The organism is Tardiphaga sp. 862_B3_N4_1, from assembly GCF_051811085.1.
GTDB lineage: Bacteria > Pseudomonadota > Alphaproteobacteria > Rhizobiales > Xanthobacteraceae > Tardiphaga > Tardiphaga robiniae.
Window position 1 is genome coordinate 1 of the sequence record NZ_JBPWQB010000001.1, and the last position, 115,343, is coordinate 115,343.

Below are 115,343 nucleotides of genomic sequence, written 5' to 3' on the forward strand. Positions count from 1 at the left end.
AGCGATCCATTTCGGATTGGAGCCGCGGCCGCGCACCACCCGCGAGATCTCATGCGCCAGCGGCCGGGCAATCGGCGCTTCGGGGCGCGACGTATCGATATGGGCGATGCGCGGCGCCGAGCCACGCAGCGTCTGCACCGTCGCCGCGAGGCCGCCGATGAACTGGTAATAGTCGTCGGAATCCAGAATGTCGTGCTCGCGATTGTCCTGCGCCTGCGCGACGAGATCGACGCCCCTCAGCCGTTCGGCGAATTCGCCTCGCGCGTCCTCGCCGTCAGTTCCGCTGCCGTAGGCGTAACCACCCCAATCGAGATAGACGTCGGAGATATCAGCGCGATTGCTCCAGCCGCCCTCGTCCATCAGCGCCTGCAAGCCTGCACCGTAAGCACCGGGCTTGGAGCCGAACACACGGCGCGTCGCCTGTCGCCGTGCAATCTCGCAGGTCATGCCACCGGCTTCGAGCGTGCGGGCACGCGCGCGGACATTGGCGGCAATAGGATTGGCGTCGTCGGGTTCGTCAAGTTCGGCCACGGCACTCACGGCGGAGCCGATGATGTCCATCTGGGTCGGGAACGCATCGCGGAACAGGCCGGAGACACGGAAGGTCACATCCACGCGTGGGCGCTTCAGCTCAGACAGCGGCGTAATGGCAAAGCCGGTGACACGGCCGGAGGTTTCCTCCCACAACGGCCGTGCACCAATCAGCGCCAATGCCTGCGCGACATCGTCACCGCCGGTGCGCATATTCGCGGTGCCCCAGGCCGACAGCGCGATCGCCCGCGGCCACTCGCCGGCTTCCTGCCAATAACTCTCGACCAGCCGTTCGGCCGCCAGCTGTCCGATGCGCCAGGCTGATGGCGTCGGCACCGCGCGGACGTCGACGGCGAAGAAGTTACGTCCGGTCGGCAGCACATCAGGACGCCCGCGCGTCGGCGCGCCAGACGGGCCAGGCCGCACGAATTGACCGTCGAGTCCTCCGAGAAATGCGGCCGTCTCCGCGCCACCGCAGGCATCGATGGCGGGTCGCAGTGTCGTAGTGATCCAGCCGAGCACATCGGTGGCGCGCGTCCAGGTGGGATCGCAGAGCAGCTCGCCGGAGACAAGTTGCAGCGCGAGCCCTTCGATTCGTTCGACGGTGTCACCTGTAGTGCGCCACACTGCATCGCTGACATCGGCAAGAACGCCGGGGCGCGGGCCGAGATAGTCATCGGCCATATCACGGGTGAGCGGGTCGAACGTGCCAAGACCGAGATCGGCAGCCAATGCGCGATGCAGTGACGCATCCTGCGGCTTGATGTCCGAGCGCGGCAGGCGCGCGATGGATACAAGGAGATCATTGCGCTGCGCGTCCTCGGGCACGCGGCCAAAGATGTGCAATCCGTCGCGGATCTGCATCTCCTTGAGATCGCAGAGGTGTGCGTCGAGCGCGCGCAGCGCCTCGCCCGTCGGCATGTCGCGAGCGACATTGACGTCGGCATCGATCTGCTGCGCGCGGGCGAGCGACAGGATGTCTTCGGCGATCACGGCAGCGCGCTTGGGATCGAGATCGGTCGCCATGGCATATTCGTCGACCAGGTTCTCCAGCCGCGCCAGATCGTCGTGCAATTCGGCCCGCGTCATCGGTGGTGTCAGGTGATCGATGATCACGGCGGAGGTGCGGCGCTTGGCCTGAATACCCTCGCCGGGATCGTTGACGATGAACGGATAGAGATGCGGCAGCGGACCGAGTACGGCATCGGGCAGACAATCGGCTGACAGACCGGCGCTTTTCCCCGGCAGCCATTCGAGATTGCCGTGCTTGCCGAGATGCACCACCGCATGGGTATCAAAGCCGCGACGCAGCCAGAGATAAAAGGCGAGATAGTGATGCGGCGGTACCAGATCGGGATCGTGATAGGTGCTCTTGGGATCGATATTGTAACCGCGTGCCGGCTGCACACCGACAGTGATATTGCCGAAACGATGCAGGCCGAGACGGAATGCACCGTCGACCACATGCGGATCGTTCTCAGCTTTGCCCCAGCGTGACTCAATAGCCAGCCGCACATTGGTCGGCAGCGTCGCAAAGGCCGCGTGATAGTCAGCCAGCGGCCACGTCACGCCACCGCTTCGCTCCGCGCGACCGGCAAGCGCATTCGTTGGCCCCTGTTGCAATAGCTGCATCATGGCGGCCGTCGTGTCAGGCGCGTCACCAGTGCCGTAGCCGGCTTCGCGCATCGCGGCGATCACATCGATCAGGCTCTGCGGCGTATCGAGGCCGACGCCATTGGCAAGGCGTCCATCGCGATTGGGATAATTGGCCAGGATCAGCGCGACGCGTCGTTGGCGCGCCGCAGCGCGGCGCAAGCGCACCCAGGCGCGCGCCAGATCAGCGGTCGCATCAATCCGATCCTGCACTGGCTGCAATGTTGTCGGCGCAAAGCCGCCGTCGCTGGCGCCACGTTCCTTGAAGGCGATGGCATTGGCGAAGATGCGGCCATCGACTTCCGGCAACACCACATGCATCGCCAGATCGCGCGGCGTCAGGCCGCGAGTAGAGGCTTCCCAGCTGGCGCGCGAGATGCCGGCCTGCGCGACCTGCAGAATCGGACAGCCGGAGGCCGACAGCACGCCGGCATCGTCATGCGCGGTCGCTGTGGCGAAGGCCGTGGCGTTGATGATGATCTCGGGCGGATAGGCCGCAAGCGCGGCGCGCAGGAATGCGGCGGAGCGCTCATCTTTCAGGCTGGTGACATAGAGGCAAACGGCGTTGAGACCGCGCGCGCTCAAAGACAGACGCACCGCATCGATCGCGGCGGTGTCCCCACCTGCGACCAGCGCACGATAGAAGATCACGATGGCATTGGGCCGATCATCTGGTGTCGGTTCACTCGGCCAGAACCCGGCCGACGGCATCGGCCGCGCGGCGGGAGGTTGCTCGCCGTGGCCTATCAGATGCGCGGCATAGCGCAGCGCGAGTTGCGCGTTATCGACACCGCCCTCGCTGCAATAGCGCCAGAGTGCGTGGGTGTCATCGCTGCTGACAGTGCCACGTGCAGCCAGCTCGGCATTCCAGTCCATCTCGCCGGGCAGGCAGGCGAACTTGCTACCGCGGCTCAGCGCGTCGCTGCGCAGACTCTCCACACCATGGGGCCAATAGCTGATGCCGCCGAGCATGCGCAGCACCACGATCTTCGCCTCAGCCAGCGTGCGCTCGACATAGAGATCGACCGACGCGGGATGACCGAGCGCCAGCATGTTGGTGAAGCGCACGCTGGGGAAATCGCTCGGCAGTGTCGCATGCGCCGCATTGAACGCCGCCAGATCGCTGTCAGCCGCCGACAGCACGACGATATCGGCGGTGTCCTGCCCGAGATCGCGGGCGACGTCGCCGTCGTCAATGTTGCCGGAGGTATCGAGCTTCAGATGCATGCGGGTGAACCTGCGTTACCCGGCGAGTGCCTTTCGCACGGCGTCGCCGTCGAATCCCTTGAGGCCGATGACCACCAGATGCTCGGCCTGCATCACGTCCGGCCGGGCGAAGGCGAGTTCAACGCGGGCACCGACGGCCTGCACGACGATCGGCGCAGATTTATCGGCGATGCGGGCATGGCCCTTCACACGGAGGACGCCGTCGAGGCCAAGCGCGTCGCTGATGCGCGCTCGCATCGCATCGATGCTCGCAGCAGCGGTGGGTTTGACGACGATGCTGTCGAAATCGTCATGGTCGTGTTCTTCTTCCTCGCCGTGATGGCCGACACGAGCGGCCATGTCGTCCTCGGCGGCGGCATTGAGGCCGATCAGCACCGATGGCGCGAGATCGCCCTTCGAGCGCACGATGCTGACACCGGGGCGCAACACGGCTTTCAGCTTGGCTTCGATCTCGGCGAGTTTTTCCGGAGCGACGAGATCGCTCTTCGACAAAACCACCAGATCAGCGCAAGCGAGCTGGTCCTCGAACACTTCCTCGATGGGGTCGTCGTGTTCGATGCCTTCGTCCCTGGCGCGCTGTTCGGCAACAGCGTCTTCGTCCAGCGTGACACGGCCTTCAGAGAGCGCCAGTGCGTCGACGACAGTGACGACGCCATCGACAGTGGCGCGAGTCTTCACCGCCGGCCAGGCAAAGGCCTTCAACAGCGGCTGCGGCAGCGCGAGGCCGGAGGTCTCGATGACGATGGCATCGAGTGGACGCTCGCGCGACAGCAGCTTATCCATGGTCGGCACGAAGTCGTCGGCGACGGTGCAGCAGATGCAGCCATTGGTAAGCTCGACGATATCGCCGGGCGCACAGGCCTTTGCCGCGCATTCCTCGACCAGACCGCCATCGAAACCGGCATCGCCGAACTCATTGACGATCACGGCGATGCGGCGGCCATCAGCCTGGGTCAGCAGCGAGCGTAGCAGCGTGGTCTTGCCGGCGCCGAGAAATCCGGTGAGGACGGTGACGGGAACGCGGGACATTCAATTCTCCTGGGAACGCTTGAGCCAGAGCGGAAGCCCGGCTGCAATGAAAGCAACATTCGGCACGGCGGCCGCGATGATCTGGTTGAGCCGGCCCTGCGCATCGCGAAATGCGCGGCCGAGCGGTGTCTCCGGTACGAGGCCGAGGCCGACTTCGTTGGACACGAACACGATTGGATAGCGCGAGACATCGAGAAAACGCACGAGGCGCTTCGCCTCGATCTCCGGATCGCGCTCGGCAAACATCAGATTCGACAGCCATAGCGTCAGGCAATCCACCAGCACGACGCGGCCGACCGTCGCCTCGCGCGTCAGCGCATCGACCAGCGCCAGCGGCTCTTCCACGGTGATCCAGCCTTCGCCGCGCTGCCTGCGATGCTGCGCGATGCGGGCATGCATCTCGTCGTCACCGGCCGTCGCAGTGGCCAGATAGATTTTCGTCAGGCCGATGCCATCGACCAGCTTTTCGGCGAAGGACGACTTGCCCGAGCGCGCACCACCCAGCACCAACGTGGTAGAGGTCGCGGTCATTTCGGCGCACGCCCATCTTCAGGCGACCACCGCATCGGCGGCACGCGCGCGACCATGCCCTTGCGCAGCACCTCGGCGCGCTCGCGCCATGGCACCAGGCCGTAGTCGGCCTTCTGATAGGACTCCACGAAAGACACCAGCGCCGCGCTGCCGCTATCGGTCTGCAGATCGCCGAACAGGAACGTGTAGCCGTCAGGGCTCGTCACCGCGACGGTTGCTGGCCGCTTGCAGACGCTGAGACACTGCACCGGACGCACCATCACGGCGGCATCGCCCTCGCCGAGCGCGGCCTTCACCGCGTCGAACATGTCCGGCCCGATGATCGTGCCGGTTTCGGCGGCCTTGCAGCTGATGCACACGCTCACGACAACGGGACCAGCCGGCACAGGGCGCGGCGGTTCGACCGAAATTTGTTCGCCAGAGATATCGGCGCTGTCGTGATCCATCACATGCTCAGTTCATGCCCTCACGGGCCTACGAGCTTTGTTGGATCGCGCCGACAGCATGGCCGTCGGTTCGCTCCCGTCCGGTGCACCCCGCCCCGACGACGCCTCCAAAGCACAGTTCGTGATGGCAGGTCTCCTGGCTTGCGAGTCATAGCCTGTTGCCGCCTTCCCAAGAATTCTGAAGAATTCCCAGTGGCACCGGCGCGGGCTCGTCGCTTACAGTTGCGGGGGCAGCGCCGGCCTCAAACCGGCTTCCCTATTCACCTTCCACGCGGAAGGACCATCGCAAAAGACGCTATCTGCCGGGTGCGCCGGGGTCAACCGCGCCGACGGACTGTCGCCCGGACCTGTTGACCTTGTAGGTCGTCTTGCGTCAGTTAGGCCGCGAAAAGGAACCCTATGCCCGCTTATTCCCAGTCCTTGTGGCAGCCGCCCGCCATTGCGCCTGTTGACCCGCAGATCGCGGCAGGCATCCGCGCCGTCATCGACGGCAAGGCCAAACCGCCGGGATCGCTGGGGAGAATCGAGGACCTGGCGCTGCAGCTCGGCATGATCCGGCATCCGGGCGAGCCCCGCGGCGACAATGCCGTGCTGCTGGTCTTCGCGGGGGATCACGGACTCGTAGCCGAAGGCGTGTCGCAATATCCGTCGGCGGTCACGGTCGCGATGGTGATGACCTATCTGGCCGGCCGCGCCACGGCCAATGCTTTCGCCGCGGCCAATGACATCGGTGTGCGCGTGATCGACATCGGCGTCGCCGCCGAGCTGCCGGTGCACCCGAAGCTGGTCGATGCAAAGGTTCGCATGGGTACGGCGAATGCCGCGCGCGAGCCAGCGATGACGGCAGAGCACGCGGCCGATGCGCTGACGCGCGGCTTCAGAATCGCCGTCGGTGAGATCAAGGCCGGCGCAGACATCATCGCGCTCGGCGAGATGGGAATTGGCAACACGGCCTCATCGGCACTGGTGGTTCATCGACTCGCGCCGGCCCCCCTGGATGATTGTATCGGCGTTGGCGCCGGGCAGGATGATGCCGGCATGGCGCGCAAGCGCGCGGCGATCACGAAGGCGGCAGCACGCAGCGACGCAACTGCGCCGCTGGATGTGCTTGCCGAATTCGGCGGACTGGAAATCGCAGGCATGGCCGGAGCGATCCTCGGCGCAGCTTCGCAACGACGGCCGGTGATCATCGACGGCTTCATCTCCAGCGCCGCGGCACTGCTCGCCGTTCGCCTGTGCCCGGCTGCACGCGACTACTGCGTCTTCGCACACCGCTCGGCCGAACGCGGCCATGACATCGTGCTGAACGCGCTCGATGCCAAGCCGCTACTCGATCTCGGCTTGCGGCTCGGTGAAGGCACCGGCGCGCTGCTTGCGGTGCCGTTGGTCCGTGCTGCGGCGCGCATGCTGACCGACGTCGCCAGCCTCGACGACGTGCTGGCCGGAAAGATCTAGATGAGGCCGGATCCGCATCTCTTAAATGCGATCCGTTTCCTGACGGTGCTGCCGGTACCGGCAACTATCGACGCGCAAGGGCCTGACTGGCTTGCGCGTGCAATGAAGTATTTTCCGGTGGTCGGCGCCGGCATCGGCGCTGCATCCGCAATCGTGTTTCTCGTTGCCGGCGAATTCTGGTCACCGCTGATTTCCGCCCTGCTGGCGATCACGACAAGCATCGCTCTGACCAGCGCGCTGCATGAAGACGGCCTCGCCGACACAGCTGACAGCTTCGGCGGGGGCTGGACCGTCGAGAAGCGCCTTGCGATCATGAAGGACAGCCGCATCGGCACCTACGGGGCGCTCGCACTTTGCCTGGGCACGGCGCTGCGTATCGCGGCCCTCGCCATATTACCACTGTGGGCAGGTGCGGCAGCGCTGATCGCCGTCCACGCCGCAGCACGCGCCATGCCGGCCTTCGTGATGAACCGCCTGCCCTATAGCGGCGATACCAGCGCGATGAAGGTCACTTACGCCGAGGCGCCCGTGCGATTTGAGGAATCGTTGTTTGCACTTGTTGTGGTCGTGCTTGCGGCGATCCCGCTGATGCTCATCTCGGTCGTATCGCTTTTTGCGGGTCTTCTGCTCGGCGCAGCGCTCGCCGCACTGCTCGCACTCTGGTCGCGTCGTCTGATCGGTGGTTACACCGGCGACGTGCTCGGTGCTGTGGAGCAACTATTCGAGATCGGCTTTCTGCTTGGTGTCGCGGCCCTGATCAAATAGGCCAGTTCAACGGCAATCGATAAGGCTCACCTTCAAAAGCGTCCGCACCGCGGCCGATGCGTGCGATGGCTTCGACCATGCGGCCGTCGCGGCCAAGCTGTTCGTCGGCCAACTGCACCATCAATTTGTTTGGTGTCACGTAAGGAGAGCGTTTGCGGAGTTCATCTGCAATCGCCCCCTCGTAGCCGGGATTGCGATCGCAGGCGATGGCGTAAGCCGCAGCGCTGGAACGGCTGATACCTGCCCAGCAGTGAATGAGCATCGGGCGATCAGCGATGCTGCCGCGGCCGAATTGAAGAATGGCACCCATGACGTCGGCATCTGGCGCGATCAGGTCCGGCGTCACCTCGACGATATCGTGAAAAGTCAGTTCCACATGACGCTCACGCGCCAACCCGCTCCAGTCGCGCTCGCTCGCGGCGGGCGACAGAAGGGTCAGCAGATCGAAGGACGGCAGTGAGTTTGCCACAGCAGCAAGGCCTCCGAGCGAGCTCACATAGATCATTCGAACACCCTGCTCGCTGTTGTCATGTTCTTCCTCTCACCCACGGCGAATGGACCTTCTTCAACCTCATGCCGCTGCGATGTCGCTGACGCAAGGTCGGTTTCTTAATACCACCCCCGACCTTTTCGCACCTGCACCATCGCAAACAGAAGAAAATACACCAATCAGAACAATTGGTTACTCGCTCGAACTTTAGACAACCGAGGCAGGCCAATCTTAAAGAAGTTGCGATAGGTATCTAACTTACCAGTGCAGAGTCCAGGACGGTACGATGCTGAACTACTTCGAAATGGCGGCATCACAAATCGGAACGATCTTCCGCGTGCCGCGCGAAAACCCCGAACTGGTGGAAGCGAAACTCGCTGCCTTCACCCGTCAGGTGCCGATGATGTATGCGCTGGTGGTCGTCAACACGACGGCACTTGCGATCACCTTTTATGGTACTGCGCCACATCTGCTTACCGTCTATCTCCCTGCTGCATTCGATGCAATCTGTGTGATCCGGATACTGAGCTGGCTGAGAGCGCGGAACACCACGCTGTCACTCAATCAGGCCGTCGAGAAGCTCACCGGCTCGATCATCTTTGCAGGCATTCTCGGCGTCGCGTTCACTGCCTGGAGCCTCAGCCTGTTTCCCTATGGCGACGCCTATAGCAAAAGCCACGTTGCGTTCTTTATGGCCGTCACATCGATCGGCTGCGGTTTCTGCCTCATGCATCTGCGCGCGGCAGCGCTGATCGTAATGGCGCTGGTTGTCGTGCCTTTCGCGTTCTTTTTCGGCTCCAGCGACAATGTCGTCTTCGTCTCCATCGCCTTCAACTTCGTCGTGGTTATCGGGGCCGTTCTCTTCATGCTGCTCGGCAATTACTCCGACTTCGAGAAGCGGGTGAATTCGGAGAAGGCGCTGCGTATCAAGCAGGCTGAACTGCAGGTGCTGAGCGACAAGAATTTCCGGAATTCGAATATCGACAGCCTCACCGGTCTCCCCAATCGCCGGAACTTCTTTGCCGAGCTCGAGCGCGGCATTGTCAACACTGAGCACAGTAGCGGCGGCCTGCTGCTCGGTATCCTGGATCTTGACGGCTTCAAGCCGATCAACGACATCCATGGGCACCACACGGGTGATCGCTTGCTGGTCGAAGTCGCAGACAGACTGCGTGCACATCTCGCCCCTCACGTGTTTCTGGGCAGACTGGGCGGCGACGAATTCGTCATGTTCAGCGACCAATTGCTCGACCCGGACGCGATTGTTGAGGCGGAAGAGAGCATCGAGAACCTGTTCGACATCCCGTTCGAGATTGATAACATTACAGTTAGCATCAGCTGCTCGATCGGATATGCGGAATTTCCGGACACAGCCAGGACCGCGCAGGATTTGTTCGAGCGCGCCGATTACGCGCTGTTCTTTGCCAAGCAGCACAAGCGTGGCAAGGCCGTTCGGTTTTCTGCAGAACACGAAGCCGATATCCGCGAGGCCTCCTCTGTGAGTCGGGCCCTGGCCAGTGCCGACCTCGAACGGGAATTGTGGATCGCCTACCAGCCGATCATCGACGCAGAAACACAACAGCCCGCGAGCTTCGAAGCCCTGGCGCGCTGGAAGAGCCCGGAGCTGGGCAATGTTCCACCGATGAGCTTCATTGTCGCCGCCGAGCGCTCAGGCATGATCGGCCAGTTGACACCGTTGCTGCTGCGCAAGGCCCTTGAAGGTGCAGCGACATGGCCGGAGCATGTCCGGATTTCGTTCAACCTCTCTGCGGTGGACGTCGCCTCTCCCCTGTCGATCCTCAAGATCATTGCTGTTGTCCAGCAAAGCAAGGTGAAGGCCAGCCGCATCGACTTCGAGATTACCGAGACGGCCGTGATGGGCAATCTCGCACAGGCGACCGAAGCGCTGAATGCCCTGAAGGCTCTGGGGGCCCGCATCTCGCTGGATGATTTTGGCACCGGCTATTCGAGCCTGAGCTGCATTCGCGAATTGCCGCTGGACAAGGTCAAGATCGATCGCAGCTTCATCAGCAAGATCGAGACGGATTCTGCCGCGCGCCTGATCCTGCGCACCATGCTCGGACTGTGCAACGGCCTCGGTCACGACTGCATCGTCGAGGGCGTCGAGAGCGGCGAACAGGTCGACTTCCTGCGCAAGGAGCACTGCCGTTTCATGCAGGGCTACTTCTTCGCCAAGCCCATGGGCATCGAGCAGGTCGGCGATTATCTGGCTTCTGTTCAACACGGCGTGCTGGCCGAACGCACCGCCAGCTAGTCGTTCTGTCCGTCGAGTAGCCGCACCGCCTCGAACAGTGTTGCCGCCCCGACGGCCAATTGCTCGGGCTCCGACCATTCCTCCGGGCAATGGCTCTTGCCGTCCTTTGACGGAATGAAGAGCATCGCGCTGCGGCCGATATGCGACATGAAAGCCGCGTCGTGACCGGCCCCCGACGCCAGCCGCGTCGTGGAATAGCCGAGCTTGGCAGCGCTATGCCCGAGAACATCGAGCAGGTGATCGTCGCAAGGCACGGGAGGATTTTGCGAAATCAACGCGAAACGTTCACGTTCGACCTTGGCGCGTTTGGCGATGGCGAGGCTCTCGCGGTCGAGCAGTGCCACGAATTCATCGACCAGCGCGGCCTTCTCTGCGCGAATATCGAGGATCATGCGCGCACCGCCGGGGACGACATTCGCAGCGTTCGGGCTGATCTCGAGGATCCCCGTGGTGGCGACGAAGTGGCCCTGCTTGCGCGCCGCAAACGCCTTGGCCTGCTGAGCGACGAGCAGCACGAGTTCGGCGGCGGGCAAGCTTGCATCCCTACGATATTCCATCAGCGTCGAGCCGGCGTGATCGGCGGCGCCCTTCAGCACGATCTCGACGCGGGTGATGCCGGCGATCCCGGTGACGAGACCGAGATCGAGCTTCTTGCTTTCCAGCACCACGCCCTGCTCGATGTGCAATTCGAGATAGCCAACGAATTCCGGCTTCTGCATCGCGGCGATGGCGGCGGGATCACCGCCGACGCGCTTGATGGCATCGGCCAGCGACTCACCCGCTGCATTGGTGTAAGTCAGCATCCTGGCATCGAGCTCGCCGACCATGGCGCGGCTGCCGACGCATGACAGGCCGTATTCGCTGGGCTCCTCGGCGAGGAAATCCACGATCTCGATCGGATGTCGCGATTTGTAGCCGGACGCCTGCAGCGCGCGCACCGCCTCCAGTGCCGTGAGGATGCCGGAGATGCCGTCGAAGCGGCCGCCGGATGGCACCGTATCGGAATGCGAGCCGAGCATGATCGGCGGCAGGCCTGCGACACTACCTTCCAGCCGTGCGATCACGTTGGCGGCGGCATCCATGCGCACCGTCATGCCGGCTGCGATATATTGCTCATGCAGCCACGCACGGCCGTCGAGGAAGCGCTGCGAGAACGATCGCCGCGTCCATGGCTTGTCGGGATCGGTGATGGCGGCCAGCGCCATATGGTCGTCCCAGAGGCGGTTCTGATCGATGGGCGGCTTGGTGTCGGTCGGCATGATCGGCATGAGGCTCATGAGTTGGCGGCACTGGCGCCGGCGCGATTATTGTTGAACACTTTGGCCATCGTGAAGCAAGACGATGGACATCGAGAAGCAAGAAACGATCGGGGAGAAAATCGTGAGCAGCAAGACCAGGATCGCATGGGTGACCGGCGGCGGCACCGGAATCGGCAAAGCGGGCGCAGCGGCGCTGCTGGCCGACGGCTGGACGGTGGTTATTTCCGGCCGCCGGGCCGATGTGCTGAAGGGCGTCGCCGATGAACTCGGCGCCGGCGGCAAGCCGGTTGAAACAATGGCGCTGGATGTCAGCAATGCCGACGACGTCGGCAAGGTGGCACAGGCCATCCTCGCCAGACATGGGCGTATCGATCTTCTGGTCAATAGCGCCGGCGTCAACCTGCCGAAGCGGAGCTGGGAAGACGTCACGCAGGACGGCTGGGACCAGATCGTCGACATCAATCTCAATGGCGTGATGTATTGCATGCGCGCGGTGCTGCCGGCGATGCGGGCGCAGAAGGACGGCTGCATCATCAATGTCGCCTCATGGGCCGGGCGCATCGTGTCGAAGATGACGGGGCCGGCCTATACGGCCACCAAACATGCCGTGCTGGCGCTGACGCATTCCTTCAACATGGACGAATGCGTCAACGGCTTGCGCGCCTGCTGTCTCTCGCCCGGCGAAGTCGCCACTGACATCATGAAGAACCGTCCGGTGCCGCCGAGTGACGAGGTGATGGCGCGGATGCTGCAGCCCGACGATCTCGGCAAGACCATCGCCTTCATCGCCAGCATGCCGCCGCATGTCTGTATCAATGAGGTGCTGATCAGCCCGACCTGGAATCGCAGCTTCCTGGCCATGTGAGCGCGTCAAAGGCAGCCAGCGCCCTTCGCGCTGGCCGCCGCCCGCCTCACGGCGTGATTGCGACCTTCAACACGCCATCGCGCTGGTGCGAGAACAGATCGTAGGCTTTTCGATATCGTCCAGTTTGTAGTGATGCGTGACCAGCGACGTCAGGTCGACGCGGCCGGAGGCGACGACGTTCATCAGCCGTCGCATCCGCTCCTTGCCACCGGGGCACAGGCTGGTGACAATCGTGTTATCGCCGAGGCCCGCCGAAAAAGCGCTCAGGGGAATCTGCAGATCCGTCGAATAGACGCCAAGGCTGCTCAGGGTGCCGCCCGGCCGCAGCGCGCGCAGTGCCGATTCGAAGGTGCCTTGCGTACCGAGCGCTTCGATAGCCACATCGACGCCGCGGCCGTCGGTGAGGTCCATGATCTGCTTGACCGGATCACCCTTCTTGAAGTCGACGACGATATCGGCGCCGAGCCGTTTGGCGACCTCGATGCGCGCGGGTACCGTATCGACACCGATGATCGTGGTCGCGCCCATCAGCTTCGCGCCCGCGAGGGCGCAGAGTCCGATCGGCCCAGAGCGAACACCACCACCGTGTCGCCGATCCTGATGCCGCCGCGTTCGGCGCCGGCAAATCCCGTCGACATGATGTCCGGACACATCAGCACCTGCTCATCCGTCAACGCGTCGGGCACTGGACTGAGATTGACCATGGCATCGGGTACCAGCACGTACTCGGCCTGTGCGCCATCGATCGTATTGCCGAACCGCCAGCCGCCGGTCGCCTTGAAACCGTGCTTGGTTCCAGCGCCATCCTGCGATGAGCAGCCACAGAGACATGCGTAACTGTGGCCGCTCGGCGTGATGGCGCCGGCAATGACGCGCTGGCCCTCGCGATAGCCGGTGACGGCGCTGCCGAGCTTCTCAATGATACCAACCGGCTCGTGTCCGATGGTCAGCCCTTTCGCGACCGGATATTCACCCTTGAGGATATGCACATCGGTGCCGCAGATCGTAGTGGTCGTGATGCGCATCAGCGCATCGAGCGGGCCGACGTCAGGGATCGGCTTGTCATCCAGAACGATACGCCCCGGTTCGACAAATATCGCAGCCTTCATTTTCGGCATGATCCTGCTCCTGCTTGCGATGGTGCGTCGATCGACGCGATGAGCCAATCATCTGCGCATTTTGCCGTGACAGGATTGAGGTGGATCAAGTGGCGATGGCTTTTGAATGTCTCTGAAGTGGCGGACACACAGCCGCGCTTCTGCGTTGCTCTTGATTCAATTTGTCAAACAGCCACTGTTCTTCAGGCATGCGTCATCGCCCCCATTGTTTGCGGCGCGGGGGCGCCGTCGTCGCTTGCATTCCCGCCCCCTTGTGGGAGGGCGTGCGGAACGCCGGGTGCCCGTTGCACCCTTGGGCCTGATGCGATGCGGTCTTCCGCAATTGAGAGTGCATCAGGACTTTCGGAGGCGCCGAGCAAGTGCCCGACGTTCCGCCTGCGGTGTTTTTTCGGTTGCTTGCACTTTGCCTCGACGAACGCTCCGATCGCGAATTAAAGTCCCAAGGCGATGGGAAGGGAGCCTCAAGCGAATAGGCCGAACGCGTTTTGACTTGGTCGTCCGTCACACTGTCCAGGGAGTCTTTCCATCCCAAGGTCGGCCGTCTCCTTGCCAGTGGCAGTGCTGGCGCAGATCCGTCCTGCCCGAAGACAGACGTCACCCATGAACCGCGTAACGCCGCATCTCCGGCGTCCACCGCATCCTGCCCCGCGAACGTGACGATCGCGATCGCCCCTCTCGGTGGGGCAGGACAAAGGGGAATATAATCAAGATAGGGATGCTGTCAACGGGAGATAGGAAAAAATGTTTGGGGCGCCCCACGCTGTCATTCCGAGGCGCGGCCGGCACTTGCCGGACGCGAACCCGGAATCCCAGCATGGGAGTTTCTGATCGTGCCAAACACGTCGGGATTCCCCGCCACTCCAATTGGAGTGGCTGAGGTTCGCGCTATGCCGGCTTGGCCGGCGACGCGCGCCCCGGAATGACGAGCCAAGGCGCACGTCCCGAAATGACGGCGTGAAAACCTCACCCGTTCTTCGCAAACAGCTCCCGCCCGATCAGCATCCGCCTGATCTCGCTGGTGCCGGCGCCGATCTCGTAGAGTTTGGCGTCACGCAGCAGGCGGCCGGTGGGATAGTCGTTGATATAGCCATTGCCGCCGAGCAGCTGGATCGCGTCGAGCGCGCATTGCGTGGCGCGTTCCGATGCGTAGAGGATGGCGCCGGCGGCATCCTCGCGGGTGGTTTCGCCGCGGTCGCAGGCTTTCGCGACTGCATAGACATAAGCGCGCGCCGAACTCAGCGCGACATACATGTCGGCGATCTTGCCCTGCACGAGCTGGAAGTTGCCGATAGGTTCGCCGAATTGCTTGCGCTCGTGGACATAAGGCTGCGCGACGTCGAGACAGGCCTGCATGATGCCGAGCGGCCCCGCCGCGAGCACCGCGCGCTCGTAATCGAGGCCGGACATCAGGACATTGACGCCGCGACCGACCTCGGCGAGCACGTTCTCCTCGGGCACCTCGCAATCTTCGAAGACGAGTTCGCAGGTATCCGAGCCGCGCATGCCCAGCTTGTCGAGCTTCTGCGCCGTCGAAAAACCCTTCATGCCCTTTTCGATGATGAAGGCGGTGATACCGCGCGGGCCGGCAGCCGGATCGGTCTTGGCATAGACCACCAGCGTCTGCGCCACCGGGCCATTGGTGATCCACATCTTGTTGCCGTTGAGAACGTAGCGGTCGCCCTTCTTGTCGGCGCGGGTCTTCATCGACACCACGTCCGAGCCCGAACCAGGCTCGGACATCGCGAGGGATCCCACATGTTCGCCCGAGATCAGCTTCGGCAGATATTTGCGCTTCTGCGCCTCGTTGCCATTGCGACGCAACTGATTGACGCAGAGGTTCGAATGCGCGCCATAGGACAGGCCCACCGACGCCGAGGCGCGCGAAATCTCTTCTACCGCGATGACGTGTTCGAGATAGCCGAGCCCGGCGCCGCCGAACTCTTCCTCCACCGTGATACCGTGCAGGCCGAGCGCGCCGATCTTGGGCCAGAGATCGAGCGGGAACTGGTTGGTCTTGTCGATGGCTTCGGCGCGCGGCGCGATCTCGTTCTGGGAGAAGTCACGCACGGTCTCGCGAATCGCGTCCGCAGTCTCGCCGAGATCAAAATTGAACATCCGTTGAGCGTTCGCAATCACAGGGTCGCCTCCGGTCAGAACGGCGCGCAAGCGCACCGGTTTTGTTGATTGAAATCACCATGTCACGGGCCGAACGGGCTGAGAAGAGGCATAAAGTGGTCCTTGCTCTTGGCCCCGCAACGGGTTGTAATTCATCCAAATAAGCCCTCCGGGACCAACCACGGAAGGCATGCCAGGGGAGAGAACTGATGCTCGATCGCGTCCAGGATTCCGACAGCAGCAAATCCGCCCAAGCCGCCGCTCGCGCCCAAGCTTACGGGATGCCGCTCGATGAATTCGATCCCGGCAATCCCGAACTATTCCGCACCGATACGTTCTGGCCCTATTTCGAACGGCTGCGCCGCGAGGATCCCGTCCACTACTGCAAGGACAGCATGTTCGGACCGTATTGGTCGGTGACCAAGTACAACGACATCATGCAGGTCGAGACCAATCACGCCACCTACTCCTCCGCGGCAGCATTCGGCGGCATCACCATCCGCGATGCCGGTGTGCAGTTCCGCCGGCCGATGTTCATTGCCACAGATCCGCCGCATCACAGCGCCCAGCGCAAGACAGTGGCGCCGATGTTCGCACCTCACCACATGGATGAACTCTCCAGCCTGATCCGCAGTCGTACTGCCGAGGTGCTGGACTCCCTGCCCCGCAACGAGACCTTCGACTGGGTCGATCGCGTCTCGATCGAATTGACCACACAGATGCTGGCGACCCTGTTCGACTTCCCGTGGGAGGAGCGCCGCAAGCTCACTCACTGGTCGGATGTCGCCACCATGTTGCCACCCACGCCCGAGGCCGAGCTGGAGCGGCAGAGAGAACTGCGCGAATGCGGCGAGTATTTCGGGCGACTGTTTCAGGAGCGACTCAATGCGCCGCCGAAGAGCGACCTGATATCGATGATGGCGCACAGCGAGGCCACGCGGCATCTCGATCCGGAGAGTTTTCTCGGCAACATCATTCTGCTGATCGTCGGCGGCAACGACACAACGCGCAATTCGATGTCCGGCGGCGTCTATGCGCTCAATCAATTCCCCGGCGAATATGACAAGCTGCGCGCCAATCCCGCGCTGATCGAGAGCATGGTGCCGGAGATCATCCGCTGGCAGACGCCGCTCGCACATATGCGGCGCACGGCGGTGCAGGATGCCGAGCTCGGCGGCAAGCAGATCAAGAAGGGTGACAAGGTCGTAATGTGGTACGTCTCGGGTAATCGCGATGACGAGGTCATCGAAAACCCCAACGAATTCATCATCGACCGCGTACGCCCGAACCGCCATCTGTCATTCGGCTTCGGCATCCACCGCTGCGTCGGCCTCAGACTTGCCGAACTTCAATTGAAGATTGTGTGGGAAGAGATCATGAAGCGCTTCGACAGGATCGAAGTCGTCGGCGAGCCGCGCCGCGTCTTTTCGAGCTTCGTGAAGGGCTATGAAACACTGCCTGTGCGGATCGCTGGCTGAACCAGCGAGCGCAACGGCTCAGGATCGATTTTTTGGAGAGCAGACGCCATGAATATCCAAGCCAGGATCAATCCTGACAAAGCCGAGATCCAGCGCGTCGCGCGCGAGATCGCCTATTCGACGCCGCTGAAGGACTTCCATCCCGGCGCGCCGAAACTGTTCGCAACCGATACGCTGTGGCCGTTCTTCGAAAGGCTGCGCAAGGAAGAGCCGGTGCATTACTGCACCAATGCACCGATCGAGCCCTATTGGTCGGTGACCAAGTATCACGACATCATGCATGTCGACACCAATCACGGCATCTTCTCGTCCGACGTGAAGCATGGCGGCATCGCGATCCGCGACGTGCCGGAAGGCTATGACTGGCCGAGCTTCATCGCCATGGATGAACCGAAGCACAGCGCACAGCGCAAGACCGTGACGCCGATGTTCACGCCAACGCATCTCGACGAGATGGCGGTGCTGATCCGTGGGCGCGTGTGCAAGGTGCTCGACGGATTGCCACGCGGCGAGACCTTCGACTGGGTCGAACGCGTCTCGGTCGAACTCACCACGCAGATGCTGGCGACCTTGTTCGATTTCCCGTGGGAAGAGCGCCGCAAGCTGACGCGCTGGTCGGACGTGTCCACCGCGCTGCCAAAAAGTGGAATCGTGTCGTCGGAGGAAGAGCGCCGCCGCGAGATGGACGAATGCGCCGCCTATTTCCAGAAGCTCTGGAACGAGCGCGTGAATTCCGACCCGCGGAATGACCTCATTTCCATGATGGCGCATAGCGACGCGACGCGCTTCATGGATCCCGACACACTGATGGGCAATATCATCCTGCTCATCGTCGGCGGCAACGATACCACCCGCAACACCATGACCGGCTCGGTGCTGGCGCTGAACGAGAACCCCGACCAGTATCAGAAGTTGCGCGACAATCCGTCGCTTATCGAGACCATGGTCCCCGAAGTGATCCGCTGGCAGACGCCGCTGGCGCATATGCGCCGTACCGCCATGCAGGATACTGAACTCGGCGGCAAGACCATCAAGAAGGGCGACCGGGTGGTGATGTGGTACGTCTCGGGCAACCGCGACGAGGAGGTGATCGAGCGGCCGAACGAGTTCATCATCGACCGCGCGCGACCGAAGATTCACCTGTCATTCGGTTTTGGCATACACCGCTGCGTGGGCATGCGCCTGGCGGAGTTGCAATTGAGGATCGTTTGGGAGGAGATACTGAAACGGTTCGAGAACATCGAAGTTGTGGGGGAACCCAAGCGCGTGTATTCGAGCTTCGTTAAAGGCTATGAGACCCTGCCGGTTCGGATCACGTAAGACCGCAGGATTTCGTAATGCCGGTCAGGATTCATAATTTTCCCCTCAAGAAGAGAAGCTCAATTCCTTGACGAAACACCATCCCGCGGAACAGGACGAATTCCACGATATCCGCGATGCCGTTGCAAAACTGTGCGCACAGTTCCCCGGTGAATACTGGCGCAAGCTCGATCGCGAGATGGCCTATCCGAAGGCTTTCGTCGATGCATTGACGGAAGCCGGATACCTGTCGGTTCTGATCCCCGAGGAATATGGCGGCTCCGGCCTCAAGCTGTCGGCTGCAGCGGCAATCCTCGAAGAGATCCAGCGCGCCGGTTGCAACGGCGGCGGCTGCCACGCGCAGATGTATACGATGGGCACGGTGCTGCGTCATGGCAATGACGAGCAGAAGGCCAAGTGGCTGCCGAAGATCGCCAGTGGCGAAGTTCGCCTGCAGGCCTTCGGCGTCACCGAGCCGACCTCGGGCACGGACACGTCGTCGCTGAAGACGGTGGCGAAGAAGGACGATAACGGCGACTACATCGTCAACGGCCAGAAGATCTGGACCAGCCGCGCCGAATATTCCGACCTGATGGTGCTGCTCGCGCGCACCACGCCGAAGGAACAGGCGGCGAAGCGCACCGATGGTCTGTCGGTGTTTCTGGTGGACATGAAAGAGGCCAAAAAGAACGGCCTCGAGATCCGCCCGATCCGCACCATGATGAATCACGCCACCACCGAAGTGTTCTTCACCGACATGAAGGTGCCGGCGGAAAACCTGATTGGCGAAGAAGGCAAGGGCTTCCGCTACATCCTCTCCGGCATGAATGCCGAGCGCATCCTGATCGCCAGCGAATGCGTCGGCGATGCCAAGTGGTTCATCGCCAAGGCGAGCGCTTATGCCAAGGAGCGTCAGGTGTTCGGTCGCCCGATCGGCCAGAACCAGGGCATCCAGTTCCCCATCGCCAAGGCCTATGCGAATATGCGCGCGGCCGAGCTGATGGTGAAGGAAGCGCTGCGCAAATACGAAGCCGGCATGGAATGCGGCGCCGAGGCCAACATGGCCAAGATGCTCGCGGCCGATGCATCCTTCGAGGCGGCCAATGCCTGTATCCAGACTCATGGCGGTTTTGGATTTGCCGAGGAATACGACGTCGAGCGCAAGTTCCGCGAGACGCGTCTGTATCAGGTGGCGCCGATCTCGACCAACCTGATCCTGTCCTTCGTGGCCGAGCATGTGCTCGGCATGCCGCGCTCATATTGAGATAGACATATGCTGCCGCTCAAGGGACTGACCGTCATCGCCGTTGAACAGGCGGTGGCCGCACCATTCTGCAGTTCGCGGCTCGCGGATGCCGGCGCGCATGTCATCAAGATCGAGCGCCCCGAAGGCGACTTTGCCCGTGGCTATGACGCCGCGGCGAAGGGCCAGAGCAGCTACTTCGTCTGGCTCAACCGCGGCAAGGATTCCGTGGTGGTCGATCTCGCGACGCCGGAAGGCCGCAAGGCGATGGAAGAGCTGATCGCCACTGCCGACGTGCTGATCCAGAACCTCAAGCCCGGGTCGATGGACAAGCTCGGCTTCACGCGCGAGCGGCTGCGCAAGGACTATCCGCGGCTGATCTGCGCCACCATCACCGGCTATGGCGATACCGGCCCCTATGCCCATCGCAAGGCCTATGACCTGCTGATCCAGGCCGAAAGCGGCCTCGCCTCCATCACCGGCGGCCCCGAAGGCCCGTCGCGCGTCGGTGTCTCCATCGTCGATGTCGCCACCGGCGCCGCCGCGCATGCGGCGATCCTTGAAGCGCTGATCGGGCGTTCGGTGACTGGCGAAGGCGCCGATATCCGCATCTCGATGTTCGATGTGATGGCGGACTGGCTCACCGTGCCGCTGCTCAATGCCGAAGCCGGCAACGAGCCGAAGCGCATGGGTCTCGCCCATCCTTCGATCGCGCCCTATGGCGTGTTTCGCTCCAAGGACGGCAAGGACATCCTGATCTCGATCCAGAGCGAGCGTGAGTGGAAGATCCTCTGCGCCAAGGTGCTGGGGAATGCCGACCTCGCCGCCGATCCGCGCCTCGTCAACGGCGTCGAGCGCGTGCGCAACCGCGCCTTCACCGACCAGACCGTCAGCGACATCTTCGGATCGCTCAGCCGCGACGAACTCCTGAAGCGCCTGACCGACGCCGATATCGCCTTTGCCGAAGTGAACACCATGGCGGACCTCACCACCCATCCGCATCTGCGCCGCATCACCGTCAACACGCCGAATGGCGAAGTGTCCTATCCGGCACCGGCCGCGATCTGGGTCGATGCGCCGCGCAGCTATGGCGCGGTGCCCGGCATCGGCGAAGTGCAGAAGTAAACTTCAAGATCAGACGGAGGTCATCATGACCGACAAGCTCGACATCGATCATCTCAAGCAGTGGATCGGTCGCACCATTGAGGCCTCCGACGTCGTGACTGCGCAGCTCGTGAAGGGCCTGTGCGCGACATTGTTTCTCGACATCGGCACGCCGAAGCCCGGCGACGCCGCGCCCTTCACCACGCAGTGGTGCCTGGCGCAGCCGGTGGCGGCGATGGACAGACTCGGACCCGATGGTCACCCCGCGCGCGGCGGCTTCCTGCCGCCGGTGCCGCTGCCGCGCCGCATGTGGGCGGGCGGCGAAGTGCAGTTCATCGAGCCATTGCTTGTGGGCGACGAGGTCACGCGCACGTCAAAAATCCTCGACGTCAATCTCAAGACCGGCTCCACCGGCGCGCTGTGCTTCGTCAATGTCGAGCACCTGATCACCACCAAGCGCGGCCTCGCCATCCGCGAGCGGCAGGACATCGTCTACAGGGACATGCCGACCAGCATGGCGCCGCCGGCGCCCGCGCCCAAGGAAGTGCCAAAGGCCCAGCATCAGGAAACGCATTACGCCGATCCCGTGCTGCTGTTTCGCTACTCGGCGCTGACCTTCAACGGCCACCGCATCCATTACGACCGCGATTATGTCACCAAGGTCGAGTTCTATCCGGGCCTCGTGTTTCACGGCCCGCTGCAGGCGGCCCTGCTGGTGGAGTTTGCGGCAAAGCTGAAGGGCGGCAAGGCGCCGGCCAAGTTCAGCTATCGCGGCGTGTCGCCGCTGTTCGATGGCGCTGATTTTTCGGTGAATGCGAATGAGACGGCGGACGGGCTCGACGTCTGGACGGCGAACCATCAGGGCGCGCCGACCATGAAGGCGACCGCGAGCTGGTAATCGCAGCGACACTCCGACCTAACCTCTCCCCGCATTGCGGGGAGAGGTCGCCGCGTCTTCGCGGCGGGTGAGGGGCCGCACGCTATAGAGACCCAGTGGCCTCACCTATCGGATCTCGACTTTTCGATCCGCAATCTCCCCCGCCTTTCGCGGGCTATGTGCCCCGCCCCTCACCCCACCCCTCTCCCCACGCAAGAGCGGGGAGAGGGAGCGACAGCGCGCGCCGCTCGGTCGGCGCGGTTTCACCCTCCTCCCCGATTGACTCCCCGCCCCCTCCTGCTGTTGATGAGTCAACACCACACGGCAGACAACTGCCCGATCCCGTGAGGAAACGACCTTGGCCCGCGACAGCAACAAAACCGCCGCCCGTAGTCCCGTGACCGTCAAGGACGCCACGCTCAATCTGCTGCGCGGCTTCGGCATCACCAAAGTCTTCGGCAATCCCGGCTCCACCGAACTGCCGTTTCTGTCAGACTGGCCGGACGATATCGATTATGTGCTCGGCCTGCAGGAAGCTTCCGTGATCGGCATGGCCGATGGCTATGCGCAGGCGACGCGCAATGCCGCTTTCGTCAATCTGCATTCCGCCGCCGGTGTCGGCCATGCGCTGGGCAATATCTACACCGCGCATCGCAATCAGACACCGATGGTCATCACCGCGGGCCAGCAGGCGCGCAGTATTTTGCCGCTGCAGGCGTTTCTCTATGCCGAGCGCGCGTCGGAATTTCCGCGGCCCTATGTGAAATACAGCGTCGAGCCCGCACGTGCCGAGGATGTGCCCGCCGCGATCGCGCGCGCCTATTATGTGGCGATGCAGCCGCCTTGCGGACCGACTTTCGTGTCGGTGCCGATCGACGATTGGACGCGTCAGGCCCAACCTCTTGAAGCACGTTATGTGAGCCGCGAGCTCGGGCCAGATCCCAAGGCGATGCAGGAACTTGTCGCTGCACTCAACACAAGCAAGAACCCTGCATTGATCGTCGGCCCCGGCATCGACCGCGCAAACGCCGTCGATCTCATGGTCAGCGTTGCTGAGAAAACGAAGGCCGCCGTCTGGGTCAGTCCGTTCTCGGCGCGTTGCAGTTTCCCGGAACTTCATCCGCAATTCGCGGGGTTCCTGCATGCGTCGCCGGCACAGCTCTCCGACGCGCTGCGCGAACACGATCTGGTCGTCGTGATCGGCGCGCCGGTCTTCACTTTCCATGTGGAAGGCCACGCCGCGATCTTCGATGGCGACACCACGATCTTCCATATCACCGACGATGCGGACTCCGCCGCCGTGGCGCCGATCGGCACCAGCATCATCGCGACCATGAAGCCGGCCCTCAAGCTGCTGCTCGATCTGCTGCCAGACACCAACCGACATGTCGCGAAGGGCCGCATCCTGCCGCCGCCGCCCGCAGGTGCTGACCCGATCCCGATAGATTATCTGCTGCACACGCTGTCGCGGGCCATGCCATCGGATGCGATGCTGGTGGAAGAAGCGCCCTCGCATCGCCCAGCGATGCAGAAGTATCTTCCGATGCGCGGCGCCAACAGTTTCTACACCATGTCGTCAGGCGGTCTCGGCCACTCCCTGCCGGCATCTGTCGGCATGGCGCTGGGCTATCCCAATCGGCGCACCGTCTGCCTGATCGGCGACGGCTCCGCCATGTATTCGATCCAGGCACTGTGGACCGCCGCGCAGCGCAAATTGCCTTTAACCATAGTAGTTATCAACAATTCCGGTTACGGCGCGATGCGTTCCTTCAGCCAGGTGATGCAGGTGCGCAATGTTCCCGGGCTGGATCTGCCCGGTCTGGATTTCGTCAAATTGGCCGAAGGCATGGGCGCGCATGCGGTGCGCATCAGCAAATCATCGGAACTTGCGGGCGCTTTCGCGGCCAGTCTGCAACATCCGGGCGTCAGCCTTGTCGAAGTCATCGTCGACTCGGCCGTTCCCGTGCTTTATGGACAGAAGCATTGATATGACGGGATCATAACGGAAGGGCCGGCATGACCAAGCAGCCGAACGACAACGCCAAGAAAACGCACAGCTCCCACTGGGGTGCCTTTTCCGGACAATGGGTCGACGGCAAGCTGGTCATCACACCGCATCCGATCGATCCCGATCCGAATCCGATCATCCAGAATTTTCCTGAAGCGCTCCGCCACAAGGCGCGCATCGCCAAGCCGATGGTGCGTCGTGGCTGGCTCGAGAACGGCCCGGGCCCGGACGATCGTCGCGGCCGCGATGCATTCGTCGAGATGGAATGGGACGAGGTACTCGACCTGCTCGCCGGCGAGCTGAAGCGCGTCAAGGATACTTACAGCGCCAAGGCGATCTATGGCGGCTCGTATGGCTGGTCGAGCGCGGGGCGTTTCCATCATGCGCAGAGTCAGATCCATCGTTTTCTGAATGTCGCGCTTGGCGGCTATGTGCGTTCGGTCAACAGCTACTCGGCGGGCGCGTCGACGGTTCTCATTCCGCACATCCTTGGCAACTACGAAGACATGACCCGCCGCAATATCGGTTGGGACGAGATCGTCGAGCACACCGACATCATTCTTGCCTTCGGCGGCATGAACACCAAGAACTCGCGCGTTGCCGGCGGCGGCATCAGCAAGCACACCGAACACCGCGACATGATCGCACTGAGCAAGCGCGGCGGCGAACTCGTGCTGATCTCGCCGCTGAAGAGTGACCTGCCCGATGAAGTGAACCAGGACTGGGTCGCCGCGCGTCCCGGCACCGACGTGGCACTGATGCTCGGCATCGCGCACACCGCGGTGATGGACGGCACACATGACCGCGCCTTCCTCGACAGCCACACCCATGGCTGGGAGACTTTCGAAGACTATCTGATGGGCCGCAGCGACGGGCAGCCGAAGGACGCCGCCTGGGCCGCTGCGATCATCGGCCTCAAGGCCGACGCCATCCTCACGCTCGCGCGTCGCCTGCCCGGCAAGCGTGCGCTCTTTGTTGTTGCGCATTCACTGCAGCGCGCGAAGCATGGCGAACAGCCGGTCTGGATGGCTTCGGTGCTGTCGGCGATGTTCGGACAATCGGGCCTGCCCGGCGGCGGCTTCGGCTATGCGCTCGGCGCCATCGCCAATTACGGACGCCGCCAGAATGCCGTGCCGATCGCCGGCCTGCCGCAGGGCAAGAACGGCGTCAGCGAATTCATTCCGGTGGCGCGCGTCAGCGACATGCTGCTCAATCCGGGCGCACCGTTCGAATATAACGGCGCGCACATGACCTATCCGGATATCAAGCTGGTCTATTGGGCCGGCGGCAATCCATTCCATCACCATCAGGACCTCAACCGCCTGCGCAAGGCCTTCGCGCAGGTCGATACGCTGGTGGTGCATGACCTCGCCTGGACCGCATCGGCACGCCATGCCGACTTCGTGCTTCCCTGCACCATGTCGCTGGAGCGCGAGGACATCGGCAGCTCGCAAACCGATCCGATGATGGTGGCGATGCATCAGATGGCCGAGCCGTTTGGCGACGCGCGCGACGACTATGCGATCTTCACCGGCCTCTCGGAACGCCTCGGCGCCGCCGATGCTTTCACCGAAGGCCGCACGCCGCGTGAATGGCTGAAGCATCTCTATCAGCCGACGTACGACGGCCTGGTCGCCAAGGGTCTCGACGCGCCCGATTTCGATGCCTTCTGGGCGGCCGGCGAAGTCATGCTGCCGCAATTGCCGCTCGATGGCGGCACGCTGCGCGCATTCCGCGACGATCCCGAGGGCACGCCGCTGCCGACCACCAGCGGCAAGATCGAGATCACGTCCGACACCATCGCCAGCTTCGGTTACGATGACTGCCCCGGCCATCCGGTGTGGCTGACGCCGGAAGACACCGTCGATGCGACCAATCCCTTGCAGCTCGTCGCCAATCAGCCGGCGTCGCGCCTGCACAGCCAGCTCGATTTCGGCGGGCATAGTTCGGCCGAGAAGCGCCGCGGCCGCGAGGTCGCACGGATGCATCCCATCGATGCGGATGCGCGCGGCATCAAGGACGGCGACATCATCAGGCTGTTCAATCAGCGCGGCGCCTGCCTCGCCTCCGTCGTCGTCACCGAGGACGTGATGGCCGGCGTGGTGCAGCTGCCGACCGGCGCCTATTACGATCCCGAGGATCCGAACGAGGAGAAGCCGCTCTGCGTGCACGGCAATCCGAATGTGCTGACAAGGGACACCGGCACCTCGCGCCTGGCGCAGGGCTGCACCGGCCAGCTCACGATGGTGAATGTCGAGAAGTTCACCGGCAACCTGCCGCCGATCCAGGCCTATGATCCGCCGGTCCCGGTGATCTGGCCGCGCCCGCCGAAGCTGGAAGCGGCGGAGTAGTCCTCTTTCTAACCTCTCCCCGTTCTTTACGGGGAGAGGTCGCCGCGTCTTCGCGGCGGGTGAGGGGCCGCGCGCGACATTCGCCACAGCGCCAGTCTCTCGGGCCGTGAAATTCCTTGAACCACACGGCATCATTCAGAGAGATCCGAGAGGGCTTCTGTATGGCTAGCCGCGTGCCATGCCCCTCACCCGGCGCTGCGCGCCGACCTCTCCCCGCAAATGCGGGGCGAGGTTAAGGAAGGCCCTCCGCCCCTCACTTCGTCCCAAACGTCTCCCGCATCTTCGCCTGGATCTTGGCCATGCCGCCGATCCAGCGGTCGTAGTTCTCGGTCTTCTTGCGCATGTAGTCGATCACCTGCTTGTGCGGCAGGATCAGGAACGTCTCCGCCTCGATCCCCGCGAGTGCATCCTGCGCGACCTGCTCCGGCGACAGGTTGCCGTCATTGGATTGCGGGCCCTTCGGGATGTTCTTCAGCATGTTGGTATCGACGCCCTGCGGGCACAGGATCGAGACCTTGATGTTGTCGGCCCGGTGTGAAATCGCCAGATTTTCGGCGAAGCCAACCGCGGCATGTTTGGTGGTCGAATAGGCCGGGCTGCCGACTTGCGAGAGGAGCCCCGCGGCCGAGATCGTGTTGAGGAAGTAGCCGCCGCCACGTGCCTTGTAGAGCGGGATCAGATGTCGCGCCGCATAGACATGGGCCATCACATGGATTGCCCAGCTCTTCGCCCACGGTTCATCCGACGTGCCGCCGGCATTCGGGCTCATCGGATCGAAGCCGCCGCCGATGCCGGCATTGGAGCAGAACAAAGCAATCGGCCCGTAATGCCGTTCGGTCAGTTCGATCACATGCTGGATATCTTTTTCCTTGCCGACATCGCATCGAAATGCGGCGCCGCCGATGGACTCTGCAACGGCGGCCGCGCGCTCACCGTCGAGATCGACGACGACGACTTTCGCTGCGCCTGCTTGATGAAATGTCTCGCATAGCGCCTGGCCAATGCCATTGGCGCCACCGGTCACGACGACGACCTTGCCGTCTACCCGCATGCCGCACTCCCTTTTTGTTTGTTTTTGTTTCTTATTAGAGCATGATCTGATCCGAAAACCGGTACCCACTTTTCGGGATCATGCTCTAGGTGCTCAGCACCATGTCGAGCACGGCCGTATAGTGGCATGCGGCGCCGAGCAGGACAAATGCGTGCCAGATCGCGTTCTGGAAACGCAGCCGCTGCCAGGCGTGGAATACGACGCCCAGCGTATACAGCGTGCCGCCGGCGGCGACGAACCACATGGTGAGCGGCGGCAGCGGTGTGAATACTGCGTCATAGGCCATCAAGCCGCTCCAGCCCATGGCGAGATAGAGCACCACGGCGAGCCGATCGAAACGGCCGGGATAAACGAGCTTGATGACGATGCCGGTGATGGCGACGCTCCACACGCCGGCGAGCAGCGAGATCGCGAGCCGTGTGTTGGCGATCTGCGCAAAGAACGGCGTGTAGGTCGCCGCGATCAGCAAGTAGATCGCGGAGTGATCGAAGCGGCGCAGGAACCATTTTCGCGGCGACACCGGCCACATATTATAGATGGCCGACAGCACCAGCATCGCCAGCAGGCCGACGGAATAGACCGAGACGGTCACCACTTCATAGGCGGTGGCGAAAACGGCAGCGAGCACGATGAGGACAGTGGCGGCGATCAGGCCGGAGAACACGCCGAGACCGTGAACGATGCCGTCGGCGATCAGTTCGGCACGGTCGTAATTCCAGCGGATCGCGCCGGCCACCATGTGAGCGGAATTACCGGTCAGTTCTTTGAATCGGAAAACGGTCATGGTGGCGTCAACCCGGCCGGTGCGATGCGGTGAGCTTGCCCCGTAAGCCCGCCTGTGACTTCCCCTGAAATCAGCGATAGATCATAGGCTGGAGATCGTCAACGAAAGCCAAACGACGAAGTAACGACGCTTTCGTGACGAACTTGATTTCAGTCAGACAATCGCCATTTTTAGAGGCAGACCAACACCCGCGCACCATTCACCATGATGAGCTTTCCCGCACGATGCACAGCCTGTCCGAACTCGTCAAAGAAGCACGGCTGTCCGCGCGCGCATTGCTCGATTATGGCGATGGTCTGTTCAATCCCACGGTGCGGCTTGGGGTCACAGGCCTGTCGCGCGCCGGCAAGACGGTCTTCATTACCGCGCTGGTGCATGGCCTGACGCGCGGCGGACGCTTTCCCGTCTTCGAGTCGCTCGCCACCGGACGCATCGCCAAGGCGCGTCTCGCGCCGCAGCCCGACGATGCCGTTCCCCGGTTCGCCTATGAAGAGCATCTGCGCACGCTGATCGACGACCGCCGCTGGCCGAACTCCACCACCGATATCAGCGAGCTGCGTCTGGTCATCGACTATCAGCGCACGAGCGGCGCCGACCGCACGCTGACCCTCGACATCGTCGACTATCCCGGCGAATGGCTGCTGGATCTGCCGCTACTGGGCAAGAGCTATGAGGAATGGTCGGCGGAGAGCCTTGCGCTATCGCGGCAGGGACCGCGCGCGGCGCTGGCTGCGGCGTTTCACGCGCATCTTGCCACGCTCGATCCCAATGCACCGGAGAACGAGCAGGCGACGCTGATCGCAGCAAAACTCTTCACCGACTATCTGCGCGCCTGCCGCGACGAACGCTTCGCCATGAGCCTGCTGCCACCGGGCCGGTTTTTGATGCCGGGCAATCTCGCGGGCTCGCCGGCGCTCACCTTTGCGCCACTCGACGTCGCCAGCGATGGCAGCGCAACGGATGGTTCGCTGTGGGCGATGATGAAGCGGCGCTATGAAGCCTATAAGGATGTGGTCGTCCGCCCATTCTTTCGCGATCACTTCTCCAGGCTGGATCGGCAAATCGTACTCGTCGATGCGCTCTCCGCCTTCAACGCGGGACCCGAAGCACTGCACGATCTCGAAGCGGCGCTGGCCGGCATTCTCGATTGCTTCCGCATCGGCCGCAGCACGATCCTCAGCACGCTGTTCCGCCCGCGCGTCGATCGCATCCTGTTTGCGGCGACCAAGGCCGATCATCTGCATCACCTCAGCCATGACCGGCTCGAGGATGTGCTCCGGCGCACCGTGACCAAGGCGGTGTCGCGCTCGGAACTGGCCGGTGCATCGGTTGACGTCGTCGCCATCGCCGCGGTGCGCGCCACCAAGGAAGCACTGGTGCAGCGCGGCCGCGACAAACTGCCGTCAATCCTGGGCACGCCGGCCGCCGGCGAGGTCGCCAATGGCGAGACCTTCGACGGCGAGACCGAAGTCGCGACCTTCCCCGGCGATCTGCCGACCGATCTCGATGGGCTGTTCGCCGGTGGCTCCTTCAAGGGCCTCTCGACAGATGCCGCCGACAAGGCCGACTATCGCTTCCTGCGCTTCCGCCCGCCGCTCCTCACCCGCGACGGCGGCGAGGAGCCGGCGCTGCCTCACATCCGCCTCGACCGCGCGCTCCAGTTCCTGATCGGAGACAGGCTGCAATGACCGACCGTACGCGCCGCCCGGCAACCTTCCGGCTCGACGATCCCCACGTCACCGTCATGGACGCCGACGAGGACGCCGGCCGCCTCGCCCGCGGCACCATCCGCATCACGCCCGAAGCCGATCCGATGGCGATGCCCGTCGTCATCGACGAGCCGCTACGACCCGTACGATCGGGCTTCCGCTGGGGCACGCTGTTCTGGACCGGGCTCGGCGGCCTCGTGCTGCTCGGCACGGGTCTGGGCGTCACGCAACTGGTCCGCGACCTGTTCGTCATCAATGACGGCCTCGGCTTTCTTGGCCTCGGCTTCGCCGCGCTGGTCAGCATCGCGCTGATCGCCATCATCGCACGCGAGGCGCTGAGCCTGATGCGGCTCGCCACCATCGAGAAGCTGCATGCCCGCGCGCTGGCCGTGATCGCCAGCGACGACCATGCCGAAAGCCGCGCCGTTCTCGCCGACCTGCTGAAGCTCGCACATACCAATCCGCGGCTCGCCCGCGCCCGCACCGCATTGCAGGGCCATGCCGATGACATCATCGACGGCGCCGATCTCATTCGCGTGGCCGAGCGTGAATTGATGAGCCCGCTCGATATCGAAGCGCGTCGCCTCGTCTCGGTCGCCGCGCAACGCGTCTCGGTGGTGACCGCCGTCAGCCCGCGCGCCGTGGTCGATGTCCTGTTCGTCGCTGCGGCTGCGATCCGGCTGGTGCGCCAACTCGCAAAACTCTATGGCGGCCGCCCGGGGACGCTCGGCATGATCACGCTGATGCGTCATGCCATCAGCCATCTCGCCATCACCGGCGGCATGGCCGCCAGCGACAGCATGATCCAGCAGGTGCTCGGCCACGGCATCGCCGCGAAACTCTCGCAGCGGCTCGGCGAAGGCGTGCTCAATGGCCTGCTCACGGCCCGCCTGGGTCTCGCCGCCATCGATGTGACGCGGCCATTGCCATTCACGGCGCTGCCACGCCCGCAGCTTGGCGATCTCGCGAAGGATCTGTTGCGGAAGCGAGACGGGGAAGAGAATACGTAATCCGCGCTACTTCTAGACCGCTGCCACGCAGTCGACCTCAACGTCGAACGGGCCATGCCATCCCGCAACGATGAAAAAGCCGCGTGCCGGCGGCTCGCCTGAGAAGTAACGCGCATAAACCCGATTGATGGTGTCGAACTGATCGGCCCCCGTGCAATAGACATTGCACTTGATCACCCTGTCGATCGATGAGCCCGCAGCCGTAAGGCACAGCGCCATCTGATCGAGGACAATCTCGATCTGCCGCTCCAGCGGGAAGCGCCTGATCTCCCCGCTCTCGGGATCATAGGGCGGCAGTTGCGAGACATAGACGAGATCGCCATAGCGCACGGCCGGCGCGACAGGAACCTTTCGTGCCTCGAAATAGGATGAGAACGGTTCGACGCGAATGAACTGTGCCTGCATGTTTCCGCTCCCGGCTGCCATGATTGATCGCATCATCGCACGGGGGACGGTCGGCGCCGGGCCAATTGGTTCGGCGCCGGCCGAACCGACGGGAGTGGCGGATTATCCGGCGAGCCGCTACGCTGGGATATGGTCGCCTCCGCAAACATGGTCGAAGTCGCAGCGCTGGTTGGCGACACTGCGCGCGCGACCATGCTTGCAGCACTTATGGGAGGTCAGGCGCTCACAGCAACCGAGCTGGCATTTCAGGCGCGGATATCCCGCCCCACCGCGAGCGAACATCTGGTTCGGCTGCTCAACGCGCGATTGATATCGGTGACACCGAGCGGGCGGTTTCGTTACTATCGGATCACATCACCGCTCGTGGCCCAGATGCTGGAAAGCATGATCGCCGTCGCGGCCCTGGAAATGCCACCGAGGCATCGACCGCGTTCCGCGCGCGATGAAGCGTTGTGCCTTGCACGCAGTTGCTACGATCACATGGCCGGACGGTTGGGCGTTGCAGTCGCGGACGCGCTGATCGCACGAGACTACATGCATCTGAGCGTAGACGGCGGAGTGCTTACCGACGCAGGCCACCGCTTCCTCTGCGACTTCGGAGCCAGGCTTGAAACCGACCGCCGCAGCAAGCGCATCTTCTGCCGGGCCTGCCTGGACTGGAGCGAGCGGCGCTATCATGTGGGGGGATTGGTCGGCGCCGAGCTGCAACGGCGGTTTCTGGAACTCGGATGGGTTGCGCGAACGGGCGCGACACGCGCCTTTAAAGTAACGGATGCCGGCAAGGTTGAATTGAAAGATATATTTGGCATCGACCTGGACGTCGCATGCACCAATCGCGGCCTCCTTTCCCCTCGTCAGCCGGGAGAGAGCAGTCAGCGCGCCGCCAGCTGAATGCGTGACGGCACAGACATCTCCGCCAGCGCCGGCCAGCGATAGAACGGTGTATCAGGCTTCGGCGTCAGGTCAGGCGTCCAGCCGGTGAGCTTGTCGATCGCATAGTGCTTCATGGCCGTGCCGCGCCACATGGTATCGACTTCGGCAACTGACGTGAGCACCGCACTCGTCGTCGCCAGCAACGGGCGCTGGTTGTCCGCGGTCTGCGCGATGTAAAGTCCGGTGTGCCCCTTAATTCTGTCCATGCCGGGATCGCGAAAGCCGATGAAGCGCGCGCGCTCGTTGACCTGCACCACCGGCACCTTGTCCTTGAGATGCCAGCGCAGCATCGCATAGGTGCGGTAGTCGGTCGTCGCGATCCAGGTGGCGCCGGTGCTCTTCATCTCAGCCAGTGCGCGGTCGGCCAGCACCTGATAGCCGCCCTCGCCGCCGAGCGGATCGTTCTTGCCGATCAGGTTCCACGGCGCGGCCACGCTATAGAGGAAGACCAGCACCACCAGCGGAATGCCGGTGGCGATGGCGGCGATGCTCCAGCCATAGGAGGCACGCACCATGCGCGGCGACCAGCCGTCGCCCGGCAGTTTCGTCAAATTGATCGCCGCCGCAGCGATCCCGGCAGGCCACAGGAACATCGGCCAGGTATCGCCGACACGCAGGGTCAGCGACTTCCATGCAAAGAAAAAGAACGGCACCAATACGCAGGTGGCGAGCAGGATCGCGACCGGTTCACGGCGGCGATAGCCACGCCATGCCGTGACGACAACCGCGGAGAGAATGACCGGCATCAGGATGAAGCCGACCTGACCGAACTGTAGGCCGAGAAAATCACCGAGCGTGCGCAGCGACACTTCGTTGTTCGTGGTGGCGCGGATGAACTGGAACCTGAACGATGCCCAGTCATGACCGGCATTCCAGATCAGGACCGGCGACGAGATCACCAGTGCGATCAGTACGGCCAGCCAAGGATACGGGCTGCGCAGCCAGCGCCCGCGCCATTCCGGCACCAGCATGAAAGCGAGAATGCCCGGCACAAACATCACCACCGTGAGTTTCGACAGCAGCGCGAGACCGCCGAAGACACCGGCCGCGAGCCACCAGCGTCCGTCGTGGCTTTCGGCCAGCCGCACCAGCGACCACAGCATCGCCATGGCGAACGGAATCAGCGCCACGTCCGGCGCGACCTTGGCCATCAGCAATCCGTAATACAGCGCCGCTTCCGACATCAGCACCGCCAGCAGCACCGCGCGCAGATCCTGCGTGACGCGGCGAACGATGTCGGCGAGCAGCAATTGCGTCACCGCCATCGCCACGATACCGGCGAAACGCGCGCCTAAATTGGTGTCGCCAAAGATCAGCGTGCCTGCACGGATGAACCATGAGATCATCGGCGGATGATCGAGGAACGACAGCACGTTTTCCTTCGACCAGGTCCAGTAATAGGCCTCGTCGGTGCGCAAATCGAACAGACCAGCATAGACCAGCCGCATCGCAGTCAGCGCCACAAGCAATGCGCCGATCACCCAAAAGGCGCGGCGGGAGACATTCCGATCGAGGTAAGGGTCGGGAAAAGACGTCATCGCCGAGCTTTTCGGCGGACTTCGCCATGCTGTCAACTTGTTGACTTTACTGCTGGATAAGGTCTGTCCGGAGGCCGCTCCGGATGGCATCGGAGCGCGTCTCGCCGTAGGGTTTCGCCATGGACGCGACGTTCAAGACAGCCAGCAACCTGCCCCGGACCGCCCCCACCACCGCGTGGTGGCGCGGCATCGGGCTGCGCCAGGTCAGGCTGGTCTGCGGACTGGTGCTGTTCACCTATCTGCTCAGCCATTTCCTGAATCACGCGCTTGGCAATATCTCGCTCGACGCGTTGCAGACCGGCGTCGTGATCCATGCCGGCTTCTGGCAGTTCTTTCCGGTCGCCGTGACCTTCTATTCGGCGGTGACGATCCATGGCGTGCTCGGCATCTGGGCGCTGTTCGAACGCCGGCAGTTCCGCTGGCGAGCCGTCGAGCCGCTGCAACTGGTACTCGGGCTCAGCATTCCCGCACTCATCGTCGGCCATGTGGTCGCCGTCCGCCTGGGAGAAAACCTGTACGACATCAATCGCAGCTATCCTCAGGTGTTCTATGGCTGGATCACGTCGCCCGCGAAGACGTGGTCGATGTATCTCGTGGTGGTCGTCTCCTGGCTACACGGGTGTATCGGATTGTATTTCTGGCTGCGGCTGAAAGCACACTTCAAGAGCCTCGCGCCCTATCTTCTGTCCGCTGCCGTGCTGATCCCGACACTGGCGCTGCTTGGCATCTTCCAAGGCAAGCGCGAGGTCGAGGCCAAGCTGGCATCGCCGCAATGGCAGGCCGAGAATTTCGGCCCGGACCGGATGGGCACCGCTCCGCAGCAGCAGACACTGGGCGACATCACCGACGATCTCCTGATCGGCTATCTCGCGCTGCTTGGTATCGTGCTCGCGGCCCGCGCCATCCGCATGGTCGTCGAACGCCGCGCCGGGATGATCAATCTGTCCTATAGCGACGGTCGCAAGCTGCGCGTCCCTCTCGGCCTCAGCGTGCTGGAAGCGAGCCTACGTCATCGCGTGCCGCATGCCAGCGTCTGCGGCGGACGCGCGCGCTGTTCGACCTGCCGCATTCGCGTCACCAGCGGTGTCGAGACATTGCCGGCACCTTCCGCGCGCGAAGCCTTCGTGCTGAGCAGGATCGGCGGCGCTGCCGACCCCGCGGTTCGCCTTGCCTGCCAGTTGCGACCGACAACTGATGTGGCCTTCGTGCAATTGTTCGCACCGCAGGTGACCAGCGCGAATGCGCATGCGTCGCAGCCGGCGCGGATCGGCCAGGAGCGTTATCTCGTCTGCATGTTCGTCGACATGCGCGGCTCCACCATGCTCGCCGAGAAGCGGCTGCCTTACGACACGGTGTTCATCGTCAACCGCTTTCTCGACGCCGTCTCGCGAGCTGTGATCGCAAGCGGCGGCAAGCCCAACCAGTTCATCGGTGACGGCGAGCTGGCGCTGTTCGGCCTCGCCTGCGATCCGCAGACCGCGTGTCGTCAGGCCCTGCAGGCTGCACGGCTCATTGCCGAGAATATCGAGGAACTCAATCGCGCCCTCGCCCATGACCTGCCGCAGCCGCTGCGTTTCGGCATCGGCATTCACGGCGGCGAAGTCATCGTCGGCGATATCGGCTATCGCGACCACATGGTGTTCACCGCACTCGGCGATGCGGTCAATGTCGCTGCACGCCTGCAGGACATGACCAAGAGCCTCGCTTGCGAAGTCATCATCTCCGAAGAAGTAAGCACCACTGCAGGCCTCGCGGGTGACGCGCTGCCACAACAGGACGTCGCGATCCGTGGCCGTGCCGCGCCGATGAATGTACGCACGATCACAGATGCGAAGGTGCTTTCGTCTCTCGTTACCAGCGACATGGTTTCCGCGCTTTAACGCTGTTCCTGCAGGGCGCACACGCTTTGCCTGCCTGAACAAGCATTCAGAAAATTCCTACAGAGTTTCTTCGAACCCGCTCCGAAATCGATGCGACGAATTTGCGATGGATCGAACAGACAGATCCCGCAACCAGCGCTCCGCGCATCACTGAAGGAGAACGACCATGTTTCGCAAACTCGCACTCGCATTCGTTGCTGCAGCTTCCCTCGGCGCGATGGCGCTGACGCCGTCCACCGCATCGGCCCATGGCTGGGGCTGGCATGGCCATCACCACCACTTCCATGGCGGCGGCTTCTACGGCCCCACTTTCGGCATTGGCTATGTCGGTGGCGGCGGTGGATGCTATGTGAGCCGCCGCGTGATGACGCCCTACGGCCTGCGCTGGCGCACGGTTAACGTCTGCTACTAATCCTCGCATGAGGGCTGCGAACCCCGGCCACCTCGGCCGGGGTTTTGCATTGCAGCGATATCACCAGCGTGCAGGCGACAACGCATGGTCGTATTGCGACCGAACCCGGCACTCTACTTTTGCGACCTTCCGCCGCGTCGGAAACATCCTGAACAGCGACGAATCCCGGCAAATTGGACAGATAACGGTCGGTTTGGACGATTTCTGCACGCCGTTTGAGCTATCAAGCTTGGCAATCCGCGGGTAACGTGCGCATGTCGGATATGCCGGTTTGCGGGGACCGGCAGTTCGTTATCGATTTTGATCCCGCGGAGACGACGTGATGACTAAAGGCACTGTGAAGTGGTTCAACCCGACGAAGGGTTATGGATTCATCCAGCCGGCGAATGGCGGCAAGGACGTGTTCGTTCATATTTCGGCAGTTGAGAAGGCTGGCCTTTCGACACTGAACGAAGGACAGACCGTTGAATTCGAGGAAGTTGCCAACCGCGGCAAGACCTCGGCTGAGAACCTCAAGGTCTGATACATCTGGTTTGATACCAGTGTGATCCGGCTGCTTCCCCGGGCTTTCGTCAGGCAAGTTTTCCAGATCACGCCTCAACAATGTAGAGCGCATTCGGCACGAGCGGTTTCCTCCAAAGAGGCACCTCTCCTGCAACGCAATCAGTTTCACGCAGGATTGCGCTAATTCGATCCGCGGTGTGCGCTCTAGCCTAACTCCAAAAGTCCGAGCTGAGATCTTTGTAAGGTCCGCTCCTTAGAGCCGCCAGTTGACGTGACGCACGCCTCAGCGACGCGACGGCGCTCCATTCCCTGCTTCAGTTTTCCTTGACCCACTGATCGGCCGGCTTGACGTCCGGGAGCTGCGCATAGCCGCGCGTCCACATGTCGACCACCCATTCGGTGCCCGTCGCGCGGTCCAGCAGCACGGCGGTATTGTGCGGCGTCTGCAGCACCAACGCATTGCCGCGATAGCGCGGATTGCCCACCGTGTGATGCTTCAGCAAACCCCAGTCCTGGATGATCAGCAGCAGGCTGGTGACGTTGCGCGTCGTGTCCCAGCAATCGAAATTATGCTTGTCGTCGAAATAGCGGAAATCCGCATTGGCGATCCGCTTGTCGGTGCCGAGCACCGGGCCGACGCGGCGGTCCCACCACACCACCGCCTTCTGCACGGCAGCGCGTTCCGCCGCGGCCGACCCCTTGCCCGCGGCGAGAAGCTTGGTGAGCGCAGCCCTGTCGGCAGGCGTAAAATCGAAGGCGTGGCGACGCCGGCAGACGAAGCCGTAGCAGATGGTCATGGAACCGGCGGATGGCGGGTAGATCGACACCGACGTGTAGAGATCGCTGACCTCGCGGGACATTTCGATCGCGCGCGCATGCGACATCGAGAACAGGCCGGTCACTGCGATGACACCTGCCGCCATCAGAATACGAAAATCGGCGACACGAAGATTGAACTGGCCTGCCCGCATGATTTGCTCCGAGAGAAACGCGCGGAAACCTAACGCAGCGCTTTCGGGCTGCCAAGGCAACGGCAAGACAACGGTGGCGTTATCCCGGCTCGCTATCCCACGGGCAGCGGTGCGTCGCGCTTCACTTCTTCCATGACCGCGTAAGTGCGGCTCTCGCGCACGCCGGGCAGCGCCAGCAGGCTCTCGCCAAGAAAGCGACGATACGCGCTCATGTCGGCGACACGCGCCTTCACCAGATAATCGAAACCACCCGCCACCATGTGGCACTCCAGCACTTCCGGCGCGAGCCGCACGGCGCGGGCGAAGCGCTCGAACACATCTGGTGTTGTCTTGTCGAGCAGCACCTCGACGAACACCAGCAGGCCAAGGCCGAGCATCTGCGGATTGAGCCGCGCGCCATAGCCTTCGATATAGCCGTCGCGCTGCAGCCGCTTCAACCGCTCGCCGATCGAGGTTGGGGACAGGCCGACCTTCTCGGCCAGCTCGACATTGGCGATTCGGCCGTCAGCCTGCAGGACGGCGAGGATTTTCCGGTCAATCTTGTCGATATCGCTCATACCCGGTGTATAGCACGATCATTTCCGGATTATCTAAGGTAAAATTCCGATATCTCCTATCGAACTACGGACAGACCGGGATTAGGCTTGAAGGATATCCGAGGAAACGCCCATGCCACCCGATTCCATGCCTCCCTTCACCGCTCCCTATGCACCGGATGATGGGGCCATCGCCGCCGGGCTTCTGGCCAACGCAGCCATGACGCCTGCCCAGGACGCGCGGATCGACGCAACGGCGACGCGCCTGATCGACGCGATCCGCGCCAAAGACGACCGCTTCGGCGGTGTCGAGGACATGCTGCGGGAATATTCGCTCTCCACCAAAGAGGGCTTGGCGCTGATGGTGCTGGCCGAGGCGCTGCTGCGGGTGCCGGACGCGCGGACCGCCGATGCCTTTATCGAGGACAAGCTCGGCCAGGGCGACTTCATCCATCACGAGACCAGATCCAGTGCCTTCCTGGTCAACGCCTCGGCCTGGGCGCTCGGCATCTCGCAGCGCGCGATCCAGCCCGGCGAGACGCCGACGGGCACGCTAGGCCGGCTGGCCAAGCGGATCGGCCTGCCCGCGGTGCGCACGGCGACGCGGCAGGCGATGCGGCTGATGGGCAGCCATTTCGTGCTCGGCGAAACCATCGACGCGGCGCTGGCCCGCGCCCGCACGCCGTCCGAGCGTCCGGCGCGCTATTCCTTCGACATGCTCGGCGAAGGCGCCCGCACTGCCGACGACGCGCAGCGTTATTTCGACTCCTATGCCTCGGCCATATCAGCCATCGGCCACGCCGCGGGCAACAACCCGCTGCCTGACCGGCCGGGTATCTCGGTCAAACTCTCGGCGCTGCATCCACGCTATGAGGCGGTGAGCCATCAGCGCGTGATGCGCGAACTGGTGCCGCGCCTGATCGCGCTGGCGCAGCAAGCGAAGAGCTATGACCTCAATTTCACCATCGATGCCGAAGAAGCCGACCGGCTCGAATTGTCGCTCGATGTGATCGATGCGGCCTTTGCCGATCCGTCGCTGGCGGGATGGGACGGATTCGGGCTTGCTATCCAGGCCTATCAGAAGCGCTGCGCGGATGTGATCGACCACATCGACGCGCTGGCGCGCCGTCACGATCGCAAGATGATGGTGCGGCTCGTGAAGGGCGCCTATTGGGACACCGAGATCAAGCGCGCGCAGGAACGCGGGCTCGCCGGCTATCCGGTGTTCACGCGCAAGGCGATGACCGACCTCAACTACATCGCCTGCGCACAGAAGCTGCTGGCTTTACAGCCACGCATCTTTCCGCAATTCGCCACTCACAATGCGCTCACCGTCGCGACCATCCTCGAACTGGCTGGCATCAGCGGCGGCTACGAATTCCAGCGCCTGCACGGCATGGGCGATGCGCTCTATGAGCGGCTCGGCAAGGACCATCCCGCGATCCGTTGGCGCACCTATGCGCCGGTCGGCAGTCATCGCGATCTGCTGGCCTATCTGGTGCGGCGGCTGCTGGAGAACGGCGCGAACTCATCTTTCGTGGCGATTGCCGCAGATGACACCGTGCCGGTCACGACGCTGCTGAAGCGGCCTGCCGCAATTATTGGCGCGCCCGACGGCGCGCGACACGCGAAGATCCCGCTGCCTGGCGATCTCTATCGACCCGAGCGCACCAATTCGCACGGCATCGAATTCGGCGAACGCGCTGCGTTGAACAAATTGCTGGCCGAGATTGCGGCCAGCAAGCCTGACATGGATAAGGTCGTTGATGCCAATGCCGAGCAGGCAGGTGCTGCTGTGACGGCAGCACGCGCCGGCTTTGCATCATGGAGCCGCACGCCGGCCGAAGACCGCGCGGCGATGCTCGACAACGCCGCGGACTTTCTGGAACAGCGCCGCTCGTCCTTTATCGCCTTGCTGCAACAGGAAGGCGGCAAGACGCTTGATGACGCGCTGTCGGAAGTCCGCGAAGCCATCGACTTCTGCCGCTATTACGCCGCGCGGGGCCGCAAGCAATTCGGCACTAGCCAGACAATGCCCGGGCCCACCGGCGAGAGCAACGTGTTGAGCCTGCGCGGCCGTGGCGTCTTTATCGCCATCTCGCCGTGGAATTTTCCGCTGGCGATCTTTCTCGGCCAGGTCAGCGCCGCGCTGATGGCGGGCAACACGGTTGTCGCCAAGCCGGCCGAACAAACGCCACGCATCGCGGCACGGGCCGTACGCCTGCTTCATGAAGCGGGTGTGCCCACATCAGCATTGCATCTGATCCAGGGCGACGGCCACACCGGGGCGGCGCTCGTCGCGCATCCCGCCATCGCCGGTGTGGTGTTCACCGGCTCGACCGAGGTGGCCCGATCCATCAACCGCACCCTCGCCGCTAAGGATGGCCCGATCGTGCCACTGATCGCCGAGACCGGCGGCATCAATGCGATGATCGTCGATGCCACCGCGCTGCCGGAACAGGTCGCCGACGATGTGGTGATGTCGGCGTTCCGGTCGGCCGGGCAGCGTTGCTCCGCGTTGCGGCTGCTATTGGTGCAGGACGATGTCGCCGACCGCATGATCGAAATGATCGTGGGCGCAGCCCGGGAACTCAAGCTGGGCGATCCCCGTGATACCGCCACCCATATCGGCCCGGTGATCGATGCCGAAGCGAAGCAGAAGCTGGATGCGCATATCGCGCGCATGATGCTCGAGATGCGCGTGCACCTTGCGGGCATGGCACCTGCAGGCAACTTCGTCGCACCGCATATCTTCGAACTCGCAAGCGCGCGGCAACTGACCGAGGAAGTGTTCGGTCCGGTCCTGCATGTGGTCCGCTACCGCGCTGCCGGCTTCGACAAGGTGCTGCAGGATATTGCCGACACCGGTTTCGGGCTCACGCTCGGCGTGCATTCGCGGATCGACGATATGGTGCGCGTGATCGCGCGCCTGCCGGTCGGCAATGTCTATGTGAACCGCAACATGATCGGCGCCGTGGTCGGCGTGCAGCCCTTCGGCGGCTTCGGCCTGTCCGGCACCGGGCCGAAAGCCGGTGGCCCGCATTACCTCGCCCGCTTCGCCACCGAACAGACGGTGACGATCAACACGGCTGCCGCGGGTGGCAATGCAGCATTGATGACAGATCAAAACTGATCCTTCTTACCCTCCCCTGGAGGGGGAGGGTCGGTGAGCAGCACGCGACGTGTGTTGCGAGACGGGGTGGGGTGAAGCCACAACGACGGAGCTTGCTGCTTCACCCCACCCCGCTGCGCGCTATGCACGCAGCGACCCTCCCCCTCCAGGGGAGGGTTAGCTGAGGCCGTTGCATCACCCATCGAAGATGGGTCAAATGCGCCACCGGATTCCAGATGGAATTAAATTCCGGCAGACGGCAAGAACAACACGCAAAACAAAAGCGACGGGAGTGACGCATGGAAGACGGTCTGTTCAAAGGGCTGAAGGTGCTGGACTGCGCGAGTTTCATCGCCGCGCCCGCCGCAGCCACAGTGCTGTCCGACTTCGGCGCCGACGTCATCAAGATCGAACCGCCCGGTGCTGGCGATCCCTATCGCAACCTGCCCAACCTGCCCGGTTATCCCAAGAGCGAACACAACTATGCGTGGATGATGGAGAGCCGGAACAAGAAAAGCCTGGCGCTCGATCTGGCCAAGCCGGAAGGCCAGGCGGTGCTCTACAAATTGATCGCCGAGGCAGATGTCTTCATCACCAATTTCCCGCCGCCGGTGCGCAAGCGCCTGAAGATCGCCTATGAGGATATCGCACCGCTGAACGAGCGGCTGATCTATGCCTGCTTCACCGGCTATGGCGACAAGGGCGCGGAAGCCGACAAGCCCGGTTTCGACTCCACCGCGTGGTGGGCGCGCTCCGGCATGATGGATCTGGTGCGGGCGGACGAAGACACGACACCCGCGCGTTCGATCGCCGGCATGGGCGATCATCCCTGCGCCATGGCGCTGTATGGCGCCATCGTCACCGCGCTCTACAAGCGCGAGAAGACCGGCAAGGGTTGCCAGGTGAAATCGAACCTGATGGCCAATGGCGTGTGGTCGTCGAGCGTGCTGGCGCAGGCCAAGCTGGTGGGCGCCAAATTCGAGAAGCGCCGCTCGCGCGAGGAAGCGCTCAATGCCGTCACCAATCACTACAGGTGCCGCGACGGCCGCTGGATCATGCTGTCGCTGCTCGCCGAAGAGCGGCAGTGGCCGGCTTTTACCAAATGCCTCGGCCGCGAGGACCTGCGCGACGATCCGCGCTTCGCAACCAAACCCGATCGCCATGCGCGCTCGGTCGAACTGATCAAGATCCTCGACGAGGTGTTCGCGACCCGCGACCTCGCCGACTGGCGCGAGCGACTTGACGGCAATGGCCTCGTCTTCGGCTTCGTCGGCATCCTCGACGATATTCCGAACGATCAGCAGATGAAGGACAATGACGTGCTGATCCCGTTCGAAGGAACCGACATCCTCACCATCAACAGCCCGATCTGGATCGGCGGCGAGACCAAGCGCAAGCCGCATCTGCCGCCGTCCATCGGCCAGCACAGCGACGAGATCCTGCGCGCCGCCGGCTTCGATGATGCCGATATCGCGCGGTTGCGCGCTTCCGGCACGGTAGCATAGTCGCGCAAGCCGCGGGTTACGCAGCCCGCGTGAAAGAGTTTCAAATTGCGATGCGGCCTGTGATCACGAAGTGGTCACAGGCCGACCTGAAACCGCCTCCCCTAAAACGCGTAGCTGGTCTCGTTAGCGCAACAGGCACTCGCCATGTCGCGCGGCAACGAGATCACCACGCCTGCGGATTCCCCGCCGGCGACGCCACTATCAACCGGGAGACGACCATGTCCAAGAAGCGCATTGCACTGCTGTCATTTGCCGCCTTCAGCACGCTGATGATTTCGGCGAGCTTCCTTGAGCCTGCTGCTGCCAAGATGATGAAGGGCGAGAACACCGTCATGGTAGGCGGCGCCGCGATGTATCCGTCGAAGAACATCGTCGAGAACGCGGTGAATTCGAAGGATCACACCACGCTGGTCGCCGCCGTGAAGGCCGCCGGCCTCGTCGATACGCTGGCCAGCCCCGGCCCGTTTACCGTCTTCGCGCCGACCAATGCCGCATTCGGCAAATTGCCGAAGGGCACGGTCAATACGCTGGTGCAGCCCGAGAACAAGATGACCCTCACCAAGATCCTCACCTATCATGTGGTGCCCGGACGGCTCTCGGCGGCCGACCTCACCGACGGCAAGAAGCTGACGACTGTTGAAGGCGAACAACTCACCGTCAAGCGCTCGGGCGGCAAGGTCACGATCGTCGATGCCAAGGGTGGCGCCTCCACGGTGACGATCCCGAACGTCAACCAGTCGAACGGCGTGATCCACGTCGTCAACACCGTGCTGATGCCGGGCTGATTGATCTTACCTCTCCCCGCTTGCGGGGAGAGGTCGAATTGCGAGCGGAGCGGAGCAATTCGGGTGAGGGGGAGCCAATATTTCACACGCTGGCTCCCCACCCGTCTCGAACGCCCTTCGTGCGTTCGATCCCCCCTCTCCCCGCCTAGCGAAGCTATGCTTCGCACTGCGGGGCGAGGGAAACGCTACCGCGCCAGCAGCCATCCGAAGAAGCCGAGCCCGAGCAGAACCGCCACACCGATCGCCCAGACGCTGACGCGGATACTGCTTGTCGTCTGCTGCTTGCTCTCGTTCTCGGCGATCGCGATGTCGCGTTCCTTGATCTCTTTGTCGGTCTCGTTCATCGCGTCCTCATTTCATTTCACGAAACACATGCCGATTGCAGACGACGCATCCGCGCCAACCTGCTGACAGGCGAGACCTTCGGCACAGGTCCAGGACGCGAAACTCTTGTCCGCGACACCTTTCTGCTTCGGTCGAAAACATGTCGCACCCCAGCCATCGAGGAGAGGCGATCCCGCGAGTTCATTGTTACCACGCATCTGCGGGCGATCGGAGAAGCCGCGCGAAAAATCCGGCGCCTTTCCATCGCGCATCGCCATGACGATATCGCGACGGCGGGGCTGGTCACCGATGAAATGCGGCGATGCGGCAACCGTTACCTGCGATTGGTCTGCCAGCGTGTCCGCGCCCGGAAAATGGAAGCCACCGATGCCGCGGATCTGGTGGCAACCACCGCAGGTGATGTCGTTCAGCCGCCGCGCGAAGCCAGCCGGCGAACGGATATTCTCCAAGGCGCCGCCCTGCGCCACTGCCCGCTCCAGCGCGGCGACGACGTCACGCTCGCTGAACACGCCCTTCCCCTTGCTGTCTATCAGCCCGAATTCCGGCTGCAGGGCCGACGGTGCAAAGCCGGCTGGTGTCGACGACAGCGACGTGGTCGCAAGGAATTTCTCGGGGATCAAAACTGTACCGCGATCGAAAGCAAGGAGATTGACGGGCGCAAGCAGCCAGTCGCGAAACGCGCGACCGAGCGCCGCATCAGCCAGCAACCGGTCACGGTCGATCTGGTTCTCCATGGGTGCCTCGCGAAACTGCTTCACGGTGGCATCGAAGCGAAACACCTTCTGCAAATAGTCGGTGCGGAATTCCTGCGTCTCGGACTTCGGTCGATGCACAATCTGCAGATTGGTCTCGACGCGATCGACATGCGCGGCTGTGATTGTCGCAAGCGGACCATCCGGTTTCAGCAAGCGATCTGCGCGTGCTGCGCCAGTCTCGGTGAATGACGGAGAGTCGAGCCAGCGCCCGGCGAGATCCGCGCATGTCACCGACGCATCGTTCAGGTCCTTCGCACGAAGCACAAGATTGAGCGTCATCGGCAGACGCGGCGGCGTTGTGCCAGCGGCCGTGCGCGTGAGGCGATAGATCAGCCTGATCTCGCCGCAGGTCTCCGGCGCGACATAGGCCCGATCCATACGATTGACGATCCCGGCGAGAACGAACCGCGCGTCCGGCGATGTCAGCATTGCCTGGTCGAACAGTTGCACATCATGTCCAGGGCCGACGCCGATACTCACGCCCGGCTGGTGTGTGCGGTGATCGGCGAGATAGCGCGCAAAGGCATCGTCCAGCGCGGCGCGCACCGGTGTCATCGCAGGCAGAGCAAACAGCGCGTCGTTGGGGATCGGCGTTGTCCGCGCGGGATCGAGCAGCTGCGCGAGGCCGAGACCGCGGGTGTTGTGCGTTTCCAGTGCCCGCAACACACCGGGATCGGTGACGGCGAGACCATTGCCCTCATCCGCCCGCGCGACGGGAGCCACGAGGCAGAGCAGCACGGCAATGAAGCTCAAGCGAAGTCGCACGGCGCTATCCCAGACGTCACGTCGGGAGGCTAGCCCAAAAGAAAGGCCGCTGCACCAGCAGCGGCCTGAACGCATTCGTCGCTAGAAGGGTGGATCAGCGGGCGACGATCAGGCCCTTGGAGGTGACCACCGTCCAGCGGCCGTCCTGTTTGCGGATCGCGTCGATGCGGCCGAGTCCGGGAACCGGATCGCCGGCATAGACTTCGAAGATTCCGGCACGACCCTCGATGGTAGCGCCGCCGCCGGCGATGTCGATGATGCGCCAGCCTTCGACCATGGGCAGGCGCGCAACTTCAGGCTTCGGTGCCGGGGTCGGCACCGGGGCGTTGATCGAACCGGTCACTTCCTTGGCCGGTGCCGAGGCAACCGGTGCAGGGACCAGCGCGGGTGCAGCGGCAGGCGGCGGCGTGGTGCGCAGCTTTTCGACGGTCTCGCTCAGCTTCGCGAGTTTCGCGGCCGGTTCGGCCTGGCCCTTCTCAAGCTTGTCGAGACGCTCGGCAGACTTCGCGCGCGCCGCAATGGACTGCTTGGCGTTGCGGTCGACCTCGGCCTTGAGCGCCGAGAGTTCACCGTCGAGACGGGCAATGTGTTCTTCCAGTGCCTGGTTGGTCGACTTGGTGTCGTCGGCGGCAAACAGCTTGCCGAGGCCGGACATAGCCACCGAACCGCCGACTGCGCCGACGGTGATGCCCAGCGCGATCATCGCGGCAATCGCCATCATCCGGCTGCGGCCAGCCTTCTCTGCCGACTCGATCTTCGGCTCGGAATTGACGAAGTCTTCCCACGAGCGCTCGCGCGCCGCATGCTCACGGGACGCGCCCTCATGCGGGCCGCTGTCGCGGGAGGGCGCCATGATGGTGATCCGGCCGGGCGCTCCGAGCTTCGGCGCTTCCCGCTTTGGCATCTGGGCGGGGCGCTCCTCGCCCTGCTCCGGTGCGAGCTTCGGCGAATCCACGTGAATGTCAGCATCGTGGGAGCCGGCCGCCGCCGCGGCGCCGGTGTCGACGTGATCGCCGCTGACGTCTGGGGTGGAATCGGCCTTGTGCTCGCTCACGATCAAATTCTCCGGAATAGATGAACACTTTGGTAACTTTCATTGCTTGCCAAATCCTTACCGGGTGCAGTGCTTACGAAAATTTCACCTCTTGTCCGGCGATGGGAACCGTTGCTTGACGCGCACGCGCCCCGCCCGCACAACACCAGCAAACAGAACAATCGGGGAAATGCCATGAAGCTCTACGATTCCATCGGACCGAATCCGCGCGTGGTGCGCATGTTCTTGGCCGAGAAGGGCATCAGCCTCCCCGTCCAGACCGTCGATCTTGCTGGTGGCGAGAACCGCGAACCCGCGCATCTGGCGCGCAATCCGCACGGCCAGATGCCGACGCTCGAACACGACGACGGCGCCTATGTGTCCGAGACGGTCGCGATCTGCGAATATGTCGAGGAGACGCATCCGTCACCCCCGCTGATCGGCACTACGCCCGAGCAGCGCGCCGAGGCACGGATGTGGCGCCAGCGCGTCGATCTCAATATCTGCCAGCACATCGCCAACGGCTATCGCTTTTCGGAGGGGTTGAAGCGCTTCGAGACGCGCATCGTCTGCGTGCCCGAAGGCGCGCCGGGCCTGAAGACAATCGCCATCGACCGGCTGCAATGGCTCGACGGACAGATGGCCGGCAAGACCTTCATCTGCGGCGAACGCTTCACGATGGCCGACATCGTGCTGTTTTGCTGGCTCGATTTCGCCGACAAGGTGAAGCAGCCGTGGGATCGCGAAAATGCGAAGATCGCGGCGTGGTTCGAGCGGGTGGGCGCACGGGAGAGTGTGAAGGCGTGAGCGGAGGTCAATGGCCTCTCCACGTCATTGCGAGGAGCGAAGCGACGCGGCAATCCAGAAGGTCACAAGCGAAGACTGGATTGCTTCGCTACGCTCGCAATGACGGCTGAGAGGGCGTAACGGCTACAGCACCACCGGCGCATCCGGTAGTTCATTCACCGACGCGGCGTCGCGCGGGAAATGCGTCGCCAGGTGCCGCGTCACCGCGTCGATCCCCTTGATCACGCCGCGCTCGAAATGTCCGGCACGAAACTCCGCCTCCATCATCTGGCAGATCGCTTCCCAGCCGGGTTTGCCGACGCGGGCATCGATGCCGCGGTCGACCACGATCTCGACATCGCGATCGGCGAGCAGCAGATAGATCAGCACGCCGTTGTTATGCGCCGTGTCCCAGACGCGCAGTTGCGCGAACACATCGATGGCGCGTTCGCGGGCGGACTGATTGCGGAACAGCGGCGCACCGTCGAGCGCGCCTTCGACGACAAAGCGGATCTGTCCGGCATGGCTGGCCTCGGAGGCCTTGATAGCCTGTTCGATCGCCGCCAGCGATTCCGGCGGGAACGCCTTGCGGACGCGCGAGCGATTGCCGAGCAGATGGTTGCCGATGCGTTTCAGGCTCATCACCAACTCCCCGAAGCGCCGCCGCCACCGAAGCTGCCGCCGCCTCCGCTGAAGCCGCCGCTGCTCGATGAACTCCCCGATGACCAGGAACCGCCGCCGCCCCCGATATAGCCACCACCGCGGCGTCCACCGCCTCCGCCGCCCGACATGAGGGCCTCGCTGATCAGCGTAAAGAAGAACGCGATCGCGCCGAGGATGCCGCCGAACAGCAGGCTGCCGGCGACCAACCAGACCACCGCGGTGACAAGCCCGCCGGTGGCCAGCGAGCCGAACAGCCGGCCGAAAATGTTGCGCAGGATGCTGCCGAAGATCAGCACGCCGAACAGCAGGAACGGCGCATATTCCATGATCTGATCGAGGGCATTCGAATTGCCCTTCCATTCATCCGGCGCCGGCAGCGGCTCGCCGTCGACCACCTTGATGATCTGGTTGACGCCGGCTGTGATGCCACCGGCGAAATCGCCGGTCTTGAAGCGCGGCGTGATGATCTCGTCCATGATCCGTTTTGTCGTGACGTCGGTCAGCGCGCCTTCGAGGCCGTAGCCGACTTCGATGCGCAGCTTGCGATCGTTCTTCGCCACCAGCAGGATCGCGCCGTCATCGACTTTCTTGCGGCCGATCTTCCAGGCTTCGGCAACGCGGATGGAGTATTGCGCGATGGCTTCCGGCGCCGTGGTGGGCACGATCAGCACCACGATCTGGCTGCCCTTGCGCGACTCGAAATCACGCAGCGTGCTGTCGAGCGATGCCTGTTCGCCCTGGCTCAGCGTCGCGGTCTGATCGACCACGCGCCCCGTCAAAGCCGGCACGGCCACATCGGCCAGAGCGACGGCGCTCCAGCACAGCAACCATGCCAGCAGACAGGCTTTGATCGCCTTCATCGGATCGGCCTGATCGGCACCGGCCTATTTCGCAGGCGCCGGCGTCGGGTTGAAGTCGACCTTCGGCGCGGTCGAGATTTCGCTCTCATTGGCGACAGAGAAATTCGCCTTCTCCTTGTAGCCGAACATCATGGCGGTGAGATTGTTCGGGAAGGTGCGCACACCGACGTTATAATCCTGCACCGACTTGATGTAGCGGTTGCGCGCCACGGTGATGCGGTTCTCGGTGCCTTCGAGCTGCGACATCAGATCCTTGAACAGCGCGTCCGACTTGAGCTGCGGATAGTTCTCGGTGACCACGAGCAAGCGCGACAGCGCGCTGGAGAGTTCGCCTTGCGCGGCCTGGAATTTCTGCAGCGCGGCAGGATCGTTGACCACATCAGGCGTCGCCTGCACCGAGCCAACCTTGGCGCGTGCATTTGCGACGCCCAGAAGAACGTCTTTCTCCTGTTGCGCGAAGCCCTTCACGGAATTCACGAGATTCGGCACGAGGTCCGCGCGGCGCTGATACTGGTTGACCACCTCCGACCAGGCCGACTTGACCTGCTCGTCATTGGTCTGAATCGCGTTGTAACCGCAATTGGTCAGGCTGAGGGTGGCCAGTGCTGCCAGCACGGTCAAAAACTTGCGCATGAAATTCTCCTGTGACGCGGCTCAAATGGCTCGACCGCTTCTAGCACAGGCAAACGACGAAAGCCGCCACAAGTTCATCGCGAATGCTGCAATGCCCATGCGGGTTTATGTTTGCATGCCCGGCATTCATTGTTAGCCTTGCCACAACCATCGGCCCACAGAAGCCGAGGACATTTGGGGAGGTTTCCATGACGGACGTGCTGAACACGTTTCCGACCGTTGGCGCGCAGACCCTGCGGGCGCTGGCGCGCTATCCGGATCGCATCGCTTTCAGCTGGCCCGGCGGCACCATCACCTATCGCGGCACCACGGACCTGATCGCACGACTGCAGAATGTGTTCATGAACCTCGGCGCATCGCCCGGCACGAAAGTGGCGCTGCTCACGGCCAACCGCGCCGACACCTGGTGCGCCGGCGTCGCCGCGCAACTGTCGCGTTTCGCAATCTCCTGGCTGCACCCGTTGGGCTCGATGCAGGATCAGATCGACCAGATCGAGGACGCCGAAGCAACGATCCTGATCATTGACGCCGACAATTTCCTGCAGCGCGGCGGCGAGCTCGCATCGCGCGCGCAAGGCCTGCAGCACGTGTTCACGCTGGGCCGTGCGGATTATGGCATCGATCTTCTGAAAGTCGTCGGCTCAGGCGGCAGCGCCACCGCGCGGGACTTTGCACAGGTCGATGACATCGCCGTGCTGAACTACACCGGCGGCACCACCGGAAAATCCAAGGGCGCGCTGCGCCGGCATCGCGAAGTGTCGGGCTTTGCCAGCGCCATCCTGTCTGACTTCGAAATTCCGGATACGCCGAGCTATCTCACGGTGGCGCCGATCAGCCATGTCGCCGGCACCAAGGTGCTGCCGACGCTGATGCGCGGCGGCACAGTGCATATGCTGAAGGGCTTCGATCCCGAAGCGGTGTTCAAGACCATCGAACGCGAGCGCATCAATTTCACGCTGTTCGTGCCGACCATGATCTATGTGCTGCTCGACAACCCGACGCTGTCAAAGACCGATCTATCGTCGCTCGATCTGGTGCTTTACGGCGCGTCACCGATGTCACCGAGCCGGCTGGTGGAAGGTATCGAACGCATCGGCCCCGTGTTCTCGCAGCTCTACGGGCAGACCGAATGCTATCCGGTGTCGGTGCTGCGCAAGACGGATCATGATCCCAGGAAGCCCGACCTGTTCCTGTCCTGCGGATTCCCCATCGCGGTCTGCGACGTGCGCATTCTCGACGATGACGATCAGGAGGTCTCGCCAGGCGAGGCCGGCGAAATCTGCGTGCGTGCGCCGCATGTGATGAAGGAATACTGGAAGCGGCCGGAGCAGACGGCCGAAACGCTCAAGAACGGCTGGCTGCACACCGGTGACATCGCCCGCGCCGACGAGCGCGGCTACATGTTCATCCTCGACCGCAAGAAGGACATGATCGTCTCCGGCGGCTTCAACATCTTCCCGCGCGAGATCGAGGATGTGTTGACCACCCATGCCGATGTCGCCATGTGCGCCGTGGTCGGCGTGCCCGACGACAAATGGGGCGAAGCCGTCACCGCCATCGTGGTCGCGCGCGGCGGCGCGAAGCCGGACGCCAACGAACTGATCAATCTGGTGAAGACCCGCAAGGGTTCGGCCCATGCGCCGAAGCACATCAAGTTCGTCAGTGAACTGCCAATGACCGGCGTCGGTAAAATCGACAAGAAGGCGCTGCGCGCGAGCTTCTGGGTCGGGCGCGAGCGGATGGTGGGGTAAGAGCTTAGCACTAACGCCGTCATTCCGGGGCGCGTGTGCATCTTGCGCACGCGAACCCGGAATCTCGACATGGCTGAACACTTCGGGATTCCGGGTTCGCCTGCCAGCGGCTTCGCCGCTGACCTGCGCCCCGGAATGACCGTGGAGGGTCACCACCTAGTGACTTGCATGATGATAGTTACTCACCTATCTTCCGCCCATGGAGCGCAAGAGTTTCGAAAAACTGGAATGCCCGGTCGCCCGCAGCCTTGAGCGCGTCGGCGAGTGGTGGAGCATTCTGATCATGCGCGATGCCATCTACGGCATGACGCGGTTCGATCAGTTCCAGAAGAACCTCAACATCGCGCCGAACATGCTGACCCGGCGCCTCGGGGTGCTGGTCGAGGCCGGACTGCTGGAGAAGCGGCAATATTGCGAAAAGCCGCCGCGCTACGAATATATCGTGACCCCGCGGGGCCGGGATTTCCGCTCCGTGCTGTGGTCGCTGCAAAGCTGGGGTAACCGGCATTTCGCGCCTGAGGGTGAAAGCGTTGTTCTGATCGACAAGGAGACCGGCGAGACCGCCGATCCCATCCTGGTCGACCGCCGTACCGGCAAACCAATCACCGAAGCCACCCATGCCAATGCGCCCGGCCCCGCCGCCAGCGCACGCGTGCAACGGCGGCTCAGCAAACCGCGCCCGCAGAAGGACGGATCACCATGAAACTGGAAACGCCGCAGGCCATTGTCGCCGCCACGGCCGCGCCCGTCCACGAGATGAACCCGCGGACGCGGATGCTGCTGCAGGCGCCGATCGCTTCCACGCTGGTCAAGCTGGCCTGGCCCAATCTGCTGGTGATGCTGGCGCAGGCTTCCACCGGCCTGATCGAAACCTGGTGGGTGTCGCATCTCGGCAGCGACGCGCTGACCGGCATGGCCGTGGTGTTTCCCGGCTTCATGATGATGCAGATGCTGTCGGCCGGCGCCATGGGCGGCGGCATTTCCTCGGCGATTGCGCGTGCGCTCGGTGCGCGCCGCACCGACGATGCCGAAGCACTGGTGATGCATGCCACGCTCATCAATATCCTGCTCGGCCTGATCGGCTCGGCGATCTTCCTGATCTGGGGCCGTGCGATTTACACGGCGATGGGCGTCAGCGGCGGCGCGCTAGACGCGGCCATGCAATATTCCAACGTGGTATTCGGCGGCAGCGTTTTAGTTTGGCTGATGAACGGCTTTGCCAGCATCATCCGCGGCACCGGCAACATGCTGGTGCCGTCGCTGTCGATCTGTATCGGCGTGGTGCTGCTGATCCCGCTGTCGCCGCTGCTGATTTTCGGCTGGGGACCGATTCCGGCCCTCGGCATTGCCGGCGGTGGCTGGGCCGTGGTGCTGTCGACCTTCACCGTGGGCGCCGTGCTCGCGGGCTACATTCTCTCCGGCCGCTGCATCGTCCATTTCAAACTGGCGCGGCTGCGCTGGGATCTCTCAGCCGACATCTTGCGCGTCGGCGCCATCGCTGCGGTGATTTCGCTGCAGACGAGTTTCACGGTGCTGCTGACCACCGCACTGGTCGGCGGCTTCGCTGGCGGCGACGCCGTGGCGGGCTTCGGCACCGGCGTCCGGCTGGAATATCTGATGGTGCCGCTGGCCTTCGGCTTCGGCGGCCCGCTGGTCGCCCTGGTCGGCACCAATATCGGCGCCGGGCAGGAGCAGCGCGCGCTGCGGGCGGCGCTGATCGGCGGCGGTATGGTGTTCGTGATCACCGAAACCGTCGGCCTGGCGGCCGCGATCTGGCCGGCCGCGTGGCTCGGCCTGTTCGGGTCGGATCCACAGATGATCGAGACCGGCAGCGCCTATCTGCGTATCGTCGGCCCGGCCTATGGCTTCTTTGGCCTCGGCTTGTCGCTCTATTTCGCCTCGCAGGGCGCCGGCAAGATGCTCTATCCGCTGCTCGCCGGCGTGCTGCGGCTGCTGATCTCGATCGGCGGCGGCTGGCTGGCGCTGCGGCTGACGGGATCGCTGACCTGGCTGTTTGCCTGCCTGACATTCGCCTTGGTGGTCTACGGCACTATCATCGTCACGGCGGTGGCGTCCGGGACCTGGTTCAAGACCAAGCCGGTCTGATGGCGATGTGATCGCCAGCGATGTAATCGCCTGACAGCGATGTGATCAGCCGACAGCGGATTTTCCGCTGGGAATAAAGATGTGCATATGCCTCATGCAGTTGCACGCCTGTAGGGGCAAAGCGAACTATCCTAGATAGCGCGGATCGGCAGCCAGTTCGGCCGCACCCAGGAATCCCCAGCTATGGCAGACGGTATCGCGGCACAGGCTCCCCAGCCGACGGAAGGGCTGACGCCGAGCCAGCAGCGTTGGGCGCGGCTTGCCATCTTTACCGCCCTTGCCATGGCCTCGCTCGATACCGCCATTGCCAATATCGCGCTGCCCTCCATCGCCAGCGACCTGCATGCCACGCCAGCGGACGTGATCTGGGTGGTCAATGTCTACCAAATCGCCATGGTCGCCACGCTGCTGCCGTTCGGCGCACTGGGCGAGATCGTCGGCCATCAGCGCATCTATCTCGGCGGGCTGATCCTGTTCACGATCGCGTCCGTCGCCTGCGCATTCGCATGGTCGCTGGACACTTTACTGTTCGCCCGGGTGCTGCAGGGCCTCGGCGCCGCTGGCGCCATGAGCGTCAATGCCGCGCTGGTCCGCGTGGTTTATCCCCCAAGCCATTTCGGCCGCGGGCTCGGTCATAACGCCCTCGTCGTTGCGACGGCCTTCACCCTCGGCCCCACCATCGCCTCGGGCATCCTGTCGGTTGCGACCTGGCCCTGGCTGTTCGCGATCAACCTGCCCTTCGGCCTCGCCGCCATTATCATCAGCCTCAAGACACTGCCAAAGACCACGCGCGCCACCCATCGTTTCGATTTTCTCGGCGCCCTGCTGACCTCGCTCTGTCTCGGCCTGCTGATCCTCGGCATCGACAGCGCCGCCCATCACACGGCGCCATCCATCGTCGTCGCCGAACTGGTTGCCGGCCTGCTGTTCGGCTGGCTGCTGCTCCGCCGGCAGGCCGATCACCCTGCACCGATGCTGCCGATCGACCTGTTCCGCCGCCCACTGTTCGCGCTGTCGGCGGCCACGGCGGTATGCTCCTTCTCCGTCCAGGGCCTCGCCTTTGTGTCGCTGCCGTTCTATTTCGAAGAAGTTCTGCATCGTTCGGCAGTCGAGACCGGCTTCTTCCTGACGCCCTGGCCGCTGGTCGTCGGCATCATGGCGCCGATCGCCGGCCGGTTGTCGGACCACTATCCCGCCGGGCTTCTTGGCGGTATCGGCATGGCCCTGCTCGGCATCGGCATGGTGCTGCTGGCCACCCTGCCGCCCGACCCGAGCGTCGCCAATATCGTCTGGCGGATGGTGATCTGCGGCGCCGGCTTCGGCTTCTTCCAAGCGCCGAACATGAAGGCGATCATGTCGAGCGCGCCGGCCGGCCGCAGCGGCGGCGCCAGCGGTATCGTGGCCACCGCCCGGCTGACCGGCCAGAGCATGGGCGCAGCGCTTGCCGCCTTCTGCTTCGGCCTGTTCGGCCATGGCGGCGCAACCTGGGCGCTGGCGCTCGGTGCCGGCTTTGCCGCGCTCGGCTGCGTCATGAGCTTCCTGCGGCTGATCGTCCCGTCGTCACCCGGTCACTGATTTCAGAGATAATTTAGCGAACTCACATTTCTCTTTTGCAATGCCGTATTAAGTGATGTGATATACTGCAGTGCAGAGACAGATATTTTGCAGCGCAAGTAACAAAACTGAGTTCCATTGCCCTTCGGTTCCGTAAGTACCCAAAGACGCTGGACCAGTTTTGTATCCTTGTAGTCGCGGCGGGCACGAGGACGTTTCTTGAGGGTACTGTTCGTCACTCCAGAGATTGACGACTTCATCCGGGTAGGCGGCCTTGCAGCCGTGTCCGCCGCCCTCCCTAGAGCCTTGCGCATCTGGAGCGACGTTCGGGTCATCCTTCCCGGCTACCGCGACGTCGTCACGCAGTTTCCTGACATCGAGATCGTCGGCGAATGCCCGGCACTGGCGGAAATGCCTGCCTGCTCGGTCGGACTCGCCGCGACCAAGGATGGACTGCCGATCTATATCCTGCTCTGCCCGCAGCTCTACGATCGTCCAGGCAATCCCTATGGCGATGCCTGCGGCCGCGACTGGCCGGACAACGACATCCGCTTCGCACGCTTCGCCTCCGCCGCGGCACTACTCGCGTCCGGCAAGCTCGACAAGAACTGGTCGGCCGACCTGGTCCACGCCAACGACTGGCAGGCGGCCTTGGTGCCGGCCTATCTCGCCTGGAGCGGGGTGAAGATCCCGACCATCCTGACGATCCACAATCTCGCTTATCAGGGCCTGTTTCCGAAGTCTTCGCTGCGCCGGATCGGTGCACCGGCGGAGTCGTTCCATATCGACGGGCTCGAATTCTACGACAAGCTGTCCTTCCTCAAGGGCGGGCTGATCTACTCGTCGCACCTCACCACCGTGAGCGAGACCTATGCGCGCGAGATCACCACACCGGAACTTGGCTGCGGGCTGGAAGGCCTGCTGACGAAGCGCTCCAACGAGTCGCGTCTGACAGGCATTCTCAACGGCATCGATGAGAGTTGGGATCCGCGCGTCTGCGCGGAGCTCATGAGACCGTTCGGCGCGGGCGACTGGGAAGCCAAACGCGCCAATGCCGACGGGGTACGCCAACAATTTGGGCTCGCACTCTCCCGCGGGCCCATTTTTGGTTTGGTCGCCCGCCTCGTACATCAGAAGGGCGTCGACCTCGTGCTGTCGGCCGCCGACGCCATCGTGTCCGCCGGCGGACAGATCGTCGTTACCGGCCGCGGCGAGACCGAGCTCGAAAATGCGCTGATGGACGCGCATCGCCGTCGCCCCGACGCGATCGGTGTCGCCATCGGCTTCAACGACCGCGAGGCACGGCGCATTTTCGCCGGCAGCGACTTCACGCTGATGCCGTCGCGCTTCGAGCCGTGCGGACTGAGCCAGATGTATGCGCAGCGCTTCGGCTCGCTGCCGATCGGCCACCAGACCGGCGGTCTCGCCGAAACTATCGTCGATGGCGAGACCGGCTTCCTGTTCACGCAGCCATCCACCGAGTCATTTTTGGGCGGGATCCTGCGGGCGTTTGCGACCTACGGATCGAAGGACCGCCTGAACTCGATGCGCCGCAGCGCGATGTCGAAATCGTTCAGCTGGAATATCTCGGCCGCCAGCTACAGCGCGCTGTATCGCAAGACGATCGTCGCCGGCGTGTAGCGCGGGAAATCGGCGGGCGGACCCCGATCTTGGCTTGCGGATCAGTTCCGCTTCACAATAATGGCAAAAGCTGGCAACAACTATCATCCATGAAGGCGTGGCCGGTACCCCCTGTGATGAAGGCTAGCCCGTGCTCAAAGCTTCGCCTCCCGCCGAGCCGCTCGTCGACTGGCGATCGGAAATCAGCGCCGGTCTGATCTCAAGCCTCGTCTGCCTGCCGCTCTGCCTTGCTTGCGGACTGCTGGTGTTTGCGCCGCTCGGCCCCGACTATGTCGCAACCGGCGCTGCAGCCGGCCTGTATGGCGGCGCCATCGTCGGCCTGGTCGCGGCCGTGGTCGCCACCTCGTCCTATATCGTGACGACGAGCCGCGTCAGCATGGCCCTGGTGCAGGCCGGCCTGACCACGACGCTGGTCAATGACGCCACGCTTGCGAGCCAGCCCGCGATGATCGTGACCGCGATCATGCTGTGTTTGTTTCTGGCCGGGCTGTGGCAGGTCCTGTTCGGACTGCTCGGCCTGACACGCGCCATCAAATTCGCGCCGCACCCGGTACTCACCGGCCTGCTCAATGGCGTCGGGATGCTGATCGTGATTTCCCAGTTCAAGCCGTTCTTTGCCGCGCATACGCTGTGGCCGAACAAACCCGCCATGCTGGTTTACGTCGTAGCCTTGGCGCTCTTTGTTCTGAACTATCCGGCAATAGCAGGCTGGTTGCGGCTGCCGGACTGGCTGCGGAAGATACCGGGATCGCTTGCAGGCTTCATCGCCGGCACCGCGCTCTACTATCTGATCAGCGTCCCGACCGGTCTCGATCTCGGGCCGACCATCGGTGAGATCCATGTCAGCTTCCCGCCGGCCATGCCGCTCGGCGCAGTGTTCAACGGCTCGATCACGCCGGAACTGACCGCCGTGCTTCCGCATGTCGTGCTGGTATCGCTGGTGCTGGCGATCATCGGCACGGTGGAGACCATGCTGGCGTTTCGCGTGGCACAGCAGCTCGACGATACGCATATCCATCCGGTGCGCGACCTCGCCGCGCAGGGCATCGCCAATGCGGCAGCAGCGCTGGGCGGCGGCATCGGCGGATCGGCGATCCCTTCCGTCATCCTGCTTGGCTATCGCATGGGCGGCCGCACGCGCTGGACCAGCATTTTCGTGGCTCTCAGCCTGTTGGCCATCACATTCGCGCTGTCGTCGGTGCTCGCACAGGTGCCGCGTGCGGTGTTCGCCGGCCTGCTTCTGGTGATCGGCATCGTGCTGTTCGATCGCTGGAATCTGCAACTGCTGGCCGATGTCAGACACAAAAGCGAGCCGCAGGTTCGCCGCCACGCCGTTTATAATCTGATCGTTGTACTCGCGGTGATGACCGTGACCGTGTTCAGCTCGGTGGTTTCCGGAGTCATTGTCGGGATCATCCTGTCCTGCATCATCTTCGTCATCAATATGAGCCGGCCGCTGGTGCGCCGCGCCCATCTCGGCGACACACTGTTCTCCAAGCGCATTCGCTCGGCCCACGATCTCGCGATCCTGCAGCAGACCGGACAGCAGCGCGCCATCCTGCAGCTCGAAGGCGCGCTGTTCTTCGGCAATGCCGACGACCTCTCGCTCCGCGTCAAGGACTTGTTCAACAGCACGGATATGATCCTGCTCGACATGGGTGCCATCTCCGACCTCGACGTGTCCGGCATCAACGCATTGCGAACCCTGCGCCAGAAGGCGACTGAAAAGAAACGGCGACTGATCTACTGCAATGTCCGGCCCGTCCATGCCGCCATCATCGGCAACGGGATCGAGCACGACGCGGCATCGCCGCCAATGACACAAGATCTCGACTCCGCACTGGAGTGGATGGAGCAGACCGTGCTCGACCGCTCCGCTGCGAGGCAGGGGCAAGCGGATGAACTCACGCTCGAGCAGATCGACTTTCTCGATGGCGTTTCCACCAACGAGATGGCCGAACTGACTGCAGTAATGACCAGACGCGAATTCGCATGTGGCGATACGATCTGCCGCGAAGGCGACGCCGGCGACCGGATGTGGCTGATCCTGAAAGGGAGCGTCAGCGTGTTGCTGCGCACCGACGGACATCACGAGCGACGCCGCATCGCCGGACTTGGCCGCGGCACGACGGTCGGAGAAATGGCGCTGGTGGAATCGGTGCCACGCTCGGCGACCATCGTCGCCGACGACGCGGTGGTCTGCTACGAATTCCCGCGCGACGGCTTCGACCTGATCCTGAAGAAAAATCCGGTGCTCGCCACCAGGCTGCTGGGCAACCTGGCGCGCGAACTCACCCGGCGACTACGGCAGACCTCGCAAGATCTGCGCATCAGTCATCATTGAGGCGGTTAAACCTCGACCATGCGCTCCACATGCACGCGGCGGCAATCCATCTCGTATTCGAGATCGACGACCGGCGGACGGTTGAAGTGCCAGGTCAGGCCGTTGCGGAACACGCCACGACGACCGAGTTCGCTTTCCAAGAGCGCATAGACGTCGCGCACGGTGTAGAGCTGCGCGCCGGTGGTCTGGTCCCAGGTGCCGGAGAATGCGCTCATGCGGCGCTCCATCTCGTCGAGCACGAACTTGGCTTTTTCCAGCATGCCCGACGGGCTGATGTCGCCGAGACGCACGGTGTTGTCGCGATAGTCGCCCTTGCCTTCCGCGGCCTCGCCGCTGCCGGCGATCACGAAAGATGCCGGCGCATTCGGCGCAACCGTCGTGAAAGAGAAGGCGTGGAAGCCGGGCTCCGACGGCGGATCGATCTTCGGACACACATTGCTGCGCGCGATGGGATTCACGCGATCCTTCATGATGCCCCAGTCTTCGAGGGTCTTGATGTAGATCTCGTTGAAGTCGATGAACCCCTGCTCCGTGAACGGCGCCGGCGAGCGCAATTCGCAGGCCGCAAAGGCGGTCAGCGGCCGGCCGGCGGCCTTGATGATCTCGGCAACCCTGGCGAAGCCTTCCTTCAGCGGAACGACTTTGGAGAAGCGCACGCGCTCCAGCGCGAAGCCGGGCAGCGCGCCGACGCCGCAGGAATACTGGAACACGCCCGGCATGTAACGGTAGCCGCTATTGGGGGCTTCGACGGTCTCGATCATGTTTGCCTCTTCAGGTGAAATCAAAGTCAGTCTTCGAGGACGCCGAGATAGGCGTCGCGGATGATCGGATCGGCCAGCAATTCCGCGCCCTGCCCGGTGCGCACGATGCGGCCCATATCCATGATGTAGGCGTGATGGCAGAGATCGAGCGCCGTGGTGACGTCCTGCTCGACCAGCAGGATCGACATGCCTTCGCTGTTGAGCTGCCGCAGTGCTGCGACGAGCTGCTCGACCAGCAGCGGCGACAGGCCGAGCGAGAGTTCGTCGATCATCAGAAGACGCGGCGCGCTCATCAGCCCGCGGCCGATGGCGCACATCTGTTGTTCGCCGCCGGAGAGCGTAGCCGCGGCCTGATTGCGGCGCTCGCGGAGCTTCGGAAAGGTCGTGTAAACCCGATCGAGATCGCGATTGAGCTCGGTACGGCTGACGCTGCGCGAATAGGCGCCCATCAGCAGATTGTCCTCAATGCTCATGGCGCCGAACAGACGGCGCCCTTCCGGCACATGGACGATGCCATGGGCCAGCATCTGCGCCGCCGTCGCCTTCGACAGATCGACGCCTTCGGAGACATATTTGCCTGATGTCAGCGGGATCAGCCCGGACAGCGCACGCATCAGCGTGGTCTTGCCGGCGCCGTTGGAGCCGATCAGCGCAGTGATCTCGCCGGAACGCACCACCATGTCGATGCCCCACAGCACCTGGATTTCGCCGTAACCGGCGCAGACCCCATTCAGTTCGAGCATCGGATGATCAGCCACGGGCGGCGTTCCGTTGTGCATATTGCTGGCCCAGATAGGCATCGACGACGGCGGGATCCTTGATGATGTCGCGCGGCGCACCGTCAGCAATCAGCCGTCCGTTATGCAGCACCGCGATGCGGGTGCAGACATTGAGCACGACCTTCATCAGATGTTCGATCATCACGATGGTGATGCCATCGGCCGCGAGCTGGTGAATGAGCTTGGTGGCGCGCTCGACTTCGGCGCTGTTGAGGCCGGCATTGACCTCGTCGAGGAACAGCAGCTTCGGCTTCATCGCCAAAGCCTTGGCCAGCTCCAGCCGCTTGCGCATGGCCAGTGTCAGCGTCGCCGCGGATTGATCAGCCTGCGCGTCGAGGCCTACGAATGCGAGATGCGCGCGGGCAGCCTCGCGGGCCGACTTCAGGCTCTCGCCCGGTTGCGAGAACAAGGCGGCAGCAGCGACATTGTCGAGCGCCGAAAACTCCGCAAAGGGCTGCACGATCTGGAAGGTGCGCGACAGCCCGAGCCGCGCCGATTGATAAGTCTTGATCCGCGTGATGTCGCGGCCATCGAAGGTGACGACACCGGACGACGCCGGTGTCACGCCGCAGATGGTGTTGACCAGCGTGGTCTTGCCGGCGCCGTTCGGGCCGATCAGGCCGACCACCTCACCCTTGTTCACCGACAGCGACACGTCGCTCAGAGCTTTCAAGCCGCTGAAGTGACGCGAGACGTTGCTGAGATGCAGGATTTCGTGACGGATCTCAGACATGTTTTGCCTTTCGTCCGAACAGCCCGCGCCAGATCTTGCCGGCATGGAGCGAGACCAACCCATGCGGCAGGAACAGCAGCAGCAGGATGATGAGGACGCCCAGCACGCCCGAATGGATCTGGATGTAATTGCGCCAGACCACTTCCTCGAGGCCGAGATAGACGAAGGCGCCGCAGACCACGCCAAGCGGCGATCCGAGCCCGCCCATCAGCGCCATCACGATCGGCTTCACCGAATAGAGAATGTCGAACACGTCGGACGGATCGATATAGTGCACCCAGGCCGCATAGAGCCCGCCGGCGGCGCCGACGAAACACGCAGACAGGCCGAAAGCCACGGCCTTGTAGAGCGTGGAATTGAGACCGACCATATTCGAGGCCGTCTCGTTCTGCCGGATGCAGTTGAGGCCGAAACCGAGCTTCGACATCGACACCGCGATGACGACGAGCGCGGTGATCAGCAGCAATCCCCACATGGCGTAAAAGAAGAACGTCGCGTCGGACAGCACGCTGGAGCCGGACACCAGCGGGATATTCAGGCCCATGCCGCCGCCGGTGAGGTCGGTGGCATTGTTGACGAGTTCGCGGAACACTTCGACCAGCGAGAGGCTGGCGATGGCGAAGTAATGCCCGCGGAGGCGAAGCAGCACCGCGCCGAGAGCCGCAGCAAGCAACAGGCACAATACCAGCGAACCCAGCAGCGACAGTGTCAGCGGCACGCCCTTGTTCATGAGAATGCCGGTCGTATAGGCACCGAGCCCGAAGAAGGCCGCCGTCGCGAAGGACGGATAGCCGGCAAAGCCACCGACGATGTTCCATGACAGCGCGAAGATCGCATACATGCAGGCCATGGTGCCGAGACGCAGCGCATACGCGTCGCCGAACAGCGGCAGCGATGCTACGCCGGCAATGAGAACGAGAAGCGCGATATTGGTCCGGGTCATTCAAAACCCTTTCGGCCGAGCAAGCCCTGCGGCCTGACCACAAGGAAAATGATGAGCAGGACGAAAGACAGCGTCACCGCATGGGCCGGACCGAGATAGACCGAGCCGACGCCTTCAACGAGCGCCAGCAGCAAGCCGCCTGCGAGTGCCCCGGAAACGCTGCCGAGGCCGCCGAGGACGCAGACCACGAAAGCCTTGCCGAGATAGGCCGACGAGGTCAGCGGCGAGATCGGGAAGATCAGCGCCATCAGCACACCGGCGCAACCGGCCAATGCAGCACCGAGACCGAAGGCGATGGCGTAGATCGATTTGACGTCGACGCCCATCAGTACGGCGGCATCGCGGTCGAGCCGGACCGCAACGATGGCGCGGCCGACTTTCGAGCGACGCAGCAGCAGATAGAGCAGAAAGGTCAGCGCCAGCGCCGAGCCGGTCGCGATCAGGCGATCGACAGGGACGACGACGTCGAAGATCGAGATCGATCCCGTGGGCGGATTGAGGGTCAGCTTCCGGTAGTCGGCCTTGAAGTAATAGATCATCGCATTGTTCAGGATCAGATCGAGCCCGAAGGTCAGCGTCAGCGTCACCAGCACCGGCGCGGTGATGACGCGGTTGAGCAGCAGCCGTTGCAGCAGGTAGCCGAACACGAAGAAGGCCGGCGCCGCAATCAGCAGCGCATACCACGGCGACAGGCCGAGCGAATTATAGGCCCCCCAGGCCAGATAGGCGCCAAGCACGATGAACGAGCCGTGGATCAGGTTGATGACGTTGAGCACGCCCCAGACCAGCGAGAAACCGATCGCGATACAGGCATAGAGACACCCGAGCACGAGTGCATTGATCAGGACCTGGATGGCCAGCATATCGTTTCCCCGCCGGTCAGCCGTGGCTCAGTTCACGCCGAGCTTGAACTCGCCCTGCTTGATTGCATCCGGGAATAGCACCACCGGCTTGCCGGCCTGGATCTGGAAGACCGGAGGTTCGAGCGAGTTGATCTGGCCGTTGGCGCCGAATTTCACCGGGCCCCAGAAGGTCACGACGTCCATCTTGGCGAGTTCGTCACGCACCTTGTCGCGATCCAGCGAACCGGCCTTTTCGATGGCCATCTGGAACAGCGCGCCGCAGACCGCAGCCGAGGCGTGAGCATAATCGGGCTCGAGCTTGTACTTGTCCTTGAACAGCTTCACGAAGTTGGCCGTGGTGCCGAAAATGTCCTTGCCGTTGTACTGTTCGGCCGGATGCCACCACGAAGCGCTGGAGATGTTCTCGGCGCTCGCCCCGGCGGATTCGATGAATTCCTGATAGGCCGGACCGGCGATCATGGTCACGACATTGGCCTTCATCTGCTGATCGACCATCTGCTTGCGGATCAGCAAGAGGTCGTTGGTGTAGCCGGTGACGAACACCCATTGCGGATTCAACGACTTGATCTGCGAGAGGGTTGCGGAGTGATCGAGGGTGTTGATGGCGTATTTTTCGAAATAGACGACTTCGAGACCGTTGGCCTTGGCGGACTTCTCCATTTCCTGCGCGATGGCCAGCGGGAACAGATCGTTACGCGCCAGAATGGCGACCTTCTTGACGTCGGCAGCCTTGGCCTTGACGAGCTGCGTCAGCGGCGTGGTCAGCGTGTCGTTCGGGGTGAAGGTGCCGAACAGATACTTGTAGTTCTGGTCATAGACCTGGGATGACGACGCCGTCGCGGCCAGCATCGGCACCTTGTATTTCTCAGCGATCGTGCTGGCGGCCTTGGCGGCGCCCGAGCCGAACGGGCCGAACATGAAGTTCACCTTGTCCTGGGTGATCATCTGTTCGGTGGTCTGCACCGAGCGCGGCGTGTTGGACTGATAGTCCGAATAGACGATCTCGACCTTGTACTTCTTGCCGCCGACATCGATGCCGCCGGCCTTGTTGGCCTGCTCGGCCCAGAGGTCATAGCCCTGCTGCTGCTTCACGGCTTCCGGCGCCAGCGGCCCGGTGATCGGCAGCGGCGCGCCGAAGCGGATCACATCCTGCGCCGAAGCCATTGAGGAGGTTGCTCCCAAACCGGCCGCAGCCAGCAGGAGGGACGCGGAAAAAGCCGAGACAGCAAGCCGGGGATGAAACATCCAAATTCTCCATCGATGACGGGACCGTGACCTGATCAAAACTCTGTCAAATTTAGATTTCGAATAAAAGCATTGAATTTCGATGTGAGAGGTCTGAAAATCAGAACGCTAGTCAGGTCCTGCCATCGCGCTGGGCAGCCAGCCGCGAGGGACTGACCATGATCGAATCCACCGCCATTCGCTATTTTCGCGTCGTTACCGAGTCCGGATCGATCAAACAGGCCGCCGCAGCGCTCCGCATCGCCCCCTCCGCCATCAGCCGGCAGGTGCAGGGGCTGGAAGAAGAGCTTGCGGTCAAGCTGTTCGAGCGCGGCGCGCGCGGCATGAACCTGACCGATGCCGGCCACGTGCTCTATCGCTATGCAGTCGAGAACCGCAGCCAGCTCGACGGGCTGCGCAGCCAGGTCGAGGAATTCGCATCGCTGCGCCGCGGCCAGGTGAAGATCGCCACCGTCGAAGGCATGCTGTCGAGCTTCCTGCCCAACTCCTTCGTTGACCTGTCGCAGCAATATCCGGGGATCGCGCTATCTGTCACCGCCGTGGGCGCTCGCGATGTGGTCGAGATGGTCAGCCAGAACGAGGTCGATCTCGGCCTGATCTTCGGCCGTGCGCCACGACGCGATCTGATCGAACTCGGACGCATGCGACAACCGGTCTGCCTGATCGTCGCGCCCACGCATCCGCTGGCCGGCCAGAACTCATACGCGATGAAGGATCTCGCAGGGTTGCGCGTGATCCTTCCGGATCCATCGTTCGGCATTCGTCAAGAACTCGACAAGTCCTGCGCACAGGCCAGTGTGCGGCTGGAAATGTGTAGCGAGACCAACTCGCTGGCCTTCACCCAGACCGTCGCTGCCCGCACCGATCTTGCGACCTTCCTGCCGATGGTCTCAGCGACGGCGGCGATCAATGCCGGCACACTCGTCGCGATCCCGCCGCGCGACCGCAGACTCGAGTCAACACAGGTGACGCTGGTGCAGTCGGCCGCACGCATGGCATCGCCCTCAACGCGACTGGTCGCCGAGATGCTGGTGGCGCAGATGAAGGATAATGAGGAAGGGTAGACGCGCGATCAGGCAGCGAGCTTTCCAGCCAGCGCGCGGAAACGCTCGAGCTGATCCTGCTTCAGCGCGCGGGTCTCGTCGCGGCCGACGAAGACCTTGAACATCACGCCACCATCGACATTGAGAAAAGCGACGAAAGCCGACGACTTGCCCATGAACGGGCGCTCGACGAAAGCCACGCCGCCGCAGCGCTCATGGCGCAGATGGCCATGCAGCCCCTTCGGCTGTGTCAGATTGTAGTAGCCATGACCGATGGCGCCCGGCGACAGCGGTGCAGTGGTCTCGAAGATGCCGTCCTCGGTGTGAACGATCAGCGTCACCTCGCCCCACTCGGCGATATCCGTCATCGCCGTGACGAACGCATCGGCGCCGCCACCGATGGTCACCATCCCCTCGGGCAGCGCTTCCAGCACGGCACGCGGCGTGACGCCCCGCTCGCGCGCAACAGTCTCGATCACGGCGCCGGGATTCTCCGCCATATAGGTCTTCAGCGCGGCGAGATCCGTATTCAGCATGAGATGGCTCCGTGATCGATCATTGGTGTGAGACGCAGTGCCTGCAATCAGGCCGCAGCGCTCTTGCGGCGCTCGGACTGGATCACTTCGAAACCCTCGAACTTGGGGTGACCGAGATAGAGGCTGGCGCCTTCCGACTTATTGTCCGCGCGGGCATGCGCCTTGCGGAACTGCTCGGACTTGGTCCAGCCCTCGAAGTCTGCCTTGCTGGCCCAGACCGTATGCGACGAATACAGCGTGTGATCCTCAGCCACCGGCCCCTTCAGCAGGCTGAACTCGATGAAGCCCGGCAATTCCGAGAGATAGGATTCGCGGGTCGCCCAGATGTTTTCGAAAGCGGCTTCGGATCCGGTTTTGACCTGAAAGCGGTTCATGGCGATGAACATGGATGTCTTTCCTTTCGTGACGTCGAGAACCTATCATAACCGAAATCGCGCCCGGACATGAGCGCGATTCCTTGGAGGCTGGTGGATGCAGATGGCGATTATGCGCCGCCGAAATGCACCTTGATGCCACCCTTGTAAACGATGCCCGGACCAGGGGCGGTCCACAACGCGTCGTTCTGCGTTGTGCCATCGCTGGTCGACCCGGGAATAGCATAGGGGCGGTAATACTGGTTCAGGATATTGTCGACCCCGAAATTCAAGGTGATGTCCTGCGTCGGTTGATAGGCGACGTAGAGATTGACGAGATCGTAGGAGGTCGATGGCACGTATCCGGCCGGAAGGTCGGTATTGGCCGCGACCGAAGCCCACTGAGCCGAGATTGTCAGCTTGCGATCGAGCAGGCGGACGCCACCGGTGGTCGTGACCTTGCGCGGCTGGATTGTCGCCAGACCAACATTGGTCTGGGTGTTCTTGCCGCTTTGAACCGTCGCGCCGACGCCCAGGAACCAAAGGCCCGCGTCATAGGCCGTCTCGGCCTCGAAGCCTTCGATCTTCGCATTGGCAATGTTTTGGTACTGATAGAAGTTGCTGTTGAGGATGGTGCCAGGACGCCCCATGAATACATAGTTGACGAGAACTGGCGTAGAGGCGACGAGGTCGATGTAGTCATCAACGTCGTTGCGGAAGAAGTTAAACTTGGCGCGGAAACTGTCGCCAGACGTAAAGACGTCGTTGTATTTCAGATTGATGCCGACTTCCTTGTTCTTGCCGACTTCTGCCCGGAGGTTCGGGTTCGGCAAGAAGCAGAACAGGCCAGCGGTACCATCAGCACAGGTGACGAAAGTCGGTCCGCCGCCGGAAGCGTGGCCACCTGCAATGAGCGTTTCACTGATGGATGGTGCACGATAACCCTCCGCATAGCTCACATAGGGCGTAAAGCCCGCTACCGGCGTCACGCCGAGTGTGATCTTGGGCGACAGGCGGTCACCGCTGGATGAAACATTGTTAACACCCACGGCTGTCCCGCTTGAATTGAGCTCATAGTGGTCATAACGCAGCGCGCCTATGACTTCGAGCCAACTCGAATAGTTGGTCTTTAGCTGGACGAAGCCGCCGGAGACTGTGCGCTCGCCGCTCGGCGTGGTGATGTTGGAGTTTCCGCGCGAGTCGAATGTTTTCACCTTGTCGTTGAAGACGTCGAAGCCATAGGTCACAGCATTGCGCCACTCACCGATATTGAAGCGAGACGTGTTGTTGACGTCGACGCCGAACGTATCCAGCAAGTAGCCGCGCTGATCGCCAACGCAACCAGAAATGTTGTTACCGGCACTACCAGCACCGCAGAGCGCGGTGCCGGCCGTCGAATAGTGGTAGGTCTTGGTCTGGTCGTTGTCGACGCGATTGCCGTAAAGCGAGACATTGAAATCGAACAGCATGTCCTCCGGACGCGCGTATTTCCACGTCACCGTACCGGTATAGTTCTTTGCATTGGAGGCATAGACGGACGAGCCCTGATTCAGAGCGATCAAGGCCGGCGTTGTAGTTGGACCACGATTCAACTGACCAATCGTGTAGCTGTAGTCCTGGAACAGGCCGCCGAACTTCACCTCATGGCCGTCGGCCGGGCGAACCGTAACTTTCATCAGGCCCGCAGCGATGTCGTTGCCTGTATTGCCGATCTCGGTACCGGCGCCATCCTTGTAGTTGCCCTGGGTGCGATAGACCGCACCGCCGAACACATCGACCGTCGGATCGACACGCACGCCGCCGAACACGGAGCCGAGACCGCGACTGTTGTTGGAGCCGTAGGTGCCGCTCATATCCACGCCCCAGCGCTCGCCGGGTCGCAGGACGTCATTGATGTCCTTGGTGCGGAACGAGGCGACGCCGCCGATGGCACCAGAGCCGTAAATATTGGCAGTCGGGCCGCGGGTGATATCGATGCCGCCGATCAGCTCGGGATCGAGAAAGAACGAGCCATTCGCATTGTGACCGGAGCGCTGATAGTTCTGGCGAGCGCCGTCAACGACAACGGCGACACGTCCGAAATCCTGCAAGCCGCGGATATTGATCGCCGTGGACGGATCATCGCCACGATCCTGCATCCAGACACCGGGGACATTGTAGAAAAGCTGGCTCAGCCGGCTCGGCTGCTGCAGCTGGATCTGCTCCTGCGTCACGACGCTGACGGGCGCCAGCGCATCGATGGCGCGCTCCTGGGTCTTCGAAGCCGTCACCGTGATTTCATCGAGTGACTGGCCGCTGCGGCTGGCCTGCGCATTGGCGTTAGCCACCTGCGCTGGCACGGCCGCCGGCTTGGCGGCTGCACGCTTCTTCTTGGCGGGTTTCGGCTTTTGCGGCTGCACGTCGCCTGCCTGCACGGCGGCCTGTGCCAAGGCGGTCTCGGAGACCAACGCCCCCATTGATACGATCGACACACCCAACAACAAGGCGCGCGTAGTCATGCCCCCAAGAGCCATAGCCTAATCCCCAAACACAAATTTCAACGGATCGTGGCTGGCTGGCGCTGCACGAGGCAGTGAGCTTGCTGGCTCTCGAATGCGACTCGGGGACCCCTGCCACCAAGTTGCCATTTTCGATTACGGTTCATTAACGGGGGGGTCAAGCAATCCCCGCCCTGTTTATACTGATTATAGACTGCAGTGCTTGGCGATGAGGTGCGACAAAACCTATAACGATGACAGAGACTTTTACGGATGGGATAGATCGGCGCTATGGATACGGGTTCTCACGACGGCAGCGCTGCCGCTCACGCCAAATCCTCAGCCGGACGCAATGTGGTCATAAATGGCGACCGGATGGACAGCAAGGAACTGTTCGCGGATCAGCGTGAGTTGCTGATTACGCATGGCGACGAGACTTATCGCCTGCGCCTGACATTCCAGAATAAACTGATCCTCACCAAATGATCACCGGCCTCCCTGTTCGACGTCATCGCATCGCACATGCGCTGCAATGTGTAGTGCTTGCCAGCACGCTGGTACTGTCAGCCGCGGCCGCGGCGGAAGACGCCGTTGTGCGCGACGCACGCGGACGCGACGTCACCATCGGCCACCCGACCCGCATCGTCTCAATCGGCGGCGCGGTGACCGAAATCCTTTATGCCCTCGGCGCTGACGACCGTATCGTCGCCGTCGATACGACCAGCCTTTATCCGCCGAAGGCCATGGCCGACAAACCCAATGTCGGTTACATGCGGCAACTCTCTGCGGAAGGCGTATTGGGGCTGAATCCGCAACTGGTACTGGCGATTGCGGGCTCCGGCCCAAAGGAAACCATCGACGTCATCGACGCCGCCAAGATTCCGCTCATCATGGTGCCGGATACGTTCACCGAAGCCGGCATGGTGGAGAAGATCCGGCTGATCGCCAAGGTCGCGGGTGTCGAGGCACGCGGCGAATGTCTCGCCAACGCCGTGGCCGGCGATCTTGCCGCGCTGCGTGAATTGCGCGCCAAGGTGAAGACCCCGCCACGGGTGATGTTCGTGATGTCCTTCCTCGATGGCCGCGCCATGGTCGCAGGCCAGAAGACGGCAGCCAACGAGATCATCAAACTGGCCGGCGGTGTGAATGTCGCGGACAGCTTCGACGGCTACAAGATCATGAGCGATGAAGCCATCGCCGCAGCCAAGCCGGATACCATGCTCTCGATGGAGCGCGGCAAGGATACGCTGCAGGCCGACACCGTGTTTGCCAGCCCGGCATTCGCACTGACGCCGGCCGCGAAGACCAGGAGCCTGGTCGCCATGGATGGCCTCTATCTGCTCGGCTTCGGTCCGCGCACGGCCGCCGCCGCACGCGACCTCGCCGTCAAGCTCGACCCGGCGCTGTCGTCCGAGGCTGCAACGTTCAAGCCCGTCTCGCTCGCCGTCAACTGCCGCCAATAAGATGAGCGCTGCCGACGCCAAGCTGACTGCGTTTGTCAGAACGACCGGTCGGGTGCGTCGCCCTGCCACCGTTATCGTGTTGTGCGGCCTGCTCGCGGCACTGCTGCTGACGGTGCTGCTTGCCGCCACCGTGGGTGCCGCCGGTATCCCACTGTCCCGCCTGCCCGCAGCACTTGGCCTCGCGGCCGCCGATCCCGGCAATCAATTTGCCGCGCGCGATCAGCTGATCCTGTGGTCGATCCGGATTCCGCGCATTGCCATCGCCGCCATGATCGGCGGCATGCTGGGCGCCGCCGGCGCGATTATGCAGGGCCTGTTTCGCAATCCCCTCGCCGATCCGGCGCTGGTGGGCGTCTCCAGCGGCGGCGCATTTGCAGCAGCCGGCGCCATCGTCATCAGTGACAGCCGCTTTGCGCATTATGTGCTTTTTCTGCAGCCCTTCCTGCTGCCGCTGGCCGCCTTCATCGGCTCGCTGCTGACGACCATCATTCTGTACCGGATTTCCAGCCGCAGCGGGCGCACCTCCATCGCGCTGTTCCTGCTCGCCGGCATTGCCATCGCCGCGATCGCCAATGCGGGCATCGGCCTTCTGGTGTTCATCGCCGACGACCGGCAATTGCGCGACATCACGTTTTGGCTGCTCGGCTCGCTCAGCGGCGCCACCTGGAGCAAGGCGGCAACGATTGCACCTATGCTGGCGCTGGGCCTGATCGGGATGCTGTTCACCAGCCGCGGCCTCGACGTGCTGATCCTCGGTGAGTCCGAGGCCTTCCATTCCGGCGTCGATGTCGAGCGCCTCAAGCGCATCTGCATTGTGCTGGTGTCGGTCATGACCGGCGCGGCGGTGTCTGTCTGCGGCGTGATCGGCTTCGTCGGCATCGTCGTGCCACACCTGCTACGGCTGATGATTGGACCGGGTCATCGGTTGTTGCTGCCGGCATCCGTCGGTCTCGGCGCGAGCCTGCTGGTCGGCGCCGACACGCTCGCCCGCACCATCGTGGCGCCGGCCGAGATGCCCATCGGTATCCTGACCGCCGCCGTGGGCGCGCCGATCTTCCTGCTGATCCTGCTGCGCCAGCGCGGGCTGGTGGGGCTGTGACGCCGATGGCCGACGCGCCCATCCTCACAGCATCCGGCCTGTCGCTGACCATTGGCCAGGCCACGCTGCTCAATCATGTCGATCTCGCCATCACCAGCGGCGAGATGGTCGCCATCGTCGGCCCCAACGGCGCCGGCAAGTCGACACTGCTACGCTTGCTGTCGGCCGATCTGCGTGCGTCGCGCGGCGCCATCACGCTCAAAGGCCGCGACCTCCACGCCTGGTCGCCCGCCGAACTGGCGATGCGGCGCGCGATGCTGTCGCAACATGTCAGTGTGAGCTTTCCATTCACGGTCGAGGAAGTCGTGCAGATGGGTCGGGGCAACCTGCCGCTGGCTTCTGCGCAATCGCTCGTCAATGCGGCCATCGACGAAGTGGGCCTTGGCGACTTCCGTCATCGCGAATTGCCAACGCTCTCCGGCGGCGAGCAACAGCGCGCGCATTTCGCGCGCATCCTCGTGCAGCTCGCCTGCGGCGAAGCTGCCCATGGTCCAGGCATCCTGCTACTCGACGAGCCCACATCATCGCTCGATCTGCGTCACCAGATCGAACTCGTCGAAATTTCGCGGCAGCGCGCGCGCAACGGCACGGCCGTGATCGCAGTGCTGCACGATCTCAATCTCGCAGTTCGGTTTGCAGACCGCATCATCGTGATGCGCAACGGCGCCGTTGCAGCCGAAGGAACGCCTGCGGAAACGATCACCAGCGATGTCATTCGCCGCGTGTTCGATATCGACGTCGCCGTTGCACGAACGGACGATGGCGCGCCCTATCTGCTGCCGCAGATGATGCAACAGATTGCGAACTCGACTTCTATTACGGGTTGACTGCTAATTTATCAGGCGCATCTACATGCCTACTCATGCAGGTGCGCTCGCAACATTGTTGCTCACGGGAACTCACTTTTATCTGAACCCCTGATGAACTCACGCATTGCCCTCCTGTCGCAACCAAACCACGGAGGCTCCCCCATGGGTTATGCACACAGGTCGACAGCGCTGGTGGTCGAGAACGACGAAGCACAACGCACACTGGTCAGCCTGCTGCTCGAAGAGAGCGAGATGAACGTCATCGAATGCGAAAGCGCGGAGGCGGCCGTACTGGTGCTGGAAGAATCCGGCGACAATGTTGCGATGGTCTTCACCGACGTGGAACTCGCGGGCATGATGGACGGCATCGAGCTCGCTTATCTCGCCAAGCAACGATACCCCGATATGCATGTGATCGTGACCTCAGGTGCGCCTCGCGTGCGTCGGCTGCCCGACGGCACACTGTTCATGGCCAAGCCATGGAGCCCGATCGATCTGCTCCGCGCCGCACAACAATCGTTTCACTGATACAGGTCAAATCGGCCCGCGCGGACCGGCGGATGCCGCCCGCGTGGGACCGTCTTGCATTGCTGCAGCGCAACGGAGATAATTCGGCGATCACACCTGCAGCAGCAAGGGTTTCATGCCGTTCGACCTCCTCATTCGCAACGCCACGCTTCCCGACGGCCGCATGGGCCAGGATATCGCCATTGAATCGGGCCGTATCGTCGCGGTGCAGCCCAATCTGGCGGGAGAGGCCGGACGTGCGATCGATGCCGCCGGGCACCTGGTCTCGCCGCCATTCGTCGACATCCACTTTCACATGGATGCGACGCTATCGCTCGGCCTGCCGCGCCTGAATGTGTCGGGTACCCTGCTCGAGGGCATCGCGCTGTGGGGCGAATTGAAGCCACACCTCACTTATGAGGCCCTGATCGAACGCGCGCTGCGCTATTGCGACCTCGCGGTGGCACAGGGCCTGCTCGCGGTGCGTACCCATGTGGATATCTGCGACGACCGGCTGCTGGCTGTCGATGCGCTGCTCGACGTCAAGAAGCAGGTCGCGCCCTATCTCGATCTCGAACTGGTGGCGTTTCCGCAGGACGGCTATTTCCGCTCGCCCACGGCTGCGCAAAATCTTGCGCGCGCGCTCGACAAGGGGGTCAGCATCGTCGGCGGCATTCCACATTTCGAGCGCACCATGGCCGATGGCGCCGCATCGGTGAAGGCATTGTGCGAGATCGCCGCTGCGCGCGGACTGCGCGTCGACATGCATTGCGACGAAAGCGACGACCCGCTCTCGCGCCATATCGAGACCCTCGCCTATGAGACCCAGCGTCTCGGATTGCAGGACCGCGTCGCCGGCTCTCATCTGACGTCGATGCATTCGATGGACAATTACTATGTCTCGAAGCTGCTGCCGCTGATCGCGGAGGCCGGCGTCGCTGCGATCGCCAACCCGCTGATCAACATCGTGCTGCAGGGGCGCCACGACAGTTACCCCAAGCGCCGCGGCCAGACCCGCGTGCCCGAGATGCGGCCCTACGGTATTAACGTGGCCTTCGGCCAGGACTGCTGCATGGACCCGTGGTACTCGCTGGGCTCGGCGGACATGCTGGAAGTCGCGCATATGGGCCTGCATGTCGGGCAGATGACCAGCCGCGACGCGATGCGTTTCTGCTTCGACACCGTTACGACCAATCCAGCAAAGATCATGGGGCTCGACGGCTACGGCCTCGATGTCGGCTGCAATGGCGACCTCGTGCTGCTGCAGGCGCGCGATCCCATCGAGGCGATCCGGCTGAAGGCGACGCGGCTTGCGGTCGTGCGCCGCGGCAAGGTGATCGCCGAGACGCCCGCACGGATCGGCCGGCTCGCACTCGACAGCCGCCCGGCATCGGTCGATCCGGCCGCCTACGCGCCGCCGACCTGATATCTTCGACATCCTTTCCTCGCATCGTCCGGCAGCATGACATCAGCCTCCCCCCATTCTCTGCGCGTTGCCGTTATCGGCGGCGGCGTGGCCGGCGCATTCGCCGGCATCATTCTGGCCAGACTGCCGCAGATCGGGCCGATCACCGTGCTGGATCGCGATGGCGCCTTCGGGCGCGGGCTTGCCTATTCCGCGAAAGCCAAGTGGCACCGCATCAACGTCCCAGCCTCAAAGATGGGCGGACTCGGCGCCGACGATAACGGCTTCGTCGAATGGTTGACGGAGACGGGCCAGGCGGACTGGCCGGACTATTCAACCTCCTTCGTGCCTCGCCGGGTCTATGGCGACTACATCTCCACGAAGTTCAACGAATTGACGGGCAGCGGACGCGTAACGCCGCGGCAGGATGTGGCTCTGAGTGTGACGCGACAGGGCGATGGTTATCGCGTTGCGACGGCATCGGGTGCGATCATGGACGCCGATCTGGTGTTCCTCTGTCTTGGCAACCAGCCGCCGTCGCCATTTCCCGGCATCGAGGCATCGCCGCGCTCGATCACCAATGTCTGGGCGCCGGGCGCGCTCGATCCGATCGGCAACGACGATCGCGTGCTGGTCATCGGCACCGGCGCCACTGCCGTCGATATGGTGATCGATCTCGTTCATCGCGGCATGCGCGCGCCCATCACGATGGTCTCGCGGCGCGGGTTGCTGCCGCTGATCGACGTGCCGGCGCAGACCGATCCCGATCCGATGACATCGTTCCCGAATCCCACCGCACGGGGGCTTCTGGCGGCATTGCTCAGGGACACCCGCCGCAAGGTTGCCGCGGGCATTCCATGGCAGACGATGGTCGACACGTTTCGATTGTCCATCGGTGAAATCTACAGGAATGCCTCTGAGGCCGAACGTGCCCGCTTCGCGCGGCATCTGCGCGCGATCTGGATGGTGCATCGGCATCGGCTGGCGCCCGACGTCGCCGAACTGCTGGAGCAGTTGCAGCGAGACAAGCAGCTCGATGTGATCGCGGGTCGCATCACCAGTGCAGTTGCGACACCGTCGGGGCGTGACGTCACTATCCGCAAGCGCGGACACGGCGAGACGGTCAACCTCGCCACCAACTGGATCCTGAACTGTACCGGCCCCGAAGAGCGCTATGATCGCCTCGACGATCCGCTCATCAAGTCGCTGCTTGCGACCGGACAGGTACGGACCGGCTTCAACGGCCTCGGCCTCGATGTCGCCCCAACCTGCGAGCTGCGTGACAGCGCCGGTCATGTCCAACCCGGCTTTTATGCCATCGGCCCGGCGACACGCGGCGCGTTCTGGGAAGTGACTGCGGCATCCAATATTCGGCGGCAGTTGCTGGCCGTGAGCGAGCAGTTGAAGACGCTCTAGCCCTTCCGCCACGGCACGATGGCGCGCTCCAGCGCGTCGAAGCCGGCATTCATCACGAAGCCGATAATCGCAATGACAAACAGGCCGACATACATGGTCTGGACATCGAACAACTCCCACGCATTCCAGATCATGTAACCCAGCCCCTGTTTGGCGCCGACCATTTCGGCGATGGCGATCAGCACGAGGCCCATGCCCGCGCCGAGCTTGATGCCGGTCATGATCAGCGGCAATGCGCCGGGCAGCGCCACGGTGCGAAACATGTTGAAGCGGCTGGCGCCAAAATTGCGGCCGACATCGAGGAAGATCGGTGCGATCTGTCGCACGCCGGCCGCCGTATTGATGACCACCGGATAGAACACGCCGATCGCGACCATGGCGATCTTCGAGCTTTCACCGAGACCGAGGATCAAGAGGATCAGCGGCAGCAGGGAGCTCTTCGGAATTGGATAGGTCGCGGAGATCAGGGGATCGAAGGCCGCACGTATCGGCCGATAGAGGCCGATAGCGAGTCCGATCACGATGGCCGGCACGCAGCCGACGACAAAACCGGCAGCGAGGCGATAGAGGCTAGCTCCCACATGACGCCACAGTGCGCCGGAGGAAGCGAGTTCGAACAGATGCCCAATGATGTTAGAGGGCGCCGGAAAGAACCTGACATCCACGATGCCGGTGCGGGCGCAGATTTCCCATAGGCCCAGTAGCACCAGCGGCGAGAGGATGCTGATGGCGCGCTCGCTCCACAGTGCGCCGGTGCGGGCCGCGCTCATGCCTTGCTCCCCGGTTCGCGGCTGCGCGCGCGATCGACCTCTTCGCGCAGCTGCGCCCAGATGTCATAGACCAGTTCGCCGTAAGCCGGGGTATGCCGGAGCTCGACGACATTGCGCGGCCGCGGCAGATCCACTGGCACGATGGTCTTGATGCGGCCGGGGCCAGCCGTCATCACCATGATGCGGTCGCCCAGCGTCACAGCTTCATCGACACTATGGGTGATGAAGACCACGGTCTTGCGGGTCTCTTCCCAGATCCGCAGCAGCTCTTCATGCAGCAATGTCTTGTTCTGTTCGTCGAGCGCCGAAAACGGCTCGTCCATCAGCAGGATATCGGGATCGTTGGCAAAGGCGCGCGCGATGGAGACGCGCTGGCGCATGCCGCCGGACAGCTGATGCGGATAGAGCGTCCGCGCGCCATACATGCCGGTCTTGTTCAGATAGTGCCCGACCACGTCATCGATGCGCGCCTTCGGAACATTGCGCATCGTCAGGCCATAGGCCGCGTTGTCCCAGACGGTCATCCAGGGAAACAACGAGTCCCCCTGGAACACCATGGCGTTCTGCGGATGGCCGGGCTGCGGATTGGCGATGTCGATCCGGCCCTCCGATGGCGCATCCAGCCCGGCAAGCATGCGCAGCAAGGTCGTCTTGCCGCAGCCGCTCGGGCCGACCACCACGAAAAAGGTGCTGGTCGGGATATCGAGCGTGATCCGGTCCAGCGCCAGCCGTGCATCGTGACGCTTGGTGACGTCGCGCAGGCTGATCTTCGGCGCGGGCGCTGGCCCGCTGTCCCCGATTGCTGCTGTCGACATCTGCACCGTCATCGCCACACTTCTCTTCACCGTTTCACTTGGGCCGTGCGAACGGCCCCAGGACTGGCTTCAGTGCATCGACATAGGACATGTCGACGACCTTGGCGGCCTCGATGTCGCTGGTGACCAGCCCGCGCGACTTGAAATAGGCAAGATCGGTCTCGACGCTGGGAAGATTGATCTGACCGTCGGGATCGATGAACACCGGCACGATCTGATGCAGCAGCGCCGTGTCCTTGATGCCCGTCATCTCGGCAATGTCCTTGATCATGTCCTCGGCGCCGGGACCCGCGATCTTGCCGTCCTTGAGGGTCGCGGCATAGGCGCGCACCCCGCGCAGATAGGCCTTGAGAAACGCCGTGACCGTCTTGCGGTCCTCGGCGAACTTGCCATTGATCAGCAGCATCGCCGTCTGTTGCACTGGATAGAAATCGTCGAGGCCGGTGAAGCGCACAGCGACATTGTTGCGCACCATCGCCGTCACGCCCGGCTCCGCCGAAATCGCCGCGTCGATCGCCTTGTTGGCGAAGGCGGTGAGATGCTGCGGGAACGGAAGGAAGACCTTTTCGATATCCTCGTCCTTCAAACCGGCCTTTTTCAGCGCCTGATTGATGACCGACTCATCGGCCGCGCCATTGGCGATGATCGCGACCTTCTTGCCCTTGAGATCCGCAAGCGACTTGAACGCGCCTGACTCGATCAGATCCTTGCGCACCATCAGCGCCTTGTAGCTATAGCCCGCGATATTGGTGCCCTTGTCCGCCACCATCTTCAGCTTGAGACCGCGATTGACGGCATTATAGAGCCCGGCGGAGGCCGCGCCTGCCGATGCGTCGAGATCGCCTGCGCCGAGCGGCGCAACCATCTTGGCGCCGGAGTCGAACGGGATCAGTTCAACCTTGATACCCTCTTCCTTGAAGTAGCCGCGCTTCTCGGCAAGGAACAGGCCGATATCCGACGACAGATTGGTCGTCCCCACCTTGACCGTCTTCATCTCCTGGGCGTTCGCAAGACCCAGCATCGACATCGCAACACCGGCGGCAACAAGCAGACGTTTCAGCATGATCGGTCCTCTTTATCTCGCATGAAGATGATACGGCAGAACGCACCGCAGCTCAGGGCAAGCGTGGAAACAGACGCCTCGGATTGGTTTCGGTAATCAGTTCGATATCGGCAGCGGAAAAGCCCGCAGCCTTGACGCTGGCGAGGGGATCGCGATCCGCCGGCGGGAAGGACTCGTCAGTACCGAGCGCCACACGTTCGATGCCCACGGTATCGGCGAGGAAACGCAACGCTTTCGGCGCATGCACGATGCTGTCATAGCCGATGCGCGATGCGTAGACCGACGGGTCGCATTGCGCGACATCGCCCTGTCCCGCGCGATCCATCCGCGCATGCATCACATCGAAACGACCCAGCAGATAAGGAAATGTGCCGCCGCCATGGCTGAGGACGATCGAGAGCGCCGGGAAGCGATCGAGCACACCCGAGAAGATGATCGAACCAATGCCGAGCGTGGTGTCGAATGTGTATTGCGCGATCTGCGTCAGGGCGAACTTCGCGGCGCGCGGCGCGGCATCCACCAGCACGGGATGCAGGATGACTGGCAGTCCCAACGCTTCCGCCTTGGCCCAGAACGAATCGAGCGGCCTCTCTCCGATATTGACGCCTTCGATATTGGCCGGGACCATCACCGCGACCGCCCCGAGATCCACGGCGCGATCGAGTTCAGCAGCAGCGTCGACAGCATCGACCAGCGGCACCGATGCGACAAAGGAAAAGCGGTCGTTGTTCGTATGGCACCACTCGCCCAGCGTATCGTTGAGCATGCGGTGCCAATGCGCGCAGGCATCTTTCGCCAGACCGTAGCCGTAGATATCCGGCCATGTGGCGACCAGTTGCCGGTCGAGACCCTGGCGGTCGAGGCTGGCACGGCGTTGTTCAACCGGCTCGACCAGTTGCGGGAAGAACGGCCGAACCCTGAAACCATAATCGAAGCCAAGGGCCGGCGGCTTGCCATTCCCGGCCGGCAGCAGCCTCACGCCGCAATAGGCGCCACGGCCATCGATGGCGGACAGCAGCTGCGGCGGCACATAATGGGCATGGATATCGATCGGCACAATCAGTCCCTATGCGGCATTGGTCGTGCGCTCGCGCGCATTCTTGATGAGGCGCCACAGACGCGGCGGCGTCAGCGGCAAGTGATGAATCTCGACATTGAGCGGCGCCAGCGCTGCTGCCACCGCATTGGCCGTCGCCGCGGCCACAGCAACGATACCGCCCTCGCCCGCGCCCTTGGCACCCAGCGGATTGCTCGGCGACGGCTGCAGCTCCAGCGTCACCGCGCGCAGCACCGGAAAGTCGCTCGCGGTCGGCACCAGATAATCGGCCAGAGAAGCGTTCAAGAGCTGTCCCTGATCGTCATAGATCAGATGATCGAGGAAAACGCCACCCAGTCCCTGCACGATGGCGCCGATCGCCTGTCCGTGCACGATGGCCGGATTGATGGCGCGACCGACATCTTCGACCGCGATGTAATCGAGAACTTTCACCGCGCCCGTGCGTGGATCGACAGTGACATGCGCCGCATGGGTGCCGTAGCTATAGGTGCGCACATCGTTGGCGAATGTGCCGTCTGCCCGCAATTGGCGCCCGGCTGCGAGCGCCGCAAACGACACCGACGCGCCGTTATCGGCGATGACGTTCGCACTAATGATCTTCAACTCGCTGTTCGGCCTGCCCAAGTGATTGGACGCCTGCTGCAGGATCTTCTCGCGGAGCCGGGTGGCGGCGTCGAGCACGGCCGAACCGCCCATCACCACCGCACGCGAATGATAGGTGCCAAAGCCCTCATCCAGCAGCGTGGTCGAGCCGTGCAGCACACGGATGCGGTCGAACGGGATCGACAGCGTATCCGATGCGATCTGGCCGAGCACCGTCTCCAATCCCTGCCCCAGCACGGACGATCCCACGGCAACCGTCAACGAGCCGTCCTTCTCAAGGGTGAGCTCGGCGTTCTCCTTCGGGCCGGCACCGCCGCTTTCGACGAAACAGCCGAGCCCGATGCCATGACGTACGCCATCGACCAATTTACCCTGCAGATGACGTTTCTCGTGCCAGCCTATCTCCTTCAAGGCACACTCGAAGACCTCGACATAGTCGCCGGTGTCGTAGGAGGTCGGCCCCTCATAGGGCACGAGCCCATCGATCGGATAAGGCAATTCCTGTTCGGTGATCAGGTTCTTGCGCCGGAATTCGGCGACGTCGATGCCGAGATCCATGGCGGCCATGTCGATCAGCCGCTCGCGAAAGAAATTCGCCTCGAAGCGGCCCGGCCCGCGATAGGTGCCGACCGGCGTCTTGCTGGTCATGAAAGCTTCGACAGAGACGCTGACATGGGGAATGCGGTAAGGGCCGGGCAGAAACTGCGCCGCCTTGGCCGGCACCACGCCGCCATTGGTGCGGATATAGGCGCCCATATCGGCGAATACCTGGCCGCGCAAACCCAGCATCATTCCGTCGCTGCGGCAGGCGAGCGACAATTCGCAAGCGATGTCGCGTGAGTGATTGATCGCCATCAGATGTTCGCGGCGATCCTCGATCCATTTGACCGGGCGTGCCACTTTGCGGGCAGCGAAGGGGATCAGGAAATCCTCGGGATAGAATTCGCCGCGCACGCCGAAGCCGCCACCGACATCGATCTCGATCAGATCGATATCATCCTCGCGAAGGCCCAGCATCTGCGCCAGCGCGCGGCGGTTATAGAACGTAACCTTTGTCGCGCCTGTGACGACGAGCCGACCGGCCGATGAATTCCATTCTGCGAGGAGGCCCCGCGTCTCCATGGGCAGCGCCGTATGGCGCTGCACGCTGAAGCGCTCGGTGCGCACATAGTCCGCCGACGCGAAGGCCGCATCGGCATCGCCAAACCCGGCATCGTAGCGCAGCGCAACGTTATCTTCGGCGAAGTCGAACAGCGGGGTTTCACTTGCGCCGCGCTCAGTGACTGCGGACAGCGCTTCAAATTCGATGCCGATCCTCTCCAGCGCATCCTCGGCCAGTGCGCGGCTGTCGGCGATCACGACAGCGATGGGCTCACCGACATAGCGCACCTTGTCGCTTGCGATGACGGGCTGGCGGAATGGCTCGAATTCGGGCAGCGGCGCCAGGCGCAGCGGGATGATGGGGATGGTGTCGCTGATGTCGCGAGCCGTGATCACGGCATGAATGCCCGGCATCGCTAGTGCCGCCGATGCATCGATGGCGACAATCCGCGCATGCGCGATCGGGCTGCGCAGGATCGCCGCATGCAGCATGCCCTCGACGGCGAGATCGTCAGCGAAATTGCCGGATCCCGACAGGAAGCGCGCATCCTCCATGCGCTCGACTGCGCTACCGACCAGGAGCTTGGCGACATCGCTCATTGCGCCGCCTCGCATTGCACGTCGCGATAGGCAATACGGGCTTCCATGATCGCCGCGATGATCGGCAGATAACCGGTGCAGCGACATAGGTTTCCGGAAATCACCTCGCGGATGCGGTCCTCGTCCGCATGCGGCTCTTCGGTCAGCAATGCATGCGCCGTCGTGAGAATACCGGCAGTGCAGAAGCCGCACTGCAAAGCGTGATGCTTGCGGAACGCAAGCTGCAACGCACTGAGATGTGCGGCGCTGCCAAGACCCTCGACGGTGGTTATCTCGCGTCCTTCTGCCTGCGCCGCCAGCACCAGGCAGCCGCGCACTGCGGCGCCATCGACGATGACCGTGCAGGCACCGCAGACACCGTGCTCGCAACCCAGATGCGTGCCGGTCAGGCGGAGCTCGTTGCGCAGCGCATCCGCCAGCGTGGTGCGAGGTTCGACTGTGACGGTCGCCGCGGCACCGTTGACGGTGAAATGGACGGGACGGGCCGACGTCATGCGGCCTCCGGCAGAGTGATATTGGCTGCGCGCGCCAGCGCCCGCTCCAGCAACACGCCGAGAAGATCGCGGCGATAGGCGGCTTCCGCGTGGATATCATCGGCGGGATCGACCGCATCCCGTGCGACAGCCGCGGCCTGCAAAATCACGTCGGCATCGATCCGACGACCATCGAGGATGGCCTCGACACCGGGCAGCCGCATCGGACGATCGGCAACGCCGATCACCCCGATATGCGCATTATGCGCCAGGCCCTGCGCGTCGATGTCGTAGAATGCGGCAACACCCGCCAGCGCAAAATCTCCGCGGCGGCGTGCGAGTTCCTCGAAGGCCCAGCGCCGCGCCTTCTTCCAGAGCGGCAGACGTATGCTGGTCAAGATTTCGTCGGCCCCCAGAACCGTGCTGAGGCCGCCGGTGAGGAACTCGTTTGCGCTCAAGATGCGGGTCCCGGTCGATCCGACGATCGTCAGCATCGCATCGCAGGTCACCGCAATGCCCGGCATTTCGGCGGCCGGATCGGCATGGGCCATGCTCCCGCCGACGGTGCCGCGGTTACGGACCTGGTAATGCGCGACATGGGCGATGGCCGCCGCCAGTAGCGGATGCGCCTGTGCGAGCTGCGCATCGCGCTCGATATCCCGCCAGGTCACGAGGGCCCCAATGTCGATGCCCTCAGCGGAAATACTGATACTTTTGAGATCTGGCAGCCGTCCGATATCGACCAGCACGCTTGGCGCCGCCAGCCGGAAAGCAAGCATCGGCATCAGGCTCTGCCCACCCGCGATCACCTTGGCATTGCCGCCATGAACCGCGAGCGCGGCGATCGCCTCGGGCAGCGTAGCAGGGCAAATATAGTCCAGCGGCGGAAGCTTCATGGGCTGATTTGCTACTTCTCAATTGCTGAGAACACTATCTTATCTTATAAGAAGGCACGCGCACGGCAATGTTTGTTGGTGCGCAAATGATATCCACATGCTGCCGTTTCCATTGGCAAGCATTACCGAATGGAGGTTCCGTTGGCCATCAAGAGAGCCGCAACTGCGTCGAAACGCGTCGACCAGACGGACCGTCCTGCTGCTGCAGATGGCAGTTCGCGAAAGATACTTCGCGCCTTGCTGGCCTTCTCCACCGATCGTCCGAGGCATTCCGCAGAAAGCCTGTCTGAACAGATCGGGGTGCCACTGTCGTCGACCTATCGGTACATTGGCATCTTGCGCGAAGCCGACCTCATCGACGAAGACGGCCGCGGCTCGTTCGTGCTCGCGCCACGCGTCATCGGCCTGGCTCAGGCGGCCCGCGCCGGCACCGACCTTGCCTCCATTGCGCGCCCCTTCATGAAGCGCGTCTCTCAGGAGGTCGGAGAAACCATCATCCTGCTGCGCCGCTCGGCCGATCGCGCCGTGTGTATCGAGCGCGCCGAATCGTCGTCACGCATTCGCCTGACCTTCGAGGTTGGAACGGCCTTGCCGCTGCACCGCGGTGCCGGACCGAAAATGCTGCTCGCGCATATGCCCGAAGCTGAATGCGAGACAATCCTCGACGACGCCGTTCGGCGCGATCCCGGCTTCGCACCCCATCGCAGGCTGCTGGTGCGCGAGCTCGCCGTGATCCGCGAGCAGGGATGGTCGGAGTCGCGCGCGGAAATCACACCGCATGTTTATGCCGTCTCCGTTCCCGTCCGCGATTCCGGTGGCGTGATCGCCGCAATCTCTTTCGTGACGCCGGCATTCCGCACGCCGAAAGCCAGCCAGATCAGGTTGCGCGAGCATCTGCAGCACGCAGCTGCAGATATCAGCAAGGCCTACGCTGCCGTCAGCTTCTGACGGCCGCGTGTAACGGACACGATCAGATCGGATAGTGCTGCGGGCCGGTCTCGATGGTGATCCAGCGCAGTTCGGTGAATTCGGCAATGCCGGCCTTGCCGCCGAACCGACCGTAGCCCGACGCCTTCACCCCGCCGAACGGCATCTGCGCCTCGTCATGCACGGTCGCGCCGTTAATGTGGCAAATGCCGGACTCGATCCGCTTGGCGACTTCCAGCGCCCGGGCGATATCGCGGCCGAACACCGCCGCCGATAGTCCGTATTCGGTATCGTTGGCAACGCGCACGGCTTCGTTCACGCCATCGACGCGCACGACACTCACGATCGGCCCGAATGACTCCTCATTGTAGATCCGCATCGTCGAGGTAACGTGATCGAGTACTGTAGCCGACATCAGCGTGCCATCGACGCTGCCACCCGCCACAACACGGGCACCCTTGCCCACGGCGTCCTTGATCAGCGCCTGCATGCGACCCGCAGCATCCCTGCCGATCAGTGAACCGAGCGGTGTATCGCCCTTGCGCGGATCGCCGGCGACTAGGCTACCCGCCTTGGCCGCGAGCTTAGCCACGAAGGTGTCGGCAATCTTCTGATCGACAACAAGCCGCTCGGTGGACATGCAGATCTGCCCCTGGTTCATGAATGCTCCAAAGGCCGCGGCCGCCACCGCTGCATCGAGATCAGCATCGTCGAGCACCACCAGCGGCGCCTTGCCGCCGAGTTCAAGCAGCACTGGCTTGAGATATTTGGCGGCGGTCTCTGCGATGATGCGGCCGACGCGGGTCGAACCGGTAAAGTTGATCCGGCGCACGGCGGGATGCGAGATCAGTGCATCGATCAGCGCGGGCGCATCTTCCGGCGCGTTGGTGATCACATTAAGTACGCCAGGCGGCAGACCGGCCTCGCGCAGGCACTCGCCGATCAACCGATGTGTGCCCGGGCAGATTTCCGATGCCTTCAGGATTACCGTATTGCCGCAGGCCAGCGGCAACGCCACAGCCCGCACGCCCAGAATGACCGGCGCATTCCACGGCGCGATGCTGAGCACGACGCCCGCGGGCTGGCGGATCGCCATCGAGATGCAGCCGGGCTTGTCCGATGGAATGACCTCGCCGGAAATCTGCGTCGTCATCGATGCCGCTTCGCGCAGCATGTTGGAGGCGAGATGAACATTGAAGCCGGCCCAGCCGGCAGTCGCGCCGGTTTCCGACGCCATCAAGGCAATGAAATCAGGCGCCTTGCTGGCAAGGATATCGGCCGCCTTCAGCAGGACGGCGCGGCGTGCGCCCGGGCCGGTCGCCGACCACGCAGGGAAAGCAGCGGCGGCAGCATCGGCAGCGCGCTTGGCATCGGCGATTTGGGCTGCCGCGGCGCGCGAGGCGATATCGCCGGTCATCGGATTGAGACGATCGAATGTCGCGCCGTCGATGGCCTGCACATCCTGGTTCTCGAGCAGCAGATTGATCTGGTTCATGATGATGTCCTCCGTTGGATGTTTCTTTGAATTTCAAGCCGCGCCGCTGGCGAGCCCGCCGAGATAGGCGCGGCGCACGGCGTCGTCGGATTGCAGGGCTGCGGCGGTGCCGCTGCCGGTGATCTTGCCGTTCTCGATCAGATAGCCGCGATCGGCGATAGCCAGACTCTCGCGTGCGTTCTGTTCGACCAGCAACAGGCCGACGCCGGTCTCGCGCACCTTACGCAAGGCGGCGAACAATTCCCGCACCAGCAACGGCGACAGACCGAGCGACGGTTCGTCGAGCAGAAGAATGTCGGGGTTCGACATCAGCGCACGACCGATTGCTACCATCTGCTGCTCGCCACCGCTCATGGTGCGCACGGTCTGCGCCAAGCGTTCGCCAAGCCGCGGAAACAGCGTCATCACCTTGGCACGCTGCGCTGCCTCGACCGCCCGCGCACGCTTCGGGTTGGCGCCGAGCAACAGGTTTTCGGCCACTGTCAATTCGCCGAACACGCCGCGACCTTCCGGCACCAGCGCAAGCCCGGCTTCCACGATCTCATGAGGCGGCAGACGGGACAGATCACGACCGGCGAGTTTGACGATCTTGGCTGGTGACGGCAGCAAGCCGGCGATGGCTTTGAGCAACGATGACTTGCCCGCGCCATTGGCGCCGAGAATGACAATGATCTCGCCGCGCTCGACATGGAGCGCCGCATCGCTCAGCGCGTGATGCTGGCCATAGGTGACGCTGATATTGGAGACCTCAAGCATCCGCCGGCACTCCCAGATAGGCTTCGATCACCGCGGGGTCGCTCAGCACAGCAGCTACAGGCCCTTCTGCAATCTTGCGGCCACTGCTCATCACCACGCAACGATCGCAGAGCGAACGGATCGCATCCATCACATGCTCGACCAGCAGGATCGACAGCCCCTCCTGTTTGAGCGATCGGATCAGCTCGATCCCGATCAGCAATTCGGACGGGTTCAGACCGGCGAGCCATTCGTCGAGCAGCAGCAGGCGCGGCTGCAGCGCCAGCGCGCGTGCCAGTTCAAGCCGCTTGCGGTCGATATAAGTGAGCTCCGATGCGGGCCGTCCGCCAAATCCGGCGAGACCGACCCGCGCGAGCAGGCCGGCCGCAGCCGCAGCCATCGCGTCGCGTGCAAGCGGCGCATGATGAAAGGCCAGCCCGGCCTCCACATTCTCCCCGCAGGTCATGCCGTCGAGCACGCGCACCAGTTGGAACGTACGCGCCAAACCGAGTCGCGCGATGCGATGGGTCGGCCATCCCGCGATGTCATGGCCAGCAAAAGCGATCACGCCCGTATTCGGCGACAGCACGCCGGAGATCAGGTTGAGCGCCGTGGTCTTGCCGGAGCCGTTGGGACCGAGCAGCCCGACGATCTCGCCGGCATGCACCGTCAGGTCGATTCCGTTGACGGCGACGAGACCGCCAAAGGCGCGGGTCAGGCCTTCGATGCGAAGCACCGGCATTGCACTGGCGGTCATGCCTGTGCTCCCCGCACGTTCGAGGCTGAGGGTCGCCAGGCTTTGAGCTTCTCCCAGAGGCCGACGACACCCGACGGCAGCGCATAGACGATCAGCAGGAACACCACGCCCATGATCAGGGTCGATGTGCTGGGAAAGCGCGCGGACAGAAAGTCGAACAACAGCGTCAGCGGAATGGCGCCGAGCGCTGGGCCCCATAACCGATGCGCGCCGCCGAGCAGTGCCATGATCACCACTTCGAACGAAATGGTCGCGTTGAAGGCGATCGACGGCTCGATATAGGTGAAGCGCGGCGCCATGATCGCACCGACCAGCGTCATGAAGGTGGCCGTGATGGTGAACAGCGCAACCTTGGCGATGGTGACATTGATGCCGCAATGCCGTGCTACAGTCTCGTCTTCGCCGATGATGCGCAGTGCGAAGCCGAAGCGCGAGCGGGCGATCAGCCAGCCGGAGCCGAACACGATGACGGCAAGCGCCAGCAGCTGCCAGTAGATGTCGTTCTGGGTGATATCGACAAAGACGTAACGCCCGAGCACGCGGGTCTTGTTGACCTCGTACCAGACCACGATCTGGCGCACGAGTTCGGCGAGACCGAAGGTGAAGATGACGAAATGCACGCCGCTCAGCCGCAGCGTCGACAAGCCGACAATGACGGCCATGACCGCGCCGATCACGGCCGCAATCAGCAGCACCAGCGACCACGGCAATTGTTCGCCGAGAACAGCGACCGTGTATGCACCAACGCCGAAGAAGGCTGTGGTCGCCAGCGACACATAGCGCGTCGGGCCGGAGAACATGCCCCAAGCCGTCGCCAGCACCGTGAATTGCAGGAGACTGATCGCGAGCGCGAGGTGATAGGCATCGACAATCATCGGGACGAATGCGAGCGCAACCACGGCTGCGAGGCAGATCGCGCCAGTCGTCATTTGGGTACGGCTCATCGCTGCGCCCTCCCGAAAATGCCGGCCGGCTTCACCAGCAGCACACCGAGGAACAGCGCGAAATTCACCGCAAGCGTCAGGCCGGGATCGATGAAGGTCGCCACCAGCGCTTCGCTCAATCCTAGCGCCAGTCCGGCGACGAGACAGCCCAGCAAATTGCCGACGCCGCCCATCACGACCACGATCAGCGCCTTCATGGTGAACACCACGCCGGAAGTGGCGCTGAAGGTCAGGAACATGCTGATCAGCACGCCGGCAGACGCCACCAGCGCGCCGCCGAGCGCAAAGGCCAGCGCCGATGTCCTGGTGACATCGATGGCAACAAGCTGCGCTGCGATGGGATCGACGGCTACGGCGCGGATGGACGTCCCGATCCGTGTGCGGGTCAGCGTCAGATAGAGCGCAAGGCCGACCACGACCGCAAGCCCGAATGCAATCAGGCGATTGAGTGCCAGCACCTCGCCGACGATCTTCACAGGAATGGCGAGGAACGAATAGCTGAAGTAAGCACCACCGAACATGGTCAGCATGATGCCCTGCACGATGAACATCATGCCGAAGGTGGCGAGAATGCTGTCGACCTCAAGGGCGTCGCGGGTGCGCGCGCGGCGCACCAGCGGCGTGAGCAACACGCGGTACAAGAGATAGCTGATGCCGAAACTGACCGGAATGACAAATGCCAGTCCTGCGAGCGGATTGAGCGCCCAGCCGGTAAACAGCCAGTAGGACGCAAAGGCCGCGCCGATCAGGAACTCGCCATAGGACAGGTTCATGATCCGCGCCACGCCATATTGCAGGGTGAGCCCCATGGCGATCAGCGCGTACATGCCACCCAGCACGAGGCCGGTGAGAACCGCGTTTGTCATTCTGTCAGACCAGATACGGGAGGGACGCGATCACTGCGCCTTCCATGCCGGCTTCGGCACGACCGGCGCACGCGCGCCCTCGTTACCCGACGGGCCGACGCCGTAGAACTCGCCGTCCTGCCACTGCCCGACCCACCAGTATTTGGTCGGCATGTTGTTCTCGAGCTTCACCTTGCCGATCACGGTATCGAACGTGCCGCTCTGCAAGTCCTTGATGACGGCGGCCCGATCGACCTTGCCAACCCGCTCGATCGCCTGCTGCAGCATCTGCAGGCCGGCATAGGTGACCGCACTGGCCCAGCGATCCGGCTCCGCGCCATTCGCGGCCGACGCCTTGTGCCGCGCCAGATAGTCCTTGATGGCCGGGCTGTCGCCATTCCAGCCGCCGATGCCCATCACGCCTTCCGCGTTGGCGCCGAATTTCTGCTTGAACAGCGGAAATGCCGTGCCGACACCGGTGTAGAAGATCTTCGGATTGAAGCCGGAGATGCGTGACTGTTCGGTGATGGCGATCGTGTCCGGCGGATAGCTGAAGGCGATGAACACGTCGGGGTTCAGCGCCTTCACCTCATTGATGATCGGGCTGAGATCCTGTGTGCCGACCGGATAGGTCTTGTCATAGGCGAGCTTGAACTTGGCGGCCGTGAGTGCGGGTCTGGCCGCACCAGAGAGATCGATGCCGAAGCCGTCGGCGATGCTGGCCATCGCCACCGTATCGCCAATCTTGCCTTCGGTGCGCAGCTTCACCAGCAGCTCAACCAGCGTCTTGGCGGCATCGGCGCTGGTGCCGAGCAGCCAGAAACTGTTGGGCCAGCGCTTCGCCAGTTCTGGCGCGCGGTCGGTGACCGCCGTCGAGGCGATATGCGGATAGCCGGCCTTGTTGAGGATCGGGCCAACCGCGAGGTTCAGGCCGGTGCCCCAGGGCGGCAGGATGAAATCGACCTTGTCCTGGGTGATCAGTCGCTCCAGCGCCTTGGCGGCTTCTTCTGCGCTCGACCGGTCGTCATACTGGACGACCTCGATTGGGACGCGCTTGTCGCCGAGCTTGAGCCCACCGGCGGCGTTCACTTCCTTTACCCACAGCTCGTAGTTCGGAATCGTCGTCACCGCAGCGCCGCCGGCGGCGGGGCCGGTGCGCGAGATGGCATAACCGATCTTGACAGACGTCTGGGCCTCGGCTCCGCCGCCCCATCCGACGGCCGCCGCACCGGCAACTGCGAGTAGTCCCGCCGCAACGCGCTTGACTGCTGACACCATGTTATCCTCCCCGAATTCTTTTCACCGACGCCTTGTGGCGTTCGATGGCCGGAGACTAGTCCAGCGTTTGGGGCTGGGAATTGGACGCATCCGGGGAAAGATTGTATTGATCCGTGTAGGCGAGCTATTTCACGCGACGGATTGTCCCAGTGCTTGAGACCGCGCACATCGTTTCAGGTCCCACCGGCTTCGCGGAGAAGCCGCTTCCGGCATTGCATGCGGAAAGATTCGCACCCGGACTGGCGCCGCGCAGCTGGATCATCCGGCAGTCGGTTGCCAGGCGCTCGCACCTGCTGGTGATCGAAACCCGGCGCGGCACAGCCACGATGCGGGGCACCACAGTTGCCATTCAGTCCCCGGGCCTGTTGTGGCTTCCCGGCGATCACGAGGGCACGTTGGAGGTCGAAGCCGGCGCGCAAGGCTATCTGATTTCAGTGTCGGACGATGTCCTCACCCGCACCGTCGCCGGCAGTGCCGAGGCGCTGCATCTGCGGCGAACCATTGACCGGCTGGTCCTGCGCGAAGGCGCGCAACTCGCGACGACTTTTGCGGCCATCACAGAATCCTGCAGCACGCTGGTGCGTGAATTGAATACGCCGGGCCGCGGCAGCGCGACGATGACATCGACGCATGTGTTGCTGCTGTGCCTCCACCTCTGGCGCTCGGTGATTTCGGAGGAAGCCACCGACAATGCTGCACAGCGCGGCGACGGCCCTCGCCTCGTCGGCAATTTCCTGCAGATGGTCGAACTGCATTATCGCGACGGCTGGCCCATCGCACGCTATGCGGCTGCACTCGGCGTCACTGACGACAAGCTGCACGCGCATTGCAAGCGCGAGAAAGGTTACAGCCCGCGCGCCATCGTGCATCAGCGCCTGATCCACGAAGCCTGCATGCGGTTGCGGCAGCTCGATCTGCCAGTCGAGCAGATCGGCTATGGCCTCGGCTTCCGCGATCCCGGCTATTTTAATCGCTTCTTCCGCAAGTATCAGAATGCGTCGCCAGGCGCCTATCGGCGTCGCGCGCGGCTTGATCCAAGTCAGCACGGCCCGTCCTATGCGGCCTGGCCGTAACTGTCCCACGCTCGATCAGTGCTGTGTCTCTTTGAAACCTGCGTGATCAATTTGGAACAGCGCGCGTTAAGCATGACTCGATATTGAATCGGGGTCACAACATCCATTTCCGCGCTCTGTTTCAGATGTCACTTCAAGACGCCGTTCACCATTCGGCCCCAAGCGCTGGTGAAAGGTGCCTACGAGATCGTCGTCGACGTAGGATCGCACCCATAAGACGCATGCGACGGCGCCAACTACCGACTCCAGGTGGAGCGGAATACTACTTGGCGCGGCAGGGCTGCATTTGCTCGACTGTGTCCAAGTGTTTCCGCCGATATGCCTTATCTCGAAGGTCAAATCTTAGACGTTGTGCTGGTGACAAAAGCCTGCGAAAGCAGGATATTGATGAAATTGCGACTTATCAGCGCACCTACGGTATTGGCGTTCACCCGTTTTCATAGTGTCGGCCCATGACCATCGAGATCGTCCAGATCGTCCAGGAGTTGAGTTCGGTCGGCGGCGTTGAAAGCGTGGCCAGCGAACTCGCATGCGCCTTCAGCCGCGCCAAAATTGCCAACACTGTTCTCGCCAGCGCCGTCGGCGACAAGGCAACGCCAGGTACGCGGATCGAGCGCGTCGGCGCCTGGCTTTCGCACATCAAGACGCGCGGCATCCTGCGCTATCTCGGTCGCGCTTTTGTTGTACCCACCTTCACATTGCTGGCGACGCGCGCCGCTTATCATCATCCCAAGGCCGTCATCATCAGTCACGGTGACAGCCTGACGGGCGACGTGCTGGTCGTGCACGCAGTCAATGCGCAGAGCCTCGCCGAAAAGCGCAACGCCGGCTCCTGGTCATGGATGCTGAATCCCATGCATCTGTGGGTAGCCCTGCGTGATCGCTGGATGATCGGCGGCCTGCGCTATCGCATGTATGTCGCGGTCTCGCCGCGCGTCGCAACTGAACTGCAACAGATCTACAAGGTGCCAGCGTCGCGCATCCGCGTGATCCCCAACGGCATCGACCTCAATCGCTTCGCCCGCGACACCGCGGCCGGTCTCAGGATCCGTCAGGAATTCGGCATCCCCGCGAACGCCAGGCTTCTGCTGTTCGCCGGTCATGAATTTCGCCGCAAGGGTCTGGCGCATGCCATCGGCGCGCTCGAACGCCTCGGCCCGGATGTCTGGATGCTTGTGGTGGGCTCGGATAATCCCGCGCCCTATCGCAAACTGGCGACAACCTCCGCCGATCGGCTGGTCTTCGCGGGATCGCGTACCGATATGCCGGCCCTCTACGCCGCGGCCGACGCCTTTGTACTGCCGACTGCCTATGAAACTTTCTCGCTGGTCTGCATGGAAGCCATGGCCTGCTCGACGCCGGTTTTTGCAACGCCGGTTGGCGGCATCGAAGATTATCTCGTCGATGGCGTAAACGGCTATCAGATCAAGATGGACGGCGCAGATATCGCCGAGAAGATCGCGATGGCTTTCTCCGATCCGGCGACACTGGCCCGGCTGTGCGAAGGCGCGCATGCCACGGCACTGAATTACGGCTGGGACTATGTCGGTTCGCGCTACATCGAGCTGCTGGAGCAGGTGCAGGCGTCGAAGAACGAATTTGCGCCGGGCGCCATGGCGGTCGGCGCCTGATCGCAAGCGCCTGCTTCAAGGGCGCGGCCGATCAGCCCCCCGCTTTGCATCGTCGGCCTGCTGGCAGGCCGACACTAGCGCATTCGCCACCACCTCGTAAGTGAAGCGCGTCAGTACGTTGTCGCGCGCGGCCGCGCCGCGGTCCAGCAACTGCTGCGGGTCGGCAGCAAGCCGATCCAGCAGTGTCGCCAGCGCATCCGGATCGCGCTCGGGAATGGTCCAGCCGCCCTTGCCGACAACATCGGGAATAGCACCGCCCGTCGAACCTATCACCGGTACACCGCAAGCCTGCGCCTCGACGATCACCCGGCCGAACTGCTCACGCACGGCGCTGGTGGTGCGCGTCAGCAGGATCATTGCATCGAGACCGCTCAGGAATGACGCGACATCGGCCGGTTTGCCCCAGCCCCGGAATGTGACACGATCGGTCAGGCCCAGTTCGCTGACGCGCAGCTTCAGCGCAGGCTCATGCGGGCCTTCGCCCATGACCGCCAATGTCACATCCGCCGTGGCGCGTTTCATGGCGTCGAGCGCGTCGTCGAGACCCTTCTCCTCGACGAGACGCCCGACATAGCCGATGCGTAGTCCCCGCCCGGGCGCTATCGGCGCCTGGCGCGCCCCGGTCTGATTGAAGGTTGCGAGATCGACGCCATAGCCGATCGGCGACGCTGGCCCCGCATAACCGCGCGCGCGGACGACTGCTGTCGCCTCCGGACTGCGCGAGAGAATATGGTCGGTGTTCCGCAGCACGTCCTTGCGGACGAATTCGAACGGCGGCGGCAAGCGCTTCAGGATGTTCTGATCGACTTCCAGGACCATCGCGGCGCGCCCCTTGAGGATGCGCGCCTGCATCGCAACGACGCTCCACGGCTCTTCCCAGAGATGGATTACATCGGGATCGACCTCACGGATGAGACGCCGCAAGCCCGGATAAAAATGCAGATACCAGCTCATCGGGCCAGCGCGCGGCAGGCGGATCGGCATCACATGTACGGTCATGCCGGGATCGTCGGACGGATCTGCAATGATCGTACGGCCGAACTGATACCACGTAGCCGGAACGACGAGATGCATATCGACGTCATCGCGCCCGACGAGTGGATAGTATCGCAGACGCCCCGCATCGCGGCTGACGGCGGAATGTGCAATCGAGAGGACCTTGAGACGACGACTGCTAGACACGCCCCGTCATCCTCGCGGCCACACCCGTCAGGCCAGACAGATGGAGCTCCATAGTTGCGAGACTGCGATCCGCGCCGTTGATCGTGCAGCGTGGCAGGTTGTAGGCATCCTGGCCGTTGCGCACGAGGCCCTTGCGCGTTGTCGCTGCACTCGCATAACCGGCATCGCGCGCGATCGCGAAATCGCGCGGACCGCAATCGCCCGAACGTCCATAGGGAAATGCGAAATGCCTGGCGGGAATACCAAGGCGCTCGACCAACCGGTCGCGACTGCCCTTGAGTTCGAAGCGTGCACCATCCGGCGACAACGACGAAATACGGGCATGCGTCACGGTGTGGCCGCCGATCTCCACCAACGGATCGTCGCGCAACTCTTCGAGCATCTCCCAGGTGATCGCGTACTTCCAGTGCATCGCGTCGATGTCGACACCATTGAGTTCGCAAAACTTCTTGTAAGAGGCTGATGCCTGCGGACCATCCCAACGATCCGCAATCCGATGGAATGCCGCACGCTTGGCATCAGACGTTGGCACGTCGATCGCACCATCCTCGAGAATGACGCGATCGTTGTTGAGCAATGTATCTTCCAGACCTGCGGCCCATAGCGGAAGCGTACCGTCAGGAATGCCGGTCGTGACAAATAACGTCACCGGCACATTGTGGCGGCGAAACAGCGGCACGATTTCCTCATAGGTATCGCGATAGCAATCGTCGACGGAGAAGTTGACGAAGCGATCGTTGGACTTTCCAGCCTTCGAGCGCTGGATCGCTTCTTCCATCGTCACGACATCCCAGCCGCGTTGCTTCAGATGCGACAGGAACTGATCGAGAAAATTCGTATCGAGATAGAAATCGCGGTTCGGCAGTTTTTCCCAGGCCCGAGCGGAGGCGCCGCGATGAAAGGTCATCAGGCAGCCACGCGTGCCCATGAACATATCGGCAGCCATGCTGATCGGGCGAACCAGCGCTTCGGAAGACGCCATGCGTCGGGCGGCGCTGGATAACAGGTGCTTCATCGAAAAGTCCTCAGACGATCAAGGCACTCTCTAATACAAAAACACATATCAAAATCACAAGCGCCCCCGGACGCGCGCAAATGCCGCAATGTAGACGCCCGGCATCAGCATCGCGACAGACAGCGCGAGGCAGACCAGATAGGCGAAGCCACCGGCGAAAAGCCGCTGCCACGGGCCCGTCAGAACCTCATGAATTTGCCAGCTGAAGAGTGCCATCAGCGCTGCCGGGAAACACGCGAGAAACATCAGGTAGAGCAGCTTGCGCCGGGACCCCAGGACGATCATGACGCCAGCCAGAAGAACGATACCACGGGCGGCTTCACCCAGTCCAAGCAACAAGGTGCCCCATTCATGCGCCGTGGGCAGGTATGAGGTGAGAAGGTTAACTACGATATTAACCAGATAGGCAGTGACGATGATGGCAGCGGCCGCAAAATTCCGGCCTGCGCCATTGAGGATGCGGATCAGGATCCAGCCAAGCGTCGCAGCCCATAGGCCAAGCGCGATGCCGCGCAAGGCCTGACTGGTCAGGAACAGCGCCTGCTCGTTGAAGGCGCCGCGCAGAAAAACCAGCCGCACGATCTCCGGCGCGAACATGGCGAGAAAGACCGATGCCGGCACCGCGAGTGCGAGAATAGGCCGAGCGATCCCTTCGATCTGCGCGCCGACGTCCTTCGGCGGGTGGCTGGACAACACCGCCAGCCCGACCGGCTGGCTGATCAGCAGCAACGCGCTTTCGGTCAGCGTGCGTGCATAGTCCAGCGAGGCCACTGCACCGGTCCCGACCCGCGATGCCAGCAGGCGTTCGATCCAGACATTGGCCTGTTCGGCGACCGGTAGCGCGAGCAGCGGTCGCAACCGACGAAAGAATTCGCGGCCTGACGCCAACACCGATGACAGCGACAGGCCCTTGAAGCTGAGCACGCCCTCGCGCCACATCGTGTAGAGCCCCCAGGCGCCGAGCGCGTTGAAGGCAGCCGAGAACGACCAGGCCAGCGTATGGAAGTTGCCGGACACAGCGACCAGTGCGATGCCCATCAGCACGGCGATGTTCAGGATGCTGGCGCGGATATTCGTCAGGCGTGTCCGGCCGAGTGCGATTTCACCCGCAGCCAGTACGTTGATCATCGCCGAGGCCGGCATGCCCAGCGCCATGATGCGAATGAAATCGAGAGTGAGGCTACGCCCCTCAGCCGAAAAGCCTCCGACCAGCGCGTCCACAGCCCGCTCGCCGAGCGCCTGCAGCCCGACCATCAGGATCACGGCGATGCCGGTGATCGCCACCGTCATGGCGCCAAGGCGTTGAGGTCCGTTGCCGTCCTTCAGCGCATCCCGATGCATCGGGATCATCACGGCGGGCACGGTTTCATTCTGCAAGAAGGCCAGCGGCAGCATCACCGCCGTAATCGCGCCACGAAAGCCGTCGGCGACCAGCGAAGCGCCAAGCACCTGCGCCATCAATATCTCGCGGCCGAAACCGAGCAGCTTGCTGGTCAGCGCACCGCTGATGAGAATCGCCGTAAATTTCCGCGTCGAATGCCGGGCACCGCTCATAAGCGCGCCGCTACGGCCCGATCAGGGGCCGTCCAGGAACTCAAATTGCAAACTGATCGGCCATGTGCGGTCACACGGGCGCTCCCGCGGCCGCTCGCCCGATCAGGTTTGAAACCGTCTGCAGCATCTGATCGACGCTGTAATGCGACCGAGCCCGCGCTTCGGCATATTGCAACTGGCTCGCCAGTTCTGGCGGGCGCGACATGACCTTGGCAATAGCGGCGGCCAGCGCATCGGCATCCCCTGGCGGCACCAGCGTCCCCGCCTTGCCGGCTTCGAGAATATCAGACGCCGCACCGGCATCCGTCGCAATCACAGGCACATCCGCGAGCATGGCTTCGACGAGTGTGCGACCGAAGGGTTCGGGATCAATCGACGGATGGATCATCGCATCGACGGCGCGCATCAGCCTCGGCACGTCGCCGCGCTGGCCGAGGAAATGCACGCGATCGCCAAGACCGAAATCCGCCACCATCCGGTTGAGCTTCTCGGCATAAGGCTCTTCGCCAAACAGCGCAGCTCCTGCAATAATACAGCTAACGCCCGGCGTCTTTGCGAGAGCCTGCAACACGATATGCTGCCCCTTCCAGGCCGCGAGGCGGCTGAAGACGCCGACGAGCGGTCCTTCGGGCAATTTCAACTCGCGCCTGATCTCAAGCGGCGTGCTAGCGTCCGGCGGCACATCAAGACCGTTGGGCACGATCGCGACCAGCTGCTTGCGGCCGCCTTGGGCAATGAAGGCATCTGCAGCAGCTTGCGAAGGAACGATCACCTTTGCCGTACAATAATTCGCCAGCGCCACCTGCACGCGGCGCTGCGTGGCGCCGAAATGCTCACTGCTGATGATATCGTGCAGGTGCCAGATCAGCGGACGCCGCGCCAGCGTGGCGGCGACGGCCGATAACACAAAGGCTTTCTGCGAGTTCGCATAAATGACGTCATGGCGGCGCGCCTCGCGCGTCAATTCGGCAATGATGGCCCCGAGCCGACCAATCAGCGGAAAGGCTTTCAGGATTGAGCTGTCGCGCCTGACATCCGAGAGCCCCTCGCCCCAGCGCGACACACGCACCTTCAGGCCCTTAGCTGCAAGCGCCTGATGCAGCGGGCCATCCTCGAACAGGAAGGCCGCCTCGCCCGCCCATGGCTGAACGAGATCGATCAGCACGAGTTCAGCGCCGGAGATCGAGCCCGTATGGCAGACGAACAGAACGCTGGGAGCGGGCATCACGTCGCTCCGGCATAGGCATTATTCGAAACCCGGTCTGTGCCGCTCGGCGTATTGGCGTCCGGCATCATCGTGACGGCAATGCCGAAGACGCTGCCGCCCGCGACACGGATCGCGCTGGATGTCGCCACTGCCTGCCCGATCGACGAGCGGCCGGAACGCATGCAGAGCAGCACGCCATCGACCTGCCTGGCCAGCACGCCCAGATCGGTCTGGATGCCCGGCGACGGCGCGTCGATCAGGACAACGTCGTAGATCTGGCTCCAGAGCAGGAGATCGCCGAGCGGTTTACGCATCAGCAATTCGGCGGATGCCGAGAACGGCCCGGCAGGAATGACGTCGAGATTGGGAGTCGCGGTGCGGACCACCGCTTCGCGCGGCGTGATGTCGCCGCGCAGAATTCCCTGCAGCCCCATGCTGCTGCGCAAGCCCAAGGCTGTTTCGAACTTCGGCGCGCCGAAATCGCATTCGATCACCAGCACGCTGCGGCCAGCCGTTGCGAGATATTGCGCCAGGGTCAGGGTCAGAAACGTTTTGCCCTCGGCCGTCGTCGGCGACGCGACCAGAATCTTGCGGCGTGTCCTGGCGTCGTTCGACGTCAGCAGGCCCGTCGCCAGATCGCGGAGTGCATCCTGATAGTGCCTATCCTGCAGCGCGAGCGGCAGCGCACGCGACAGCGAGGCGCCGGACTGCGCCGTGAGGATCGCACCGATCGGCGATTCCGACGGATCGCGCTTGACGGTCGGCAATCGTGCCAGAATGGGTGCGCCGGTGACGACGGCCAGCTCCGATGACAATGCCGCCGCTGGCGGTGGTCCGGGACGCGGCGCCACTGGGGCAGTCGCCTGGACAGGTGTCGGCGGAGCGACTGGCGCAACAACGGCGACAGGCTCCGGCGTGGGCGCTGGCGCGGCTGCGCGCGTCGGGCGAATAGTTGCAGTCCGCAGCCGGGACAGACCCGCAAGATTGACGCGATCGCCGAAGAAGGCTGCGACGAATGCGAGCAGCAGGCCGAGCGTGCCGCCAGCGGCCAGGAACGGAATTTTCTTCGGGAAAAACGGCTTGGTCGGAAGTTCGGCAAGGCTGACCAGTCGTGTATTGCCAATGAGCACGCGCCGCTCGGTTTCGAGTTCGCTGGCGCGCTTGTAGAGATCGGCATATTGCTGGCGCTTGATCTCGGTGCTGCGCACCATGCTCTCGATCGAGGCTTCGTCCGATGTCGCCGAGCCGACTTCAGCCTTCACGGCATCCATCTGCTTTTTGAGTGCGTTCACGAGGGCATCATTGGCGTCGAACGCCTTCTGCGCGCTAGCTGCAATGCTCGCCACTTCCGTGGCCATGCGCTCCTTGATCGCGGACTGCTCCTGCTCCAGCGCACGCAGCGACGGGTGCCGCGGCCCCAGTACATTGGCTTGGCTGGCGAGCTGCGCAGTGACAACCGTGAGCTGCTGCTTGAGATCGGCGATCGAACGGTTCGACAGCACTGACGGCGAGTCGGCAGCGCGCGCCTGATTGGTCTTGATTTCCTGCAGGCGGGCGAGCGCATCGGCACGCGCGGTCTCGGCGGTCGACAGCTGCTGGCTGATACTGCTCAGCCGCTCCGAGCTGATCGGCGCCAGCGATCCGCGCATCAGGCCCTTGTTGCGGCGAAATGCCTGGATCTTGGCATCGGCATCGCGCAACTCTGCATCCAGCTGCTTGGCTTCCTTCCAAAGATATGACGCGGCAACCTCGCGGCTGCTCGCACCCGATGTCCGCTGCTCGTCGAGAAACGCATTGGTCAACGCATTCGCCATCTTCTGCGCGACTTCGGGGATCGACGAAGTGTAGGAGATATTGATGACGCGCGAACGTCCGACAGCACCGATAGCGAAATTTCCCGACACATAGTCGATCAGCGCCGCCGTATCGGTCTTCATCTTTTCGCAGCTGGAGCTGCTGCTCCTGCTCTGACACTCTTCAATCGCGGCTTCCGTGACGCCCGGCTGCTGCATGGCGAGCCGCATCACCCGCGGCGAGCGCGCAATCAGCAGCTGGCTCTCGACGTCGGCGGGATCGCCGATCTTCTGCGCCCAGGCGGCCGAGGCGTTGCTGTTGCTGGGCTCCTGCTCGGCGACGATCACCGAACCTGTGGCGAGATAGCGCACGGGCAGCACAACCAGCGCAATGACTGTCAGGATCATCACGCCGAGAAACACCGCGCCGAACAGGCTACGATTGCGCCAAACCCTGAGCAGCGGACTCTCGCCCGCCGCGCCATCGGCGGCTTCCGTATTCGTAACGATGGCGCGTTTGGTGAACATGCGCGTCAGACTTTACTACGGGGCGCTGGCACCGCACATCCCTGCGCCGTAACGGTGCTCACCCAGCGCAACCACCCATGACCGACCGCGACACGCATACTGAACCCTTTGTCCCCCGAACCACAAATCCACTGCGGGGAGCAGGTCTACTATCCATTCATTAGGGATGTTTTGGTTAAGGGCGGGTTTAAAATGCTAACCAATACCTTTGCGCTGCCTAATTAGTAGGCTGTTACGCCTCCCCCGGACCGGTGCCGCATTAGCGAGCTAGGTAGGTGCGGCAGCTTTGGTTGCGAGCCGGAACCAAATCTCGCAGCGCGGCGTTCCGGAATTGCTGCAACCGGAGTTCCCCGATGAGCCTTCTGAAATGGGCGCTGATCTTCTTTCTGATTTCCATCGCCGCCGGCCTGTTCGGCTTCACCGGCATTTCCGCCGCCACGGCGGACGTCGCGCGCGTGCTTTTTTATATCTTCCTGGTGATCTGCATCGTGCTGCTGGTATTGGGGATCACGATCTTTCGGGCCTGACGCGCCGGGCGGCGCGCCAATCCGGGGTCTAGTGAATGCCGACGCCGACCAGCCGATCGACCAGCGCGCGGTCGGCGGTCAGCACATCCGGCGCCCCGCTCCAGCTGGTGCGGCCACGCTCCATCACCATGACGCTGCTCGCGAAATCCAGCGCCCGCTCGATCTGCTGCTCAACCAGAATGATGGTGACTTCATTGGTGGCGGCCAGCTTCGCCAGCAATGCCATCAGCTCGTCGCAGATCACGGGCGCGAGGCCTTCCAGCGGCTCGTCCAGCAACAGGATCGACGGCTTGCCCAACAGTGTGCGGGCCATCGACAGCATCTGCTGCTCTCCACCTGACAGCTGCTTGCCGTAATTGCCGCGGCGTTCGCGTAGCCGCGGGAACATCGCATAGGCTTCATCGAGCGCCGACGCCGGCCGCCCCTTCAGCCCGGTGCGCAGATTCTCCTCCACCGTCAGCGAGGCGAAAATGTCGCGGGTCTGCGGCACATAGCCGATACCAAGATCGGCGCGCGCCGAGGTTCGCTTGGCCGTGACGTCCTGGTCGCCGATCCTGATCTCGCCGCCATGGCGCGTCGTCAGGCCCATCAGCGTCGCCAGCAGCGTGGTCTTGCCCATGCCGTTGCGGCCGAGCACGGCGAGACGATCACCTGCTTTCACCGAGAACGAAATGCCCTCGATGATCCGCGTCGGGCCATAGCCGGCGCTCAGGTTCTGGATATCAAGTGGCGCGGCGGGCATCGGCATAGCTCCCCAAATACGCGCGGCGCACTTCGTGATCGGCGGTGACCTGATCAGGCGATCCCTCGAAGATCAACCGCCCGGCCGCCAGCACCAGCACACGCCTGGCGAACTTGAACACCAGATCCATGTCGTGCTCGATCATCAACACGGCGATATCAGGTGGCAGCCGATTGATCGCCTCAAGGATTTTGGGCGCCTCGTCATGCGGCACGCCCGCGGCGGGCTCGTCGAGCAGGAGCACCTTCGGATGCAGCGCAAGGCCGATGGCCAGCTCGATCAGGCGCTGCTGGCCATAGGCGAGCTCGACCACCTTGCGATAGGCCAGCCTGTCGAGACCTAGATGGCTAAGGATCTCACTCCACTCGGCACGCACCTCCGGCAGCTCCGTCGAGCTCGAGAAAAACCGCCGCGTGATGCGCTTGCGCTGCATGATCGCCAGCGCGACATTGTCGGCGACAGTGAGATTGGCAAACAGCCGCGTGGTCTGGAACGTGCGCACCAGACCGCGACGCACGCGATCCGGAATGCTGAGACCGGTGATCTCGTCACCGCCCATGAAGAACTGGCCTTCGCTCGGCGCAATGTCGCCGGTGATCAGATTGACCAGCGTGGTCTTGCCAGCACCGTTCGGGCCGATCAGCGCAACGCGGTCGCCGGCAGCCAATTTGAAATTGACGTCGCGCGTCACATGCAGACCGCCGAACGAGCACGACACGCCGCGGGCTTCGAGGAGATTGGTCATGCCGCCTCTCCCTTGCGCTTGAAGCGGGAGGCCAGTGACAGCACCGGTTCGATCAGCCCGCGCGGCGCGAACACCACAATCAGGATCAGCAGCAGGCCGACCAGCGTCATCCAGTGGAACGGATTGGCGGCGGCCACGATATGCTCGAAGATCATGAAGATGATCGTCCCCGCCAGCGCGCCCCACAGATGCCCTGCACCGCCAAGCACCAGCATCACCAGAACTTCGGCTGATCGTTCGAAGCTGACGCTATCGAGACCGACGACGCCGGTGCTGATCGCCGTCAGCGCTCCACCGATCCCGGCAACAGCACCAGCGACGCCATACATCACGACAAGGCGCGGATAGATCGAGACGCCGATCATCTTGGCGCGCAGATCGTCATCCTTGATGCCGCGGCACATCAGACCGAACGGCGAGCGCACGAAACGCTGCAGCAGCACGAACACAATGACCAGCACACCCAGCGAGAACAAAAACGCCGTGCGGCTATACATGTCGAAATTGAAGATGCCGAACACCTTGCCCGGTGTGATGCCTGACAGGCCGTCGCTGCCGCCGGTCAGCCACGACAGCTTGTTGGCAAGTGCGGCGACCAATTGCCCCACGGCAATCGACAGCACCAGTTGTGGGAGCCCGCGAAACCGCGTGATCAGCGCACCGGAGATCAGCCCCATGACCGTTCCCGCGAATACACCGATCGCCAGCAACGCAATGGGATCGGCGATGCCACGCACGCAAGCAATGCCGGCGGCATAGGCGCCGACGCCGAATTGCGCGGCATGGCCGAGGGTGGCGACGCCGCAATAACCTGTGACCAGATCGAGCGACAGCACCAGGAATGCGATGCCGATCAGCCGCGTCAGGAACGCCAGATCGTCCGGATACAGAAAGTAGCCGATGGCACCGAGCACGATGATACTCAGCGCACCTGCCGCCTCCTGACCGAAGGGAATGCTGCGCTTGTGCGGAACGTGGGTCGCGACGATCTCGCTCATGCGTGCGACCTGCCAAATAGGCCATGCGGAAACAGGAACACGACGACGATCACCGACAGATAGAAGAAGAAGTCGCCGAACTCCGGCGCGAGATATTTGCCGGTGGTGTCGGCGAGGCCGAGCAGGAGCGACGCCGACAGAGCGCCAAGGATCGAGCCTGCGCCGCCGACAGAGACGACAACGAGGAACGTCACCATATAGCGCAGTGCATAGAACGGTTCGATCGGCAGGATCTCCGCGCCGACCACGCCGCCGAATGCGCCGAGCCCGATCGCCAGCGCGAAGGTCACCGCATAGATGATTTCGGTGCGGATGCCCAAGGCGTCCGCCATACCACTATGATCGACCGAGGCGCGTAGCTTGATTCCGAACTCCGTCTTCTCGATCAGCAGCCACAGCGCCAGCGCCGTAACCGCGCCGCAGGCGATGACAAAGATGCGATGGGTCGGCAGCATGCGGAAACCGATATCGAGCGGACCACTGAGGGTCTGCGGCAGCGGGATCGATTTCAACGACGGGCCGAAGATGAAATTGACGATGCCGATGATGAAGAACGTGATGCCGATGGTCATCAGCACCTGGATCAGCGGATCGGACTTCCGGTAGATCCGGCGATACAGCAGAATCTCAAACGGGATCGACACGATGATGGTGCCGACCACTGCCATCAGGATCGCGACGCTGTAATGCACATGCAGGTCGCGGATCGCATAGGAAGCCAGATAGCCGCCAATCATGGCGAAAGCACCATGGGCGAGGTTCACGACGCGCATCAGCCCCATCATGATGGACAGGCCGATGGAAATGATGAACAGCACCATCCCGTAGGCGACGGCGTCGGTCATGATGCTGAAGACGGTACGCATGATTGATCCTATGCCGAAGCAGCGCCCGAGCGCCATTCCGGAAACTGCGGCATGGCGTCATGGACGACGGCGCCGCGCACTATGGTGAGCAACACCTTGGTCTCTTTCAGAGGGAGGCAGTCGGCGGCGAAGGGATTGCGATCAAGGGCGATCAGATCGGCCGCCATACCCGGCATCAGCGTGCCGCGCCAGTCTTCCTGCCTCATCGCGATGGCGCCGCCGACCGTATAGCTGTGAATGGCTTCGCGGACGCTGATGGCTTCACCCTGCCCGATCGGCGCACCGCTGTCCGAGGCGCGGCTCACCGCATCGGCGATGCCATCCCACGGAGACCACGACCCGGTCGGCGCATCTGAGCTGGCGATGTAAGTGACGCCCGCGTCGATCACCGAGCGGCCCGGATAGCAACAATCGGCGCGCGGACCGAAAGCACCGGTAATCGAGCGCCGCATCCGGGTGAGGAAACTTGGTTGGGTGACGACGAGCGCGCCCAATGCCTTCATCCGCGCCAGCCCACCGGCGGGCGGCACGAAGTAATGTTCGATGCGATGCCGGGCATCGGCGCGGGGATACGCTGCCTGCGCCTTCTCATAGGCTTCAATGATGCAGTCGATACCGCGATCGCCGGTACAATGAACGGCGACTTGCCAGCCGTCCTCATGTGCCTCGGCGATCACGCGCTGCAGGTCGGTTGTATCGCGCATGAACATGCCGCGGGACGGCGTATCGAAGAAATCCTCGCTCACCGCCGAAGTTCGCGCGCCGACAATGCCATCGGCGAAATATTTCAGCGTCATCGACTGCCAGTCGGCGTCTTGCGTCGGCACCAGCCCACGCGCCGCCGCTTCAGCCGGGTCGAGCTGGTTCATGAAGCCGAGCCGCATTGGCAGCACATCGCCATTTGCGCGGATCTCGTTCCAGATAGCGAATTCATCATCGAAGCCGACGGTGAATCCGACCGCGGCTTCTACGACAGCGACAAGACCTAACCTGGCGCTATCGGCAATTGTCGCGCGCAGAGCCGCGGTGAGCTCATTGCGATCCATCGGCGGCGCAGCACGGAATATCAGTTCGGCTGCGCTTTCTTTGGCGCTGCCGTCCAGTCGGCCATCCTCGGAGCGCCCGAACGTCCCGCCTTCCGGGTCGGCAGTGGCATCGTCGATGCCCAGCAGTCGCAGCGCGGCACTGTTGACGACGGCAACATGACCGCAGAAGCGGCGGATCAGCACCGGATGATCAGGAATGATGACGTCGATCTCGGCCCGTGTCGGCAGCCGATGCTCCGCCAGCCCGTTCTCATCGAGGCCCGCACCGTAGACCCATTTATCACAGGGAATGGCGCGCGCACGCACAACCAGCAAATCAAGCACATCGGATATCGTGGGCGCGTCACGCGGCGTCACCGGCACCTGCAAGCGCGCATGCGCAATCGCGAACAGATGGATATGCGCATCGGTCAGGCCGGGAATGACGGTGGCGCCCGCGAGATCGATCGTCTCGTCGGCGGATGGCGCAACATCCGCTGCACCAATCCAGACCACCTTGCCATCGCTGACGACGATGCTGTCCGCGGGGGTATCATCCCAGGCAGAACGATAGATGCGGGCATTGGTGAGCAGAAGCGATGGAGCGGACTTGGTCATCAAGTTGGAAATCTTCGGCGATGATCGATCAAGAGGCTGTCATTCCGGGATGTCTTGTAGGCGGCAAAGCCGCCGGAAGGACAGACCCGGAATCCCGGTGTGGTGATAAACATCGCCAGATTCCGGGTTCGCGATCGCCAAGTGGCGCTCGCGCCCCGGAATGACGGCTCTGCCGTCACTTCGTGCTCAGCGCCCAGTCCGGCTGATCGGCGAAGGTCTGGCTCTCCTTGTTGATCAGCTTGCCGTCCACCTTCTCCACACTGCGCAGATAGACGTTCTGGCGAATATGACGCGTGGTCGGATCGATCGACACCGGACCGCGCGGCGAGACCCACTTCATGTCCTTGACGGCATCGACCGCCTTGGCGGCATCGCGCTTGCCGTCAGTGGCCTCGATCATCTTGTAGATCAGGCGCGCGCCGTCATAGGCCGCGACCGACGTCATGGTGACTTCGTCGAGGTTGCCGCCGCCCTTCTTGATGGTGGCAAGGAAGGCCGCGTTTTCCTTGGAGTCGTGCGACACTGAATAGTGATAGGTCGAGAGGATACCGATGCCGGCATCGCCAATGTTCGGCAGATCCGGCTCGGTCACGACGTCACCGGTCGACATCAGCTTGACTCCGCCGGCCTTCAACCCGTTGTCGATATAGGCCTTGACGAAACCCAACGTCGGCGGGCCGGATGGCAGGAAGGTGAAGATGGTGTCCGCGCCGGAATCCTTGATGCGCTGCATGATCGGGCTGAAGTCGGTGGTGGCGAGCGGAATGCGAACCGCTTCGACCACTACGCCGCCCTCACCTTCGAACGTCTTCTTGAATGCCGCTTCAGCATCGACACCCGGACCGTAATCGCTGACCGCGATGGCCACCTTCTTGGCGCCGTTCTTCAACGCAATTTTCGCGGCAGGCACGGTATTCTGCCACATCGTGAAGGAGGTACGGACGATATAGGGGCTCTTCTCGACGATCGACGAGGTCGCCGCATTCATTACGATCAGCGGCGTCCTGGATTCTTCCAGCAGCGGCGCGATGGCCATCGCATTCGGCGTGAAGTAGACGCCAGCGAGATATTGCACCTTGTCCTTGACCAGCAGCTCCTGCGCCAGCGCCTTCGACTTGGCGGGATTCGGGCTCTCTTCATCGCGATAGATGAATTCGACATCATGCTTGCCTGCTTTGGTGCCATGCTCGGCGACCCAGGCGTCGATGCCCATCTTGAAGTTCTTGCCAAACAGCGCGTAAGGACCCGACATGGTGCCGATCACGCCGACCTTGATGGTGTCGGCGGAGGCCGTGCCGGTCATCAGGCCGAGAACGGCCAGTGCAAGAATGGATTGGCTGCGTCTGTTCATTTGCGGTTGTCCCCGTTGGAAAGTTAAGAAAACTATTCGGCAAACCTGTATTCAATAAACGTGCCGAGATGGCCCGTTTGATCCGGCATCAGCGCGCCGAAATGACGCGTCAGAACATCTCGAAATATTCGCGCTGCTCCCAGTCGGAGACTTCCGCCTGGAAGCGATCGATCTCGGCATTCTTGATATGCGTATAATAGTCAACCATCGTCGCGCCCATCTTCTCGCGGAAGAAAGGATCTTCCTTGAGCGCGAAGGTCGCCTCGCGCAGCGACTTTGGCAGCAGATCGGCATTGGTCTCGTAAGGCGTATCGGCTGATGGCCCTGGATCGAGCTTGCGATCGACGCCGTCGAGACCCGACAGGATCTGCGACGACATATAGAGATAGGGATTGGCGGCGGGTTCGCCGACGCGATTTTCGATACGCGTCGCGGAATCGCCGGCACCGCCGAGGACGCGCAGCATCGCGCCACGATTGTCGCGGCCCCAGATCGCCCGATCCGGCGCCAGCGAATAGGAGCGATAACGCTTGTAGCCGTTGATGGTCGGCGTCGTGAACACGGTCGCCGCGCGCGCATGCGCGAGAAGACCTGCGAGATAGCCTTGCCCGAACGATGACAGCGGCTGCGTGCCGTCGGTCGGCATGAACGCGTTTGCGCCGGTTGCACGCGATACGATTGACTGATGCAAATGCCAGCCAGACGACACGACGTTCGGAATCTTCGGCCGGCACATAAACGTGGCGTGGTAGCCGTGGCGATGGGCGATCTGCTTCACGGCGCTGCGAAACAGCACCATGCTGTCGGCGGGCGTGAGGCCGACGGTCGGCGCAAAGGTGAATTCGCACTGGCTCGGGCCGTATTCGACCTCCACCGAACGTAATGGGAGACCAAGCGCGATCACGTCGCGCCGGATGATTTCGAGCACCGGCTCCATCTGGTCGTAGCGCTGCTCGGTGAGGTAATTGTAGCCGTGCGAGAGAAGGCTGACTTCCGGCGGATTGCCGGGCTGGCCGGCATCCTCCGGCTTCATGCGGTTGTTCTCGACGTTGAAGATATGAAATTCAACTTCAAGACCGGCGACGAAATCATAGCCACGTGCGCCGAGATCGCCGAGCACCTTCTTGTAGAGGTTGCGCGTCGCGAACGGCACCGGACGTCCGTCGGCGAAATGCACGTCGCACAGAACCCATCCGGTCTCAGGCGCCCAGGGCAATATCCGAAACGTGCTGGGATCGGGGATCATCAACACGTCGGCCGCGCCCTGCATTTCAGGAATGCCGAAGCCGCCACCGGCGGTGAACACCGGAAACACCGTCTTGTGCGACGTGTCCTTGGCGAACATGGTCGTGGTGATCGAGCAGCCGCTTTCGAGACAGCGCAATGCCTCGCTGGCGATCAGCGTCTTGCCGCGCAGGATGCCGTGCTGATCCGGAAACGACAGCCGGATCACTTCGAGCTTATGCTCTTCGACCATGCTGCGCAGCCGGACGGCTGCTTCTTTCTGCTCCGCGGACCACAAACCGTGACGTTCAACGAAACTCAACGCACTCTCCCGCGGCTGTTCTGATCGATCTTCACTCTGCCGCCGGCAGGTGGATGACATTGGACCCCGGCTCGGTCTGATCGGCCGGAGCAGCTGCCATCCATGGCGCACCACGGCGACGGGCGACGTCGACTTCCATCCAGTAGGTTTCCCAGCCCTTGGTCGGCCCGATGCCGTCCATGGTGCCCGGGCCCTGAATGCTGCGCGCGGTGTCCGCATCGAGGGACATCATCGGCTTCTGGCCGCCGGCGACCTTCTCGATCTCCGCCCGCAGCAGCTTGCGATAGGCGATGATCGCCTTGTCGCTGGAGCCGAGATGCTCGCGGGTGCGATCCTGGATCTTGCCCATGGATTCCACTGCCCACTGGTCGTGGACGTTGATGTCGGCGCCCATGCCCGTATAGGTCTCGTGCTTCTGCTCGTGCGGATTGAAGCCATAGTCGTTGGTCTTGTTCTTGCGCGAGGTGTAGTTCGGCAGCTCGTAAAGTTCGAGCCGCTGGTCGGTCATCTTCTTCTTGTCGACCGGCGTCGTGTAGCTGGTGAAGATCGCATACCAATAGCAGTTCTCGTCATCCACCGGCACATGCCACTGGGTGATCGTCATTTCCGTGCTCATGGGGATGACGAAGCCATGCGGGAAGAGCTGGTTGGTGACGCGCACATGGGTACGCTCCTCGTCGAGCTCGCGCAGCGCAATCAGGCGCAGGCCGTATTCGGTCGATTCCACATTGATGATCGGGCGATCATATTCGCGCAGGATCTTGGTCATCGGCAGTTCGGTGCCGGCGGATGCGCCGCGGAACTGCTTGCCGTAAGACGCCTTGACGTCCTCATCCTCAAAGAAGCGATGCAGGAACGAGGCGTGCGCAGGATCGATGCCGACTTCCAGCGCCTGCAGCCAGTTGCATTCGAACAGGCCCTTGAAGGCGAAGGTGTACTGACCGGGTGCGGCGAAGCAGTCGATTTCCGGGAATGCCGGCGGCTCGCCTTCACCGAGATAGGCCCAGAGGATTCCGCCCTTCTCGACCACGGGATAAGCACGCTGCTTGATGCCGGCGCAGAGCTTCGAAGTCTTCGGTTCGGCCGGCGTTTCCAGGCACTTGCCCTCGACGTCGAACAGCCAGCCATGAAACGCACAGCGCACGCCGCCACCTTCGAGACGGCCGAACGCCAGATCTGCGCCGCGATGCGGGCAGTCGCGATCCAAAAGGCCGTAGCGGCCCTGCTCGTCGCGGAACAGGACAAAATCTTCGCCGAGCAATTTGACCGGACGGATCGGACGATCCCCTTCGAGCTCATCGACCAGCGCCGCCGGCTGCCAGTACTGACGCATCAGCTTGCCCGCGGGCGCCTTGGGCCCGATACGGGTGATCAGGTCGTTCTGCTCTTGGCTCATCATGGCGTGGGACCCTTCCTCGGTTTGCTCTGGCTGGATCGAAGCGCTTCGGTCCGCTGAGCTAAGTCAATTCTTGCAGCGCTTTTGTTCGTCTATTGAACTTATGTACGAATTTTAGCGTTGGACTAATTCTAAGCAAGCAGAATTTTGCAGCAGGATTTGCCGCGTCACTGAGCATATGCAGCAATTCACGCCCAAAGCATCACCTTGCGCGGAGCGAACACTTGTTCAATATACGGACGCAATTCAGGAGCTGATGATGTCGAAGACTTTGAATTCGCGTGTGGATCGGACCCAGGGAGCGCGCTCGTGAGCGGCCTCGTGATCATCGGCGCCTCTTACGCGGGCGTCCAGGCCGGCATCAGCGCGCGCGAGAAGGGCTATCAGGCGCCCATCCGCATCGTCGCCGATGAAATCCATCTGCCCTATCAGCGACCGCCGCTGTCCAAGGCATTTCTGTCCGGCGACGTCGCGCACAACAGTCTTTTCCTCCGCGGCGAGGACTATTTCAAGACCCAGGGCATCGAACTGGTGCTCGGCCATCGCGCCATCGGGCTCGATCGCGCGGCCGGCCGGATCGCACTGGACGGCGGCGACAGCCTGCCGTTCGATCAGCTCGTCATCGCCACCGGCTCACGGGCGCGACGGCTCAGCGTGCCCGGCCATGAGCGCGACGGCATCGTCTATCTGCGCACCCTCGATGACGCGCTGCATCTCAAGCCGCGGCTCGAAGCAGCCAACGATGTTGTCATCGTCGGCGGCGGCTTCATCGGCCTCGAAGTGGCATCGACTGCTGCCAAAGCCGGCAAGAAGGTGACGCTGATCGAGGCGCAGTCGCGCCTGCTGGAGCGCGCGGTATCGCCGCTGATCTCGCAGTTCCTTCTGGAGAGCCATCGCTCCCATGGCCTCGACATCCGCTTCAACGAATCCGTCATTGCCATCGAAGGCAACAGCGCGGTGCATGAGGTCGTCTGCTCCAGCGGCCTGCGGGTGCGCGCCGACCTGATCGTCGCCGGCATTGGCGGCATCGCCAATGACGAGCTGGCCGCGCAGGCAGATATCACCTGCACCAATGGCATCGATGTCGACGAACATGGCCTGACCAGCGTGCCGAACATCTATGCGGCCGGCGACGTCAGCAATCACCACAACGGCTTCGCCGGCCGCCGCGTGCGGCTGGAAGCCGTGCAGAACGCCACCGATCAGGGCAAGGCTGTGGGTGCGATGCTCGCCGGCAGACCCGAAGCCTATGACGCAGTGCCGCGTTTCTGGTCGGATCAATATGACGCCAAGCTGCAGATCGTCGGCCTCTCCGCGCCGACCGACAGCGCGGTGATCCGCGGGTCGATGGATGATGGCAAGTTCTCGGTGTTTTATTATCGCGACGGCAAGCTCACCGCCGTCGACAGTATCAACCGGCCCGGCGACCAGATGATCGCGCGTCGCCTGATCACCGCGTCACTGTCGCCGACACCAGAACAGGCCGCCGACCTGTCATTCGATCTGAAAAAATTCGAAGCAGGCAAATAGGGCGGACCCACGGCTTATGCCCAAGATCAAGCGCCCCGACGACGAACGCGGCAATACCGACTTCATCGAGAGCCTCGATCGCGGCTTGCGCGTGTTCGAACTGTTCGGCACACAATCCCGCCCGATGACACTGAGCGATGTCGCCAAGGCCGCCGAGCTGCCGCGTGCCACTGCGCGCCGCATCCTGTTTACGCTGGAACGCAAAGGCTATGTGACCAGCGACGGCAAGCTGTTCGCGCTGTCACCGCGCGTCCTGGCGCTGGCCGGCTCATACATGACGTCCAATCAGGTCGTCACCATCCTGCAGCCGGTGCTCGACAGCATTTCCAGCGACGCGCAGGAGATTTCTTCACTCGCCGTGCTCGAGGGCCACGAGGTGATCTTCGTCGCGCGCGCCAGCCCGGCGCGCGTGTTCTCTGCCGGCATCGATCTCGGCTATCGGCTGCCCGCCTTCTGCTCGTCGGTGGGCCGCGCCATGTTGGGCAAGTATTCCAACGACGACCTCACCGCGACGCTGGATGCCATGGACCTCGTGGCAATGACGCCGTTCACGGTCATCGACAAGGAACTGCTGAAGGCCACCATCATCACCGACCGCGAGAAAGGCTATTCGCTGGTCGACCGCGAGGCCGAACCGGGCTTCCGCTCAATCTCCGTGCCCGTGCGGCGCTACGATGGCGCCATCGTCGCCGCCATCAATATGGGCGCCCATGTGGACCGCGTCTCCACCGGGGAAATGATCGACCGCTTCCTGCCGCTGCTGCGCGATGCCGCGGATTCGGTGAAGCCGCTGCTTCTTTAACGCTGTCCCCTCATCCTGAGGAGCGGCCACTTGGCCGCGTCTCGAAGGATGAGGAGCCCTACACTCGTGGTTCGAGACGGCGCCAAGTGGCGCCTCCTCACCATGAGGTCCGAGATTGAACACGCACCAGGAATTGTCGTCTCATGCCCCATATCGTCATCGAACACTCCACCGAGGGCCATGGCGACGCACTCGACGTCGCCAGCCTGATGCAGGCGTTGCACAATGCCGGCGCCGCCACCGGGGTAATGAAGGCCGCCGACATCAAGGTGCGCGCGATCCCGTATGCGCATCACCTGATGGCCGGCCGGGCCGAAGGCTTCTGCCACCTGTCGGTCTCGATGCTGGAGGGCCGCACACCCGAGCAGAAAGTCGCCGTGAGCGAGGCGTTGCGCGCGGCAATGGTTTTGCTGCTGCCGCACACCAAAAGCCTCAGCGTCGATATCAGGGATATGGACCCGGTCGCCTACAAGAAGCGCGTGAACGATTAGAGCCGCGCTAACTGCCTTCTCCCCGCCTGCGGGGAGAAGGTGGCGTCGCGAAGCGACGACGGATGAGGGGGAGCCTCCGCAGGCGCGGAGCGAATGGAGAGCCCCCTCACCCGACTTCCACGCGCTTCGCGCGTTGCAGTCGACCTCTCCCCGCAAACGGGGAGAGGTAAGGCACTCCCCCAAACGAAAACGGCGCGGCATCCCCAGGGAATGCCGCGCCGTCCTCAATTCTGGTCGGCTGCGGTCACCTCATGGGCGACCGCGCCGAGGGTCTGCTTAGACCGCGTCCTTCGCAGCCTTGACCGGGCGAGCGCGCACGATCTTGCGGGCCGGCTTGGCCTTGAAGGTCATTGCTTCGCCGGTGAAGGGGTTGGTGCCCTTGCGTGCCTTGGTGGCGGGCTTCTTGATGACGACGAACTTGGCGAAGCCGGGAACGAGGAATACGCCGCTCTTCTTCAGCTCTTTATAGCCGAGGGTCGCCATGGTCTCGATAACGCCCTTGACGTCCTTCTTCGAGAGCTCAGTGGTCTCAGCGATTTTCTCGATGAGCTGCGACTTCGTCATTTGGTCTGCCATTTTGCACCTTTTGGTTTGCCGTGATTCGGTGAGACAGACACTATGAGGAATTACGGGAAAAAACCCGTGCTCAATGAAATTTTCACAGATTTTGCCGGGAAAAATGATGTTTTTTGACCATCAAACCCCGATTCGACTTGTACGGCAGGGTTTCAGGACCCTCGCAAGCGCAAAATACTTAGATTAAGGGGCCTACGGAGTCGCGGCAGGCGACAGAAACGCACTGCAAAAATCACCCCCAGATTCGCCCCCTCACCACATGGTCTGGCGCGCCCTTTCCGGCCATTGCCGATCGTATTCCGGACCGCCGACCCGGCGCTCGCTCATCTCCGCCAGGATCTCGCCGGGCGTCGGCAGGGTCTTCGGATCGACGCGTTTATCAGGGTTCCAGAGATCGGACCGCACGATGGCGCGGGCGCATTGGAAATAGATCTCTCCGACCGTCATCACGATCACCGTGCGGGGCGCCTTCTCTGTCACCGCAAAGGATTCAAGCAATGCGGGATCCGCCGACAGATGCGCCTCTCCATTGATGCGCAGCGTCGTGCCCGAGCCCGGGATCAGGAACAGCAGCGCGATCCGCGGATCACGCACGATGTTGCGCAGGCTGTCGACGCGGTTGTTACCGCGGCGGTCGGGCATCATCAGGGTCTTCTCATCATGGATGCGAACGAAGCCCGGCAGGTCGCCGCGCGGCGAGCAATCCAGCCCCTCGGGGCCGGTGGTCGCCAGCGCCGCGAAGGGCGACACTTCGATCAGCCGGCGATATTGCGCCGTCACACAGTCCGCGACCTTGGCGGTGGAGGCTTCGCCAATGTCATCGAAACGGCCGTAGATCTGTTCGAGCTGTTCGATCGTTCCTATGACTGACATGATCGCCCTCCCGTTCGCCTGACTATTGACCCCTGATGACCCGTATCAGGTCATCCGCATGATCTTCCGCGACACCAATATTGTTGATCGTGACGTCGGCACCTGATGTCTCGACGCTACGCTTGAGCCGATCGCCGATCGGCCCATCGGTTGAGCGTCCCCGCGCCGCAAGTCGCGCCGCAAGCACTTCCGGCGGCGCCGTGATCGACACTACGACGACATCTTCATAAGCGGCACGTAGCGCCGGGATAACCGTTCGTGAGATATTGGCAACGACATTGCGGCCGGCGCGAAGCGCATCATCGATCGAGCGCGGAAGTGCATAAGAAAGTCCATGCGCTTCCCAGTGGACGGCGAAAGCGCCGCTGGCCTGTGCCTGACGGAACGCCTCCGGCGTGACCTGCGCATTATTTTCGAATTCTGACGCCTCGCGCGTCACCACGCGGCGCGTGAACACCACACTGTCGTCATCCGCGCAGGCGGCCTGCGCCAGACCGATCAGCGTATCCTTGCCGGCACCCGACGGGCCGACCACCAGCACCAACCGGCCGGGGCCGATCCGACCTGCTTGCGCTTCGGATATCGCCGCGGTGTCGGTCATGCCACCCGATGTCCTTCGCGCCAGACATTGCGCACCACCGGTACCTCATGCGCCACATGGACGCGGATCACGTCGGCGCGCTTGCCGACCGCAATCTCGCCGCGGTCCATGAGCCCGACTGCTTCTGCGGGCCGCTTGGTCACCGTGCGGATCGCGCTCGCCAGATCGATGGATGGCACCTTGCTCGAGAGCTGCAAGGCTCCCATCAGAAGGCTCGACGGCACATAGTCCGACGACAGGATATCCAGCATGCCTTCGCGGGCGAGATCGATCGCCGCGATATTGCCGGAATGCGAACCGTTGCGGACGACATTCGGCGCCCCCATCAGGATGCCGATGCCAGCCTTGTGCAGTCCTTGGGCCGCTTCCAGCGTCGTCGGGAATTCGGCCACCGAGACCTTGTCTCCAACGGCTTCGGTCACGTTGTCTTCCGTCGTGTCGTCATGGCTCGCCAGCGGAATATTGCGCCCGTGAGCCAGCGCCACGATCGCCCGCATATTGCCCGCCGCATATTGCTGCTGGCAAGCCAGGCGCTGCGCGAACATCACATCGAGCTCGGCATCGGACTTGCCGCCCTTGCCGCGATAATAGGTACGCAGCTTCTCCTCGTCGCGGAACTGGCGCTGGCCGGGCGTGTGGTCCATCAGCGACATCAGCCGAACGTTCGGCTTCGCCAATAGCGCCTTCGCTTCCTCGACGACGGTTGGCATCGGAATCTCACAGCGCAGATGCAGGAAGTGATCGACCCGCAGGAGACTGGCTTCGCCAGCAGAGGCAATGGAATCCACCAGCAGGCCGGCGTAGCTGTCGATGCCCTGGCTTGAGTCCTCGCAGCCGACCCGTACCGAATCCAGCACTGTGGTGATGCCCGACGTAGCAAGCTGGCCGTCGTAGGAAACGACGGCGGCGATGGGATCCCAGAACACCTTCGGCCGCGGCATGAAATGGGCTTCGAGATGATCGGTGTGCAATTCGATCAGGCCGGGCATGATCAGATCGCCGCGCATGTCGTCGCTGCCGCGCGGCGCATCTCCCTCGCCGAACTCGGCAATGCGACCGTCGACAAAGGCGATCCAGCCCTTGTCGATGACGCGGTCGGCAAGAACGATCCTGGCGTTGCCGATGACGGTTTCGGTCGATGATGCGGTCATGGTTCTCTTTCTCAGGCAGCAGCAGCGGCGAAGGATGCGACGTCCACCAGCCGGTCGGCGATCAAGTGCCGTACTTCGTCGTCATGCACAATGGCAACCATGGCGACGCCGGCACGTTTTTTCTCGGCGACCAGTTCAACGACCACGGCTCGGTTGGCGGCATCGAGCGACGCAGTCGGTTCGTCCAGCAACAGGATCGGCAGATCGGAGATAAAGCCACGCGCGATATTCACGCGTTGCT

Annotated in this window: 101 protein-coding genes, 1 pseudogene and 1 riboswitch (1 of these 103 running past the window's edge); of the genes and pseudogenes, 42 read left to right on the plus strand and 60 right to left on the minus strand. The window is 62.9% G+C overall.

Annotation, left to right across the window (positions count from 1 at the left end; all coding sequences use genetic code 11):
* The 4 genes from cobN to AB8B02_RS00020 all read right to left on the minus strand — a co-directional run.
* Positions 1–3,411 (minus strand): cobaltochelatase subunit CobN (gene cobN / locus AB8B02_RS00005; protein WP_439062755.1); only part of this gene is annotated, 3,411 nt, incomplete at its 3' end.
* Positions 3,412–3,426: 15 nt separating this feature from the next.
* Positions 3,427–4,440 (minus strand): cobalamin biosynthesis protein CobW, encoded by a 1,014-nt coding sequence (cobW, locus tag AB8B02_RS00010; RefSeq protein WP_439062756.1) that lies wholly within the window; start codon positions 4,438–4,440, stop codon positions 3,427–3,429.
* Entirely contained in the window at positions 4,441–4,971 is a 531-nt protein-coding gene (gene cobU, locus AB8B02_RS00015; protein ID WP_439062757.1) for a bifunctional adenosylcobinamide kinase/adenosylcobinamide-phosphate guanylyltransferase, read from the minus strand.
* Positions 4,968–5,417 (minus strand): DUF1636 family protein, encoded by a 450-nt coding sequence (locus AB8B02_RS00020; protein WP_439059424.1) that lies wholly within the window; start codon positions 5,415–5,417, stop codon positions 4,968–4,970. The genes cobU and AB8B02_RS00020 overlap by 4 nt, the downstream gene beginning before the upstream one ends.
* A gap of 109 nt (positions 5,418–5,526) precedes the next feature.
* Positions 5,527–5,717, minus strand: a riboswitch (cobalamin riboswitch).
* A 99-nt stretch (positions 5,718–5,816) separates the two neighbouring features.
* Between AB8B02_RS00020 and cobT the strand changes: the two genes are divergently transcribed.
* Both cobT and cobS read left to right on the plus strand, forming a co-directional pair.
* The gene (cobT, locus tag AB8B02_RS00025; RefSeq protein ID WP_439062758.1) at positions 5,817–6,872 is read left to right on the plus strand and encodes a nicotinate-nucleotide--dimethylbenzimidazole phosphoribosyltransferase; all 1,056 of its coding nucleotides are present in this window, start codon (positions 5,817–5,819) and stop codon (positions 6,870–6,872) included.
* Complete coding sequence (gene cobS, locus AB8B02_RS00030; protein ID WP_439062759.1) at positions 6,873–7,637, plus strand: adenosylcobinamide-GDP ribazoletransferase; 765 nt, start codon at positions 6,873–6,875, stop codon at positions 7,635–7,637.
* Here the strand turns inward: cobS and AB8B02_RS00035 are convergent.
* Positions 7,630–8,142, minus strand: coding sequence for a tyrosine phosphatase family protein (locus AB8B02_RS00035; RefSeq protein ID WP_439062760.1), 513 nt, complete (start codon positions 8,140–8,142; stop codon positions 7,630–7,632). The genes cobS and AB8B02_RS00035 overlap by 8 nt on opposite strands.
* Before the next feature lie 271 nt (positions 8,143–8,413).
* Here AB8B02_RS00035 and AB8B02_RS00040 point away from each other — a divergent pair, with 271 nt between their 5' ends.
* Complete coding sequence (locus tag AB8B02_RS00040) at positions 8,414–10,402, plus strand: putative bifunctional diguanylate cyclase/phosphodiesterase (protein ID WP_439059428.1); 1,989 nt, start codon at positions 8,414–8,416, stop codon at positions 10,400–10,402.
* Here AB8B02_RS00040 and AB8B02_RS00045 read toward each other — a convergent pair.
* The gene (locus tag AB8B02_RS00045; protein ID WP_439062761.1) at positions 10,399–11,679 is read right to left on the minus strand and encodes a Zn-dependent hydrolase; all 1,281 of its coding nucleotides are present in this window, start codon (positions 11,677–11,679) and stop codon (positions 10,399–10,401) included. The genes AB8B02_RS00040 and AB8B02_RS00045 overlap by 4 nt on opposite strands.
* Positions 11,680–11,743: 64 nt before the next feature.
* Between AB8B02_RS00045 and AB8B02_RS00050 the strand changes: the two genes are divergently transcribed.
* Positions 11,744–12,526 (plus strand): SDR family oxidoreductase, encoded by a 783-nt coding sequence (locus AB8B02_RS00050; protein ID WP_439062762.1) that lies wholly within the window; start codon positions 11,744–11,746, stop codon positions 12,524–12,526.
* Positions 12,527–12,572: 46 nt separating this feature from the next.
* Here AB8B02_RS00050 and AB8B02_RS00055 read toward each other — a convergent pair.
* Both AB8B02_RS00055 and AB8B02_RS00060 read right to left on the minus strand, forming a co-directional pair.
* A pseudogene (locus AB8B02_RS00055) lies at positions 12,573–13,644 on the minus strand (NAD(P)-dependent alcohol dehydrogenase).
* A gap of 963 nt (positions 13,645–14,607) precedes the next feature.
* Positions 14,608–15,780 carry an isovaleryl-CoA dehydrogenase gene (locus AB8B02_RS00060; RefSeq protein ID WP_089265707.1) on the minus strand — a complete coding sequence of 391 codons (1,173 nt, stop codon included), beginning with the start codon at positions 15,778–15,780 and terminating at the stop codon, positions 14,608–14,610.
* 188 nt (positions 15,781–15,968) lie between these two features.
* Here AB8B02_RS00060 and AB8B02_RS00065 point away from each other — a divergent pair, with 188 nt between their 5' ends.
* The 7 genes from AB8B02_RS00065 to AB8B02_RS00095 all read left to right on the plus strand — a co-directional run bounded on the left by AB8B02_RS00065 (position 15,969) and on the right by AB8B02_RS00095 (position 26,119).
* Entirely contained in the window at positions 15,969–17,237 is a 1,269-nt protein-coding gene (locus AB8B02_RS00065; protein WP_439062763.1) for a cytochrome P450, read from the plus strand.
* A 48-nt stretch (positions 17,238–17,285) separates the two neighbouring features.
* The gene (locus AB8B02_RS00070; protein WP_175368407.1) at positions 17,286–18,557 is read left to right on the plus strand and encodes a cytochrome P450; all 1,272 of its coding nucleotides are present in this window, start codon (positions 17,286–17,288) and stop codon (positions 18,555–18,557) included.
* 67 nt (positions 18,558–18,624) lie between these two features.
* Positions 18,625–19,800, plus strand: coding sequence for an acyl-CoA dehydrogenase family protein (locus AB8B02_RS00075; protein WP_089265293.1), 1,176 nt, complete (start codon positions 18,625–18,627; stop codon positions 19,798–19,800).
* 9 nt (positions 19,801–19,809) lie between these two features.
* Complete coding sequence (locus AB8B02_RS00080; protein WP_439062764.1) at positions 19,810–20,904, plus strand: CaiB/BaiF CoA transferase family protein; 1,095 nt, start codon at positions 19,810–19,812, stop codon at positions 20,902–20,904.
* Positions 20,905–20,929: 25 nt separating this feature from the next.
* On the plus strand, positions 20,930–21,781 hold the full coding sequence (locus tag AB8B02_RS00085; protein WP_439062765.1) for an FAS1-like dehydratase domain-containing protein: 852 nt from the start codon (positions 20,930–20,932) through the stop codon (positions 21,779–21,781).
* A gap of 337 nt (positions 21,782–22,118) precedes the next feature.
* Entirely contained in the window at positions 22,119–23,747 is a 1,629-nt protein-coding gene (mdlC, locus tag AB8B02_RS00090) for a benzoylformate decarboxylase (protein ID WP_439062766.1), read from the plus strand.
* A gap of 29 nt (positions 23,748–23,776) precedes the next feature.
* The gene (locus AB8B02_RS00095) at positions 23,777–26,119 is read left to right on the plus strand and encodes a molybdopterin guanine dinucleotide-containing S/N-oxide reductase (RefSeq protein ID WP_439062767.1); all 2,343 of its coding nucleotides are present in this window, start codon (positions 23,777–23,779) and stop codon (positions 26,117–26,119) included.
* 253 nt (positions 26,120–26,372) lie between these two features.
* On the opposite strand, the gene AB8B02_RS00100 is transcribed toward AB8B02_RS00095, so the two are convergent.
* On the minus strand, positions 26,373–27,170 hold the full coding sequence (locus AB8B02_RS00100) for an SDR family oxidoreductase (RefSeq protein WP_439062768.1): 798 nt from the start codon (positions 27,168–27,170) through the stop codon (positions 26,373–26,375).
* 85 nt (positions 27,171–27,255) lie between these two features.
* Positions 27,256–27,954, minus strand: a complete 699-nt coding sequence (gene trhA / locus AB8B02_RS00105) for a PAQR family membrane homeostasis protein TrhA (protein ID WP_439062769.1) — start codon at positions 27,952–27,954, stop codon at positions 27,256–27,258.
* A 224-nt stretch (positions 27,955–28,178) separates the two neighbouring features.
* On the opposite strand from trhA, the gene AB8B02_RS00110 reads away from it, so the two are divergent.
* Both AB8B02_RS00110 and AB8B02_RS00115 read left to right on the plus strand, forming a co-directional pair.
* Entirely contained in the window at positions 28,179–29,642 is a 1,464-nt protein-coding gene (locus tag AB8B02_RS00110; RefSeq protein WP_439062770.1) for a YcjX family protein, read from the plus strand.
* The gene (locus AB8B02_RS00115; protein ID WP_439062771.1) at positions 29,639–30,673 is read left to right on the plus strand and encodes a YcjF family protein; all 1,035 of its coding nucleotides are present in this window, start codon (positions 29,639–29,641) and stop codon (positions 30,671–30,673) included. The genes AB8B02_RS00110 and AB8B02_RS00115 overlap by 4 nt, the downstream gene beginning before the upstream one ends.
* A 12-nt stretch (positions 30,674–30,685) precedes the next feature.
* Here the strand turns inward: AB8B02_RS00115 and AB8B02_RS00120 are convergent, their stop codons facing one another.
* On the minus strand, positions 30,686–31,078 hold the full coding sequence (locus tag AB8B02_RS00120) for a RidA family protein (RefSeq protein WP_439062772.1): 393 nt from the start codon (positions 31,076–31,078) through the stop codon (positions 30,686–30,688).
* A 147-nt stretch (positions 31,079–31,225) separates the two neighbouring features.
* Between AB8B02_RS00120 and AB8B02_RS00125 the strand changes: the two genes are divergently transcribed.
* The gene (locus AB8B02_RS00125) at positions 31,226–31,969 is read left to right on the plus strand and encodes an ArsR/SmtB family transcription factor (RefSeq protein ID WP_439062773.1); all 744 of its coding nucleotides are present in this window, start codon (positions 31,226–31,228) and stop codon (positions 31,967–31,969) included.
* Here AB8B02_RS00125 and AB8B02_RS00130 read toward each other — a convergent pair.
* Positions 31,951–33,549 (minus strand): glycosyltransferase family 39 protein, encoded by a 1,599-nt coding sequence (locus AB8B02_RS00130; RefSeq protein WP_439062774.1) that lies wholly within the window; start codon positions 33,547–33,549, stop codon positions 31,951–31,953. The genes AB8B02_RS00125 and AB8B02_RS00130 overlap by 19 nt on opposite strands.
* 119 nt (positions 33,550–33,668) lie before the next feature.
* On the opposite strand from AB8B02_RS00130, the gene AB8B02_RS00135 reads away from it, so the two are divergent.
* From AB8B02_RS00135 to AB8B02_RS00145, 3 genes are all read left to right on the plus strand, one after another.
* A complete protein-coding gene (locus AB8B02_RS00135; protein WP_439062775.1) occupies positions 33,669–35,429 on the plus strand; it encodes an adenylate/guanylate cyclase domain-containing protein in 1,761 nt (586 codons plus the stop codon).
* Between the two features lie 166 nt (positions 35,430–35,595).
* Positions 35,596–35,841 carry a hypothetical protein gene (locus AB8B02_RS00140; RefSeq protein ID WP_089265306.1) on the plus strand — a complete coding sequence of 82 codons (246 nt, stop codon included), beginning with the start codon at positions 35,596–35,598 and terminating at the stop codon, positions 35,839–35,841.
* 322 nt (positions 35,842–36,163) lie between these two features.
* Entirely contained in the window at positions 36,164–36,364 is a 201-nt protein-coding gene (locus tag AB8B02_RS00145) for a cold-shock protein (RefSeq protein ID WP_068734210.1), read from the plus strand.
* Between the two features lie 295 nt (positions 36,365–36,659).
* Here AB8B02_RS00145 and AB8B02_RS00150 read toward each other — a convergent pair whose 3' ends face one another.
* The gene (locus AB8B02_RS00150; RefSeq protein WP_439064563.1) at positions 36,660–37,268 is read right to left on the minus strand and encodes a hypothetical protein; all 609 of its coding nucleotides are present in this window, start codon (positions 37,266–37,268) and stop codon (positions 36,660–36,662) included.
* A 140-nt stretch (positions 37,269–37,408) separates the two neighbouring features.
* Positions 37,409–37,873: an Lrp/AsnC ligand binding domain-containing protein gene (locus AB8B02_RS00155; RefSeq protein ID WP_068734214.1), complete on the minus strand. Its 465-nt coding sequence runs from the start codon at positions 37,871–37,873 to the stop codon at positions 37,409–37,411.
* 112 nt (positions 37,874–37,985) lie between these two features.
* On the opposite strand from AB8B02_RS00155, the gene putA reads away from it, so the two are divergent.
* The 3 genes from putA (at position 37,986) to AB8B02_RS00170 (ending at position 43,254) form a co-directional block, all read left to right on the plus strand.
* The gene (gene putA, locus AB8B02_RS00160) at positions 37,986–40,985 is read left to right on the plus strand and encodes a bifunctional proline dehydrogenase/L-glutamate gamma-semialdehyde dehydrogenase PutA (protein ID WP_439062776.1); all 3,000 of its coding nucleotides are present in this window, start codon (positions 37,986–37,988) and stop codon (positions 40,983–40,985) included.
* Positions 40,986–41,263: 278 nt separating this feature from the next.
* Entirely contained in the window at positions 41,264–42,469 is a 1,206-nt protein-coding gene (locus AB8B02_RS00165; RefSeq protein ID WP_320445112.1) for a CaiB/BaiF CoA transferase family protein, read from the plus strand.
* A 218-nt stretch (positions 42,470–42,687) separates the two neighbouring features.
* Entirely contained in the window at positions 42,688–43,254 is a 567-nt protein-coding gene (locus tag AB8B02_RS00170) for a fasciclin domain-containing protein (protein WP_175368393.1), read from the plus strand.
* Between the two features lie 185 nt (positions 43,255–43,439).
* On the opposite strand, the gene AB8B02_RS00175 is transcribed toward AB8B02_RS00170, so the two are convergent.
* The 3 genes from AB8B02_RS00175 to AB8B02_RS00185 all read right to left on the minus strand — a co-directional run bounded on the left by AB8B02_RS00175 (position 43,440) and on the right by AB8B02_RS00185 (position 46,173).
* Entirely contained in the window at positions 43,440–43,598 is a 159-nt protein-coding gene (locus tag AB8B02_RS00175; RefSeq protein WP_176454609.1) for a hypothetical protein, read from the minus strand.
* Between the two features lie 12 nt (positions 43,599–43,610).
* On the minus strand, positions 43,611–45,119 hold the full coding sequence (locus AB8B02_RS00180; RefSeq protein ID WP_439062777.1) for a hypothetical protein: 1,509 nt from the start codon (positions 45,117–45,119) through the stop codon (positions 43,611–43,613).
* 94 nt (positions 45,120–45,213) lie between these two features.
* On the minus strand, positions 45,214–46,173 hold the full coding sequence (locus tag AB8B02_RS00185; protein WP_439062778.1) for a hypothetical protein: 960 nt from the start codon (positions 46,171–46,173) through the stop codon (positions 45,214–45,216).
* 174 nt (positions 46,174–46,347) lie between these two features.
* Here AB8B02_RS00185 and AB8B02_RS00190 point away from each other — a divergent pair, with 174 nt between their 5' ends.
* A complete protein-coding gene (locus tag AB8B02_RS00190) occupies positions 46,348–46,959 on the plus strand; it encodes a glutathione S-transferase family protein (protein WP_439062779.1) in 612 nt (203 codons plus the stop codon).
* Between the two features lie 123 nt (positions 46,960–47,082).
* Here the strand turns inward: AB8B02_RS00190 and AB8B02_RS00195 are convergent, their stop codons facing one another.
* Genes AB8B02_RS00195 through AB8B02_RS00205 form a run of 3 tightly spaced genes read right to left on the minus strand, consistent with a single transcriptional unit; the run spans position 47,083 to position 49,094 of the window.
* The gene (locus AB8B02_RS00195) at positions 47,083–47,580 is read right to left on the minus strand and encodes a TPM domain-containing protein (RefSeq protein WP_439062780.1); all 498 of its coding nucleotides are present in this window, start codon (positions 47,578–47,580) and stop codon (positions 47,083–47,085) included.
* Complete coding sequence (locus AB8B02_RS00200) at positions 47,580–48,461, minus strand: TPM domain-containing protein (RefSeq protein ID WP_439062781.1); 882 nt, start codon at positions 48,459–48,461, stop codon at positions 47,580–47,582. Before AB8B02_RS00200 ends, AB8B02_RS00195 begins: the two co-directional genes overlap by 1 nt.
* Positions 48,462–48,485: 24 nt before the next feature.
* Positions 48,486–49,094, minus strand: coding sequence for a LemA family protein (locus tag AB8B02_RS00205; RefSeq protein ID WP_439062782.1), 609 nt, complete (start codon positions 49,092–49,094; stop codon positions 48,486–48,488).
* 188 nt (positions 49,095–49,282) lie between these two features.
* Between AB8B02_RS00205 and AB8B02_RS00210 the strand changes: the two genes are divergently transcribed.
* The 6 genes from AB8B02_RS00210 (at position 49,283) to AB8B02_RS00235 (ending at position 58,490) form a co-directional block, all read left to right on the plus strand.
* Positions 49,283–50,845 carry an AMP-binding protein gene (locus tag AB8B02_RS00210; RefSeq protein WP_439062783.1) on the plus strand — a complete coding sequence of 521 codons (1,563 nt, stop codon included), beginning with the start codon at positions 49,283–49,285 and terminating at the stop codon, positions 50,843–50,845.
* Positions 50,846–51,044: 199 nt separating this feature from the next.
* Entirely contained in the window at positions 51,045–51,548 is a 504-nt protein-coding gene (locus AB8B02_RS00215; RefSeq protein WP_184519770.1) for a helix-turn-helix transcriptional regulator, read from the plus strand.
* The gene (locus tag AB8B02_RS00220) at positions 51,545–52,951 is read left to right on the plus strand and encodes an MATE family efflux transporter (RefSeq protein ID WP_231079783.1); all 1,407 of its coding nucleotides are present in this window, start codon (positions 51,545–51,547) and stop codon (positions 52,949–52,951) included. Before AB8B02_RS00215 ends, AB8B02_RS00220 begins: the two co-directional genes overlap by 4 nt.
* A gap of 183 nt (positions 52,952–53,134) precedes the next feature.
* Complete coding sequence (locus AB8B02_RS00225; RefSeq protein ID WP_184519035.1) at positions 53,135–54,526, plus strand: MFS transporter; 1,392 nt, start codon at positions 53,135–53,137, stop codon at positions 54,524–54,526.
* A 198-nt stretch (positions 54,527–54,724) separates the two neighbouring features.
* Positions 54,725–56,146, plus strand: coding sequence for a glycogen synthase GlgA (gene glgA, locus AB8B02_RS00230; protein WP_184519038.1), 1,422 nt, complete (start codon positions 54,725–54,727; stop codon positions 56,144–56,146).
* A gap of 130 nt (positions 56,147–56,276) precedes the next feature.
* Positions 56,277–58,490, plus strand: a complete 2,214-nt coding sequence (locus AB8B02_RS00235; protein WP_439062784.1) for an SLC26A/SulP transporter family protein — start codon at positions 56,277–56,279, stop codon at positions 58,488–58,490.
* 5 nt (positions 58,491–58,495) lie between these two features.
* On the opposite strand, the gene cnbZ is transcribed toward AB8B02_RS00235, so the two are convergent.
* From cnbZ to AB8B02_RS00265, 6 genes are read right to left on the minus strand one after another with little or no spacing between them, the layout of a single operon-like run.
* On the minus strand, positions 58,496–59,251 hold the full coding sequence (gene cnbZ / locus AB8B02_RS00240) for a 2-amino-5-chloromuconate deaminase CnbZ (RefSeq protein WP_439062785.1): 756 nt from the start codon (positions 59,249–59,251) through the stop codon (positions 58,496–58,498).
* A 26-nt stretch (positions 59,252–59,277) separates the two neighbouring features.
* Positions 59,278–59,994, minus strand: a complete 717-nt coding sequence (locus tag AB8B02_RS00245) for a branched-chain amino acid ABC transporter ATP-binding protein (protein WP_165826864.1) — start codon at positions 59,992–59,994, stop codon at positions 59,278–59,280.
* A 7-nt stretch (positions 59,995–60,001) separates the two neighbouring features.
* Positions 60,002–60,763, minus strand: a complete 762-nt coding sequence (locus AB8B02_RS00250) for an ABC transporter ATP-binding protein (RefSeq protein ID WP_439062786.1) — start codon at positions 60,761–60,763, stop codon at positions 60,002–60,004.
* Positions 60,756–61,706 carry a branched-chain amino acid ABC transporter permease gene (locus AB8B02_RS00255; protein WP_439062787.1) on the minus strand — a complete coding sequence of 317 codons (951 nt, stop codon included), beginning with the start codon at positions 61,704–61,706 and terminating at the stop codon, positions 60,756–60,758. Before AB8B02_RS00255 ends, AB8B02_RS00250 begins: the two co-directional genes overlap by 8 nt.
* Positions 61,703–62,569 carry a branched-chain amino acid ABC transporter permease gene (locus AB8B02_RS00260; protein WP_439062788.1) on the minus strand — a complete coding sequence of 289 codons (867 nt, stop codon included), beginning with the start codon at positions 62,567–62,569 and terminating at the stop codon, positions 61,703–61,705. The genes AB8B02_RS00255 and AB8B02_RS00260 overlap by 4 nt, the downstream gene beginning before the upstream one ends.
* A 27-nt stretch (positions 62,570–62,596) precedes the next feature.
* Positions 62,597–63,733: an amino acid ABC transporter substrate-binding protein gene (locus AB8B02_RS00265; RefSeq protein WP_439062789.1), complete on the minus strand. Its 1,137-nt coding sequence runs from the start codon at positions 63,731–63,733 to the stop codon at positions 62,597–62,599.
* Positions 63,734–63,972: 239 nt separating this feature from the next.
* Here AB8B02_RS00265 and AB8B02_RS00270 point away from each other — a divergent pair, with 239 nt between their 5' ends.
* Entirely contained in the window at positions 63,973–64,878 is a 906-nt protein-coding gene (locus AB8B02_RS00270; protein WP_089265324.1) for a LysR family transcriptional regulator, read from the plus strand.
* 8 nt (positions 64,879–64,886) lie between these two features.
* On the opposite strand, the gene hutX is transcribed toward AB8B02_RS00270, so the two are convergent.
* The 3 genes from hutX to AB8B02_RS00285 form a co-directional block, all read right to left on the minus strand.
* Positions 64,887–65,393, minus strand: a complete 507-nt coding sequence (gene hutX, locus AB8B02_RS00275) for a heme utilization cystosolic carrier protein HutX (protein WP_231079775.1) — start codon at positions 65,391–65,393, stop codon at positions 64,887–64,889.
* Between the two features lie 47 nt (positions 65,394–65,440).
* On the minus strand, positions 65,441–65,779 hold the full coding sequence (locus AB8B02_RS00280) for an antibiotic biosynthesis monooxygenase family protein (RefSeq protein WP_068735293.1): 339 nt from the start codon (positions 65,777–65,779) through the stop codon (positions 65,441–65,443).
* Positions 65,780–65,877: 98 nt separating this feature from the next.
* Positions 65,878–68,244: a TonB-dependent hemoglobin/transferrin/lactoferrin family receptor gene (locus AB8B02_RS00285; RefSeq protein WP_439062790.1), complete on the minus strand. Its 2,367-nt coding sequence runs from the start codon at positions 68,242–68,244 to the stop codon at positions 65,878–65,880.
* 270 nt (positions 68,245–68,514) lie between these two features.
* Between AB8B02_RS00285 and hemP the strand changes: the two genes are divergently transcribed.
* The 7 genes from hemP (at position 68,515) to AB8B02_RS00320 (ending at position 74,922) form a co-directional block, all read left to right on the plus strand.
* The gene (hemP, locus tag AB8B02_RS00290; RefSeq protein WP_068735289.1) at positions 68,515–68,709 is read left to right on the plus strand and encodes a hemin uptake protein HemP; all 195 of its coding nucleotides are present in this window, start codon (positions 68,515–68,517) and stop codon (positions 68,707–68,709) included.
* Entirely contained in the window at positions 68,706–69,686 is a 981-nt protein-coding gene (locus AB8B02_RS00295; protein WP_439062791.1) for a heme/hemin ABC transporter substrate-binding protein, read from the plus strand. The genes hemP and AB8B02_RS00295 overlap by 4 nt, the downstream gene beginning before the upstream one ends.
* 1 nt (position 69,687) lies before the next feature.
* Positions 69,688–70,785: a FecCD family ABC transporter permease gene (locus tag AB8B02_RS00300; RefSeq protein WP_093756741.1), complete on the plus strand. Its 1,098-nt coding sequence runs from the start codon at positions 69,688–69,690 to the stop codon at positions 70,783–70,785.
* Positions 70,786–70,790: 5 nt separating this feature from the next.
* Positions 70,791–71,612, plus strand: a complete 822-nt coding sequence (locus tag AB8B02_RS00305; protein ID WP_439062792.1) for a heme ABC transporter ATP-binding protein — start codon at positions 70,791–70,793, stop codon at positions 71,610–71,612.
* A 144-nt stretch (positions 71,613–71,756) separates the two neighbouring features.
* Positions 71,757–72,122: a response regulator gene (locus tag AB8B02_RS00310; RefSeq protein ID WP_089265330.1), complete on the plus strand. Its 366-nt coding sequence runs from the start codon at positions 71,757–71,759 to the stop codon at positions 72,120–72,122.
* Positions 72,123–72,237: 115 nt separating this feature from the next.
* Positions 72,238–73,527 carry an amidohydrolase family protein gene (locus AB8B02_RS00315; RefSeq protein WP_439062793.1) on the plus strand — a complete coding sequence of 430 codons (1,290 nt, stop codon included), beginning with the start codon at positions 72,238–72,240 and terminating at the stop codon, positions 73,525–73,527.
* Positions 73,528–73,563: 36 nt separating this feature from the next.
* Positions 73,564–74,922, plus strand: a complete 1,359-nt coding sequence (locus tag AB8B02_RS00320) for an FAD/NAD(P)-binding protein (RefSeq protein WP_439062794.1) — start codon at positions 73,564–73,566, stop codon at positions 74,920–74,922.
* Here AB8B02_RS00320 and AB8B02_RS00325 read toward each other — a convergent pair.
* Genes AB8B02_RS00325 through AB8B02_RS00355 form a run of 7 tightly spaced genes read right to left on the minus strand, consistent with a single transcriptional unit; the run spans position 74,919 to position 82,300 of the window.
* Positions 74,919–75,692, minus strand: a complete 774-nt coding sequence (locus tag AB8B02_RS00325; RefSeq protein WP_439062795.1) for an ABC transporter permease — start codon at positions 75,690–75,692, stop codon at positions 74,919–74,921. The genes AB8B02_RS00320 and AB8B02_RS00325 overlap by 4 nt on opposite strands.
* Entirely contained in the window at positions 75,689–76,507 is an 819-nt protein-coding gene (locus tag AB8B02_RS00330; protein ID WP_439062796.1) for an ABC transporter ATP-binding protein, read from the minus strand. The genes AB8B02_RS00325 and AB8B02_RS00330 overlap by 4 nt, the downstream gene beginning before the upstream one ends.
* Before the next feature lie 34 nt (positions 76,508–76,541).
* The gene (locus tag AB8B02_RS00335; RefSeq protein ID WP_439062797.1) at positions 76,542–77,570 is read right to left on the minus strand and encodes an ABC transporter substrate-binding protein; all 1,029 of its coding nucleotides are present in this window, start codon (positions 77,568–77,570) and stop codon (positions 76,542–76,544) included.
* Between the two features lie 52 nt (positions 77,571–77,622).
* Positions 77,623–78,627, minus strand: coding sequence for an amidohydrolase family protein (locus tag AB8B02_RS00340; RefSeq protein ID WP_439062798.1), 1,005 nt, complete (start codon positions 78,625–78,627; stop codon positions 77,623–77,625).
* Positions 78,628–78,636: 9 nt separating this feature from the next.
* A complete protein-coding gene (locus AB8B02_RS00345) occupies positions 78,637–80,931 on the minus strand; it encodes a xanthine dehydrogenase family protein molybdopterin-binding subunit (protein ID WP_439062799.1) in 2,295 nt (764 codons plus the stop codon).
* On the minus strand, positions 80,928–81,425 hold the full coding sequence (locus AB8B02_RS00350; RefSeq protein ID WP_175368366.1) for a (2Fe-2S)-binding protein: 498 nt from the start codon (positions 81,423–81,425) through the stop codon (positions 80,928–80,930). The genes AB8B02_RS00345 and AB8B02_RS00350 overlap by 4 nt, the downstream gene beginning before the upstream one ends.
* Complete coding sequence (locus AB8B02_RS00355) at positions 81,422–82,300, minus strand: FAD binding domain-containing protein (RefSeq protein ID WP_175368365.1); 879 nt, start codon at positions 82,298–82,300, stop codon at positions 81,422–81,424. Before AB8B02_RS00355 ends, AB8B02_RS00350 begins: the two co-directional genes overlap by 4 nt.
* A 141-nt stretch (positions 82,301–82,441) precedes the next feature.
* On the opposite strand from AB8B02_RS00355, the gene AB8B02_RS00360 reads away from it, so the two are divergent.
* A complete protein-coding gene (locus AB8B02_RS00360) occupies positions 82,442–83,248 on the plus strand; it encodes an IclR family transcriptional regulator (protein ID WP_170849559.1) in 807 nt (268 codons plus the stop codon).
* 22 nt (positions 83,249–83,270) lie between these two features.
* Here AB8B02_RS00360 and AB8B02_RS00365 read toward each other — a convergent pair whose 3' ends face one another.
* The 6 genes from AB8B02_RS00365 to AB8B02_RS00390 are packed head-to-tail and all read right to left on the minus strand — an operon-like array spanning position 83,271 to position 89,281.
* Positions 83,271–84,722 carry an aldehyde dehydrogenase gene (locus AB8B02_RS00365; RefSeq protein ID WP_231079763.1) on the minus strand — a complete coding sequence of 484 codons (1,452 nt, stop codon included), beginning with the start codon at positions 84,720–84,722 and terminating at the stop codon, positions 83,271–83,273.
* A 33-nt stretch (positions 84,723–84,755) separates the two neighbouring features.
* Entirely contained in the window at positions 84,756–85,478 is a 723-nt protein-coding gene (locus AB8B02_RS00370; RefSeq protein WP_120291622.1) for an ABC transporter ATP-binding protein, read from the minus strand.
* Positions 85,471–86,214, minus strand: coding sequence for an ABC transporter ATP-binding protein (locus AB8B02_RS00375; protein WP_120291624.1), 744 nt, complete (start codon positions 86,212–86,214; stop codon positions 85,471–85,473). The genes AB8B02_RS00370 and AB8B02_RS00375 overlap by 8 nt, the downstream gene beginning before the upstream one ends.
* Positions 86,211–87,158, minus strand: coding sequence for a branched-chain amino acid ABC transporter permease (locus AB8B02_RS00380; RefSeq protein WP_120291626.1), 948 nt, complete (start codon positions 87,156–87,158; stop codon positions 86,211–86,213). The genes AB8B02_RS00375 and AB8B02_RS00380 overlap by 4 nt, the downstream gene beginning before the upstream one ends.
* A complete protein-coding gene (locus tag AB8B02_RS00385) occupies positions 87,155–88,024 on the minus strand; it encodes a branched-chain amino acid ABC transporter permease (protein ID WP_092144790.1) in 870 nt (289 codons plus the stop codon). The genes AB8B02_RS00380 and AB8B02_RS00385 overlap by 4 nt, the downstream gene beginning before the upstream one ends.
* A 30-nt stretch (positions 88,025–88,054) precedes the next feature.
* On the minus strand, positions 88,055–89,281 hold the full coding sequence (locus AB8B02_RS00390; protein ID WP_439062800.1) for an amino acid ABC transporter substrate-binding protein: 1,227 nt from the start codon (positions 89,279–89,281) through the stop codon (positions 88,055–88,057).
* Between the two features lie 149 nt (positions 89,282–89,430).
* On the opposite strand from AB8B02_RS00390, the gene AB8B02_RS00395 reads away from it, so the two are divergent.
* A complete protein-coding gene (locus tag AB8B02_RS00395) occupies positions 89,431–90,354 on the plus strand; it encodes a helix-turn-helix transcriptional regulator (protein WP_439062801.1) in 924 nt (307 codons plus the stop codon).
* 452 nt (positions 90,355–90,806) lie between these two features.
* Positions 90,807–91,985 (plus strand): glycosyltransferase family 4 protein, encoded by a 1,179-nt coding sequence (locus AB8B02_RS00400; RefSeq protein ID WP_439062802.1) that lies wholly within the window; start codon positions 90,807–90,809, stop codon positions 91,983–91,985.
* Positions 91,986–92,000: 15 nt separating this feature from the next.
* On the opposite strand, the gene AB8B02_RS00405 is transcribed toward AB8B02_RS00400, so the two are convergent.
* From AB8B02_RS00405 to AB8B02_RS00425, 5 genes are all read right to left on the minus strand, one after another.
* Positions 92,001–93,167, minus strand: coding sequence for a glycosyltransferase family 4 protein (locus AB8B02_RS00405; RefSeq protein WP_439062803.1), 1,167 nt, complete (start codon positions 93,165–93,167; stop codon positions 92,001–92,003).
* Positions 93,160–94,182, minus strand: a complete 1,023-nt coding sequence (locus tag AB8B02_RS00410) for a polysaccharide deacetylase family protein (protein ID WP_439062804.1) — start codon at positions 94,180–94,182, stop codon at positions 93,160–93,162. The genes AB8B02_RS00405 and AB8B02_RS00410 overlap by 8 nt, the downstream gene beginning before the upstream one ends.
* Before the next feature lie 54 nt (positions 94,183–94,236).
* The gene (locus tag AB8B02_RS00415; RefSeq protein WP_439062805.1) at positions 94,237–95,736 is read right to left on the minus strand and encodes a lipid II flippase MurJ; all 1,500 of its coding nucleotides are present in this window, start codon (positions 95,734–95,736) and stop codon (positions 94,237–94,239) included.
* A gap of 70 nt (positions 95,737–95,806) precedes the next feature.
* Positions 95,807–96,961 carry a glycosyltransferase gene (locus tag AB8B02_RS00420; RefSeq protein WP_439062806.1) on the minus strand — a complete coding sequence of 385 codons (1,155 nt, stop codon included), beginning with the start codon at positions 96,959–96,961 and terminating at the stop codon, positions 95,807–95,809.
* Positions 96,961–99,264 carry a GumC family protein gene (locus AB8B02_RS00425; protein WP_439062807.1) on the minus strand — a complete coding sequence of 768 codons (2,304 nt, stop codon included), beginning with the start codon at positions 99,262–99,264 and terminating at the stop codon, positions 96,961–96,963. Before AB8B02_RS00425 ends, AB8B02_RS00420 begins: the two co-directional genes overlap by 1 nt.
* Before the next feature lie 353 nt (positions 99,265–99,617).
* Here AB8B02_RS00425 and AB8B02_RS00430 point away from each other — a divergent pair, with 353 nt between their 5' ends.
* Positions 99,618–99,791 carry a DUF1328 domain-containing protein gene (locus tag AB8B02_RS00430; RefSeq protein WP_175368355.1) on the plus strand — a complete coding sequence of 58 codons (174 nt, stop codon included), beginning with the start codon at positions 99,618–99,620 and terminating at the stop codon, positions 99,789–99,791.
* A 28-nt stretch (positions 99,792–99,819) separates the two neighbouring features.
* On the opposite strand, the gene AB8B02_RS00435 is transcribed toward AB8B02_RS00430, so the two are convergent.
* From AB8B02_RS00435 to AB8B02_RS00470, 8 genes are all read right to left on the minus strand, one after another.
* Positions 99,820–100,533: an ABC transporter ATP-binding protein gene (locus AB8B02_RS00435; RefSeq protein ID WP_439062808.1), complete on the minus strand. Its 714-nt coding sequence runs from the start codon at positions 100,531–100,533 to the stop codon at positions 99,820–99,822.
* Positions 100,514–101,278 (minus strand): ABC transporter ATP-binding protein, encoded by a 765-nt coding sequence (locus AB8B02_RS00440; protein WP_439062809.1) that lies wholly within the window; start codon positions 101,276–101,278, stop codon positions 100,514–100,516. Before AB8B02_RS00440 ends, AB8B02_RS00435 begins: the two co-directional genes overlap by 20 nt.
* On the minus strand, positions 101,275–102,276 hold the full coding sequence (locus AB8B02_RS00445) for a branched-chain amino acid ABC transporter permease (protein WP_439062810.1): 1,002 nt from the start codon (positions 102,274–102,276) through the stop codon (positions 101,275–101,277). Before AB8B02_RS00445 ends, AB8B02_RS00440 begins: the two co-directional genes overlap by 4 nt.
* Positions 102,273–103,142, minus strand: a complete 870-nt coding sequence (locus AB8B02_RS00450; RefSeq protein WP_093757322.1) for a branched-chain amino acid ABC transporter permease — start codon at positions 103,140–103,142, stop codon at positions 102,273–102,275. The genes AB8B02_RS00445 and AB8B02_RS00450 overlap by 4 nt, the downstream gene beginning before the upstream one ends.
* Before the next feature lie 8 nt (positions 103,143–103,150).
* Complete coding sequence (locus AB8B02_RS00455) at positions 103,151–104,785, minus strand: amidohydrolase (protein ID WP_439062811.1); 1,635 nt, start codon at positions 104,783–104,785, stop codon at positions 103,151–103,153.
* A gap of 175 nt (positions 104,786–104,960) precedes the next feature.
* Positions 104,961–106,136, minus strand: a complete 1,176-nt coding sequence (locus AB8B02_RS00460) for an ABC transporter substrate-binding protein (protein ID WP_439062812.1) — start codon at positions 106,134–106,136, stop codon at positions 104,961–104,963.
* Positions 106,137–106,245: 109 nt separating this feature from the next.
* Positions 106,246–107,682, minus strand: coding sequence for a glutamine synthetase family protein (locus tag AB8B02_RS00465; protein ID WP_439062813.1), 1,437 nt, complete (start codon positions 107,680–107,682; stop codon positions 106,246–106,248).
* A gap of 31 nt (positions 107,683–107,713) precedes the next feature.
* Entirely contained in the window at positions 107,714–109,081 is a 1,368-nt protein-coding gene (locus AB8B02_RS00470) for an aromatic ring-hydroxylating dioxygenase subunit alpha (RefSeq protein WP_439062814.1), read from the minus strand.
* A 306-nt stretch (positions 109,082–109,387) separates the two neighbouring features.
* Between AB8B02_RS00470 and AB8B02_RS00475 the strand changes: the two genes are divergently transcribed.
* The 3 genes from AB8B02_RS00475 to AB8B02_RS00485 all read left to right on the plus strand — a co-directional run bounded on the left by AB8B02_RS00475 (position 109,388) and on the right by AB8B02_RS00485 (position 111,901).
* Complete coding sequence (locus AB8B02_RS00475) at positions 109,388–110,608, plus strand: NAD(P)/FAD-dependent oxidoreductase (protein WP_439062815.1); 1,221 nt, start codon at positions 109,388–109,390, stop codon at positions 110,606–110,608.
* Positions 110,609–110,624: 16 nt separating this feature from the next.
* Positions 110,625–111,410 (plus strand): IclR family transcriptional regulator domain-containing protein, encoded by a 786-nt coding sequence (locus AB8B02_RS00480; RefSeq protein ID WP_439062816.1) that lies wholly within the window; start codon positions 110,625–110,627, stop codon positions 111,408–111,410.
* A gap of 143 nt (positions 111,411–111,553) precedes the next feature.
* Positions 111,554–111,901 (plus strand): 5-carboxymethyl-2-hydroxymuconate Delta-isomerase, encoded by a 348-nt coding sequence (locus AB8B02_RS00485; protein WP_439062817.1) that lies wholly within the window; start codon positions 111,554–111,556, stop codon positions 111,899–111,901.
* 276 nt (positions 111,902–112,177) lie between these two features.
* On the opposite strand, the gene AB8B02_RS00490 is transcribed toward AB8B02_RS00485, so the two are convergent.
* From AB8B02_RS00490 to phnL, 5 genes are all read right to left on the minus strand, one after another.
* Entirely contained in the window at positions 112,178–112,477 is a 300-nt protein-coding gene (locus AB8B02_RS00490) for an HU family DNA-binding protein (RefSeq protein WP_068735221.1), read from the minus strand.
* Between the two features lie 252 nt (positions 112,478–112,729).
* Positions 112,730–113,350, minus strand: coding sequence for a pyridoxamine 5'-phosphate oxidase family protein (locus AB8B02_RS00495; RefSeq protein ID WP_068735219.1), 621 nt, complete (start codon positions 113,348–113,350; stop codon positions 112,730–112,732).
* Positions 113,351–113,372: 22 nt separating this feature from the next.
* Positions 113,373–113,951 carry a phosphonate metabolism protein/1,5-bisphosphokinase (PRPP-forming) PhnN gene (phnN, locus tag AB8B02_RS00500; RefSeq protein WP_439062818.1) on the minus strand — a complete coding sequence of 193 codons (579 nt, stop codon included), beginning with the start codon at positions 113,949–113,951 and terminating at the stop codon, positions 113,373–113,375.
* On the minus strand, positions 113,948–115,102 hold the full coding sequence (locus AB8B02_RS00505) for an alpha-D-ribose 1-methylphosphonate 5-triphosphate diphosphatase (RefSeq protein ID WP_439062819.1): 1,155 nt from the start codon (positions 115,100–115,102) through the stop codon (positions 113,948–113,950). The genes phnN and AB8B02_RS00505 overlap by 4 nt, the downstream gene beginning before the upstream one ends.
* An 11-nt stretch (positions 115,103–115,113) precedes the next feature.
* Positions 115,114–115,343 carry the 3' end of a phosphonate C-P lyase system protein PhnL gene (phnL, locus tag AB8B02_RS00510; protein ID WP_320445165.1) on the minus strand. 472 nt of this gene lie beyond the right edge of the window, so only the last 230 of its 702 coding nucleotides appear in the window; its start codon lies off the right edge, out of view; the stop codon is at positions 115,114–115,116.

What these genes read in the sequence shown, in the direction of transcription:
- cobW (WP_439062756.1), bottom strand. Translation starts at nt 4,440, where the DNA reads ATGTCCCGCGTTCCCGTCACCGTCCTCACCGGATTTCTCGGCGCCGGC.
- cobU (WP_439062757.1), bottom strand. Translation starts at nt 4,971, where the DNA reads ATGACCGCGACCTCTACCACGTTGGTGCTGGGTGGTGCGCGCTCGGGC.
- AB8B02_RS00020 (WP_439059424.1), bottom strand. Translation starts at nt 5,417, where the DNA reads ATGGATCACGACAGCGCCGATATCTCTGGCGAACAAATTTCGGTCGAA.
- cobT (WP_439062758.1), top strand. Translation starts at nt 5,817, where the DNA reads ATGCCCGCTTATTCCCAGTCCTTGTGGCAGCCGCCCGCCATTGCGCCT.
- cobS (WP_439062759.1), top strand. Translation starts at nt 6,873, where the DNA reads ATGAGGCCGGATCCGCATCTCTTAAATGCGATCCGTTTCCTGACGGTG.
- AB8B02_RS00035 (WP_439062760.1), bottom strand. Translation starts at nt 8,142, where the DNA reads ATGATCTATGTGAGCTCGCTCGGAGGCCTTGCTGCTGTGGCAAACTCA.
- AB8B02_RS00040 (WP_439059428.1), top strand. Translation starts at nt 8,414, where the DNA reads ATGCTGAACTACTTCGAAATGGCGGCATCACAAATCGGAACGATCTTC.
- AB8B02_RS00045 (WP_439062761.1), bottom strand. Translation starts at nt 11,679, where the DNA reads ATGAGCCTCATGCCGATCATGCCGACCGACACCAAGCCGCCCATCGAT.
- AB8B02_RS00050 (WP_439062762.1), top strand. Translation starts at nt 11,744, where the DNA reads ATGGACATCGAGAAGCAAGAAACGATCGGGGAGAAAATCGTGAGCAGC.
- AB8B02_RS00065 (WP_439062763.1), top strand. Translation starts at nt 15,969, where the DNA reads ATGCTCGATCGCGTCCAGGATTCCGACAGCAGCAAATCCGCCCAAGCC.
- AB8B02_RS00070 (WP_175368407.1), top strand. Translation starts at nt 17,286, where the DNA reads ATGAATATCCAAGCCAGGATCAATCCTGACAAAGCCGAGATCCAGCGC.
- AB8B02_RS00080 (WP_439062764.1), top strand. Translation starts at nt 19,810, where the DNA reads ATGCTGCCGCTCAAGGGACTGACCGTCATCGCCGTTGAACAGGCGGTG.
- AB8B02_RS00085 (WP_439062765.1), top strand. Translation starts at nt 20,930, where the DNA reads ATGACCGACAAGCTCGACATCGATCATCTCAAGCAGTGGATCGGTCGC.
- AB8B02_RS00095 (WP_439062767.1), top strand. Translation starts at nt 23,777, where the DNA reads ATGACCAAGCAGCCGAACGACAACGCCAAGAAAACGCACAGCTCCCAC.
- AB8B02_RS00100 (WP_439062768.1), bottom strand. Translation starts at nt 27,170, where the DNA reads ATGCGGGTAGACGGCAAGGTCGTCGTCGTGACCGGTGGCGCCAATGGC.
- trhA (WP_439062769.1), bottom strand. Translation starts at nt 27,954, where the DNA reads ATGACCGTTTTCCGATTCAAAGAACTGACCGGTAATTCCGCTCACATG.
- AB8B02_RS00110 (WP_439062770.1), top strand. Translation starts at nt 28,179, where the DNA reads ATGCACAGCCTGTCCGAACTCGTCAAAGAAGCACGGCTGTCCGCGCGC.
- AB8B02_RS00115 (WP_439062771.1), top strand. Translation starts at nt 29,639, where the DNA reads ATGACCGACCGTACGCGCCGCCCGGCAACCTTCCGGCTCGACGATCCC.
- AB8B02_RS00120 (WP_439062772.1), bottom strand. Translation starts at nt 31,078, where the DNA reads ATGCAGGCACAGTTCATTCGCGTCGAACCGTTCTCATCCTATTTCGAG.
- AB8B02_RS00125 (WP_439062773.1), top strand. Translation starts at nt 31,226, where the DNA reads ATGGTCGAAGTCGCAGCGCTGGTTGGCGACACTGCGCGCGCGACCATG.
- AB8B02_RS00130 (WP_439062774.1), bottom strand. Translation starts at nt 33,549, where the DNA reads ATGACGTCTTTTCCCGACCCTTACCTCGATCGGAATGTCTCCCGCCGC.
- AB8B02_RS00135 (WP_439062775.1), top strand. Translation starts at nt 33,669, where the DNA reads ATGGACGCGACGTTCAAGACAGCCAGCAACCTGCCCCGGACCGCCCCC.
- AB8B02_RS00140 (WP_089265306.1), top strand. Translation starts at nt 35,596, where the DNA reads ATGTTTCGCAAACTCGCACTCGCATTCGTTGCTGCAGCTTCCCTCGGC.
- AB8B02_RS00145 (WP_068734210.1), top strand. Translation starts at nt 36,164, where the DNA reads ATGACTAAAGGCACTGTGAAGTGGTTCAACCCGACGAAGGGTTATGGA.
- AB8B02_RS00150 (WP_439064563.1), bottom strand. Translation starts at nt 37,268, where the DNA reads ATGGCGGCAGGTGTCATCGCAGTGACCGGCCTGTTCTCGATGTCGCAT.
- AB8B02_RS00155 (WP_068734214.1), bottom strand. Translation starts at nt 37,873, where the DNA reads ATGAGCGATATCGACAAGATTGACCGGAAAATCCTCGCCGTCCTGCAG.
- putA (WP_439062776.1), top strand. Translation starts at nt 37,986, where the DNA reads ATGCCACCCGATTCCATGCCTCCCTTCACCGCTCCCTATGCACCGGAT.
- AB8B02_RS00165 (WP_320445112.1), top strand. Translation starts at nt 41,264, where the DNA reads ATGGAAGACGGTCTGTTCAAAGGGCTGAAGGTGCTGGACTGCGCGAGT.
- AB8B02_RS00170 (WP_175368393.1), top strand. Translation starts at nt 42,688, where the DNA reads ATGTCCAAGAAGCGCATTGCACTGCTGTCATTTGCCGCCTTCAGCACG.
- AB8B02_RS00175 (WP_176454609.1), bottom strand. Translation starts at nt 43,598, where the DNA reads ATGAACGAGACCGACAAAGAGATCAAGGAACGCGACATCGCGATCGCC.
- AB8B02_RS00190 (WP_439062779.1), top strand. Translation starts at nt 46,348, where the DNA reads ATGAAGCTCTACGATTCCATCGGACCGAATCCGCGCGTGGTGCGCATG.
- AB8B02_RS00195 (WP_439062780.1), bottom strand. Translation starts at nt 47,580, where the DNA reads ATGAGCCTGAAACGCATCGGCAACCATCTGCTCGGCAATCGCTCGCGC.
- AB8B02_RS00200 (WP_439062781.1), bottom strand. Translation starts at nt 48,461, where the DNA reads ATGAAGGCGATCAAAGCCTGTCTGCTGGCATGGTTGCTGTGCTGGAGC.
- AB8B02_RS00205 (WP_439062782.1), bottom strand. Translation starts at nt 49,094, where the DNA reads ATGCGCAAGTTTTTGACCGTGCTGGCAGCACTGGCCACCCTCAGCCTG.
- AB8B02_RS00210 (WP_439062783.1), top strand. Translation starts at nt 49,283, where the DNA reads ATGACGGACGTGCTGAACACGTTTCCGACCGTTGGCGCGCAGACCCTG.
- AB8B02_RS00215 (WP_184519770.1), top strand. Translation starts at nt 51,045, where the DNA reads ATGGAGCGCAAGAGTTTCGAAAAACTGGAATGCCCGGTCGCCCGCAGC.
- AB8B02_RS00220 (WP_231079783.1), top strand. Translation starts at nt 51,545, where the DNA reads ATGAAACTGGAAACGCCGCAGGCCATTGTCGCCGCCACGGCCGCGCCC.
- AB8B02_RS00225 (WP_184519035.1), top strand. Translation starts at nt 53,135, where the DNA reads ATGGCAGACGGTATCGCGGCACAGGCTCCCCAGCCGACGGAAGGGCTG.
- cnbZ (WP_439062785.1), bottom strand. Translation starts at nt 59,251, where the DNA reads ATGATCGAGACCGTCGAAGCCCCCAATAGCGGCTACCGTTACATGCCG.
- AB8B02_RS00245 (WP_165826864.1), bottom strand. Translation starts at nt 59,994, where the DNA reads ATGCTCGAACTGAATGGGGTCTGCGCCGGTTACGGCGAAATCCAGGTG.
- AB8B02_RS00250 (WP_439062786.1), bottom strand. Translation starts at nt 60,763, where the DNA reads ATGTCTGAGATCCGTCACGAAATCCTGCATCTCAGCAACGTCTCGCGT.
- AB8B02_RS00255 (WP_439062787.1), bottom strand. Translation starts at nt 61,706, where the DNA reads ATGACCCGGACCAATATCGCGCTTCTCGTTCTCATTGCCGGCGTAGCA.
- AB8B02_RS00260 (WP_439062788.1), bottom strand. Translation starts at nt 62,569, where the DNA reads ATGCTGGCCATCCAGGTCCTGATCAATGCACTCGTGCTCGGGTGTCTC.
- AB8B02_RS00265 (WP_439062789.1), bottom strand. Translation starts at nt 63,733, where the DNA reads ATGGCTTCGGCGCAGGATGTGATCCGCTTCGGCGCGCCGCTGCCGATC.
- AB8B02_RS00270 (WP_089265324.1), top strand. Translation starts at nt 63,973, where the DNA reads ATGATCGAATCCACCGCCATTCGCTATTTTCGCGTCGTTACCGAGTCC.
- hutX (WP_231079775.1), bottom strand. Translation starts at nt 65,393, where the DNA reads ATGCTGAATACGGATCTCGCCGCGCTGAAGACCTATATGGCGGAGAAT.
- AB8B02_RS00280 (WP_068735293.1), bottom strand. Translation starts at nt 65,779, where the DNA reads ATGTTCATCGCCATGAACCGCTTTCAGGTCAAAACCGGATCCGAAGCC.
- AB8B02_RS00285 (WP_439062790.1), bottom strand. Translation starts at nt 68,244, where the DNA reads ATGACTACGCGCGCCTTGTTGTTGGGTGTGTCGATCGTATCAATGGGG.
- hemP (WP_068735289.1), top strand. Translation starts at nt 68,515, where the DNA reads ATGGATACGGGTTCTCACGACGGCAGCGCTGCCGCTCACGCCAAATCC.
- AB8B02_RS00295 (WP_439062791.1), top strand. Translation starts at nt 68,706, where the DNA reads ATGATCACCGGCCTCCCTGTTCGACGTCATCGCATCGCACATGCGCTG.
- AB8B02_RS00300 (WP_093756741.1), top strand. Translation starts at nt 69,688, where the DNA reads ATGAGCGCTGCCGACGCCAAGCTGACTGCGTTTGTCAGAACGACCGGT.
- AB8B02_RS00305 (WP_439062792.1), top strand. Translation starts at nt 70,791, where the DNA reads ATGGCCGACGCGCCCATCCTCACAGCATCCGGCCTGTCGCTGACCATT.
- AB8B02_RS00310 (WP_089265330.1), top strand. Translation starts at nt 71,757, where the DNA reads ATGGGTTATGCACACAGGTCGACAGCGCTGGTGGTCGAGAACGACGAA.
- AB8B02_RS00315 (WP_439062793.1), top strand. Translation starts at nt 72,238, where the DNA reads ATGCCGTTCGACCTCCTCATTCGCAACGCCACGCTTCCCGACGGCCGC.
- AB8B02_RS00320 (WP_439062794.1), top strand. Translation starts at nt 73,564, where the DNA reads ATGACATCAGCCTCCCCCCATTCTCTGCGCGTTGCCGTTATCGGCGGC.
- AB8B02_RS00325 (WP_439062795.1), bottom strand. Translation starts at nt 75,692, where the DNA reads ATGAGCGCGGCCCGCACCGGCGCACTGTGGAGCGAGCGCGCCATCAGC.
- AB8B02_RS00330 (WP_439062796.1), bottom strand. Translation starts at nt 76,507, where the DNA reads ATGTCGACAGCAGCAATCGGGGACAGCGGGCCAGCGCCCGCGCCGAAG.
- AB8B02_RS00335 (WP_439062797.1), bottom strand. Translation starts at nt 77,570, where the DNA reads ATGCTGAAACGTCTGCTTGTTGCCGCCGGTGTTGCGATGTCGATGCTG.
- AB8B02_RS00345 (WP_439062799.1), bottom strand. Translation starts at nt 80,931, where the DNA reads ATGAGCGATGTCGCCAAGCTCCTGGTCGGTAGCGCAGTCGAGCGCATG.
- AB8B02_RS00350 (WP_175368366.1), bottom strand. Translation starts at nt 81,425, where the DNA reads ATGACGTCGGCCCGTCCCGTCCATTTCACCGTCAACGGTGCCGCGGCG.
- AB8B02_RS00355 (WP_175368365.1), bottom strand. Translation starts at nt 82,300, where the DNA reads ATGAAGCTTCCGCCGCTGGACTATATTTGCCCTGCTACGCTGCCCGAG.
- AB8B02_RS00365 (WP_231079763.1), bottom strand. Translation starts at nt 84,722, where the DNA reads ATGAACCAGATCAATCTGCTGCTCGAGAACCAGGATGTGCAGGCCATC.
- AB8B02_RS00370 (WP_120291622.1), bottom strand. Translation starts at nt 85,478, where the DNA reads ATGCTTGAGGTCTCCAATATCAGCGTCACCTATGGCCAGCATCACGCG.
- AB8B02_RS00375 (WP_120291624.1), bottom strand. Translation starts at nt 86,214, where the DNA reads ATGACCGCCAGTGCAATGCCGGTGCTTCGCATCGAAGGCCTGACCCGC.
- AB8B02_RS00380 (WP_120291626.1), bottom strand. Translation starts at nt 87,158, where the DNA reads ATGAGCCGTACCCAAATGACGACTGGCGCGATCTGCCTCGCAGCCGTG.
- AB8B02_RS00385 (WP_092144790.1), bottom strand. Translation starts at nt 88,024, where the DNA reads ATGACAAACGCGGTTCTCACCGGCCTCGTGCTGGGTGGCATGTACGCG.
- AB8B02_RS00390 (WP_439062800.1), bottom strand. Translation starts at nt 89,281, where the DNA reads ATGGTGTCAGCAGTCAAGCGCGTTGCGGCGGGACTACTCGCAGTTGCC.
- AB8B02_RS00400 (WP_439062802.1), top strand. Translation starts at nt 90,807, where the DNA reads ATGACCATCGAGATCGTCCAGATCGTCCAGGAGTTGAGTTCGGTCGGC.
- AB8B02_RS00410 (WP_439062804.1), bottom strand. Translation starts at nt 94,182, where the DNA reads ATGAAGCACCTGTTATCCAGCGCCGCCCGACGCATGGCGTCTTCCGAA.
- AB8B02_RS00415 (WP_439062805.1), bottom strand. Translation starts at nt 95,736, where the DNA reads ATGAGCGGTGCCCGGCATTCGACGCGGAAATTTACGGCGATTCTCATC.
- AB8B02_RS00420 (WP_439062806.1), bottom strand. Translation starts at nt 96,961, where the DNA reads ATGCCCGCTCCCAGCGTTCTGTTCGTCTGCCATACGGGCTCGATCTCC.
- AB8B02_RS00425 (WP_439062807.1), bottom strand. Translation starts at nt 99,264, where the DNA reads ATGTTCACCAAACGCGCCATCGTTACGAATACGGAAGCCGCCGATGGC.
- AB8B02_RS00430 (WP_175368355.1), top strand. Translation starts at nt 99,618, where the DNA reads ATGAGCCTTCTGAAATGGGCGCTGATCTTCTTTCTGATTTCCATCGCC.
- AB8B02_RS00435 (WP_439062808.1), bottom strand. Translation starts at nt 100,533, where the DNA reads ATGCCCGCCGCGCCACTTGATATCCAGAACCTGAGCGCCGGCTATGGC.
- AB8B02_RS00440 (WP_439062809.1), bottom strand. Translation starts at nt 101,278, where the DNA reads ATGACCAATCTCCTCGAAGCCCGCGGCGTGTCGTGCTCGTTCGGCGGT.
- AB8B02_RS00445 (WP_439062810.1), bottom strand. Translation starts at nt 102,276, where the DNA reads ATGAGCGAGATCGTCGCGACCCACGTTCCGCACAAGCGCAGCATTCCC.
- AB8B02_RS00450 (WP_093757322.1), bottom strand. Translation starts at nt 103,142, where the DNA reads ATGCGTACCGTCTTCAGCATCATGACCGACGCCGTCGCCTACGGGATG.
- AB8B02_RS00455 (WP_439062811.1), bottom strand. Translation starts at nt 104,785, where the DNA reads ATGACCAAGTCCGCTCCATCGCTTCTGCTCACCAATGCCCGCATCTAT.
- AB8B02_RS00460 (WP_439062812.1), bottom strand. Translation starts at nt 106,136, where the DNA reads ATGAACAGACGCAGCCAATCCATTCTTGCACTGGCCGTTCTCGGCCTG.
- AB8B02_RS00470 (WP_439062814.1), bottom strand. Translation starts at nt 109,081, where the DNA reads ATGATGAGCCAAGAGCAGAACGACCTGATCACCCGTATCGGGCCCAAG.
- AB8B02_RS00480 (WP_439062816.1), top strand. Translation starts at nt 110,625, where the DNA reads ATGCCCAAGATCAAGCGCCCCGACGACGAACGCGGCAATACCGACTTC.
- AB8B02_RS00485 (WP_439062817.1), top strand. Translation starts at nt 111,554, where the DNA reads ATGCCCCATATCGTCATCGAACACTCCACCGAGGGCCATGGCGACGCA.
- AB8B02_RS00490 (WP_068735221.1), bottom strand. Translation starts at nt 112,477, where the DNA reads ATGGCAGACCAAATGACGAAGTCGCAGCTCATCGAGAAAATCGCTGAG.
- AB8B02_RS00495 (WP_068735219.1), bottom strand. Translation starts at nt 113,350, where the DNA reads ATGTCAGTCATAGGAACGATCGAACAGCTCGAACAGATCTACGGCCGT.
- phnN (WP_439062818.1), bottom strand. Translation starts at nt 113,951, where the DNA reads ATGACCGACACCGCGGCGATATCCGAAGCGCAAGCAGGTCGGATCGGC.
- AB8B02_RS00505 (WP_439062819.1), bottom strand. Translation starts at nt 115,102, where the DNA reads ATGACCGCATCATCGACCGAAACCGTCATCGGCAACGCCAGGATCGTT.